General features: G+C 70.7%; 38 protein-coding genes and 1 pseudogene (1 of these 39 cut by a window edge). 30 read left to right on the forward strand and 9 right to left on the reverse strand.

Annotated elements, in window-relative coordinates:
* The 4 genes in view from ACZ4YL_RS12015 to ACZ4YL_RS12030 are tightly spaced (at most 24 nt apart) and all read left to right on the forward strand, a layout consistent with a single transcriptional unit that may run on beyond the window.
* Positions 1-1,274, forward strand: the end of a protein-coding gene (locus ACZ4YL_RS12015; RefSeq protein WP_468115848.1) for a DUF4118 domain-containing protein. The gene continues 1,411 nt to the left of window position 1, outside the view; only the last 1,274 of its 2,685 coding nucleotides appear in the window; the start codon falls outside the window, past its left edge; the stop codon is at positions 1,272-1,274.
* Positions 1,271-1,957, forward strand: a complete 687-nt coding sequence (locus tag ACZ4YL_RS12020) for a response regulator (RefSeq protein ID WP_266605846.1) — start codon at positions 1,271-1,273, stop codon at positions 1,955-1,957. The genes ACZ4YL_RS12015 and ACZ4YL_RS12020 overlap by 4 nt, the downstream gene beginning before the upstream one ends.
* Before the next feature lie 24 nt (positions 1,958-1,981).
* The gene (locus ACZ4YL_RS12025) at positions 1,982-2,401 is read left to right on the forward strand and encodes an OB-fold nucleic acid binding domain-containing protein (protein ID WP_468115850.1); all 420 of its coding nucleotides are present in this window, start codon (positions 1,982-1,984) and stop codon (positions 2,399-2,401) included.
* A gap of 3 nt (positions 2,402-2,404) precedes the next feature.
* Positions 2,405-3,145: a DUF3159 domain-containing protein gene (locus tag ACZ4YL_RS12030; protein WP_468115852.1), complete on the forward strand. Its 741-nt coding sequence runs from the start codon at positions 2,405-2,407 to the stop codon at positions 3,143-3,145.
* A 449-nt stretch (positions 3,146-3,594) separates the two neighbouring features.
* Here the strand turns inward: ACZ4YL_RS12030 and ACZ4YL_RS12035 are convergent, their stop codons facing one another.
* Together ACZ4YL_RS12035 and ACZ4YL_RS12040 are read right to left on the reverse strand one after the other, a co-directional pair.
* Positions 3,595-4,257: a potassium channel family protein gene (locus tag ACZ4YL_RS12035; RefSeq protein WP_189739014.1), complete on the reverse strand. Its 663-nt coding sequence runs from the start codon at positions 4,255-4,257 to the stop codon at positions 3,595-3,597.
* On the reverse strand, positions 4,254-4,922 hold the full coding sequence (locus ACZ4YL_RS12040; RefSeq protein ID WP_030016272.1) for a potassium channel family protein: 669 nt from the start codon (positions 4,920-4,922) through the stop codon (positions 4,254-4,256). Before ACZ4YL_RS12040 ends, ACZ4YL_RS12035 begins: the two co-directional genes overlap by 4 nt.
* 219 nt (positions 4,923-5,141) lie before the next feature.
* On the opposite strand from ACZ4YL_RS12040, the gene ACZ4YL_RS12045 reads away from it, so the two are divergent.
* The 11 genes from ACZ4YL_RS12045 to ACZ4YL_RS12095 all read left to right on the forward strand — a co-directional run bounded on the left by ACZ4YL_RS12045 (position 5,142) and on the right by ACZ4YL_RS12095 (position 31,337).
* On the forward strand, positions 5,142-7,205 hold the full coding sequence (locus ACZ4YL_RS12045) for an APC family permease (protein WP_468115855.1): 2,064 nt from the start codon (positions 5,142-5,144) through the stop codon (positions 7,203-7,205).
* 94 nt (positions 7,206-7,299) lie between these two features.
* Positions 7,300-8,637, forward strand: a complete 1,338-nt coding sequence (locus tag ACZ4YL_RS12050) for a class I SAM-dependent RNA methyltransferase (protein ID WP_468115857.1) — start codon at positions 7,300-7,302, stop codon at positions 8,635-8,637.
* Positions 8,638-9,097: 460 nt separating this feature from the next.
* The gene (locus ACZ4YL_RS12055; RefSeq protein WP_468115860.1) at positions 9,098-9,481 is read left to right on the forward strand and encodes a hypothetical protein; all 384 of its coding nucleotides are present in this window, start codon (positions 9,098-9,100) and stop codon (positions 9,479-9,481) included.
* A gap of 59 nt (positions 9,482-9,540) precedes the next feature.
* Complete coding sequence (locus tag ACZ4YL_RS12060; RefSeq protein ID WP_468115862.1) at positions 9,541-10,644, forward strand: protein kinase domain-containing protein; 1,104 nt, start codon at positions 9,541-9,543, stop codon at positions 10,642-10,644.
* Between the two features lie 84 nt (positions 10,645-10,728).
* Complete coding sequence (locus ACZ4YL_RS12065) at positions 10,729-13,710, forward strand: SNF2-related protein (RefSeq protein ID WP_468115864.1); 2,982 nt, start codon at positions 10,729-10,731, stop codon at positions 13,708-13,710.
* Positions 13,711-13,714: 4 nt separating this feature from the next.
* Positions 13,715-18,643 (forward strand): Eco57I restriction-modification methylase domain-containing protein, encoded by a 4,929-nt coding sequence (locus ACZ4YL_RS12070; RefSeq protein WP_468115866.1) that lies wholly within the window; start codon positions 13,715-13,717, stop codon positions 18,641-18,643.
* Between the two features lie 9 nt (positions 18,644-18,652).
* Complete coding sequence (locus ACZ4YL_RS12075) at positions 18,653-25,384, forward strand: DEAD/DEAH box helicase (protein ID WP_468115868.1); 6,732 nt, start codon at positions 18,653-18,655, stop codon at positions 25,382-25,384.
* Positions 25,384-27,525: a UvrD-helicase domain-containing protein gene (locus tag ACZ4YL_RS12080; protein ID WP_468115870.1), complete on the forward strand. Its 2,142-nt coding sequence runs from the start codon at positions 25,384-25,386 to the stop codon at positions 27,523-27,525. The genes ACZ4YL_RS12075 and ACZ4YL_RS12080 overlap by 1 nt, the downstream gene beginning before the upstream one ends.
* 94 nt (positions 27,526-27,619) lie before the next feature.
* Positions 27,620-28,996: an AAA family ATPase gene (locus ACZ4YL_RS12085; RefSeq protein WP_468115872.1), complete on the forward strand. Its 1,377-nt coding sequence runs from the start codon at positions 27,620-27,622 to the stop codon at positions 28,994-28,996.
* A 44-nt stretch (positions 28,997-29,040) separates the two neighbouring features.
* On the forward strand, positions 29,041-29,739 hold the full coding sequence (locus ACZ4YL_RS12090) for an HNH endonuclease family protein (protein WP_468115874.1): 699 nt from the start codon (positions 29,041-29,043) through the stop codon (positions 29,737-29,739).
* A 404-nt stretch (positions 29,740-30,143) separates the two neighbouring features.
* Positions 30,144-31,337, forward strand: coding sequence for a hypothetical protein (locus ACZ4YL_RS12095; RefSeq protein ID WP_468115876.1), 1,194 nt, complete (start codon positions 30,144-30,146; stop codon positions 31,335-31,337).
* Positions 31,338-31,636: 299 nt separating this feature from the next.
* Here the strand turns inward: ACZ4YL_RS12095 and ACZ4YL_RS12100 are convergent, their stop codons facing one another.
* From ACZ4YL_RS12100 to ACZ4YL_RS12125, 6 genes are all read right to left on the reverse strand, one after another.
* A complete protein-coding gene (locus tag ACZ4YL_RS12100) occupies positions 31,637-32,521 on the reverse strand; it encodes a hypothetical protein (protein ID WP_468115878.1) in 885 nt (294 codons plus the stop codon).
* Positions 32,522-32,670: 149 nt separating this feature from the next.
* Positions 32,671-32,901, reverse strand: coding sequence for an acyl carrier protein (locus ACZ4YL_RS12105; RefSeq protein ID WP_468115880.1), 231 nt, complete (start codon positions 32,899-32,901; stop codon positions 32,671-32,673).
* The gene (locus ACZ4YL_RS12110; RefSeq protein ID WP_468115882.1) at positions 32,898-33,842 is read right to left on the reverse strand and encodes a hypothetical protein; all 945 of its coding nucleotides are present in this window, start codon (positions 33,840-33,842) and stop codon (positions 32,898-32,900) included. Before ACZ4YL_RS12110 ends, ACZ4YL_RS12105 begins: the two co-directional genes overlap by 4 nt.
* A gap of 310 nt (positions 33,843-34,152) precedes the next feature.
* Positions 34,153-35,199, reverse strand: a complete 1,047-nt coding sequence (locus ACZ4YL_RS12115) for a fatty acid desaturase family protein (protein WP_468115884.1) — start codon at positions 35,197-35,199, stop codon at positions 34,153-34,155.
* Positions 35,200-35,397: 198 nt separating this feature from the next.
* Positions 35,398-36,135 carry a 4'-phosphopantetheinyl transferase family protein gene (locus ACZ4YL_RS12120; protein ID WP_468115886.1) on the reverse strand — a complete coding sequence of 246 codons (738 nt, stop codon included), beginning with the start codon at positions 36,133-36,135 and terminating at the stop codon, positions 35,398-35,400.
* A complete protein-coding gene (locus ACZ4YL_RS12125; RefSeq protein ID WP_468115888.1) occupies positions 36,132-37,022 on the reverse strand; it encodes a metallophosphoesterase family protein in 891 nt (296 codons plus the stop codon). Before ACZ4YL_RS12125 ends, ACZ4YL_RS12120 begins: the two co-directional genes overlap by 4 nt.
* Before the next feature lie 268 nt (positions 37,023-37,290).
* On the opposite strand from ACZ4YL_RS12125, the gene ACZ4YL_RS12130 reads away from it, so the two are divergent.
* Complete coding sequence (locus ACZ4YL_RS12130) at positions 37,291-40,221, forward strand: helix-turn-helix transcriptional regulator (RefSeq protein ID WP_468115890.1); 2,931 nt, start codon at positions 37,291-37,293, stop codon at positions 40,219-40,221.
* A gap of 76 nt (positions 40,222-40,297) precedes the next feature.
* Here the strand turns inward: ACZ4YL_RS12130 and ACZ4YL_RS12135 are convergent, their stop codons facing one another.
* Positions 40,298-41,065 carry a thioesterase II family protein gene (locus tag ACZ4YL_RS12135; RefSeq protein WP_468115892.1) on the reverse strand — a complete coding sequence of 256 codons (768 nt, stop codon included), beginning with the start codon at positions 41,063-41,065 and terminating at the stop codon, positions 40,298-40,300.
* A gap of 333 nt (positions 41,066-41,398) precedes the next feature.
* Here ACZ4YL_RS12135 and ACZ4YL_RS12140 point away from each other — a divergent pair, with 333 nt between their 5' ends.
* The 14 genes and pseudogenes from ACZ4YL_RS12140 to ACZ4YL_RS12205 form a co-directional block, all read left to right on the forward strand.
* Complete coding sequence (locus ACZ4YL_RS12140) at positions 41,399-47,002, forward strand: type I polyketide synthase (protein WP_468116257.1); 5,604 nt, start codon at positions 41,399-41,401, stop codon at positions 47,000-47,002.
* A gap of 54 nt (positions 47,003-47,056) precedes the next feature.
* Positions 47,057-52,030, forward strand: a complete 4,974-nt coding sequence (locus tag ACZ4YL_RS12145) for a type I polyketide synthase (protein WP_468116259.1) — start codon at positions 47,057-47,059, stop codon at positions 52,028-52,030.
* Positions 52,031-52,112: 82 nt separating this feature from the next.
* On the forward strand, positions 52,113-62,924 hold the full coding sequence (locus ACZ4YL_RS12150; RefSeq protein WP_468116261.1) for a type I polyketide synthase: 10,812 nt from the start codon (positions 52,113-52,115) through the stop codon (positions 62,922-62,924).
* A gap of 4 nt (positions 62,925-62,928) precedes the next feature.
* Positions 62,929-69,282, forward strand: a complete 6,354-nt coding sequence (locus ACZ4YL_RS12155; RefSeq protein ID WP_468116263.1) for a type I polyketide synthase — start codon at positions 62,929-62,931, stop codon at positions 69,280-69,282.
* A gap of 270 nt (positions 69,283-69,552) precedes the next feature.
* Positions 69,553-70,467 carry a proline iminopeptidase-family hydrolase gene (locus tag ACZ4YL_RS12160; protein ID WP_468115894.1) on the forward strand — a complete coding sequence of 305 codons (915 nt, stop codon included), beginning with the start codon at positions 69,553-69,555 and terminating at the stop codon, positions 70,465-70,467.
* Positions 70,464-71,414, forward strand: a complete 951-nt coding sequence (locus ACZ4YL_RS12165; protein ID WP_468115896.1) for an ACP S-malonyltransferase — start codon at positions 70,464-70,466, stop codon at positions 71,412-71,414. The genes ACZ4YL_RS12160 and ACZ4YL_RS12165 overlap by 4 nt, the downstream gene beginning before the upstream one ends.
* 67 nt (positions 71,415-71,481) lie before the next feature.
* Positions 71,482-71,730: an acyl carrier protein gene (locus tag ACZ4YL_RS12170; RefSeq protein ID WP_468115898.1), complete on the forward strand. Its 249-nt coding sequence runs from the start codon at positions 71,482-71,484 to the stop codon at positions 71,728-71,730.
* Positions 71,731-71,732: 2 nt separating this feature from the next.
* On the forward strand, positions 71,733-73,319 hold the full coding sequence (locus ACZ4YL_RS12175) for an AMP-binding protein (RefSeq protein ID WP_468115900.1): 1,587 nt from the start codon (positions 71,733-71,735) through the stop codon (positions 73,317-73,319).
* 162 nt (positions 73,320-73,481) lie between these two features.
* A complete protein-coding gene (locus ACZ4YL_RS12180) occupies positions 73,482-74,966 on the forward strand; it encodes an AMP-binding protein (protein WP_468115902.1) in 1,485 nt (494 codons plus the stop codon).
* Positions 74,963-76,204 carry a type III PLP-dependent enzyme domain-containing protein gene (locus ACZ4YL_RS12185; protein WP_468115904.1) on the forward strand — a complete coding sequence of 414 codons (1,242 nt, stop codon included), beginning with the start codon at positions 74,963-74,965 and terminating at the stop codon, positions 76,202-76,204. The genes ACZ4YL_RS12180 and ACZ4YL_RS12185 overlap by 4 nt, the downstream gene beginning before the upstream one ends.
* Before the next feature lie 5 nt (positions 76,205-76,209).
* On the forward strand, positions 76,210-76,692 hold the full coding sequence (locus ACZ4YL_RS12190; protein ID WP_468116265.1) for a cobalamin B12-binding domain-containing protein: 483 nt from the start codon (positions 76,210-76,212) through the stop codon (positions 76,690-76,692).
* Between the two features lie 92 nt (positions 76,693-76,784).
* Positions 76,785-78,113, forward strand: a complete 1,329-nt coding sequence (locus ACZ4YL_RS12195) for a methylaspartate mutase (RefSeq protein WP_468116267.1) — start codon at positions 76,785-76,787, stop codon at positions 78,111-78,113.
* 118 nt (positions 78,114-78,231) lie between these two features.
* Positions 78,232-89,355 carry a type I polyketide synthase gene (locus tag ACZ4YL_RS12200; RefSeq protein WP_468115906.1) on the forward strand — a complete coding sequence of 3,708 codons (11,124 nt, stop codon included), beginning with the start codon at positions 78,232-78,234 and terminating at the stop codon, positions 89,353-89,355.
* Between the two features lie 112 nt (positions 89,356-89,467).
* A pseudogene (locus ACZ4YL_RS12205) lies at positions 89,468-100,165 on the forward strand (type I polyketide synthase); the annotation flags it as partial.
* Between the last annotated feature and the right edge of the window lie 438 nt (positions 100,166-100,603).

Here is a 100,603-nt window from a genome sequence, read left to right on the forward strand (position 1 = left end):
TCTCCGTGGCCTCGGTCGTTGACCTGGCCGCCCGCCGCACCCACCAGGCGGCCCGGCTGCGCGCCGAGTCCGAGATCCTCTCCTTCCTGGCCGGCAGCGTGCTGCGCGGCGAGACCACGCTGGACGCGCTGCTGGAGCGGGTACGCGAAACCTTCGCCATGGAATCCGTGGCCCTGCTGGAGCGGGCGAGCGACGTGGAGCCCTGGAAACCGGCCGGCAGCGTCGGCCCCGGCCCCGCCGCCCGGCCCGAGGACGCCGACGTGGACATGCCCATCGGGGACCACATGGCCCTGGCCCTGTCCGGCCGGGTGCTGCCCGCCGAGGACCGCCGGGTGCTCGGCGCCTTCGCGGCGCAGGCGGCCGTGGTCCTGGACCGCCAGCGACTGGTCGGCGAGGCCGAGGAGGCCCGCCGGATGGCCGAGGGCAACCGGATCCGCACCGCGCTGCTCGCCGCCGTCAGCCATGACCTCCGTACGCCCCTGGCCTCCATCAAGGCGTCCGTGAGCTCCCTGCGCTCCGCCGACGTGGAGTGGAGCGAGGAGGACCGGGCCGAGCTCCTCGAAGGCATCGAGGACGGCGCCGACCGCCTCGACCACCTGGTGGGCAACCTGCTCGACATGTCCCGGCTGCAGACCGGCACCGTCACCCCGCTGATCCGGGAGATCGACCTCGACGAGGTGGTCCCGATGGCGCTGGGCGGCGTACCGGAGGACAGCGTGCTGCTGGACGTGCCCGAGGCGCTGCCGATGGTGGCGGTGGACCCGGGGCTGCTGGAGCGGACCGTGGCCAACGTCGTGGAGAACGCCGTCAAGTACAGCCCGGCGGGGGAGCCCGTCCTGGTGGCGGCCAGCTGCCTCGGCGACCGGGTCGAGGTCCGGGTCGTCGACCGCGGGCGGGGCGTGCCCGACGAGGCCAAGGACCGGATCTTCGCCCCCTTCCAGCGGTACGGGGACGCCCCGCGCGGGGCCGGCGTGGGCCTCGGGCTCGCCGTCGCCCGGGGGTTCGCCGAGGCCATGGACGGCACCCTGACGGCCGAGGACACCCCCGGGGGCGGGCTGACCATGGTGCTCACCCTGCGCGCGGTGCGCGGCGCCGGGGCACCGGAGCGTGCCACGGTGGGTGCGGGTGCGGGTGCGGGTGCGGGTGCGGGTGCGGGCGCGGGCGCGGGCGGGGGCGACGGCGGGGGCGACGGCGCGACGGCGGAACCGATGGAACCGATGGAACTTGATCACGACCGTGATCGGATGACGCGACAGAAGGCAGGACCTCAATGACCCGGGTGCTCGTGGTGGAAGACGAGCCGCAGATCGTCCGAGCGCTTGTGATCAACCTGAAGGCGCGCAGATACGAGGTCGACGCCGCGGCCGACGGGGCGAGCGCACTGGAACTCGCGGCCGCCCGCCACCCCGACGTGGTCGTGCTCGACCTCGGACTGCCCGACATGGACGGGGTCGAGGTGATCAAGGGCCTGCGCGGCTGGACCCGGGTGCCGATCCTGGTCCTCTCCGCCCGGCACAGCTCCGACGAGAAGGTCGAGGCCCTGGACGCGGGCGCCGACGACTACGTCACCAAGCCCTTCGGCATGGACGAGCTGCTGGCACGGCTGCGCGCCGCCGTCCGCCGGGCCGAGCCGGCCGCGGGCTCCGGCGAGGACGAGGTGATCGTGGAGACGGACGGCTTCACGGTGGACCTGGCCGCCAAGAAGGCCGTGCGCGAGGGACGCGACGTACGGCTGACGCCCACCGAGTGGCACCTGCTGGAGGTCCTGGTCCGCAACAGCGGCAAGCTGGTCAGCCAGAAGCAGCTGCTCCAGGAGGTCTGGGGGCCCTCGTACGGCACCGAGACGAACTACCTGCGGGTCTACATGGCCCAACTGCGGCGCAAACTGGAGGCGGACCCCTCGCATCCGCGGCACTTCATCACCGAGCCGGGCATGGGATACCGCTTCGAGCGGTAGTGGGCACGCCGGTACGCTTCCTGTATGAGTGCTGAACCGCGTCCCGAGAAGTCCGCGAAGCCGACCAGGCCTGCGGGCCGGTTCCGCCGGATGATTGAGCGGCTGTCCACCTCCCAGGAGGAGCTGCATTCGGCGGAGCTGCAGGAGGACGCAGAAGCCGCGGGGTGTACGCGGATCTGCGACTGCCACGACCGCCAGATAGTCAAGGTGACCGGAACCCTGCGTACGGTCACCCTGCGGCCGCGCGCGGGCGTCCCCGCCTTGGAGGCCGAGCTCTTCGACGGCTCGGCCGCGCTGGACGTGGTCTGGCTCGGGCGTCGCTCGATCGTGGGAATCGAGCCCGGCCGACGCATGATTGCCTCGGGGCGCATCTCCATGACCCACGGCCGTCGGGTGCTCTTCAACCCGAAGTACGAACTCCGCCCGCTCGGACAGGAGCACTGACCGGTGACGTCACTCGACAAACGGACCCCCCCGGAACCGACGGGGCCGCGACATGCCGCCGCGCCGTCCGAGGATCAGAAGGCCGTGACCCAGGCGGCGCTCTTCGATGCCTTCGGCGGCATCCGGGGCACCGTGGAGACGATGCTGCCCGGGCTGCTCTTCGTCATGATCTACACGATCAACAAGGACGTGAAGTGGTCCGCCATCGCGGCCGGCGCGGTCGCGGTCCTGCTGGTGGTCGTGCGGCTGCTGCGCAAGGACACGGTCAAGCACGCCTTCAGCGGGGTCTTCGGCGTGGGTGTGGGCGTGGCCTTCGCCCTCTTCACGGGCAGCGCGAAGGGCTTCTACCTGCCCGGCATGATCTACGGCGTCGGCCTCGGCGTGGCCTTCACGGTCTCGGCGCTGGTGGGCTTCCCGCTGCTCGGCGTGATCCTGGGCCCGGTGTTCAAGGAGAACCTCTCCTGGCGCACCCGCAACCCCGGGCGCAAGAAGGCGTACGTCAAGGCCAGCCTGGCCTGGGGCCTGATCTTCCTCGCCAAGTACGCGATCCTCTTCCCGCTGTACTGGTGGGGTGACGCGACGCAGCTGGGCTGGGTCCTGATCGGGCTGAAGCTCCCGCCGATGGTGCTCGCCGTGTACTTCACCTGGGTCTTCCTGGCGAAGGCGCCGCCGCCGATCGACGTGATCGCGGAGTGGGAGGCCAAGGAGGCCGCCGAGGCCGCCGCCAAGGGGCCGAAGGCCTGACGGCGCAGAGCTGACGCAAGGGGCGGGACCGGCCGGGAGGCCGGTCCCGCCCCTTTGCGCTGCCGCACCGGAATGCGCCCGCGGGCGCAGGGCCGGGGCCGCCGCGCGCCCCGGCGCCGGACGGCCCCAGGAGCGCGTCCTGCCGCCCGCGGGGGCGGGGCCCGCGTCGGGTGTTCCATGGCGGGCCGCTCCCGGCCTCCGGCCTCCCGGGCCGGAACGGCCGCGTGGCTCCGGCGCGGGGCTGGGCCCCGGGGTGCGGAGGGCCGCAGGAGCGCGTCCCGGCGCCCGCAGGGCAGACCACTGCGCGGGGGTGGCTCCGTAGGACCGGCGGCCCGGGGCGGGCCACTGCTGCCGGGCCTGCCGGGGTGCCGAGACGGTCCGGGCGGGAAGCCCGAAGGGGGCGCGCCCGGCAGGGCGCGCCCCCTTCGTCGTCGAGCAGGCCCGCAGGGCTAGCGGCGGGCCTGGAGGAGGTCCTCCAGCTGTTCCTCGCGGGCCTGGGCGGCCACGAAGAGCAGTTCGTCTCCCGGCTCCAGGGTCTCCTCCCCGTGCGGGGTGAGGACCCGGTTGCCCCGGATGATCGTGACCAGCGAGGTGTCCTCGGGCCAGGTGATGTCGCCGATCTGGGTGCCCGCGACCGAGGAGTCGGCCGGCAGGGTCAGCTCGACGAGGTTGGCGTCGCCGTGGCTGAAGCGCAGCAGCCGGACCAGGTCGCCGACGCTCACGGCCTCCTCGACCAGGGCCGACATCAGGCGCGGCGTGGAGACGGCGACGTCGACGCCCCAGGACTCGTTGAAGAGCCACTCGTTCTTCGGGTTGTTGACGCGGGCCACCACGCGCGGGACCCCGTACTCGGTCTTGGCGAGCAGCGAGACGACGAGGTTGACCTTGTCGTCACCGGTGGCCGCGATGACCACGTTGCACCGCTGCAGCGCCGCCTCGTCCAGCGAGGTGATCTCGCAGGCGTCGGCCAGCAGCCACTCGGCCTGCGGCACCCGCTCGACAGAGATGGCGGTCGGGGCCTTGTCGACCAGGAGCACCTCGTGGCCGTTCTCCAGCAGTTCGCCCGCGATGGAGCGGCCCACCGCGCCTGCACCGGCGATCGCGACCCTCATGCGTGTGCCTCCTCAGGCCCCTCGGCGAACGCCGCCTCGACCTTGTCGATCTCGTCCGTGCGCATCATCACGTGGACGAGGTCGCCCTCCTGCAGGACCGTCGCCGACGTGGGCAGCATCGCTTCGCCCAGGCGGGTGAGGAACGCCACGCGCACGCCCGTCTCGTCCTGGAGCTTGCTGACCTTGTGGCCGATCCAGGCGGCGGAGGTGTGCACCTCGGCGAGCTGCACCCCGCCGCTCGGGTCGCGCCACAGCGGCTCCGCGCCCGAGGGCAGCAGCCGGCGCAGCATCTGGTCGGCGGTCCACCGCACGGTGGCGACGGTGGGGATGCCGAGGCGCTGGTAGACCTCGGCGCGCTTGGGGTCGTAGATACGGGCCGCGACGTTCTCCACGCCGAACATCTCGCGGGCCACGCGGGCAGCGATGATGTTGGAATTGTCACCACTGCTGACGGCGGCGAAGGCGCCCGCGTCCTCGATTCCCGCCTCCCTCAGGGTGTCCTGGTCGAAGCCGACCCCGGTGACGCGGCGGCCGCCGAATCCGGCGCCGAGCCGGCGGAATGCGGTGGGGTCCTGGTCGACGACGGCGACCGTATGCCCCTGCTGTTCCAGGGTTTGCGCGAGGGCGGAGCCCACCCTTCCGCAACCCATGATGACGATGTGCACGGCCGTCCTTCCGGCTGTCAGCGACTCGCTGGTTCCCAGCCTCATTGCATGCTCTGGTTTAACAGGGTCTCAGACCATGGCCCAAGCTACACACGGGCGGTCACCGATGGGGCCTCTTGCGCCGCAGTCGTGCTGCGGGTGGGGAGGAATTGCGGCGGGATTGCGGTATGAGGGGGTGGGGGTTCGTCAGTCTGATTTCGAACGCTTACGATCCTCTGCGTGTCCAAACTGACCGACGTGCCCAAACGGATCCTGATCGGCCGGGCGCTACGCAGCGACCGCCTCGGAGAAACACTCCTTCCCAAGCGGATCGCCCTTCCCGTCTTCGCTTCCGACCCGCTGTCCTCCGTGGCATATGCCCCTGGCGAGGTCCTGCTGGTCCTGTCGATCGCGGGCGTGTCGGCGTACCAGTACAGCCCCTGGATCGCGCTCGCGGTCGTCGTGCTGATGTTCACCGTCGTGGCGTCCTACCGCCAGAACGTCCACGCCTACCCGAGCGGTGGCGGCGACTACGAGGTCGCCAACACGAACCTCGGACCCAGGGCCGGCCTCACCGTGGCGAGCGCCCTGCTCGTCGATTACGTCCTGACCGTTGCCGTGTCGATCTCCTCCGGAGTCGAGAATCTCGGCTCCGCCGTGCATTTCGTCATCGAGCACAAGGTGCTCTCGGCGACCGTCATGATCCTTCTCCTCACACTGATGAACCTGCGCGGTGTGAAGGAATCCGGGAAGCTCTTCGCGATCCCGACCTATGTCTTCGTCGCCGCCGTATTCGTCATGATCGGCTGGGGTGCCTGGAAGGGCATCGTCCTCGGCGAGACCCTGACGGCGCCGACCGCCGACCTCGAAATCAAACCCGAGCAACAGGGGCTGGCCGGCTTCGCGATGGTCTTCCTGCTGCTGAGGGCCTTCTCCTCCGGCTGTGCCGCCCTGACCGGCGTCGAGGCCATCAGCAACGGCGTACCCGCCTTCCGCAAGCCGAAGAGCAAGAACGCCGCGTCCACCCTCGCCTACATGGGCGGCCTGGCCGTCACCATGTTCTGCGGGATCATCGGCCTGGCCATGGCCAGCGACGTGAGGATGGCCGAGAACCCCGCCGAGGACCTCCTCGCGAACGGCGTCCCGGTCGGCCCCGAGTACATCCAGAACCCGGTGATCTCGCAGGTGGCCGAAGCCGTCTTCGGTGACGGCAGCTTCCTCTTCATCCTGCTGGCCGCAGCCACCGCGCTGGTGCTCTTCCTGGCCGCGAACACCGCGTACAACGGCTTCCCGCTGCTCGGCTCGATCCTCGCGCAGGACCGCTACCTGCCGCGCCAGCTGCACACCCGGGGAGACCGGCTCGCCTTCTCCAACGGCATCGTGCTCCTCGCCGGCGCGGCCATCCTGCTCGTCTGGATCTACGACGCGGACTCGACCAAGCTGATCCAGCTCTACATCGTCGGCGTGTTCGTCTCCTTCACGCTGAGCCAGATCGGCATGGTCCGGCACTGGAACCGCCACCTGAAATCGGAGCGCGACGCCGCCGCCCGCCGCCGGATGCACCGCTCCCGGGCGATCAACGCCTTCGGCGCCTTCTTCACCGGCATGGTGCTGGTCATCGTCCTCGCCACGAAGTTCACCCACGGTGCGTGGGTGGCCCTGCTCGGCATGCTGATCTTCTACGGCACGATGAGCGCGATCCGGAAGCACTACGACCGCGTCTCCGCCGAGATCGCCGCCGCCGAGGGCCCCAGCGACGACAGCGTGCGGCCCTCCCGGGTCCACTCGATCGTCCTGGTCTCCAAGGTCCACAAGCCCACGCTGCGCGCCCTGGCGTTCGCCAAGCTGACCCGCTCGGACACCCTGGAAGCGCTCAGCATCAGCGTCGACCCGGCCGAGACCAAGGCCCTGCGCGAGGAATGGGACCGGCGCGGGATCAACGTTCCGCTCAAGATCCTCGACTCGCCGTACCGGGAGATCACCCGCCCGGTGGTCGAGTACGTCAAGGGCCTGCGCAGCGAGAACCCGCGCGACGCGGTCAGCGTCTACATCCCCGAGTACGTCGTCGGCCGCTGGTACGAACACCTGCTGCACAACCAGAGCGCGCTGCGCCTCAAGGGCCGGCTGCTCTTCACCCCCGGTGTGATGGTCACCTCGGTGCCCTACCAGCTGGAGTCCTCGGAGCTCGCCAAGCGGCGGGCGAAGAAGCGCCAGGACTGGAACGCCCCGGGTTCGGTGCGCCGCGGCCCCGTGGACAGCCCCGTCAGGTCCTCGCCGCCGAAGGAGCCCACCGCGAAGGGCTGAACGGGTTGGTGAACGGCCGGACGAGATCCACGTAAACTGGTGGGTCGGTCGTCCGGCCGTTTTCCGTTGTTTCAGTTTTTGGAGTCTCCCCACCATGACGAGCGCCGAGCAGAACGAGAAGCAGTCACTGGTCGGGGAGGAGTACGAGGTCGAGGTAGGCCCCGTGGCGCACGGCGGGCACTGCATCGCCCGGACCGAGGACGGCCGCGTGCTGTTCGTCCGTCACACCCTGCCCGGTGAGAAGGTCGTCGCCAAGGTCACCGAGGGCGACGTGGACTCCCGCTACCTGCGCGCCGACGCGATCACCGTGCTCGACGCCTCCAAGGACCGCGTGGAGGCCCCCTGCCCGTACGCCGGCCCCGGCAAGTGCGGCGGCTGCGACTGGCAGCACGCCAAGCCCGGTGCCCAGCGCCGCCTCAAGGGCGAGGTCGTCGCCGAGCAGCTGAAGCGGCTCGCGGGGCTCACCCCGGAGGAAGCCGGCTGGGACGGCACCGTGATGCCGGCCGAGGGCGACAAGCTGCCGGCCGGGCAGGTGCCGCAGTGGCGCACCCGCGTGCAGTTCGCCATCGACGAGGACGGCACCGTCGGCCTGCGCCGCCACCGCTCGCACGAGATCGAGGCGGTCGAGCACTGCATGATCGCGGCGCCGGGCGTCAGTGAACTGGGCATCGAGAAGCAGGACTGGCCGCAGATGGCCACGGTCGAGGCGATCGCGGCGACCGGCTCCCAGGACCGTCAGGTCGTCCTGACCCCCCGCCCCGGCGGCCGTCTCCCCCTCGTCGAGCTGGACAAGCCGGTCTCCGTCCTCCGCGTGGAGGAGAAGGACGGCGGCGTCCACCGCGTCCACGGCCGCCCCTTCGTACGGGAGCGCGCGGACGGCCGTACGTACCGCGTGGGCATGGGCGGCTTCTGGCAGGTCCACCCGCAGGCCGCGGACACCCTGATCAAGGCCGTCATGCAGGGCCTGATGCCGCGCAAGGGCGAGATGGCCCTCGACCTCTACTGCGGCGTCGGCATCTTCGCGGGAGCCCTCGCGGAACGCCTCGGCGAGACCGGGGCCGTCCTCGGCATCGAGTCGACGAAGCGCGCGGTGGAGGATGCCCGCCACAACCTGGCGGACTTCCCGCGGGTCCGCATCGAGCAGGGCAAGGTCGAGCAGATCCTCCCGAAGACCGGGATCACGGAATGCGACCTGGTCGTCCTGGACCCCCCGCGCGCGGGCGCCGGCAAGCAGACGGTCCGCCACATCGCGGGCCTCTCCGCCCGCCGCATCGCGTACGTGGCGTGCGACCCGGCGGCCCTGGCGCGCGACCTGGGTTACTTCAAGGAGAACGGCTACAAGCTCCGCACCCTCCGCGTCTTCGACCTGTTCCCGATGACCCATCATGTCGAGTGTGTCGCGATCCTTGAGCCCGTTGGAAAGGGGCTCTGACCTGCGGGTTAGGGCAGTGTGCGCTGTGTGCGTTGTGGGCGATATCTTGACGCTGATTCGACGCTCGTGACGCACGCCTGACGCACACGGTCGGCGATTCGTGATGGCTCGTCAGTCGCGGGTGGGCGCCTCTCGCGGCAGATTGTGGTCTTGCTGCAAGAGGCGCCCATCTTGCTAGGCGGCCGAGTCAGTCCGTGTCAGACCCGCGCTCCATTGCAGCCTTCCCACTGGAGCCGCTTCTCCCGTGCGGCCTCCGCGTCGGCCAACAGATCGCCGACATCCCGTCCATCGACCTGCTGGACGACGATGCCTGAGCCCCAGCCGCTACGTCACCCCGCAACACAGCGACTTCCCAGTCGAGTACGCCGCCCTGCGCGAACGTATCCAGAGCCTTGCCCGGGATCTGCTCGACCTGCTCCCCGTACTCCCCGCCGGTCCCGGGCACATCGAGGCCGCGCCGATGGGACTCGGTGATCTTGTGCGGGGTGGTCTGGTCGGCCTTGACGGCACCGTGCCGACCTCTCGTACTGACCAGCTCGACACCGACTGCCTGCGCGGTTTCCTGCGTAGCGCCGCCAACACCCGGCGCAGCACCACCGCCTGCGCCACCTTCCGACTGAGCACCTCGGGTGCACAGTTTCCGCAGATGGACATCGGGCTTCAGCGGGAGTACGGCGAGGCCTTCCGGCGCCTGGCCGCCTTTAAGGAGCTGCTGCGCGAAGCCGCCGCCATCGGCCGGGCGAGCGCGCTCGCGTACGACGGGCTGACCAAAGGCGCCCTGCCGCCGTCGCCCACCAGTGCCCTTTCGGAGAAGAGCGAGTCTCAGAAGGCGCAGGAACAGTGAGCCGACCCGCTGATAACCTCACTCTCGTCCAGCCAGGTCAGGACACCACGGGGGAAAAGGTGCTGCAGCCGCTCAGAGCGGGCGACCCGACGACGGTCGGGAACTTCCGGCTGGTCGGCCGGCTGGGCCAGGGCGCGATGGGTGTCGTGTACCTGGGCTACCGTTCGACCCGCCCGGTCGCGGTGAAGGTCGTCAGGCCGCAGCTCGCGGAGGACGAGTACTTCCGCAAGCGCTTTACCTTGGAACTCGAGGCGATCCGCCGCGTCGGCGGCTTCCACACCGCCGCCCTGGTGGACGCCGACCCTCAGGCTGCAACCCCGTGGATCGCGACACAGTTCATCAACGCACCCTCACTGCTGGAGCTGCTGGAGCAACACGGCCCGGTCAGCGAGCTGGGTGCGTGGTGGCTGGCAGCGGGTCTCGCGGACGCTCTGATGCACGTCCACTCGGTCCGTTTACTGCACCGAGACCTCAAGCCGGGCAACGTCCTGGTCGCGGCGGACGGCATCCGGGTCATTGACTTCGGGATTTCCCACGTCAGCGGCGGTACCGGCCTGACCACAGGGAGCGCGGCGCTGGGCACCCTGTCCTACATGGCACCGGAGCAGGCCGCAGACTCCCGCAAAGCCAGTGAGGCGGCGGACGTCTACAGTCTTGGCGCCACGCTGGTGCACGCTGCGACCGGCCATGTCCCCTTCTATGCGCAGATGCCCGCACAGCGGACGCTGGACATCCAGCCCGACCTGACCGGCCTCCCACCCGCCCTGCTCGACCTGGTCACCCACACCCTGGCCTTCGACGCCGAGGACCGGCCGACGGCACAGACCGTGCTGGAGGAGACGATGGGACGCCTGCTCGACTTCGGCGTACCGACGGAGGCGCAGGCGTACCCGCCGCTGCCGGAGGCGTTCCTCGCAGACGTCCTGGAGCGGCAGGCCACACCGGTCGAGGCACTAGACGCCATACGGGATCCGGATCCCGTGGTGGACGCCGAACCGGACGACGCTGCGGACATGGCCCCCGAGCCGGTGCCTGAGGCTCGGCCGTTCCCGCGGCCCGCGGGCCCATTCGATCCCGGCCCCCGGCCAGCCGCCACGCCGGACCGCTGGGCCGCGCGTTGGCGTAGCCGTATCGAGGACCGTCGCAGCGACTACGGCGGCTGAGCCTCCCCGTGCTCTCCACAAAACCGCAAACCCACAGCGCTCGAACAGCACAGCAGCAGAGCAGCAACCGAAGGAGACCCGCCGATGGCCACCGTCGCGGACAGCGCGTCAGGCAACGTCCCGGGCGATGCGCCCGTCGGCGCGAAGTTCGCCGCCGGGATGCAGGTCCGCGCCCGCGACGAGGACTGGCTGGTGGTGGAGGTCGACGAGACCACCAAGGACGGCACCCGCCTCGACGTACGGGGCATCTCGCCTCTGGTCCGTGATCAGCGCGCGGTCTTCTTCGCTCACGAGAACCTCGACCGGGTGACCCCGCTGCGCCCCGAGGACACCGAACTCGTGCTTGACGACTCCCCCGAGTGCCGCCGCTCGCGCCTGTTCATCGACGCGCTGATCCGCAAGACTCCGCTGCCCCTCTCCGAGCAGCGTCTCGCCACAGTCGGTACCCACCTCGTCGACGACCTCGCCTACCAGCGCGAGCCCGCCAAGGCCGCCCTGCGCGCCCTTCGCCCCCGACTGCTGATCGCGGACGCGGTCGGCCTCGGCAAGACCCTTGAGGTCGGACTGCTGCTGTCCGAACTGATCAGGCGCGGACGCGGCGAGCGCATCCTCGTAGTGACGCCGAAGCACATCCTGGAGCAGTTCCAGCACGAGCTGTGGACGCGCTTCGCCATCCCGGTGGTGCGGCTGGACTCGGCCGGTATCGAACGGATCAAGAACGACATCCCCGCCGGCCGCAACCCCTTCTCCTACTACAAGCGGGCGATCATCTCCATCGACACCCTGCGGTCCGACCGCTGGCGCAGCCACCTCATGCAGGTCACCTGGGACGCCGTCGTCATCGACGAGTCGCACAAGCTCATCAACACCGGGACGAAGAACAACCGCCTCGCCCAGCTCCTCGCTCCGAAGACCGACGCCCTGATCCTGGCGAGCGCCACCCCGCACAACGGCCAGCGGGAGTCCTTCGGTGAACTGCTGAGCCTGCTCGACCCCACGGCCATCCCGGACACCAGTGACTACGACGAGACGCAGCTCCAGAACCTCTACATCCGGCGCCACAAGATGTCCCCCGACGTCTCGGCCGAGATCGGCCACATGTGGGCCACCCGCAAGCCCCCGGTAGCCCTCGACTGCACGGCGACGCCGACCGAGCAGCGCGTCTTCGATGAGCTGTACGACGTCTGGATCGATCCGAAGGACGGCCGCACGGCCCCTGTTTCCGGGAAGGGCGCCCGGCTGTTCCCGTACACCCTGCTGAAGTCTTTCCTCTCCTCCCACTCCGCACTGGTCGAAACGGTCGACAACCGGATCAACACCATCGACCAGAGCTCAGACCCGCAGGAGCGTCAGGCCGAACGCGACGCACTGATCAACCTCGGCACCATCGCCGAGGCCATCGACATCGAGGAAGCCGCCAAGTTCCGACAGCTGGTGAAGGTCCTCAAGGAGGAGGTCAAGGTCGGCCCCGTGTCCGACGCTCGCGTCGTCATCTTCTCCGAGCGCCGTGCCACGCTGCAGATACTGCAGGACACCTTGCCCTCGGCCCTCGGTTTCGCCCCGAGTCGGGACAAGACCAGCGGAGCCGTCCGCCAGCTTCACGGCGGTCTGTCCGACGATGAGCAGCAGCGGACCGTCAAGGACTTCGGCCTGGCCGGCAGCGACCTGCGCATCCTGCTCACCGGTGACATCGCGGCCGAGGGCGTCAACCTGCACCGCCAGTGCCACCAGATGATTCACTACGACCTGCCCTGGTCCCTGATCACCATCGAGCAGCGCAACGGCCGTATCGACCGCTACGGCCAGCAGCACTCTCCCGAGATCCGTGCGCTGCTGCTGCTCACCGACGACGAGGACCCCGAGCGCCCGTCGGCCGACCGGGCCGTGTCCGAGCGACTGCTGAAGCGTGAGGACGAGGTCCACCGTACCCTCGGCGAGGCGGCCTCCATCCTCGGGCTGCGTGACGAGGACGCCGAGACGACCGCGATCATGGAGCGCCTCCTGGCGAAGGAGGAACCGTTCGACACGGTCGTGCCGGCGGTCCCGCTGGACCCCTTCGAGGCGTTCATGGCCGACCACACCCCGGAGGGCGACTCGCCGGGCTATCAGGTGCCGCAGCTGTTCGCGTCCACCCGTGCGTTCGTCGAGGAGGCGCTGGAGGAGGTCTACGACAACCCGGAGCAGCGCATCGGCAAGCACTGGGACGAGGACCATCCCAAGATGATGGTCTTCACCCCGGACCGGGAACTCCAGCGACGTCTCCTGGTCCTACCCAAGTCTTACCTGGACGAGCGGCGGGTTCTGGATCAGCTCCGAGTCACCTTCGATAAGGAGTTCGGCCAGGACAGGCTGGACCGGGCCCGTGAGCGTAGCGGCAATCGTGCGAAGGGCGCGATCACCAAGCAGGAGCGCACCGAGACCTCCGGCTGGCCCGATGTCAGTTACCTGACGGACCAGCACCCGGTGGTGGAGTGGCTCACCGACAAGGTCCTCGTCAAGCTCACCCGCAACACCGCCCCGATCATCACGGCGGACGTGAGTGAGCCGGTGTTCCTCACCCAGGGCATGTACTCCAACACCAAGGGCCACCCGACCGTGCTGGCCTGGACCTGCGTGACGGGCCTGGCGAGCGGCACACCCGTCTTCGACGACGACCTGGTGGGCGTACTCGATCGGGCCGGGGTCAAGCCGAAAATGCTCAACCGGCCTTTCACCGGTGACTCGTCGACCTTGCAGGCACTGGTCCCGGCGGCGGTACGGGCGAGCCGCGAGCACATCGCCGTGCTGCGCAACGAGCAGGAATCCCCTCTGGTGGAGCAACTCGCCGAGTACGAGCAGCGGTTGGGAGCCTGGCGGAAGGCCAGCCTGTCGTCGTTCGAGCAGCTCAGCTTCAGCGGCATCCGGCGGAAGCACGAAGAGACGCGCGTGCAGAAGACCGCGGTGGAGGTGGAGCACCTCATCGAGCAGTTGGCTACACAAGGCGAGGCGATGGTGCGGGTCATCGGGGTCCTCGCTCCGCCCGCGGCCGTCGGCGGCAACGAAATTCAGCAGCAGAGGGGTGTGTGACACCGTGGCATTCGAAGCGATCACCAACCGCGGTGAGTACATCTCCGCCCACTACCTCGCCGAGCTCTTCGCCCGCGATCTCACCGAGCTGCGCAAGCGCTGGACCTCCGCCGACCGGGCGGGCGCGCCGTCTTCCCGCTCGGGCATGAAAGGTCTTCGCCGTGAGTACTTCAAGGCCAAGGTCCGCATCACCGAGAACAAGGCGTTCGACGGCCCTGAGGTCCGGCAGCTCAACGACCATCTGCTGGCAGCGCTGGCGTACGTCAAGCCGGAGGGCGAAGGCAATCCCGCCGAGGCCGCCCCGGAGCCCGAGGATTCCACGCACACCCGACTGCGCCGGGGCGACTTCGGCGTGATGCAGGGCGACAAGGAACAGTCGGTGCCTGTTGCGCTTGCCGTCACAGGCCCCGGCGGTCTGGAACTCGTCGCCCTCGACGCCACCTGGGAGGTGGACGGCGAACTCGTCGTCGCGGACGTCGAAGACGGCGGCGCGCAACTCCTCGACCCGATCCAGCTCGACGGCAAGCAGCTCATCACCGGCGCGGCCGACGCCGTCACCTTCCTCTTCGGCTGCGAGGACGGCTACGCCCCGCGCTACGTCCTGCTGCTCGCGGGCGGCGTGGTACTTCTTGCCGACCGCACGGCCTGGTACGAGGGCCGGTTCCTCGCGGTGAGCGTCGACGAGGCCCTGGACCGCAACCTCAGCGCGGACGGCGAGGAACTGGAAGCAGTGGCCGCGCTGTTCGGTGCGGAGTCGCTGCTGACGGCGGGTGGTGTCGCCGGCTACCTGGACGGCCTGGTCGACAAGGGCCGCAAGCACGCGGTGGGCGTCTCGAAGGAGCTGCGGGAAGGGCTCCGGCAGTCCGTCGAGCTCATCGCCCAGGAAATCCTGGACCGGCTCAATGCGGGCGGCGCCGACCCGGCGGAGCTGGGCGCCCCGGCTGACCTGGCAAGCCGGCTCACTCGCGAGTCGTTGCGCTACCTGTATCGGGTCCTGTTCCTGCTGTATGCGGAGGCCCGGCCCGAGCTTGGCATCCTGCCGAGCAAGGACGACGCCTATCAGGACGGCTACGGTCTCGCCCGACTCGGTGAGCTGGTCTCCTATGACCTCCCGGAGGAGACCCGGAACGGCTTCCACTTCGCCGAATCGCTGGATCTGCTGTTCCGGCTCGTCGACCAGGGGCACCGGCCTCTGGGCAGGGACGAGGGGCCGTCCGAAGACGGCGTGACTGTCCTCGACGCGGACGGCCTGCGCTTCGAGGCGCTGCGCAGTGACCTGTTCGCGGCTGGCGCGACTCCGCTGATCGGCTCGGTTTCGGTCGAGGGCGAGCGGATTGACACGCGTCTGCGGAACAAGGTGCTGTGGCGGGTACTCAATCTGCTGATGCTCACCCAGGGGCGCCGCAGCGGGCGTGGGAAGGCCGGCGGCGGTACGGGCAAGGGCTTCATCTCGTATGCGCAACTCGGCATCAACCAGCTCGGTGCGGTGTACGAGGGCCTGATGTCCTACACCGGATTCTTCGCTTGGGATGACCTGTACGAGGTTGCCAAACCGGATTCGGACGGGCTGAGCGGCACCTGGGTCGTGCCGCTGAAGGACGCCGACAACTACGACGAGGACGTCTTCGTCAAGCGGACGGACGAGCTGACGGGCGTCAAGAAGCGGGTCCTGCACAAGAAGGGCACCTTCGTTTACCGCTTGTCGGGGCGCGAGCGGCAGCGGTCGGCTTCGTACTACACGCCGGAGGTGCTGACCCGGAGCACGGTCAAGCACGCGCTGGCCGAATTGCTGGACCAGGACGGCGTGACGACGCCGGCACGGGCGATCCTTGACCTGACGGTATGCGAGCCCGCTCTGGGCTCGGGGGCGTTCCTCAACGAGGCCATCAACCAGCTGGCGGCGGAGTACCTGAAGCGCAGGATGGCGGAGCTGGGCGGCGAGCAACTGCCGCCGGACCGGTACGAGGCGGAACTGCAGAAGGTCAAGGCGTACCTTGCCCTGCACAACTCCTACGGCGTCGACCTCAACCAGACTGCAGTGGAGCTGGCGGAGGTATCGCTCTGGCTCAACTCGATGCACGAGGGCCTGAAGGCCCCCTGGTTCGGCCTGCATCTTCGTCGCGGCAACTCACTGATCGGGGCTCGGCGAACGATGTATGCGGCGGAGGCGCTGAAGCGGAAGGCATGGCTCACGACGGTCCCAACGGACCGGCCGCTGCGAGCTGGTGCCGAAGAAGGCCAGTTCCAGGCGGGCAAAGAGAACCACCACTTCTTGCTGCCAGCCAAGGGCTGGGGTGCAGTCGCGGATGCCAAGCAGGCCAAGGAGCTAGCGAAGGAGGAGCGCGACGCTCTGGCGAAGTGGCGGACGGCTGTCACTACGACGCTGTCGGTGGCCCAGGGCAAGCGACTGCCGGCACTGGCGACGCGAGTCGAGCGGCTGTGGGAGCTGACTCGGCGCCGCTTGATCGTGAGTGAGCGGGAGGTCCGGCGCCAGATCGACGTGTGGGGGGTCGACCCCGACGAGCCACTGGAGATGGCGTCAGGAGACGTCACGCGTGAGCAGATCGAGAGCGCGCTGAACGAGCCTGGCTCGCCGCGCGGTCGGCTGAAGCTGGTCATGGACGCCTGGTGCGCCCTGTGGTTCTGGCCCGTGGGGCAGCCCGATACACCTGCGCCGCCCAGCATGGAGGAGTGGCTGTCATTCTGCGAGGCAGTGCTGGGTGTTCCGGCGGCCAAGGCTAAAGCGAGGCAGTCCAGCCGTGTCGGTGGCGGTGCGGCGGGGCTGGATGACGAGTTCGGGCTGTTCGCCGACACGGGCGAGTTCGAGAAGCTCGCGCTGGACGACGAGTTCGACCGGGTGATGAGCCAATGTGTTGACCTTCCGTCTGTAATGGTGCGGTTCCCGTGGTTGGGCGAGGTGGATGCGATCTCACGACGAGAGGGGTTCTTTCACTGGGAGCTGGAGTTCGCACACATCTTCGAGAAAGGTGGGTTTGACCTGCAAGTAGGAAACCCGCCGTGGCACCGACCAACGTGGGACGACGACCTGGCGCTCGCCGAGTATGCTCCCTGGTTTGGATTGACCAGCAGGGCTCCAGAGAAGACTAGGAATGCGCGCCGTGATGCAGTGCTTTCGGATTCGCTAGCCTTGCGCCAATATCTAGCCGACCTAAATTCATGGGCCGGCATAAACGCTCACCTCGGGTCAGGAGTCAATAACCCAGTCCTATCCGGGACGCAAACCAATATGTACCGGAATTTCATGAATCAGACGTGGCGCAATATTGGAATTGCAGGCACGATTGGACTCTTGCATCCGGAATCCCATTTCAATGATTCAAATGGGGGTCCACTTCGTGCAGCCACCTATCGACACCTGCGCCGCCACTTTCAGTTCATCAACGAGTCTCAAGTATTCGAAGACATTGGCGATACCGTTGAGTACGGACTACACATTTACGGCACATCGCAGAAGGTGTCATTCGAAAATCTGAGCTTCCTGTACCATCCGGATACTGCAGATCTTTCACTCATTCATTCAGGGCAAGGAGATACTCCCGGCATCCAGCATGAGTCGGGAGGGTGGGATTTCAGACCGCATCGGGATCGCGTAGTCACGGTAGATGAATCCGTGCTATCCGACTGGGCCGCCCTCGTCGACGAGGCAGGCACACCTCCTGCGCAGGCGAGGATGCTGCGCCCGCTGACGGTTGGCGATAATGAGGCTCTGCGCGCACTTTCACGTTTCCCGCAGCGCCTCGGTGATCGAAAATTCTGGTGGTCATCTGGTTTTCACGAGAAAGGCGCGAAAGAAGAAGGGCTAATTTCTTGGCAGACCGAGATTCCGACTTCATGGGCGGAGGTAATTATCCAGGGGCCGCATTTCACGGTTGCAACTCCTTTCGCCAAGCAGCCGAATGAAAACTGCAAGAGCAAGGGTGACTACTCGGCCTGGGACCTTACCGGCTTGCCAGAAGCCATACTCCCTCGGACTAATTACACTCGTGCTTGTTCTGTCGAAGAGTTTTCGGCGGCGCAAGGCTCCTGGGGGGAACGCGCAGCAACCGGCAGGTTCCGCGTAATGTGGCGGCGGCGGGTGGCTTCCAATATGGAACGCGTCCTTCACGCAGCCCTAATTCCACCAGGTGCGACACATGTCGACACGGTGCACACGATGGCTTTGGCTACGAATAGTGACACCGTCAAAGTGGCAGGCCTATGGGCATCGCTACCCATTGACTACTTGGTCAAAGTATCAGGAAAGTCGGATTTGAGAGCCGAACTTGCAGCGCAATTTCCGGCTCCTCTCGATCACCCCCTGGTTGTCCCTTTGGTTCTTCGGGCTCTTCGGCTGAACTGTGTCACGCGCGATTACGCCCCGTTGTGGGAAGAGCTCTTTGATCCCGCCTGGCTGGCTGACCGTTGGGGCGGTCCAGTCTCCACTCAATTGCGACTCCAGGACATTGAAGCCGCTTGGTCGATGGCTACACCGCTTCGCACGGAATACGACCGCCGGATGGCGCTCTGCGAGATTGATGCAATTACTGCTGTCATGATTGGCCTTACAGCCGAGCAGCTCTGTGTGATGTATCGCTCCCAGTTCGCCGTGCTCCGCAAGTACGAGTGGGGCATGTTCTTCGCCCCCGATGGCCACAAAATCGGCGCCGAAACTTATAGCACGGGGGTTCGCCAGACCCCCGAAGAGACCGCCTTCGTCAAGGCGTGGGCCAAGGCCGCTCGCGCGGGCGACCCCACCCCCGCCGTCCCCGAGGGCTGGGTGAAGCCCAACCGCGAGGCCGAGATGACCCGTGCCCACGCGGACTTCACCGCGCGCCTCCATGCTGGCGAATACGGCGACTACGCCGCCTATCTCGCCGAGCACCCCCTCACCACACCCGAAACCACTCCCACCCCCGCCCCGGAAAGCAGGTAGCACCCAGCCATGCTTCCCTCCTTGGCCGCCGAGGATCTGCGTCGTGCCCTCGCCGCGTACCTGACGACGAGCTTCGCGCTCGCCGACGACGACGTTCGCGAGGAGCTCGAGGCATTCCTTGAGCGGCCGGAGAGCAGGCTCTTCCGGGGCCCGTACCTCCGTGTCCGTACGCCCTTCCGGGAGTCACCGCCCGGGTGGGAGAGGGCCCTTGACTGGTGCCCCACGGGATTCCGCCCGTACACCCACCAGGCGACCGCCTGGCAGCGGCTGTCCAGCAAGTCGGGCCACGCTCCCGAGCCGACGATCGTCACGACCGGCACCGGCTCCGGCAAGACCGAGTCGTTCCTCATCCCGATCCTGGATCACTGTGCCCGCGCTCGCGCCGCCGGAGTGAAGGGCGTCAAGGCGCTGCTCCTCTACCCGATGAACGCCCTGGCCGACGACCAGGCCCGCCGCATCGACGACCTACTCGCCAAGAACGGCGCTCTCTCCGCCGTCACCGCCGGCATCTACATCGGCGGCGCCTCCGGCAACCGCCCCCCGGACGACGAGGACGAGAACGCCCCCGGTTCCTACGCCCGCGAGTCCGGCGCAAGCACGATCACCCCGACCCAACTGTCTCCGGACAGCCGCCTGATCACCGATCGTGAGGCCATCCGGGCCAACCCGCCGGACCTGCTGCTCACCAACTACAAGATGCTGGACCTGCTCCTCCAGCGCATCCCGGACGTCCCCCTCTGGCAGGACGGCGGCCTGACGTACGTCGTCTTGGACGAGTTCCACACCTACGACGGTGCTCAGGGCACCGACGTGGCGATGCTGTTGCGTCGCCTGGGCGCGGCCACCGGCATGGCCGAGCCCGGTCGCCCCCTCGGCACGATCACCCCTGTCGCCACCTCCGCCACCCTCGGGGGTGGGACCGGTGCGGCCGGCGGAATCGCCACGACCGGCGGCGCCCCCTCCGCCGACGCCGCCTCCATCCCCGACGGCCCGCAGAGGTCCGACCGCGAACTCCTCCTCGAATTCGCCGAGAAGGTCTTCGGCACGCCTTTCCCGGACGCCGCCCTGATTGGTGAGGACCGTCAGACACCCGGCGAGTTCGTCGCCGAGCCCGACTTCCTGCTCCCTGTTCCCTCACCGGCCGCCCTCGCTGCCGTCCCCGACCCCCTCAACGACTCGTCCGCCCTCCACCAGCTCGCCGAGCTCGTCGTGGGCATGGACTTCGCCGACCCCGTCCAACTCGGCCGGAAGCTCCGCCAGCACAACCTCGTCCGCGCCCTCCTCGACGTCGCGGGCGACATCCCCGTCACCGTCCCGGAGATCGCCCGCGAGTTCGCGAAGCGCGGCGGCGGCGCAGCCTGGGACGAGGCGGCCCGGAGCGACATCAGCCTGGTCGCCACCGGCCTGGCCCGGCTCCTCGCTCTGGTCTCGACCGCCCGTGTCCAGGACCCGAACACCGGCCGCATCAGTCCCTTCCTCCGTGTCGAGGCCCAGCTCTGGGTCCGTGAGGTCCGCCGCGTCATCCGCGCCGCGACGCCGACGCCCCACTTCCGCTGGTTCGATGACGACGGCCCCACCGGTGACACCCGCCCCAACCCGGCGAACCTCGCCATCTATCCCTCCGCAGAGGTGGACAGCACCGCCGACGCCGAGTCCGACGACGGCACCGGCATCCCCGGCCTCACTCCGAACAGCCCCGTGCCGTTCGTCCGCCCCGTCGGTCCGGCCTACCGTGCCCATCTCCCGGCCGTGTACTGCCGCCACTGCGGACGCTCCGGCTGGGCGGCACTGTCCACGGACCTGGAGTGGCAGCAGCTCAAGACCAAGCCGCTGGATATCTACCGTGCCTCCGCCCAGGGCAACCGTGCCGTCCGCTGGATGATCCGCGCCAGGCCCGGCGAGGACACCCCTGTCTTCCTGCACGCCGAGGAAGCCGAACTGCGTACGGTTCCGAGCGCCCAGACCGTACCCGTCATCACCGTCGCCGGGCCCGTCCCCGCGAACGCGGGCGACAAGTGCCCGTCCTGCGACCTGACCGACGGCATGCGCTTCCTCGGTGCGGGCACCGCCACCCTCGCCTCCGTCACCACCACGCAGCTCTTCTCGGACCGCGGCCTTGCCAAGGACGAACGGAAGCTGCTGGTCTTCACCGACTCCGTCCAGGACGCCACCCACCGGGCTGCGTTCATCGCCAACCGCAGCTTCGGCTTCACGTTCCGCGGGCTGCTGGCTGAGCAACTTGAGCCAGGCGCGCCGGTCGCCGTACACGACCTGGCCACCGACGCCGCCCAAGCCGTCGTGACGGCCGCCGAGAAGGGCTCCGAGGAGGGCGTGATGAGCAAGCTCGCCTCGATCGTGCCTCCCGATCTGCGCGACAACCCGGAGATCCGTACGCTCCTCAGCGGTGACGGGTTCAGCGACGCGGGCGCGTACATGCTGCAGGACCGTATGGTCTTCCAGACGCTGATGGAGTTCGGTCTGCGTTCCCGCCTGGGCCGCACCCTCGAACTGACCCGGACCTCGGCCGCCGAGGTGCACCTCCCCGACGCGGCCGCCGTAGCAGCCCTGCTGCGGGAAGCCCATCAGCGTCTTCCGGGACAGATCACCCTCCCCACCGACGACGCCGACTACGTCATCTTCCTGCGCGGGTTGCTGGAACGGATGCGGCTGCGCGGGGCACTGTTCCACCCCTGGCTGAAGGAATACATCGCCCAGGCCGGCGCCCGGCGCTGGCCGATCTGGGGCGGCCGCCCCACCGGCATGCCCGCCTTCCCACGCGGACTGGCCGCACCGAGCTTCCCGGTCCTCGGACCAGTCGGCCCCACCGACTTCGACTCCCTCAATCGTGACAACACCTGGTTCGCCGACTGGGGCCACCGGACCCTCGGCTGTGACCGACGCGAAGCCCGCGCCCTCGCCGAACAAGCCATGAAGCTGCTCGCGCAGCGCGACGTACTGGCGACCTATCCGGCCGACGGCGGCTCGACCGTCTTCGCCCTCAAGCCGCGCACCATCCTGGTGCACAGCCTCGCCACCGACACGTCGGCTCCTGAAGACGGCAGCGGGGCTGACACGGCCGACGCAGCCAGCGTCAACGACCACGGCGTCCGCTGCGACGGCTGCACCTGGCGGCAGACCGTCCCGCCCGGCCGACGCGAGGGCTGGCTCGATACGCCCTGCCTGCGCTTCCAGTGCAAAGGCCGCTTCACCACCGACGACCGCGACTACGGCGACGACTACTACCGCCGCCTCTACACGGTCGACCGGCCCGGTGACGTGCTCACCGCCGAGCACACGGGCGCGCTCAGCCGGGCCCGCCGCGAGGAGGTCGAGCAGGCCTTCAAGAACCGTCCCTCGCCGTTCGACCCCAATGTCCTGACCTGCACGCCCACCCTCGAACTCGGCATCGACATCGGCGACCTGTCCGCCGTGCTGCTCGCCTCCTTGCCGCCCGCGCCCGCCAACTACGCGCAGCGCATCGGGCGCGCCGGCCGCAGCACCGGCAACTCACTCACCGTCACCTTCGTACCGCGCGGCGCTCGCAACCAGTACTACCTTCACGCGCCCGAGGAGATGCTCGCGGGCCGGATCATCCCGCCGGACTGCTACCTGGACGCCTCCGAGATCCTGCGCCGCCAGTACCTCGCGTTCCTGCTCGACCGGGCCGCCGACCGCAGCCTGTGGCAGGCAACGATGATGCCCGAGGAGCCCATGCCGCACCGCATCGGCGCTCTCTTCACCAAGGGGCTGGCCGAGGACGGCTGGTTCCGCCGCCTTCTCGACGTCGCCCAGACCCGTCACGCCGACCTCGCGGACTCCTTCATCCGACTCTTCCCCGGGATGTCACCCGAGGCGGATCAAGGCCTTCGCCAGTTCGCGCAGCTGGAGTTGGAGCAGACCGTCGGCCAAGCGGCCACCGCTTGGCGCAAGCGTCTGGAGGCACTGCGCTCTCGGTCCCGGCAGATCGGCCGGGCCTTCGACGCCCTGTCCACCGCCTCCGGCGACCGCGAACGTGACGAACAGCGCCGCCAGCTCTACGCAGAGCGCAGGTCCGTCAGCAGGCGAAGGGACGCCCTGGTCGGTGAGAACTCAATCAACGCCATGGTCCGCCTGGGCCTGCTGCCCAACTACACCCTCCACGATGACGCCACGCTGCTCGACGCGACGCTGTGGTGGAAGGACGCCGACGGAGAGTTCCAGGACCAGTTGACCGAGTACGGGCGCGGATCACGCATGGCCCTGCTGGAACTCGCGCCCGGCAACACCTTTCACACCGACGGCTACAAGTACATCGTCAACGGTCTGGATCTCGGGGCCGGCGAGGGCGACACGGCCTATGCCAAGTGGCGGCTATGCCCGGAGTGCGGCTACGTCGCCACCGCCGAGTCCGGGCTGGACCTGACCGCCTGCCCGCGCTGCGAGGCCGTCCAGATCGCGGACCCCGGCGCACTCCACACCGTGCTCGTGCCCGAGCGTGTCACCGCCCGTGAGCGGCGGGAGGATGCGCGGCTCACCGACGAGCGCGACGAGCGCGAGCGACGTCGGTTCAACGACATCACGCTGGTGGACATCGACCCGGCCCAGCCACAGGGGCTGCGCGCCTGGAAACGGATCGGGGAGCTGCCGTTCGGTGTGGAGTTCGCGCGGGTGGCGACCATCCGCACGCTCAACCTGGGCCCGGCTTCCGCCGCGGGCCCCGAGCACCAGATCGCCGGTGACGACCACCAGGTCCCCGGCTTTGAGACCTGCCTTGAGTGCGGGTCCGTACGCGGCGTGCATCCGCAGGCATGGGACCGGGCCGCCGAGCGGATCGGTACCCGGCACGCGTACTGGTGCAGCCACAAGGATGACGGGATCACCGCCGAGACGGCTTCGATGCAGAGGCTCGTACTGGCGCACGAGCTGACCACTCAGGCGCTGCGGATCCTGTTGCCTGTCTCCACGATGGAGCTGCAGACCCGGCTCGTGTCGTTCAAGGCCGCGCTGCTCTTGGGCATAACCAAGTACTTCGGCGGCGCTCCCGACCATCTGCGCGTCGTGCCAGCGACCATGCCGGGCGGAATCCGGGACCTGCGACGCCGCTTCCTGGTGCTGCACGACTCCATGCCGGGCGGCACCGGCTATCTGGAGCACCTCGCCGACGCCACCGTGCTGCATCGGGTGCTGACCCTCGCCCAGGCCGCGCTGCGGGACTGCCCCTGCGGCAAGGAGAACCTGCGTACCCCATGCCATCGCTGCCTGCTGCCGCACGTCAGCAGCAGCGAGCATCCCTTCGCTTCGCTGCGGGTGGCCAGGGAGCTTCTGGACGAGATCCTCACGGGCTGGGACACCGAGCGCGTCGACACCCTGTCCGGGGTGCGCATCGACCAGCTCGCCGAGAGCGAGCTGGAGAAGCAGTTCGTCCGCACCCTCGTCGAGTGGGGCAGTCGTCGCCCGGAGTCCGGCTCGGTGACGCCCCGCGCCGGGGAACGTGGCATGGAGTACGAGCTGCGCTTCACCCGCCCGGACGGCGGCAGCACTCGCTGGCTCTTCCAGGACCATGTGCGGCAGCTGACGTCCGCGCCCAGTGAGCCGGACTATCTGCTGACCCGGATCGACGGACCGTCGACACGTATCGCGATCTTCCTCGACGGCTACGCCTTCCACGCCAGTACCGGCATCAACCGGATCGCCGACGACGCCACCAAGCGGGAAGCACTGCGGGCCGAGGGCATGCAGGTGTGGCAGTTCACGCACCCGGACGTCATGGCCTGGAAGGCGGCGGTGGAGGGCACCGCGGCCGACCGCCAGGTGCGTACCCCTGCCGAACCACTGCTCGGCGAGGGCGCGTTGCGCGCGGCCCGGCAGATCCATCAGATGCTGACGGACGGCCCGCAGCCCGACGACACGCTGGATCCGGTGCTGCGCAACCCGATCGAGACGCTGCTCGCGGTGCTCGCCGATCCCGACGCGGAGCAGTGGTCCCGTAGGGCGGCAGCGTTGGTCGGCGGTTTCGCCGGGGGCGGCGCGGCGCGGGTGCCGGTCGACCGGCGTTCGGTGGGTGAGCGGCTGCTGGACGTACTGGCGGGCGGCACCCTGCCGGTGCCCGCCGGCCCGGCCGCTGCCGACGCCATCGCGATGGACGTCCGTACCCTGGGCGGGCTGCGCGTCATCGGGCTGCTCGACCGGCGGCCCGAGCCCGCGACCGGTCAGCCCGGGATGTCGGCCTGGTCGGCCTTCACCGTGCTGGACGACCGTGACGAGGCGGTTGCCGAGCCGGGCCATCGGGCACGGTGGGCCGACTGGTTGCGGTGGTCGAACCTGCTGCAGCTGCTGACGGGTGACCGGGGTTCGGCACTGCCGTGTTCGTTCCACCAGGTCGCGATGTCCACGGCCGGACAGCTCGACCCGCACACGGTCGCCCTCCTCGCGGGTGCGCTGCCCACCACCACGGGCCTGCCCGAGCAGCTGCCGGAGCCCTGGGCCGAGGCGGTCGAATGGGCTTCCTCACAGGCCGAGGACCTACTGTTCGCCCTGGGCCGGGAAGCCCGCACGCGTCACTTCGGTGCCCCGGAGGTCGGCTTCGAGCTCGACGACCGGGTTGCACAGCAGGCGGAACTCGCCTGGCCGGATGCCAAGGTGGCGGTGTTCCTCGATACGGACGAGGACCGTGACGCCGCCTTCGAGGCGGCCGGCTGGCATGTCGTACATGCCGAGACAGTTGATGTGGCCGAGTTGGCCGAGCGTTTGGAGAATGCGTGATGTCCAAGGCCCAGGTCGTGATGGCGGACGTCTTCGGTAAGTACTACGACAAGCTCGACGGGTCGGTCCAGGCGCAAGTGCTGCAATTCATCATGAAGATGCAGCGCGACCCGGACGCCAACGGGCTGAACCTCAAGCCGCCGAAGGGCGCCGAGGACAAGCGGGTGCGCACGGCCAGGATCAACGACAACTTCCGTGCCGTACTGATGCATTACGCTGACCGGATCTACTATCTCGTCGCGGTGCTGCCGCACGACGACGCCTACACGCTCGCATCCCACATCATCTTCGACATCAACAAGGTCACCGGCGGCGTCGAGCTGATCAACCTCGCGAGCCTGCACGGCACCCTCAGCGGGCAGCCGGCCCAGGCTCCTGTCGCCGCGGAACCCTCCGTCTTCGCCCATGTCTCCGACTCCGATTTCGACCGGCTCGGCGTACACCCCTCGGTCGTACCGGCGTTGCGTGAGATCCGCAGCATCGACGCGATTCTCGGCTTCGTGGAGCATCTGCCCAAGCTCGCCAGGGACGTGATCCTCTGCCTTGCCGATGGTATGACCGTCGAGGACGTGTGGGAGCACGTCAGCTCCGTCGCGGCGACTAGTGACACGATCGACCCGGACGACTACGAGGCCGCGAACGAGCGCCCCGCGACCAAGGAGTCCTTCGTCGTCACTGGTGATGTAGCCGAGTTCGGCCGGATCATGTCCGAGCCGTTGTCGGCCTGGCGGATCTTCCTGCACCCGGCACAGCGCGCCCTGGCCGAGCGCAAGGCCCCCAACAAGGGCCCGGTACGGGTCACCGGCGGCCCCGGTACCGGCAAGACCGTCGTCGCGCTTCACCGGGTCAAGGCGTTGGCCGACCGGCTGCCGCCCGGCCAGGCGATCCTGCTCACCACCTATACCACCACCCTCGCCGAGCTGCTGCGCTCGCTGCTGGACGACCTCGGCGGCGCACAGCTCACCGCGAAGGTGGACGTTCGCAACATCGACAAGGTTGCCTACGGCATCGCCAAAGAGATCTTCGGCGTGAAGACTCCCAGGTCTCTCGGCGACGATGAGATCCGCCAGCGTTGGGACGACCTGGCCGAAGAACAGCAGCCACACCGCTGGGACGCACGTTTCCTGGAGGCGGAATGGAAGCTGGTCGTTCTCGCCCAGGACATACGCAGCCGTGACGACTACCTGGCCGCAAGCCGGGCTGGCCGCGGCCGACGTCTCAACCGCCCGGAACGGGCACAGGTGTGGAGCTTGATCGAATCCTTCGAACACCGCTTGGACGCGGCGGGTGAGGTCGGTGTCACTCAACTCGCCGCGCAGGCGGCCCGGATCGCCTCCGGCTGGAACGACGAGACCCGGCCGTATCGGCACATCGTCGTGGACGAAGCCCAGGACCTGCATGCCGCCCACTGGAAGCTGTTGCGGGCGCTGGTCCCGGTCGGCGAGGACGACCTGTTCATCGTCGGCGACGCCCACCAGCGGATCTATGACAACCGGACGACGCTGAGCGCTCACGGCATCAATGTGCGAGGGGGACGCTCCAAGCGGCTGACCCTGAACTACCGCACGACCCGCCAGATCCTCGGAACGTCGCTGAGCCTGCTGGGCGACGCGAGCTTCGACGACCTCGATGATGCGGCCGAAGACCTGGGCGGCTACCGTTCGGTCCTCGGCGGGGCGAAGCCCGAGCTGATCGAGTACCCCTCCACTGCCGCCGAACTTGCCGGCTTGACTGGACGGATCGAGGAGTGGCTGGGCGAGGGCCTGAAGGAGGACGAGATCGTCGTCACCGCCCGGACCAACAAGCTCGCGGACACGGCGGTGGCGGCGTTGCAGGATGCGGGAATCAAAGCCGTCAAGGTGAGGCCGCGACAGACTCCGGCGGTCGGCTCCGGGGTGCACGTGATGACGATGCACCGGATCAAGGGCCTGGAGTACCGAGCAGTAGCGATCATCGGTGCGGGCGCGGATCAGGTGCCTCAACCCAGCGCTGTCATCCCGGTCTCCGAAGACCGTACCCAACACGATCGCGACCTGCAGCGTGAGCGCTCGCTGCTGTTCGTCGCGGCCACCAGGGCCCGCGAACAGCTCGCCATCACCTGGGCCGGACCGCGCAGCCCCTTCCTGGAGGAAGGCCACTGACCTGCGGTGATTTGGCACTACGCCACGTTAAAGTCACCACAGAGTCTGCAGTTATCCGACTCTCACCTCAGAACGGGATCCCGGCGGACCAGACATGTACCTGAAGAACCTTCGCCTACGGAACATCAGGTCGTTCCACGGTGCGCGCAACGTCGACCTGGACCTGACCAGGCCAGACGGGTCATACGCCGGTTGGACGGTACTGGCGGGGCGCAACGGCTCGGGCAAGACGACCCTGCTGCGCGCGATCGCGCTGGCGGTCAGTGGTCCGGCCGTGGCCCGCAGCCTCGTCCCCGGGTTCGACACCTGGGTATCCCGAGACGAGGCGGTGGCGAAGGCCGAAGTGTGCCTGGTCCATGACCCGGACCAGGACCAGTTCACCACGGGCCGCCGTCCGGTCCGACCGATCTGGGCAGGGCTGCGCTGGACCGCAGCGGACCAAACGTCGCTTTCCGGCAAGCCAGGTTCCAGCCGGTCCGGACAGCCGGCACTGAACACCATCGGTTACCAGAAGGAACGCCCAGTCGCCCAGCGCGGCCCATGGGCTGACAATCCGGTGGGATGGTTCTGCGCAGGGTACGGACCTTTCCGCAGGCTCGCGGGAGGCTCGAGCGACATCCAGCGGCTGATGTCCAGCTCAGGCGCAGTCGCCCGGCTGACGAGTCTCTTCCACGAGGACGCATCGCTGGCGGAGGGCGTGAGCTGGCTCATTGAGCAGCACTTGCGCGCCTTCGAGGACCGGGACGGTGCCCGGGACATGAAAGCGGCTGCCTTGGCCATCCTGGGCGACGACCTGCTGCCCGATGCCTATCAGATCGACAGCGTTGACTCCGAGGGCCTGTGGGTTGTCAACCACAACCACCGCTTTCCGCTGCGGGAGATGAGCGACGGCTACCGCACGGTGGCGGCCTTGGTCGTGGACATCCTCAAGCAGATTCACGATGCCTACGGTGAACTCGTTCTGGACACGACGGACGGCAGGCCGAACGTTCCGAATTCCGGGGTTGTCATCATCGACGAGATCGATGCCCATCTGCACGTGTCCTGGCAGAAGCGAATCGGCAGCTGGCTGAAGGCGCACTTCCCGAACATTCAGTTCATCGTCACCACGCACAGCCCGTACATCTGCCAGGCAGCAGACCCTGGGGGCCTCATCCGTCTGCCGGGCCCGGACGAGGAGAGCCCCGTGGAGGTCGTACCCCAGCATCTCTACGACCGCGTCATCTTCGGCAGCGGTGACGACGCCGTGCTCTCGGACCTGTTCGGGCTCGACACTCCCTACTCGGACCAGGCCGAACAGAAGCGGGAAGAGCTCCTCGCTCTGGAGCTGGACGTGGTGCGAGGCCTGGCCAGCGAAGAGGAGAAGGTCCAGTACCGTGATCTGAAGCGCCAGCTGGCCAGTTCCCCGGCTACTCGCGTCGACGAAATCGCAGCCCGGATCCACTCCCGTCACCCCCGGCGCGATTCATGATCCGGCTAAAGAGAGTGCCACTCCTACAGGCAACGCTGACCTCAATGGCTGGCTACACCGGTGACATCGGGCAGGCGGCCGTCCCCAAGCAGCGAGCCAAGCAGTTATGGAAGCACACCACTGTCCGGAGGCACATACACCCTGCGCTGAAAAGTGCCCTGGCGGAGATGGCACCAGGGTTGGAGCGGTGCATGTACTGCGGGGACAACCAGGGAACCGACATCGACCACTTCGAGCCCGTCCGCGTGAATCCGTTGCGCACCTTCGACTGGCACAACCACCTTCTGGCGTGTTCCCTGTGCAACAGCCACCTCAAGCGCGACCAGTTCCCCTTCGCCGACGACGACACACCCCTGCTCATCGACCCGACCAGCGAGGATCCCGCTCCGCATCTGCACCTCTCACTCGCTGCCGGCGCATACATCGACCTCACAGACAGGGGCGACGCGACAATCAAGGTCTTCGACCTCAACCGGAAAATCCTTGTCCGGGGGCGGCTCAACGCTTATCGGATCACCCCGCTACTGCTGGACAAGTGGCGTATTGCCTTTGAAAAGGATGACCTAGCGGAGGCGGAGGCCTATGCAGAAACGATCTGGGAACAGCCCACCGCTGACGTCGTCCACGCCATGTTTCACCAGGCTCTAACCCCAGGAGCCGAGGACATTTTCGCGGACGCGCCCGAAACGCTCGCTCTGCTACGCGACCAGGCGATCCGCACCGGGCTGCTGGGCATCTGCTGAGTCAACCCAGCACAAGCACCTGACCTGGTGGCCGAAGATCTCACGGCTGCCGGCATTCGGACCTCCCATCTTCGGGGGGCACTGAGGGACCGGGACACCGTCAGTATCGGTACGATGCCCTCCTTCAGGGGCCTTGGATAACGGTGCGTCGTGGTGATGGGACTACATGACGGAGCCCTGCCGTTCCCCAAGGCGGTGACCCCTCCGCGTCGACCGCCTCCCATACGAAACTGAGGTTGAGTCCGTTCCTGGTGGAGGCGGCTGCATAGCTGCGGGCTGAGGCATGAGGCCCATCGGCCCCGCCTGTGATGCCACCCCACAGGGCGTCAACCAATGCTTGAGGCAAGGCCACCTGAACGTGGGTATCGACATCAATGCCAGCGCTGTCTGCCACTCTGCCCGTCATGACGCTGACAGAATTCGTGAACCTCTCGTTCTGCTGGGGCTGGTGGACATTCTTCGAGGCGGTCTGGATCGCCATGCTGTGGTGGACCCGCACCCGAGTGTTGGGTGCGGTGGTGTGCCGGATCCCCGGCGTGGGGCGCCTTCGGCGAGGCGTCTGCGAGGCGCGCGTTGTGGTGCTGCTCGCGGAGTTGGAGAAGAAGGATGTACCAGCGGAAGCTTGGCCGGACAGCAAGGAACTCGTTGACCGGTGGCACCGTATCGTCGCCGGTCGCTGCGTCTCCGTGCTTTTCCAGGCGGTGCCCATGCTGGTTGTGGTGCCGGCCTTCTGGTGGACGACATCACCACTTGGCCAGACCACAGTCACGCCGTTCTGGATGTTCGCTGCCATCGCCGGCTTTGGTGCTGTCTCCATCACGCTCATGGCGGGTGATGACCGCGCTGCCGCAATTTCCGACGCGGCCGGGGTTGTCACGGTGGCGTCGGTTCGCTTCTTGGAGATGCTGCTCGTTCCGGACGGCCGCAGGACACAGGACTCGGCGCTTGAGGTACATGGCAGGAATTTCGGGCGGCTTTGCAACTCCCTGCGTGCCCAGGCGCGGCACACATCCCGCACGATGCCACTCGCCGCGCGTCAACGGGTACTCGCGTCCACGGAACGACTGATTTCAGCACTCGCCGACCGCAACGAGCGCTACCTCTTCTGCGAGGGAGCCGACCGTGACATCGCCGTCCGTGGTTTGTCCTGGCTCGTCGCCGACGCACTACGCCACAGCTGCAGGCCACGTGCACAGCGCGACAGTCTGGTGATTGTCGATGACGCACTCCTGGCGGACGTGCCAGAACCGGACGCAGCAGGCCTGGCGGCCGAGCCGCTCAGGAGCCGCCTGCTCGCGAGGGCGGGGAAGATCGCTGTGGCCGTGGGTCTCCTCACCGGGGCGGTCCTCTTCCCTGGCGGCGGAGCCGTCCCGGATCTACTGGCGGCCGCGGGCCTGACAAGCGTAGCCCTGGTCTGTCCCCCGCTGCGAGAGGCGTTGCACCGAGCCAGGGAACTTCTCGCCGGCGGCCCGTCCGCCGGCAACGGGGCGCCGGCGGTGGCGGACGAAGGGCCAAGTCCGGCATCCTCGTCGCACCCTTCCCGCCCGCAGGGCGCTGGCCGGTCAGCCGTAACCGCCGGACCAGGGCCGGCCACGTAGAGACGCCAGGGCTGATGGTGACGCTCGTTTGACGCACGGCCGCACCATCGAGGTCGCCGTGTGGCCTCTGACCTGTGGGTTTCTTGGTAGTCAGGCCTGTGTATTCCTTCCCGATGACGCACCACGTGGAGTGCGTGGCGATCCTCGAACCCGCCGCAAAGTCCTCCTGAACTGGGGTTTTGTGAGTGCGCATGATGTACACTGCGGGCCGTTACGGGCGATGTCCTGACGCTGAAATGACGTTCGTGACGCTCATTCGACGCCCGTTCTGATGGGGTGTCAGGCGATTGTCGTGCAGGTCAGGCCGTACGTCCAGGCTGGCTCGAACGCCCCGCCGTCGACGAGGGTGCCGGAACATCGACGTCGGACGCGTCGGGGATGCGGTGGCCCAGGTGGGCCGCCCAGGCACTGCCGAGGGCAGACTCGCCGACAGCGGCGGTGATCGGCCAACTGGAGGACCCGCTGTCGGTGAAGTGCCCGTGGTGAGCCGTGATCACCGGGCTCTGAGGCCGGGCCGGCCGCACTACGCCGCGGCGGGCTTGCGCAGTGGGCCGGGGGCTCTGAGCCGTTCGGCGCGGGTGGGGGCCGGCCGGGGCGCGGCGTCGGCCGCCTCGTTCGCGGATCGTCGCGCTCAGGGCCCGTACCGCATCGGGGTCCGAGTGGCCGCTCTCCAGCATTTCGAGTACGACGCACTCCAGGAGCAGGACGGAGGCCGCCGTGCGGTACTGGGGCAGCGGGTCCCCGGTCGGTTCGGGGCCGGGGAGTTCGGCGGGGGCGGCGAGCGCCGTCGCGAGGAGGGTGCGGGCCCGGCGCAGGACGCTCCGGCGCGCCGCGCTCTCCCAGTGCAGCACCTGGCCGACCGCGTCCGGCAGGGCCGCCTCGAAGCGGCGCAGCACCGCCTCGGAGAACCCCGGTGGCGGTCCCGGAGGGCGCGTGGCGGCGGGGGTGGGTGGGGTGCCGCCGGTCGGGACGAGGGCGGCCGGAGGGACTGCGGGTGGGGTGACGGCGGCAGGGGCGACTGCCGGTCGGGCGACCGCGGGTGGGGCTGTGGTGCGCGCGGTGGGCGATGTCGTGGATGCCTTCAGGGTCGCCCGGGAGAGGCCCTCTTGGAGGGCCTGGGCGAAGCCGTCGCCGATCATGGCGTCCCAGGCACTTGCTCCGGTCGGTATGACAGGGAAATCCATCACCGCTCCTCAACGCTGTGCGGGGTACCCGAGTGGGTGACCATTGAAGGCGGCGGGGAATCCGTGCCACCACGACTTGTCACCCCTAAAGTGCGGGCGGTGATCCCCTATGCGGGGGCCGGCGGCCCCGCATCGCGTACGGGCCGCCGTCAGGCCGCGGCCTGACTTCTCGTCTGTTCCGTGGTCTGGCCGCCCGTCTGTTCCACGGTCCGGACGACCTCCGCGGCCATCTGGGCGACGGTGAGGTGGTTGAACAGGATGTCCTTGTTCAGTGGAGCGCCGCACCACTGTCCCAGCTTGCCGGTGAGCAGGGTGATGGACACCGAGTCGATTCCGTAGGCGCTCACCGGGACCTCCGGATCCACTGCTTGCGGCGTCATCTCAAGCAGTTCCGCGAGGAGTTGACGGAGGTGGGATCCGAGTGGCGGCCACCGCGCTCCCGCAGCCGACCAGCTCGACACTGTCCGCGGAGGCCGGGACCGGTACCGCCCTGCCCCTGGCGAGCGCGGCGCGGTCGTAGTGGCCCGTCGGTGTCGCGTACAGCGGGCGTCCCATGGTCACGTTGAGGGTGCACTCGGCGAGGGCATAGCCCGGCGAGAAGACCTCCTCGCGGAAGAAGCTCACCCCGAACGCCTCGGCGAACCGGCGCTGGGTCGCCGCCCGGACGGGCTCCGAGCCGTTCGCCGCAACCCGCCAGGTGGAGCGCCGCCGCTTCGAGCAGGAAGTCGACGACGTCCTGGTGCGTGGCGCTCACGGCCTCCGCCACCAGTTCCGCGTCCTGCCCGATGCCGGCCGACCCGTACACGCCGATCACGCCCTCGTTGTTCTTGGTGATCACGCGCAGGGCGTCGGAGGCGACCCCCGTGGGACGGCCGGACAGCGGCAGGACGAGCTCGGCCAGCCGCCGCGTCACGGGATGCAGCACGCGAACGGAGACGCTGTGCTGTTCGGGGTGGAGCAGCACCGGACGGATCCAGTCGGCGGCCGGCGGCACGGATGCGAGGTGGGTCCCGGGGCGCAGGGTGAACGAACGGGAGATGACGTTGTGGCCGCGCCGCGGGCTGAAACGCAGATAGTCCAGGCGTACGGAGTCGTCGTCGAGCCGCCACACAGCCCGCACCCGGCTGGGCGCGGGAGCGCCGTCGGGCCCGGTCCGCATCGGATACGCGTCCACCGCCACGCGTACCACGCCGTCCCGCGCGGCGCGGCGGTCGAGCCGCAGCGGCGTAGCGTGCAGCAGATAGGGGTCCAGCAGGCTGATGCCGTCGTCGTCGCGGTAGGTGGCGGCCACGTGGCGGCGGTCGACCGGGTAGTCCGCCACCCGGCCCGTCCGTTCGGCGATCAGCCGGCCTGCCTCAAAGGACTGCCAGGCAGAGGAAGTGCCGAACGGCCGGGGCACCGGGCGCGTGCCGAAGTACTGGCGCAACTGGGACGCACTGTTGTAGGGACGGATCCGAGGAGATCGTCGAGCACCTCGCTCTGCGCTTCGTACAGCGGAACGTCGTACGGCAAAACCGTGCCGGCTGTCATGTCCGGCCTCCGGCATCGGCCGGCCCGGTGCTGCCGCCCCGCATCGCTGCGCAGGGGTCGGGCGGTGCCACCGGGCCGGGGTCTTGGGGGGTTTGCTCCGCTCAGCGGGCATCACGGAGGGGTTCGCCGACGCTGCGCATGTGGCGCAGGGCCTCGCGGTGCGAGGCGATCAAACCGGTCTGGTGGTAGGGGATTCCCAGTTCTGCGCAGTACGCCTCGGTGATGACCTGGGCCCGCCGCAGCGCCGGGGTGGGCATGCTGGGGAACAGGTGGTGCTCGATCTGGTAGTTGAGCCCGCCCATGGCGACGTCGACGAACGGCCCGCCCCGCACATTGCGCGAGGTGAGGACCTGGCGGCGCAGGAAGTCCAGCGAGTGCTCCTCGGTGAGCATCGGCATGCCCTTGTGGTTGGGGGCGAAGACCGACCCGAGGAACACCCCGAACAGTCCGAGGTGGACGGCCATGAAGGCGACGGCCAGGCCGGGGGAAAGGACCAGGAACAGCCCGCTGAAGTAGAGCGCGAAGTGCGCGACGAGCAGGGAGCCTTCGAGGACCGGGCGCTTCGTCGTCGGGCTGCGCAGCGCCTTGAAACTGTTGAAACTGAGGTTCAGGCCCTCCAGGGTCAGCAGCGGGAAGAACAGACGGGACTGGTGCTTGCCCATGAACCGCGGCAGCCCGGTGGCCGCCTCCGCCTGGCGCTTGGACCACACCAGGATGTCCGGGGAGACGTCCGGATCCTTCAACTCGTGGTTGGGGTTGGCGTGGTGGCGGGTGTGCTTGTTCATCCACCAGCCGTAACTCATGCCCACGAAGAAGTTGGCCGCGATCAGACCGCCTACCTCGCTGGGCCTGCGCTTGTTGAACACCTGCCGGTGGGCCAGATCGTGGGTGACCAGCGCGGCCTGGACGAACACCACGGACATCACCAACGCGACGAGCAGCTGCGACCAGGAGTCCCCCAGGACGACGAACGCCGCGCAGCCACCCAGGTAGGCGAGGCCGACGAGGGTGAATCGGACGGTGTAGTAGAGCGGGCGCCGGTCGAGGAGACCGGCCTGGACGATCCTGCGGGACAACTGGGCGAAATCGCTGCCAGTCGTCTGCGGGACCGGCCGGACATCAGGCGTGATCGCAGCGTCGAGCGTCATGGCCGCAAGTCTGCGGTCCTGGTCAGGGGCTCCGGAATCCCGTGATGGCCCCTATTCCGGGGGAGGGCCGACCCCACCCCGGGCGCTCCGCGCCCCGGTTCCGGCGCTAGGGGGTGTCCGCAAAGTCCCGCCTGCCCCGCGGCGGGCGGCCAGCGCTACTTTGCGAACACCCCCTGGGGGTTGCCGGAACGGCCTCGGTCATTCTGCGCGTGCGCCGGGCTCTCGGTCGTTCGGTACGGGTGTCGGTTCCCCGGCGCTTCTGTACGTGTGCCGCGCCCCCGGCGCCTCCAGCGTGATGGCGGTGAGCCCGAGGCCTGCCCCGACCAGCCAGCGTCCGGAGAGCAGGCCGACGCGGTCGCCGTTCACCCGTAGCCCCTCCGGCACCAGGAGGCGGGCGGTGAACGTGCCGTCCAGGTCCAGGACGATGTCCGCCTGCTCGAAGTCGAGCCAGCTGCGGTTCAGGGGGAACCACACCTTGTACACGGACTCCTTGGCGCTGAACAGCAGCCGGTCCCAGTGGATTTCGGGCCGCTGAGCCGCTCGCTCGGCCAGCATCCCGCGCTCCTGGGGCAGGGACACGGTGCCCAGTACGCCGTCCGGCAGCGGCTGGTGCGGTTCGGCGTCGATGCCGACAGCGAGCACGTCACCGGCGTTGGCGAGCACCGCCGCGCGGTAACCGGTGCAGTGGGTCATGCTGCCGACCGTGCCGATGGGCCACAGCGGTTCGCCCCGCTCGCCGGGAAGCACCGGCGCGGCAGGCACACCCAGTTGGGCCATGGCGATCCTGGCGCAGTGCCGCGCGGTGTGGAACGACCGCCGGCGCTCGTCCACGGAGCGGGCGACCACCGCCTTCTCCTGCGGGAACGGCGAGACGGGGTCAGCGTCGTCGAAACGGTCTGCGCAGGCAACCATCGCGGGCACGATCTCCTCTATCACCGGTGCTCCCAGTCCGGAAATATTTCACGCAGCATGCCGCGGACCAGTCCTCGGGCGCGCCACTCGCGGGGATATCCAATGGAGACTTCTTCAAATCTCACGCCGTCGTACCAGGTGGTACGCGGGATATGGAGATGGCCATAGACCACCGCCGCCGTGGAATACCTGCGGTGCCAGTCGCCGGTCAGCTCCGTGCCGCACCACTGGGCGAACTCCGAGTGATGCAGTACATGGGTGGGGTCAGGTACCAGGGGATAGTGATTCACCAGGACAAGAGGTGCCCCGGGATCCACTTCGGCCAGACGCCTTTCGCTGTACGCGACCCGGTCACGGCACCAGTCCTCCATGCTGGCATAAGGCTCGGGATGCAGCATGTATTCGTCCGTGCAGACAATTCCCGCGTCACTCGCGCGGGCCAGTGATTCTTCTTTGGTCAGCGTCGGATCGGTGCGAAAACTGTAATCGTAGTGCACAAAGAGCGGTGCGACGGTCAAGGGTCCGTCGGGACCTTCCCAGACGGGATACGGATCCTCCGGCGTCACCACGCCCAGGCTCCGCAGGAGCTCCACGAGGTGGCGGTACCGCTGCTCGCCGCGCAGTTGGAGGGGGTCCTGCGGGACCGTCCACAATTCGTGATTGCCGGGCGCCCAGACGACCTTGGCGAAACGCCCTGCCAGGAGCCCGAGCGTCCGCTCGATATCTGTGCTGATCTCGCCGACGTCACCTGCGACAAGCAGCCAGTCGTCATCGGACGTCGGATGCAGGCCCGCTACGAGGTTCTGGTTCTCCGATATACCGGCGTGGAGATCGCTGACGGCGAGGAGCTTCCCCGGGCTTCTGCCGTTCGACCCTCCTCCGGTATTCCGTAAGGAATTGTGTTCCGGCAAGATGCTTTCACCCTTCGAGTTGTTTTCGCGGGCGGTCGGCCCTGATGGGAGCAACGGAAGCGGAGAGATGGACAAATTAGGCAATGCGCTCCCCCTAGTGGTACCCCTGTGACCCCCTAAGCGAGGGGGTGGGGAAAGGCGATAGCCTTGGCTGTGCCGGGGTTCCAGGATGGGGTTGTGATCTGGGTCACTTGCGAGGGGGGTTGGTGACGGTGTAGAAGAAGGACATTGAGAATACACTGAGGTGCGAAGGTGGACGGGGGTCCTGGTGAACATCTCGTTAAATCGAGTTTTTGAAGCAGAACGGGTCAGTGCTCTGGATACCCTTGAGGGTCTCCTGGATGAATGCAATGGCGGGGTTGGGAATGTCGCACTAGTCAGTGGGGTGCTGGCGAGCGGAAAAACCGAGTTGCTGAACACATTCTTAGGCCGGGCCGCTGAGAGCGGCGCTTTGGTTCTCGGGGCGACGGGTGCCAAGGCCGAGCAGTCCCTGCGGATGGGAGTCATCAGCCAGCTGTTCCAGCACACCGGCCTGCCGGCCGAGGTCACCGTCCAGATGTCGGAGCTGGTCCCGGTGGTGGCTTCGGGACCGGGGGAGGCCGGTGCGGAGCCGGACGAGCTCCGGCACAGCGACGTCCAGGGAGTCCACGAACTGTGCGCCCTGATCCTGGATCTGGCCGCCGAGCGGCCCGTGGTGATCGGCATCGACGACGTCCACTTCGCGGACTCGGCCTCGCTGCAGGTCCTGCTGTACCTCCAGCGGCGGATCCGCTCCGCGGGCGTCCTGATGGTGCTCAACGAATGGTCCAGGCCCCGGCTGGCCAGACCCTTCTTCCATGCCGAGACCACCCGGCAGCCGCACCACCGCATCAGGCTGGACGCCCTGTCGCGCATCGGCGTCCGGGAGCTGCTCGTGCATGCGCTCGGGTCCGGGGTACCGGACACCTTCGTCAACTCTTGCTTCGAGTTGACCGGTGGCAACCCCATGCTCCTCCGCGCGCTCATCGAGGACATCCAGGAACGTTCCGAGGGATCCGAGGGATCCGAGGGATCGGAGGTGTGTGGTTTCACCGAGGTGCTGCCCGGCGTCGCGTTCGGCCAGGCCGTCCGCGGCTGCCTGCACCGTTGGGAGCCGGCGCTCCTCGAAGTCGCCCAGGGGCAGGCGGTGCTGGGGGAGTACGCCTCCCCGGCGCTGATCGGCAGGCTGCTGGGGATGATGCCGGAGCGAGTCGGTGAGATGCTCGACATCCTCGGTACGTCCGGGCTGCGCGGCGCGTCCGGATTCCCCGCCCCCGTCGCCGCCGCCGTACTCGAAGGCCTGGAGGTGGAGAGCCGCTCGCAGCTCCACGGACACTGCGCCGAACTGCTGCACAAGCTCGGCTCCAGCACCGCGGAGATCGCCAAGCACCTGATCGCGGCGGACAGCGCGGTCGGCCGCTGGGCCATGGAGGTCCTGCGGGACGCCGCGGCCCAGGCGCTCGCCGGCAATGACGCCGAACACGCGCTCAAGTGCCTCGAACTCGCCCTGGAGGCCTGCACGACCGACGCCGAGCGGGTCGCCATCACGGCGATGCTGGCTCGCGCCGCCTGGCGGATCAACCCGGCCACGATCCTGCCGCACATAGACGCCCTCCAGGCCGCCGTGCGCAGCGGCGACCTCATGGGCCGCGACGTGGTCAACGTCATCCGCTACCTGCTCTGGCAGGGCGACTTCGAAGGGGCGACGGAGGCCCGGGAGCTCCTGTACCAGGCGGGAGACCTGGACGACGCGCAGCTCACCGCGGAGCTGAGCCTGATCTTCCAGTCGATGTGCGGCCCGGGCAACCGGATTCCGCCGCAGGAGGGAGGCCGCATGGTCCTTGGCCACCCCGAGTTGGGCGGCTCCGTCGGCAACCCCTGGGCACGCGCCACCGCGACGCTCACCAACGTCCTGGAGAGCGAAACCGAGGACGCCGCTGTCACCAGCGCCGAATACATCCTCCAGGGCTGCCGGCTCAACGACACCACACTGGAGATCATCGCGTTCGCGCTGCTCGCCCTGCAGTTCTCGGGCCGCCCCGATCTCGCCGCGATGTGGTGCGACGGGCTGATCGAGGAGGCCGTGCGGCGCCGGGCCAACACCTGGCAGGCGGTGCTCGGCAGCGTACGAGCGGAAATCGCCCTGCGTCAGGGGGACCTGGCCATCGCCGAAGCGCAGGCCGAGGCCGCGTTCGGACGCCTCCAGGCCAAGAGCTGGGGGGTGCTGATCGGCCTGCCGATCAGCACGCTGGTGATGGTCAACACGGCACTGAGCAGGCATGAGCGCGCGGCGGAACTTCTCAACCACCTGGTCCCCGAGGCCATGTTCGACACGGCGTTCGGCACCCTCTACCTGCGAGCCAGAGGACATCATCACCTTGCCGTCGACCGTGCGCTGGTAGCCCTCAGCGACTTCCAGGCCTGCGGGCAGAAGGTCCGGGCGTGGGAGGCCGACGTACCGATACTGATGCCGTGGCGCAGCGACCTCGCCGAGGCGTATCTGCGCCTCGCCCGGCCCGAGGTGGCCCGGGAGCTGGTGGCGCGCCAGATGGAACGCCCCGGTGCACAGGGCGCGTTCATCCGGGGCATCTCCATCCGGGTGCAGGCGGCGGCCAGCGAGACCAGCCAGCGTCCGAAGCTGCTGAAGAAGGCCGTGGACCTTCTGCAGAGTTCCGGCAACCGCCTCGAACTCGTACGGGCCCTGGCCGACCTCAGCAGGGCTCACCACACGCTCGGGGACTTCGGGCAGGCCCGCACCGCCGGCCGCCGCGCCGTGCAGGAGGCGAAGCTGTGCCACAGGGACGCCGTATCGATGCAACTCCTGCGGGGCCTGTCCGGGGACGCCTTCGTGTCGGCGAAGGAGGAGACGGAGGTCAAGGAGGACGACGCCTCCACGGCGCTCAGTGATGCCGAGCGCCGCGTCGCCACCCTGGCCGCCGTGGGCCACACCAACCGGGAGATCGCCCGCAAGCTGTACATCACGGTGAGCACGGTCGAGCAGCACCTCACCCGGATCTACCGCAAGCTCCAGGTCAGCAATCGTGACGAGTTGCTGGAAGGGTTGTCCCTGCGACGCGAACCAGGCAAGGCGCCCCTTGAGCAGGAGGACGACCTCGGCATCCCGGCGATCGGTTCCGCGGGACAGGGCGAAGCCTCCCGCGCACACGCGCCGGGCGGCTGACCGGCCCGACCCGCCCGACGGGCAAGGCAGTCGGAGTGCAGCGGGGATCATTCGCAGAGTGATCCCCGCGCGCCCGCTAGGCGGCGCCGGCCTGATGTGCCGCCGCGCAGTCGGCGAGCAGACGATTGACCGTGGCCGCGTGCGGGGCGAGATAGAAGTGCCCACCGTCGAACACCCTCAGCTCGAATGGCCCACTCGTGTGATCCGACCAGGAACGGGCCTCGTCCACGGTCACCTTCGGGTCGTTGTCGCCCACCAACGCGTGGACGGGGCAGCTCAGATCGGGTCCCGGCCGGTAGCGGTACGTCTCGGCAGCCCGGTAGTCGCTGCGAATGGCCGGCAGGATCATCCGGAGAAGCTCCTCGTCCCCGAGCGCACCCGGCTCCGTACCGCTCAACTCCTTGAGCTCGTCCACGAGTCCCTCGTCGTCACGCAGGTGCACGGTCTCGTCCCTGGCCCGCCCCGGCGCCCGGCGGCCCGAGGCGAAGAGAGCCAGCGGAACGATCCTTTCCTGCTCCAGCCGACGGCCCACCTCGAAGGCCAGCGTGGCACCCATGCTGTGTCCGAACAGCATCAGCGGCCTGTCCGCCAGGGGCCGCAGCTCCGCGACGAGGGTGTCGGCCAGGTCGTGCAGGTCGCCGATGCCTTCCTCGTGCCTGCGGTCCTGCCGGCCCGGGTACTGGATCGCGACGACGTCGACCGCCGGTGCGAGCGTGCGGGACACCGGGAAATAGAACGAAGCCGAACCGCCCGCGTGCGGGAAGAGGATCAGCCGGACCGGCGCGGCCGGAGCCGGATGAAACTGCCGAATCCATGGACTGGTGCCTCCGGTGGCTTCTCCCATGGTTCTTGACCGTCCTCTCCCTGACTTGCCTGCGACGAATTAAATTCCGCAATGTACATATTGCTGATGCCTTCCTGATGCAGGCTATTGGGTGATGTCCGGGCTGTGCAAGAGAGCCTGTAATGGATAGTGGTCGCACGGCTGATCCCGCCCGGTGGGCGCCGTCGCCTTAGGGGCGAATAGGGGCGGGCTAGGGGTGGGCTGCGGGACTTGGCCTGCGTAGCCTACGAGCGTATGCGCCACGGGGGTGTTTATCCGACGTGTCTTGATTTCGGGCCGTTGGGGATTCAGCTCTCAAGCATTTTGAATTCCTGGCCGGATCTTTGAGGAGACATTGGCGTGGAGAACGAGGAGAAGCTTCTCGACTACCTGAAGCGGGCGACCACCGATCTTCGGGAGGTTCGCCGACAGCTTCGGGAGACCGAGCGCCGAGAAAATGAGCCGATCGCGATTGTCGGGATGAGCTGCCGTTTCCCGGGCGACGTACGGTCGCCCGAGGACCTGTGGCAGTTGGTGGCCGAAGGCGCGGACGGAGTCTCCGAGTTCCCGGACAACCGTGGCTGGGACGCACAGGGCATCTACGACCCGGAGCCGGGGAAGCCCGGCAGGACGTACTCGAGGTCGGGCGGATTCCTGCACGACGCCGCCGACTTCGACGCCGAGTTCTTCAGCATGAGCCCGCGCGAGGCCCTGGCCACCGACCCGCAGCAGCGACTGCTCCTGGAAGCGTCCTGGGAAGCCGTCGAGCGGGCGGGCATCGCCCCGTCGTCCCTCAAGGGCAGCAGGACCGGGGTGTTCGCCGGCGTGATGTACCACGACTACGCCTCGCGCCTCAGCGTCGTCCCCGACGAGCTCCAGGGGTACATCGGCAACGGCAACACCGGCAGCGTCGTGTCCGGGCGCATCGCCTACACACTCGGCCTGGAGGGCCCCGCCGTCTCGGTGGACACCGCCTGCTCCTCCTCCCTGGTGGCCCTGCACTGGGCGGCGAACGCACTGCGCCGCGGCGAGTGCGACCTGGCCCTCGCGGGCGGGGTGACCGTCATGCCGACGCCGGAGACCTTCGTCGAGTTCAGCCAGCAGCGCGGTCTCGCCGCCGACGGCCGGATCAAGGCGTTCGCGGAGGCCGCGGACGGCACGGCCTGGGGCGAGGGCGTCGGCGTACTCCTCGTGGAGCGCCTCTCGGACGCGCGCAGGAACGGTCACCGGGTGCTCGCGGTGGTACGCGGCTCCGCCGTCAACCAGGACGGTGCGAGCAACGGCCTGACCGCCCCCAACGGGCCTTCCCAACAGCGCGTCATCCGTGCCGCACTGGCGAACGCCGGACTGTCGGCTGCCGACGTGGACGTGGTCGAGGCGCACGGCACCGGCACCACCCTGGGCGACCCCATCGAGGCGCAGGCACTCCTGGCGACGTACGGCCAGGAGCGGCCGGAGGGCCGTCCGCTGTGGCTGGGCTCGGTCAAGTCCAACCTCGGACACACCCAGGCCGCCGCCGGGGCCGCGAGCATCATCAAAATGGTCATGGCGATGCGGCACGGCGTACTGCCCAGGACGCTGCACGTCGACGCCCCGTCCTCCCACGTCGACTGGACCGCGGGCGACGTCACGCTCCTCACCGAGGAACAGCCCTGGAAGACCGGGGCGGACACGCCCCGCCGGGCCGGCATCTCGTCCTTCGGCATCAGTGGCACCAACGCCCACGTCATCATCGAGGAAGCCCCCCGGGAAGCGCCGGCCGAGGCCCCGGCGGAGACCGGGCAGTGGCCCTCGAACGTCCCCGTGCCCTGGGTGCTCTCCGGCAGCACCGCCGAGGCGCTGCGCGCACAGGCGGCGCGGCTGCACGCGTTCGCGACCGGCACCGACCGCACCCCGGTCGACGTGGGCTTCTCACTGGCCTCCACGCGAGCCGTACTCGACCACCGCGCCGCGGTGCTCGGCACGAACCGCACCGAACTGCTGGTGGGCCTGGAGAAGATCGCTGTCGGCGAGGAGCCCCCCGGCGCCCTCCGGTCGGAGGGTGGCACGGCATTCCTGTTCACCGGCCAGGGCAGCCAGCGGGTCGGCATGGGCCTCGAACTCGCCGACCGGTTTCCCGTCTTCGCCCAGAGCTTCGACGCGGTGTGCGCCCTGCTCGACAAGGAGCTCGGCCGTCCGCTGCGCGAGGTCGTCTCCGGCGATCAGGAGCTGCTGAAGCAGACGACGTACAGCCAGACCGCGCTGTTCGCGATCGAAGTGGCGCTTTTCCGGCTGCTGGAATCCTTCGGCGTACGCCCCGACTTCCTGGCCGGCCATTCCGTCGGCGAGATCGCCGCGGCCCACGTCGCGGGGGTCCTGTCCCTGGAGGACGCCTGCCGACTGGTCGCCGCGCGCGGCAGGCTGATGCAGGCGCTGCCCGCCGGTGGCGTGATGGCCGCCGTCCGGGCCGCCGAGTCCGACGTACTGCCGCTGATCGAGGGACTGGAGGACCTGGTCGGCATCGCCGCCGTCAACGGTCCCGCGTCCGTGGTGCTTTCCGGCGCGGAGGCCACCGTCGACAAGATCGTCGCCGCACTGGAGGCGCAGGGCGTCTCCGCCGCACGGCTCGCGGTCTCGCACGCCTTCCACTCCCCGCTGATGGAACCGATGCTGGATGAATTCCGGCAGGTCGTACATGGGTTGGAGTTCGCCGAGCCGCGCATCGCCGTCGTCTCCTGCGTGACCGGACGGCTCGCCGAAGCCGGTGAGCTGGGCGATCCCGAGTACTGGGTGCGCCACGTCCGCCGAGCGGTCCGCTTCGCCGACGGCGTCGGCGCTCTCGAAGCCGCGGGCGTCACCCGCCTGATCGAGCTGGGGCCCGACGGCGTGCTCTCCGCGATGGCCAGGCCCCTGCTGGAGGAGACCGGGGACGTACTCCTCGTCCCGGTCCTGCGCAAGGACCGCCCCGAGGCGCAGACCCTGCTGTCCGCGCTCGCCCAGGCCTTCCGGTCCGGCGCCGACGTGGACTGGACCGCGGTGTTCGACGGTTCCGGGGCACGCCGGGTCGACCTGCCCACCTACGCGTTCCAGCGCGAGCGCTACTGGCTCGACGAGACGAACGGGCGCGTCCTCGGTGACGCGGCGGCCTTCGGGCAGCTGCCCTCCGCCCACCCCCTGCTCAGTGCCTCCGTCGAACAGCCCGACTCCGACGGCGTGGTTCTCACCGGACGCCTCGGCCTCGACACCCAGCCCTGGCTCGGCGACCACGCCGTGTTCGGCACGGTCCTGCTGCCCGGCACCGCCTTCGTCGAGATGGCGGTCCGGGCCGCCGACCAGGCCGGCTGCGAGGTCGTCGAGGAACTGACCATCGGGGCGCCCCTGGTGATCCCCGAGCAGGGCGGGGTACGCCTCCAGGTCGTCGTCGGGCCCTCCGACGGCTCCGGGCGGCACTCCCTGTCGGTGTACTCCCAGCCCGAGGACGCGGACTCCGACGCCGGCTGGACCCGGCACGCCGAGGGCGTACTGGGCGACAACGGCCGCCCCGACCCCTACGACCTGACCGTCTGGCCGCCCGAGAACGCCGAGGAAGTGTCCCTTGAGGGCGCCTACGAGGGACTCGTCGGCCGGGGCTACGGCTACGGCCCGGTGTTCCAGGGGCTGCGCCGTGCCTGGACCCGTAACGGCCGGGAGGTGTTTGCCGAGGTCACGCTACCCAAGGACGCCCGCGCCGACGGCGAGGCCTTCGGACTCCACCCGGCGCTCCTCGACTGTTCCTTCCACGCCTCGCTGTTCGTGGAGCCCGACGGGTCGGGCGTGCCCAGGCTGCCGTTCTCCTGGCAGGGCGTCTCGCTGTTCGCCGCGGGCGCCACCACGGTCCGGGTACGGGTCGACTCGACGGGCCCCGACTCCGCACGCGTCGACGTGGCCGACGTGACCGGCGCGCCCATCGCCTCCGTGGAGCAGCTGGTGGCGCCACCGGTCTCCGACGACCAGCTCCGGTTGACCCGGGCCGAGAACGTCGAGTCGCTGTTCCGGCTCGATTGGCAGGAACTCGACCGGCGGAAGCCGGTCGGCGACCCCCGGCCGTCGGCCGACGGCGCCGGGGCCGTGACCCGCTGGGCCGTGGTCGGCCCGGTGGCCGCGCCGTGGAGCGCGGTCGCGGGTCGGCTGGCCACCGCCTTCCCGGACGTGGCGGCGCTCGGCGCCGCACTGGACGCGGGCACCCCACTGCCCGAGATGGTGCTGCTCACCGTGCCGGCCGGCGACGACTCCGACGTACCCGGCGGCCTGCGCGCCACCGCGGGGCGGGTCTTGGCGGAGGTCCAGGCGTGGCTGGCGGACGACCGCTTCGCGCCGGCCCGGCTGGTCGTGCTGACCTCGGGCGCCGTGGCCGCCGCCGGCACCGTCGCCGATCTGACGGCGGGGCCGGTGTGGGGCCTGGTGCGCTCGGCACAGTCGGAGAACCCGGGACGACTGACGCTGCTCGACTGGGACACGGCCCGCGGCACGCTCGGCGCGCTGCGGCACGCCGCACTGACCGGCGAACCCGAGGTCGCGGTCCGCGACGGCGGCCTGTTCGTGCCCCGCCTGGCCCGGGTCGCCGCGTCCGGCCGGGACGGCGCCGCCGCCTTCGGCGCCGACGGAACGGTCCTGATCACCGGCGGCACCGGCGGCCTCGGCAGCCTGGTGGCCCGCCACCTCGTCACCGCCCACGGCGTACGCCACCTCCTGCTGCTCAGCCGCCGCGGCGCGGACGCCCCCGGCGTGCCCGAACTCCGCGCCGAGCTCACCGCGTCGGGCGCCGCGAGCGTCACCGTCGAGGCCTGCGACGCCTCCGACCGGGAAGCGCTCGCCGCCGTCCTGGAGCGGATCCCCGCCGACCGGCCGCTGACCGGCGTGTTGCACACCGCGGGCGTCACCGACAACGGGGTCGTCGCCGCCCAGACCCCGGAGCGGTTCGACACCGTACTGCGGCCCAAGGCCGACGCCGCCTGGCACCTGCACGAGCTGACGCGCGACCTGGACCTGACCGCCTTCGTACTGTTCTCGTCGGCGGCCGGACTGCTGGTCGGCGGCGGACAGGCCAACTACGCCACGGCCAACGTCTTCCTGGACGACCTGGCCGGGCACCGCCGCGCCGCCGACCTGCCGGCGCTCTCCCTCGCCTGGGGGCTGTGGGGCTCCACCAGTGGCATGGCGGGGCAGTTGGGCGCCGCCGACCTCCAACGGCTGCACCGCCTCGGCATGCCGCCACTGGAGAGCGAGGAGGCACTCGCCCTGCTCGACGCCTCGCTCGCCGACGGTGCCGCCGCACTCGTGCCGATCAGGCTCGACCTGCCGGCACTCGCCGACCACACCGACGAACTGCCCGCCGTACTGCGCGCGCTCAGTCGCCCTCGCACCAGGTCCCGGCGCTCCGCCGCCCGGGCCGCCGCTACGGCGGCCCCCGCCGGCCAGGGGCTCGCCCAGCGCCTGTCCGTGCTGTCCGAGACCGACCGCAGGCGTCAGCTGCTCGCCCTCGTCCGTGCGAACGTCGCAGGGGTGCTCGGCCACGAGTCCGCCGACTCGGTCGACCCGGACCGGGCGTTCAAGGACATGGGCTTCGACTCACTGGCCGCCGTGGAGCTGCGGAACCTGCTGAACAAGGCCACCGCGCTGCGCCTGCCGACCACTCTCGTCTTCGACTTTCCCTCGCCCACCGCGCTGGTCCAGCACCTGGCCGCGGAGATCGCCCCGGCCGGCGTCTCCGCACCGCAATCGCTGGAGGCCCAGCTCGACCAGCTGGAGACGACGCTGGCCCAGGCCGACCAGGCCCACGACCACGACGCCGTCACCGCACGGCTGAAGGGCCTGCTGCGGCGCTGGAGCGAGACCCGCAGCGGCCAGGTCGGGGAGTCCGCCCAGGACGCCCAGGACTTCGGTGCGGCCAGTGACGACGAACTCTTCGACTTCCTCGACAACGAACTCGGCATCGGGTGACGGAGCAGGACCGCCCGCTGAACCCCGGCCACTCCAAGAATGGTTGAGACCCTGATGGCGCATGACGACAAGCTCCGCGACTACCTCCGGCGCGCGACGACCGACCTCCAGGACACCCGCCGCCGGCTGCGCGAGGTCGAGGAGGCGCGCAACGAACCCGTGGCGATCATCGGGATGAGCGGCCGCTACCCCGGCGGCGTACGGTCCCCGGAGGACCTCTGGCGGGTCGTGGCCGACGGCGTCGACGTCGTCTCCGACTTCCCGACCGACCGGGGCTGGAACACCGAAGCGGTGTACGACCCGGAGCCCGGCAAGCCCGGCAGGACGTACGTCCGCAGGGGCGGATTCCTGCACGACGCCGCGGAGTTCGACGCGGAGTTCTTCGGGATCAGCCCTCGCGAGGCACCGGAGACCGACCCGCAGCAGCGGCTGCTCCTGGAGGTCTCCTGGGAGGCCTTGGAGCGGGCCGGGATCGACCCCACGTCGCTCAGGGGCAGCAGGACGGGAGTCTTCGCCGGGCTGATGCACCACGACTACCCGCGCTCCAGCACCGCGGGCAGCATCGTCTCCGGCATCGTGTCCTACACCTTCGGTCTTGAGGGCCCCGCGGTGACCACGGACACCGCCTGCTCGTCCTCGCTGGTCGCGCTCCACCTGGCCTGCCAGTCGCTGCGCGCCGGTGACTCCACACTCGCCCTGGCGGGCGGCGTGTGCGTGATGGCGACGCCACAGCTGTTCGTCGAGTTCAGCAGGCAGCGTGCCCTGTCCCCGGACGGCCGCTGCCGCTCCTTCGCCGACACGGCGGACGGAGCGGGCTGGGCGGAGGGCGCGGGCATCCTCGTCCTGGAACGGCTGTCCGACGCCCGCCGCAACGGGCACCCCGTCCTGGCCGTCGTACGCGGCTCCGCCGTCAACCAGGACGGCGCGAGCAACGGCCTGATGGCGCCCAACGGACCGTCCCAGCAGCGCGTCATCCGAGCCGCGCTGAAGAACGCCGGGCTGGTGGCCGCCGACGTCGACGCCGTCGAGGCGCACGGCACCGGCACCACCCTGGGCGACCCCATCGAGGCCCAGGCGATCCTCGCCACCTACGGCCAGGACCGCCCCGAAGGACGGCCGCTGAGGCTCGGCTCGATCAAGTCCAACATGGGCCACCCGCAGTCCGCGGCCGGAGTCGCGGGCGTCATGAAGATGGTGCTCGCCCTCCAGCACGAGACACTGCCGCGCACCCTGCACATCGACCGGCCGACGCCCCACGTCGACTGGTCGGCGGGCCGGGTCGAGCTGCTCACCGACGAGGTGCCCTGGCCCAGGGGCGAACGCCCCAGGCGCTTCGGTGTCTCCTCGTTCGGCATCAGCGGCACCAATGCGCACGCCATCCTCGAAGAGGCCCCGGTCCCCGAGGGCACCACCCCGGCCCCCGGGGACGCCTCCGCCCCCGACAGTGCCGGGGAGCCCGCAGTGCGCACCGCGCCCCTGGTCACCGAAGAGCCCGGTGTGACCCCCTGGCTGCTCTCGGCCCGCAGCGAGCCCGCGCTCCGTGCCCAGGCCGGGCGGCTCGCCACCCACCTCCTGGAGCGGCCCGAACTCACTCCCGGCGAAGTGGCGTTGTCGCTCGCGGTCGGCCGCGCGACCTTCGAGCACCGGGCCGTCGCGATCGGCGCCGGCCGCGAGGAGCTGCTGCGCGGGCTCACCGCCCTCTCCGAAGGCGAGGACACCCCGGGGCTCGTGCGCGGCGAGGTGCGGGGCAACGGCGGGACGGCGTTCCTCTTCACCGGACAGGGTGCGCAGCGCCCCGGTATGGGGCAGGAGCTGTACGAGGCGTTCCCCGCCTATGCCGCCGCCTTCGACGCGGTGTGCGCGCAGCTCGACGGACTGCTGCCCGGGCCGCTGCGCGAGGTCGTGTTCGCCGCACCCGGATCCGACGGAGCGGCGCTCCTGGACCGCACGCTCTACACGCAGACCGGGCTCTTCGCGACCGAGGTGGCGTTGTACCGGCTGCTCGAAACCCTGGGGGTGCGCCCCGACTGCGTCGTCGGACACTCGGTCGGTGAGATCGCCGCCGCCCACATCGCGGGTGTCCTCTCGCTGCCCGACGCGGCGCGGTTGGTGGCCGCACGGGGCCGGCTGATGGACGCGCTGCCCGAGGGCGGCGCGATGATCGCGGTGCAGGCCGCCGAGGCCGACGTCACTCCGCTGCTGGCCGGCCGCGAGGAGCAACTGGCTCTCGCCGCCGTCAACGGGCCGACGGAGGTGGTGCTCTCCGGCGACGAGGATGCCGCCACCGAGGTCGCCGCGCTCCTCGCCGAGCGCGGCGCCCGCACCAAGCGGCTGCGCGTCAGCCACGCCTTCCACTCGCCCCGCATGAACGGCATGCTCGAAGAGTTCCGCCGGGTGCTCGAAGGCCTGACCTTCCACGAGCCGTCGGTCCCCGTCGTCTCCAACGTCACCGGCGAGTTCGCCACCGCCGGCGAACTGGGCACCCCGGACTACTGGGTGCGCCACGTCCGCGGCACCGTGCGATTCCTCGACGGGCTGTGCACCCTGCGCGGCCACGGCGCGGACACCTACCTGGAGATCGGCCCCGGCGCGACGCTCACCGCGATGGCCGGCGAAGGCCTCGACGCCACTGAGGACGGCGCGCCGCGGGCTGTCTGCGTGCCCGCCCTGCGCGGCGGCGCCCCAGAACCGCAGAGCTTGCTCACCGCGCTCGCCCAGCTCCACGTCCGGGGCGTCGACGTCGACTGGACCGGCTGCCTCACGGGCCGCCGGGCCCGCCGCGTCGATCTGCCGACGTACGCCTTCCAACGCCGCCGGTACTGGGCCGAGACCGAGCCCGAGACCACTGCCCCCCGCGTTGGCAGCGCGGCCGACGGCGCTTTCTGGGCCGCCGTCGAACGAGCCGACCTGGACTCCCTCGCCGGCACCCTGGAAGTACGCGGCGGCGACCAGCGGGCGTCACTCGGCGCGGTGCTGCCGCTGCTCACCGACTGGCGCAGGCAGAGCGTCGAGCACGCCACGGTGGACGCCTGGCGCTACCGCATCGGCTGGCAGCCGTACTCCGCGCCCCGGGGCTCCGCGCTCGCCGGCACCTGGCTGGCCGTGCTGCCCGCCGACGGCACCGGGGAGGAGTGGGCCGAGGCCGTCGTACGGACCCTCACCGAGCGCGGCGCCGACGTCGTACGGATCCGCGCCACGGCGGCGGACACCGACCGCAAGGCGATGGCCGACCACCTGCGCACGGAGGTGGGCCCCAACACCCCCCTCACGGGCGTCGTCTCCCTGCTCGCCCTCGACGAGACCCCCGACCCGCGCGGCCCCGTCGCCCCCCGGGGCCTCACCTCCACCGTGGCGCTCGTCCAGGCCCTCGCCGACCTCGACACCCCCGCGCCGGTGTGGAGCCTGACCCGCGGCGCGGTCGCGGCGGGCGCCACCGAGGAGCTGGTCAACCCCGGGCAGGCACAGGTCTGGGGACTGGGCCGGGTCGTCGCACTGGAGACTCCGGAGCTGTGGGGCGGACTCGTCGACCTGCCCGCAGACGCCGCGCCCGACGGGCAACTGACGGCCCGGCTGGCCGACGCACTCGCCGACACCACGGGCGAGGACCAGATCGCGGTACGGGCCGCGGGTGTCTTCGTACGCCGCCTGGAGCGCGCCACCAGCGCCACCAGCCCGGCGGCCGGCGAATGGCGGCCCACCGGGACCGTGCTGCTGACCGGCGGCACCGGCGCGGTCGGCGCACACGTCGCGCGGTGGCTGGCCCGCTCCGGTGCCGACCACCTCGTACTGGCTGGCCGCCGGGGCGACCGGGCGCCCGGCGCCCGGGAGCTGGCGGCCGAACTCACCGAGCTCGGCGCCACGGTGACCCTCGCCGCCTGCGACGTGTCCGACCGCGACGCCCTCGCCGAACTGCTGGCGAAGCTGCCCGCCGACGCCCCGCTGACCGCCGTCATGCACGCCGCCGGCGTACTCGACGACGGCACCCTCGGCTCCCTCACCCCCGAACGGCTCGCCGGAGTGCTGCGGCCCAAGGTGGCCGCCGCCCGCAACCTGCACGAGCTGACCCAGCACCTCGACCTGTCCGCCTTCGTGTCGTTCTCCTCCGTCGCGGGCCTGCTCGGCGGCGCGGGACAGGCCGCGTACGCGGCGGCCAACGCCTACCTGGACGCCCTGGCCGACCATCGCAGGGCACGCGGTCTCGCGGCCTCCTCCATCGCCTGGGGGCCCTGGGGCGGCGGCGGCATGGCCACCAAGGAGGAGACCCAGGACCGCGCCTGGTGGCGCGGCCTCACCGAACTGGACCCGGGCCTCGCCGTGGCCGCGCTCCAAGGCGTCCTGGAACGCGGCGAGAGCGGCATCGGCGTCGTCGACGCCGACTGGGCCGAGCTCGCGCCCTCGTTCACCGCGGGCCGCACCAGCCCGCTCATCGGGGGGGTCCCCGAAGCCCAGCGGGCACTGACCGCCGACCGGCCCCGGGGCGGCGCCCCGTCGGCGGCCGACGCGGCCCGGTTCGCCGAGCACCTCGCCGGACTGACCGCGAGCGAGCAACGGCGCGCCGTGCTCGACCTGGTGCGCGGGCAGGTCGCCACGGTGCTCGGACACGACAGCCCCGAGGCCGTACCGCCCACGAGGGCCTTCAAGGACATGGGCTTCGACTCGCTGACCGCGGTCGAACTGCGCAACCGCATGAACACCGCCACCGGCCTGAAACTGCCGGCCACCCTGCTCTTCGACTTCGCCAACTCCGCAGCCCTGGCGGAGCAGCTGCACGAGGCACTGGTGGTACCCGCCGACGGTGCGGCGAGTGGCTCCGTGGCCGCCGAACTGGACCGACTGGAGGCACTCGTGGCGTCCCTCGCACCGGAAGAGATCGAACGCACCAAGGTCACCACCCGACTCCAAGCCCTGCTGACCCGGCTGAACGAGGCGAACGGCACCCAGGAGGCGGCCGCGGTCGCCCACCAGCTGAAGGCCGCTTCGGCAGACGAATTGTTCGACTTCATCGACAAGGAACTCGGGATCTCCTGACGGGAACTCACGTGCTCCCGAAGCGTCGTCTGCACGAACAGTTCCACAAACAGTTCCTGGAATTAAGAGAATTGGTGAGGCCCTGATGGGGAACGAAGAGAAGCTGCTCGACTATCTCAAGCGCACCACGGCCGACCTCGCACAAACGCGGCAGCGGCTGCGTGACGTCGAGTCGGAACCGATCGCGATCGTGGGGATGGCCTGCCGCTTCCCGGGTGAGGTGCGCTCACCGGAAGACCTCTGGGAACTGGTCGTCCAGGAGAAGGACGCCATCAGCGGATTCCCGGACGACCGCGGCTGGGACACCGGTGGCCTCTACGACAGCGAGGACGAACGGGCCGTCAGCGGATACACCCGCAGCGGCGGGTTCCTGCACGGCGCGAGCGAGTTCGACGCCGAGTTCTTCGGGATCAGCCCGCGCGAGGCGATCGCCATGGACCCGCAGCAGCGGCTGCTCCTCGAAGCCTCCTGGGAGGCCTTCGAGCGGGCCGGCATATCCCCCGACTCGTTCAAGGGCGGCCCCGTCGGCGTCTTCACCGGCACCAACGGCCAGTCGTACTTCGGCCTGAAGCTGCCCGAGGAGTCCTCGGCGTACATGACGACCGGCACCAACGGCGCGGTGCTCTCCGGCCGGATCTCCTACGCCCTCGGCTTCGAGGGGCCCTCGGTCTCCGTGGACACCGCGTGCTCCTCGTCGCTGGTGGCGCTGCACCTCGCCGTCCAGGCGCTGCGCAGCGGCGAGTGCTCCCTCGCGCTGGCGAGCGGCGTCACCGTGATGGCGACCCCGGATCCGTTCATCGCGTTCGGCAAGGCCCGCGGTCTGTCCGCCGACGGGCGCTGCAAGGCCTTCGCGGAGGCCGCGGACGGCACCGGCTGGGGCGAGGGCGCCGGTGTACTGCTCGTCGAGCGCCTCGCGGACGCCCGCAGGAACGGCCACCCCGTCATGGCCGTCGTACGCGGCTCCGCACTCAACCAGGACGGTGCGAGCAACGGCATCACCGCCCCCAACGGCCCCTCCCAGCAGCGGGTCATCCGCGCCGCGCTGGCCAGCGCCGGGCTGTCCACTGCCGATGTGGACGTCGTGGAGGCGCATGGCACCGGCACCACGCTGGGCGACCCGATCGAGGCGCAGGCGCTCCTCGCGACGTACGGCCAGGGGCGCACCGCCGAAAACCCGCTGCGACTGGGTTCCGTCAAGTCCAACATCGGCCACACCCAGGCGGCGGCCGGAGTCGCGGGCGTCATCAAAATGGTCATGGCGATGCGCCACGGCATCCTGCCCAGGACCTTGCACGTCGACGAGCCGTCCCGGCACATCGACTGGACCGCGGGCAACGTCGAGCTGCTCACCGAGCGGACGGTGTGGGAGCGCACCGACCAGCCCTATCGCGCGGCGGTCTCCTCCTTCGGTCTCAGCGGCACCAACGCGCACGTGATCCTCGAAGAGGCGCCCGCCATCCTCGAAGAGGCGCCCGCCGCGCCCGCCGGGGAGGAGGCGTCGCGGCCCGCCGCCGGGTCCGGCTGGCCGTCGGGCGTTCCGGTGCCGTGGGTGGTGTCCGGACGTACCGCTGCGGCGCTGCGTGCGCAGATCGACCGGCTGCGGGAGTTCACCGCAGGACCGGAGCCGTCCCCGGTCGACGTGGGCTTCTCCCTCGCCGCCACGCGCGCCGTGCACGAGCACCGCGCGGTGGTGCTGGGCTCCGACCGGGCGGAGCTGCTTGCCGGCCTCAAGGCGCTGGCCGCCGGGGACGGGATCCGCGGCACTGTGCGCGCCGAGAGCAAGACGGCGTTCCTGTTCACCGGTCAGGGCAGTCAGCGGGTGGGTATGGGCCGGGAACTCGCGGCCCGGTTCCCGGTGTTCGGGCGTGCGTTGGATGAGGTCTGTGTCCTTCTGGATGAGGGTCTTGAGCGTCCGTTGCGGGAGGTGATCGACGGGGACCAGGGGCTGTTGGACCGGACGGTCTATACGCAGGCTGCGTTGTTTGCGGTCGAGGTGGCGTTGTTCCGTTTGGTGGAGTCTTTCGGGGTGCGCCCTGACTTTGTCGGTGGTCATTCGGTGGGGGAGATTGCGGCTGCGCATGTGGCGGGGGTGTTGTCTCTGGAGGATGCCTGTCGTCTGGTTGCCGCGCGGGGTCGTTTGATGCAGGCGCTGCCTGCCGGTGGTGTGATGGTGGCGGTGCGGGCTGCCGAGGCGGATGTACTGCCGCTGCTGACTGCCGGTGTGGGTCTTGCGGCGGTGAACGGGCCGCAGTCCGTGGTGGTCTCGGGCGCGGAAGGTGCGGTGTCGGAGGTGGTGGCGCGGCTGGAGGCGCGGGGTGTTGTGGCCAGGCGGCTGGCGGTCTCGCACGCGTTCCACTCGCCGTTGATGGACCCGATGCTGGAGGAGTTCCGGCAGGTGGTGCGGCAGATCGAGTTCGGTGAGCCGCGTATTGCGGTGGTCTCCAACGTCACCGGCACCATCGCCGGTGCGCGGGACCTCGCCGACCCCGAGTACTGGGTGCGTCATGTCCGTGAGCCGGTGCGGTTCGCCGACGGGATCCGGGCGCTCGAAGCCGCGGGCGTCTCGACCTTCATCGAGCTGGGTCCCGACGGCATCCTGTCCGCGATGGCCCAGCCGTCCCTGGAGAAGCCCGAAGCCGCCCTGCTCGTCCCCGTCCTGCGCAAGGGGCGGGACGAGGCGCACACCCTGCTGGCCGCGCTCGCCCAGGCCTTCCGGGCCGGCACCTCCGTCGACTGGTCGACGCTGTTCGCCGGCACCGGGGCGCGCCCGGTGGACCTTCCCACGTATGCCTTCCAGCGCGAGCGCTACTGGCTCGACCAGGCCCCCGCCCCGGCCGACGCCTCCTCGCTCGGGCTGGGCGCCACCGGGCACCCGATGCTGAGCGCGGTCGTCCAACTGCCCGACTCCGAAGGGCTGATGCTCAGCGGGCGCCTGTCGCACGACAGCCATCCCTGGCTCGGCGACCACATGGTGTCCGGCACGGTCGTCGTCCCCGGCACCGCACTCGTCGAGATGGCGGTCCGCGCCGGCCAGCAGGTCGGATGCGACCGGGTCGAGGAACTCGTTCTGGAAGCACCGCTGGTGCTGCCCGCGACCGGCGGGGTGCAGGTACTCGTGCTGCTCGGTGCGCCGGGCAGCGGTGGTGCCCGCGACGTTCGGCTGTACTCGCGCGACGCCGACGCACCCACCGAGACGGCGTGGACCTGCCACGCGACTGGCGCACTGACGACAGGCCGGCGCCGCGCACCCTTCGATTTCGCTGCCTGGCCGCCCGAGGGCGCCGCACCGGTCGCCGTGGACGCGGTCTACCCGGACTTCGCAGCGGGCGGCCTCCAGTACGGCCCGGTGTTCCAAGGGCTTACGGCCGCGTGGCGGCACGGCGACGAGGTGTTCGCGGAGGTCACGCTCCCCGACGCCGTCCACACCGACGCCGTGGACTTCGGGCTGCACCCGGCGGCGTTTGATGCGGCGCTGCACGCGGTGAGCCTTTCGGAGGCCGTCAGCCAGGGCGGTCTGCCGTTCGCCTGGACGGACGTGGAGCTGTTCGCGACCGGCGCCACCCACCTCCGGGTGCGGGTGCGCGCGGTTGACGGCAGGGACGCGGCGTCGCTGGACATCGCGGACGCAGAGGGCCGGCCGGTGGCGTCGGTGGGCGCCCTGGTAGTACGCCCCGTCTCGGACGCCCAGATCAAGGCCGCGGCCGGGGCCCGCAACGACTCGCTCCACCGGCTCTCGTGGACACCGCTCCCGGCCGGGGAAGTGGCCGACGGCAGCTGGGCGGTGCTCGGTGGGGGAGGCGACGGAGGACAGTGGGCGGACCGGCTCGGGGTCGCGTCCGTGCTTGACGCCGAAGCCGATACGGATGCCGGGGCGGCAGCCGACTTCGTGCTGTTGCCCATTGGCGCCGCGACGTCCGATGCCGGCGCCGGCGCCGGCGCCGCGGCCTCCGACCTGGTGGGGTCCGTGCACGCCGAGACCGAACGGGTGCTGGCCACCCTCAAGGGCCGGCTGGCCGACGACCGGTACGCCGCGTCCACCCTGGTCGTGCTGACCCGCGGCGCGGTGGCCTTCGACGGCGGTGACGTGCAGGACCTGGCCGGCGCTGCCGCCGCAGGGCTGGTGCGCTCCGCGCAGGCCGAGAACCCCGGCCGGATCGTCCTGGTCGACATCGACGACGACGTACGGTCCCCGCGCGCCCTGCCGGCTGCCGTGGCCACCCTCGGCGAGGGCCGACTGGCGGTGCGCGCGGGCGAGATCCACGCCGCGCGCCTGACCCGCGCCCTGCCCGCCGGGGAACCGGGCCGGCCTCCCGCCGCCTCCGAGGCCGACGGCACCGTACTCATCACCGGCGCGACCGGTGGCCTGGGCGCCCTCTTCGCCCGCCACCTGGTGACCGAGCGCGGAGTCCGCCATCTGCTGCTGGTCGGCCGACGCGGCAAGGACGCACCCGGTACGGCCGAACTTCAGGCCGAACTCCTCAAGTCGGGCGCCCTCAGCGTCACCTTCGCGGCCTGCGACGTCGCCGACCGCGAGGCACTCGCCGCGCTGCTGGCCACCGTCCCCGCCGAGCATCCGCTGACGGGCGTCGTGCACGCCGCGGGCATCCTCGACGACGGCACCGTCGCGTCGCTGCTCCCGGCACAGCTGCACACCGTGCTGCGCCCCAAGGTCGACGCGTCCTGGAACCTGCACGAACTGACCCGCGACCACCCCCTCTCGTCCTTCGTGCTGTTCTCGTCGGCCGCCGGGGCCCTCGGCGTCCCAGGGCAGGGCAACTACGCGGCGGCCAACGCCTTCCTCGACGCCCTCGCGGCACGCAGGAGAGCCATGGGGCTCACCGCCACCTCGCTCGCCTGGGGGCCCTGGGCCGAGGGCGGCGGCATGGCCGGCGCACTGGCCGAGGTCGACCGTGAGCGGATGTCCCGCGGCGGCATCGTCCCGCTGAATGCCGACGAGGGCCTCGCGCTGTTCGAAGCCGCCCGGGACTCGGGTGAGCCCGCGCTCGTACCCGTCAAACTCGACCCCGCGGCGCTCCGAGCCCAGGGCGAGACGCTCGACCCGCTCTTCCGCGGATTGGTGCCGGTCACCAGGCGAGCGGCCTCACGAGGCGGAGCCCAGGCGGACACGCTGGTCGCACGGCTGGCCGGGCTGGACCGGGCGGAGCGCGAGCGGGAGCTGCTGCACCTCGTGCGCACGCAGGTCACGCAGGTGCTCGGGCACAGCTCACCGGAGGCGGTCGAGCCCGAACGGCCTTTCAGCGAGCTGGGCTTCGACTCGCTGTCGGCGGTCGAGCTGCGCAACGGCGTGGGCGCGGCCACCGGCCTGCGCCTTCCCGCGACCCTCGTCTTCGACTACCCCTCGGCCGCCGCCCTGGCCGGCTACCTGTACGAGCAGCTGCTGGGCTCGCTGGAGGGCGCCGGGGAGCAGGCGGACGTACCGGGCCCGACGCGTCCCACCGCGACGGACAGCGATCCGATCGTGATCGTCGGCATGAGCGCACGCTACCCCGGCGGCATCAAGTCCGCTGACGACCTATGGGAGTTGGTCGCCGCAGGCCGCGACGCGGTCTCCGAGTTCCCCGACGACCGGGGCTGGGACCTGGACCGGCTCTACGACCCCACCCGGGTGCGCCCCGACACCAGCTACGTCAACGAGGGCGGCTTCCTGCACGACGCCGCCGACTTCGACGCCGCGTTCTTCCGCGTCAGCCCGAACGAGGCACTGGTCATCGACCCGCAGCAGCGGCTGCTTCTCGAAGCGTCCTGGGAGGCCATGGAGCACGCGGGGATCGACCCGGCGTCGCTGCGCGGCAGCAGGACCGGTGTGTTCGCCGGGCTGATGTACCACGACTACCCGACCAGCCACGCGATGGGCAGCGCCGTCTCCGGCCGGGTCTCCTACACCTTCGGCTTCGAGGGCCCGGCGGTGTCGGTCGACACGGCCTGCTCGTCGTCGTTGGTCGCACTGCACTGGGCCATCCAGGCCCTCCAGCGCGACGAGTGCTCGCTGGCGCTGGTCGGTGGCGTCGCGGTCATGGCGACCCCCGAGGTGTTCGTGGAGTTCAGCCGACAGAAGGGCCTGGCGGCCAACGGCCGGATCAAGGCGTTCGCGGAGGCCGCGGACGGCACGGCCTGGGGCGAGGGCGCCGGCGTACTCCTCGTGGAGCGGCTCTCGGACGCGCGCAGGAACGGTCATCAGGTGCTGGCGGTGGTACGTGGTTCCGCCGTCAACCAGGACGGTGCGAGCAACGGCCTGACCGCCCCCAACGGGCCTTCCCAGCAGCGCGTCATCCGAGCCGCACTGGCGAACGCCGGACTGTCGGCTGCCGACGTGGACGTGGTCGAGGCGCACGGCACCGGCACCACCCTGGGCGACCCCATCGAGGCACAGGCACTCATTGCCACGTACGGCCAGGAGCGGCCGGAGGGCCGTCCGCTGTGGCTCGGCTCGATCAAGTCCAACATGGGCCACACGCAGGCCGCAGCCGGTGTCGCGGGCATCATCAAGATGGTGCAGGCGATGCGGCACGGCGTCATGCCCAGGACCTTGTACGTCGACGAGCCGTCCACGCACGTCGACTGGGAGGCCGGAGCGGTCGAACTGTTGACCGAGGCCAGGACGTGGGAGACGACGGACGGTGCGCCGCGTCGTGCGGGTGTCTCGTCCTTCGGTATCAGCGGTACCAATGTGCATGTGATTGTGGAGGAGCCTCCGGGGCAGGTTTCGGGGGAGGTGGCCGGGGTCGCCGGGGTTGCCGGCGGGGATGTTTCTGTGTCGGGTTGGCCTGTGGGTGTTCCGGTGCCGTGGGTGGTGTCGGGCCGTACGGCGGATGCGTTGCGTGCGCAGGCGGCGCGGTTGTGCGAGTTTGTTGCTGGCCGTGCGGACTTCTCTCCGGTGGATACCGGTTTTTCGCTGGCGACTTCGCGTGCGCTCTTCGATCACCGTGCGGTGGTTTTGGGTACGGACCGTGGGGAGTTGTTGGCCGGGCTGGCGGAGGTGGCAGCGGGTGCGGGTGCTCGGGGTGCCTCGCGGGCGGAGGGGGGCAGGACGGCGTTCCTGTTCACCGGTCAGGGCAGTCAGCGGGTGGGTATGGGTCGGGAACTCGCGGCCCGGTTCCCGGTGTTCGGGCGTGCGTTGGATGAGGTCTGTGTCCTTCTGGATGAGGGTCTTGAGCGTCCGTTGCGGGAGGTGATCGACGGGGACCAGGGGCTGTTGGACCGGACGGTCTATACGCAGGCTGCGTTGTTTGCGGTCGAGGTGGCGTTGTTCCGTTTGGTGGAGTCTTTCGGGGTGCGCCCTGACTTCGTCGGTGGTCATTCGGTGGGGGAGATCGCGGCCGCGCACGTGTCGGGGATCCTTTCTCTGGAGGATGCCTGTCGTCTGGTTGCCGCGCGGGGTCGTTTGATGCAGGCGCTGCCTGCCGGTGGTGTGATGGTGGCGGTGCGGGCTGCCGAGGCGGATGTACTGCCCCTGCTGACTGCCGGCGTGGGTCTTGCGGCGGTGAACGGGCCGCAGTCCGTGGTGGTCTCGGGCGCGGAAGGTGCGGTGTCGGAGGTGGTGGCGCGGCTGGAGGCGCGGGGTGTTGTGGCCAGGCGGCTGGCGGTCTCGCACGCGTTTCACTCGCCGTTGATGGACCCGATGCTGGAGGAGTTCCGGCAGGTGGTGCGGCAGATCGAGTTCGGTGAGCCGCGTATTGCGGTGGTCTCGAATGTGACCGGGCGGGTTGCCGGTGCGCGGGACCTCGCCGACCCCGAGTACTGGGTGCGTCATGTCCGTGAGCCGGTGCGGTTCGCCGACGGGATCCGGGCGCTCGAAGCCGCGGGCGTCTCGACCTTCATCGAGCTGGGTCCCGACGGCGTCCTGTCCGCGATCGCCCAGCCGTCCCTGGAGGACACTGCGCTGCTGGTGCCGGTCCTGCGCAAGGGCCGGGACGAGGCGCAGACCCTGCTGACCGCGCTCGCCCAGGCCTTCCGGGCCGGCACCTCCGTCGACTGGTCGACGCTGTTCGCCGGCACCGGGGCGCGGTCGGTGGACCTTCCCACGTACGCCTTCCAGCGCGACCACTACTGGCTCGACGCGGACACCAGCGGTGGCAGCGGCTACAGCTCCTCCGAGCACTCCTTCCTCACCTCCTCGGTCGAGCTTGCCGAGGCCGACGGGGTGCTCTTCTCCGGCAAGGTCTCCGTGCAGTCCCATCCTTGGCTGTCCGACCACACCTTCGGGGGCGCGACGCTGTTCCCGGGCACGGGCTTCGTGGAGCTGGTCCTGCACGTCGGTGGCCGGATCGGTTGCGGGCGTGTCGCGGACCTGGTGCTCGAAGCCCCGCTGGTGCTCCCCGGGCGGGGCGGCGTGGATCTTCAGATCTCCGTCGGCACCCCGGACGCGACGGGTTCCCGGCGCTTCACCGTGCATTCGCGCCAGTCCGGGGCCGCGGCGGGCGACCCGTGGGCCCGGCATGCCACGGGCGCACTCGACGACGTCGTCTCGCAGCCCTCCTTCGACCTGGGGGTGTGGCCGCCGGTCGGTGCCGATGCGCTCGAACTGTCGGGCATGTACGAGCGGTTCGCCGACGGCGGGCTCGGTTACGGCCCGGCGTTCCAGGGGCTCACCGCCGCATGGCGCGACGGTGCCGACGTACTGGCCGACATCGTCCTCCCGGAAGAGGCCGTGGCGAGCGCTACGGGGTTCGGGCTGCACCCGGCGGCACTGGATGCCGCTCTGCACGCTGTCGGGCTCGCCAGGGACAGTGACCGGGCGGAGCTGCCGTTCGCGTGGTCGGACATCGAACTGTTCGCCACCGGCACCACCATGCTGCGGGTGCGGCTGCGCCCGGTGCCGGGCCGGGACGCCGTGGCCCTGGACATCGCCGACGACCGGGGCCGGCCCGTCGCCGTGGTGGGTTCGCTTTCCGTGCGGCCGGTCTCGGCGGACCAGCTGAGCTCCGGGGGAGCCGCGTTCCATGACTCCCTCTACCGGGTGGACTGGTCCCCGATCCACCCGGAGAGCACGGCCAGGACCGGATCCTGGGTCGTGGTCGGGCCGCAGGCCGCCAAGTGGGCAGCGAAGCTCGAGGCCGAGGAGGCCGACGGACTCGACCAGGCGACCGGTGCCGACGTGGTCGTGCTGGCGAGCGGCGCCGCCGCCGGTACGGGCAGCGAACCCGATGCCGTACGTACCGAGACGCACCGGGTGCTGGCCGCCCTCCGGGCCTGGCAGGCCGACGACCGGTTCGCCGCGTCCACCCTGGTCGTGCTGACCCGCGGGGCGGTGGCCGGTGACGCCGGTGAGGCGGTCGACCTGGCCGGCGCCGCCGTGGGCGGGCTGGTGCGCTCCGCGCAGGCCGAGAACCCCGGGCGGATCGTGCTGGCCGACCTCGACGACTCCGTCGCCTCGCGCGGTGCGCTGACCGCCGCCCTGGCGTCGGGCGAGGAGCAGGTGGCGCTACGCGAAGGCACGGTGCTCGTGCCCAGGCTGACCCGGGTCGCCCGGGTGGCCCCGGCCGGTGCGGACGCCGGTGAACTCCCGGCCGGTGCGGGCTCCGGCGCCGGGACCGTTCCCGCATGGGACGCGGCCGGCACGGTGCTGCTCACCGGAGCCACCGGCGGCCTGGGCGCGGTCTTCGCCCGCCACCTGGTGGCCGAACACGGCGTACGGCATCTGCTGCTCGTCAGCCGGCGCGGCGTGCAGGCTCCGGGCATCGGGGAACTGCGCGAGCAGCTCGTCGGGCTGGGCGCCACGACCGTCACCGTAGAGGCCTGCGACGTCGCCGACCGCGCCGCGCTGGCCGACGTCCTCGGGCGCGTCCCCGCCGACCGCCCACTGACCGGCGTAGTGCACGCCGCGGGTGTGCTGGACGACGCCACGATCGCGTCCCTCACTCCCGCCCGGATGGACGCCGTACTGCGCCCGAAGGTCGACGCGGCCTGGAACCTGCACCAGCTGACCCGGGACGCGGGACTCACGGCGTTTGTGCTGTTCTCGTCCGTCGGCGGTGTGCTGGGCGGTCCGGGACAGGGCAACTACGCAGCCGCCAACGCCTACTTGGACGCCCTCGCGCAACAGCGCCGGGCGTCCGGGCTGCCCGCCACGTCCCTCGCCTGGGGCATGTGGGGCACGGACGGCATGGCGGGCACGCTCAATGAGGCCGACGTGCGGCGCGCGGCCCGGGCCGGTGTGGAGGTGCTCACCGCCGAGCTCGGCACGGCTCTGTTCGACACGGCCGTCGCGCTCGGCGAGCCGGCACTGGTCCCGGTCAAGCTGAACCTCAAGGTACTCGGCGAGGCCGGTGCCGAACTCCCGGCGCTCTTGCGCGGGTTGGTGCGGGCCCCTGTGGCGCGACGGGTCGCCGACACCGCCGGCACCGGGGCCGACACGCTGCGGCGCAGGCTCGCCGAGGCACCCGAGGCCGAGCGCGAAACGCTGCTGCGCGACCTGGTCCGTGCTCAGGCCGCGGTCGTCCTGGGTCACCGGGGAACGGAGACCATCGAGGAGGAGCGGGCCTTCAACGAACTCGGCTTTGACTCGCTGACCTCCGTGGAGTTCCGCAACCGTATGAACGAGGCGACCGGGCTCCGACTGCCCGCTGCCCTGATCTTCGACTACCCGAGCATCCGCGCCCTCGCCGCCCACCTGAGGGAGCAACTGGCGCCAGAGGCAAGCCCGGAGGCGGAGGCCGAGGCGCGGCTGCACCGGGCCTTCCAGGCCCTTTCGCTGCCGCAGCTCCGGGCGGCAGGGCTGCTCGACAGCCTCCTCGAACTCACCGGACTGGGCAGCGGCCCGACGGGCGCAACCGAACAAGGGGTGTCCGAGGCCGAGTACGCCGAGGACATCGACGAGATGGACACCGAGAGCCTCATCGAGATGGCGCTCAACGACATGACGCGGGAGGCGTGAGCCCATCATGGCCCAGAACGAGGGAAAGCTGATCGAGGCCCTGCGGGCCTCGCTCAAGGAGACCGAACGCCTGCGGGACCAGAATCGCAAGGTGGTGTCCGCCTCCCGCGAACCGATCGCGATCGTGGGCATGGCCTGCCGGTTCCCCGGCGGCGTACGCACCCCCGACGAGCTGTGGGAGTTCGTCAGGGCCGGCCGGGACGGCATCACCCGCTTCCCGGGGGACCGGGGCTGGGACCTTGAGCGGCTGCACGACCCCAAGGGTGAGCGCGCCGGTACGACGTACAGCCTGGACGGCGGCTTCCTGCTCGACGCGGCGGACTTCGACGCCAAGTTCTTCGGCATCGGCCCGCGCGAGGCACCGGTCCTCGACCCGCAGCAGCGGCTGATGCTGGAAGCCTCCTGGGAGGCCATGGAGCACGCGGGAATCGTCCCGGCCAGCCTGCGGGGGACCACGACCGGTGTCTTCTCCGGCGTCATGTACCACGACTACCCGAACAGCTTCGGAAGTGGCAATATCGTCTCGGGGCGGGTCGCCTACACCTTCGGCCTGGAGGGCCCCGCCGTCTCGGTGGACACCGCGTGCTCGTCCTCCCTGGTGGCCCTGCACCTGGCGGTCCAGTCACTGCGGCGCGGCGAGTGCGAGCTGGCCCTCGCGGGCGGTGTGACCGTCATGGCCACCCCGGGCACCTTCGTGGAATTCAGCCGCCAGCGTGGCCTGGCCCCCGACGGCCGCTGCAAGTCCTTCGCGGACGGCGCGGACGGCACGGGCTTCGCCGAGGGCGCCGGTGTGCTGCTCGTGGAGCGGCTCTCGGACGCGCGCAGGAACGGTCATCAGGTGCTGGCGGTGGTACGTGGTTCCGCCGTCAATCAGGACGGTGCGAGCAACGGCCTGACGGCCCCCAACGGACCTTCCCAGCAGCGTGTCATCCGAGCTGCGTTGGCGAACGCCGGACTGAAGGCCGCCGACGTGGACGTGGTCGAGGCGCACGGCACCGGCACCACCCTGGGCGACCCCATCGAGGCGGACGCGCTGCTCGCGACCTACGGGCAGGAGCGCCCGCAGGGACGCCCGTTGCGGCTGGGCTCGGTGAAGTCCAACCTCGGACACACCCAGGCCGCCGCCGGAGTCGCCGGTGTCATCAAGATGGTGCAGGCGCTGCGCCACGGCGTCATGCCCAGGACCCTGCACGTCGACGCCCCGTCCTCGCACGTCGACTGGACGGCGGGCGACATCGAGCTGCTCACCGAAGAGGTGGAGTGGCAGAAGCGCGAGGGCGAGACGCGTCGTGCGGGTGTCTCGTCCTTCGGTATCAGCGGTACCAATGCGCATGTGATTGTGGAGGAGCCTCCGGGGCAGGTTTCGGGGGAGGTGGCCGGGGTCGTCGGCGGGGATGTTTCTGTGTCGGGTTGGCCTGTGGGTGTTCCGGTGCCGTGGGTGGTGTCGGGCCGTTCGGCGGATGCGTTGCGTGCGCAGGCGGCGCGGTTGCGCGAGTTTGTTGCTGGCCGTGCGGACTTCTTCCCGGTGGATACCGGTTTTTCGCTGGCGACTTCGCGTGCGCTCTTCGATCACCGTGCGGTGGTTTTGGGTACGGACCGTGGGGAGTTGTTGGCCGGGCTGGCGGAGGTGGCAGCGGGTGCGGGTGCTCGGGGTGCCTCGCGGGCGGAGGGGGGCAGGACGGCGTTCCTGTTTACCGGTCAGGGTAGTCAGCGGGTGGGTATGGGCCGGGAACTCGCGGCTCGGTTCCCGGTGTACGCGAGGGTGCTGGAGGAGGTCTGCGCGCTGTTCGACGCCGGGCTGGCGCGTTCGTTGCGGGAGGTGATCCTCGGTGAGGAAGAGCTGCTGACCCAGACCGCTTATACGCAGGCTGCGTTGTTTGCGGTCGAGGTGGCGTTGTTCCGTTTGGTGGAGTCTTTCGGGGTGCGCCCTGACTTTGTCGGTGGTCATTCGGTGGGGGAGATTGCGGCTGCGCATGTGGCGGGGGTGTTGTCTCTGGAGGATGCCTGTCGTCTGGTTGCCGCGCGGGGTCGTTTGATGCAGGCGCTGCCTGCCGGTGGTGTGATGGTGGCGGTGCGGGCTGCCGAGGCGGATGTACTGCCGCTGCTGACTGCCGGTGTGGGTCTTGCGGCGGTGAACGGGCCGCGGTCCGTGGTGGTCTCGGGCGCGGAAGGTGCGGTGTCGGAGGTGGTGGCGCGGCTGGAGGCGCGGGGTGTTGTGGCCAGGCGGCTGGCGGTCTCGCACGCGTTTCACTCGCCGTTGATGGACCCGATGCTGGAGGAGTTCCGGCAGGTGGTGCGGCAGATCGAGTTCGGTGAGCCGCGTATTGCGGTGGTCTCCAACGTCACCGGCACCATCGCCGGTGCGCGGGACCTCGCCGACCCCGAGTACTGGGTGCGTCATGTCCGTGAGCCGGTGCGGTTCGCCGACGGGATCCGGGCGCTCGAAGCCGCGGGCGTCTCGACCTTCATCGAGCTGGGTCCCGACGGCGTCCTGTCCGCGATGGCCCAGCCGTCCCTGGAGAAGCCCGAAGCCGCCCTGCTCGTCCCCGTCCTGCGCAAGGGGCGGGACGAGGCGCAGACCCTGCTGACCGCGCTCGCCCAGGCCTTCCGGGCGGGGACGGCGGTCGACTGGCAGGCACTGTACGCCGGTCTGGGCGCCCGCCGGGTTGATCTGCCCACGTACGCCTTCCAGCGCGACCGCCACTGGCTCGACGCGACTTCCGTTTCCGGTGACGCCTCTTCGCTCGGACAGGTGGCGACCGCGCATCCCTTCCTCGGCGCGGCGGTCGAACTCCCCGACTCCGGCGGCCACGTGCTGACCGGCCGCATCGGGTTGGACACGCATCCGTGGCTGGCCGACCACGTCTTCGCGGGCACGGCTCTGCTCCCCGGTGCCGCCTTCGTCGAGCTGGCGCTGCGCGCCGGCCGGCACGTCGGTTGCGAGCGCCTCGACACCCTGCTCCCGGCCGCCCCGTTGGTCCTGCCCGAGCGCGGTGGCGTACTGCTCCAAGTGGTCGTCAGCGAGCCCGGTGACGACGGTGCCCGCGAGGTGCGGGTGTACGCCCGACCCGCTGACGCCGAGGCCGGTACAGCGTGGACGTGCCATGCGACCGGCGCGCTGAACGCGGGGCGCGGCAGTGGCTCGTTCGACTTCGCGTCCTGGCCTCCGCAGGGTGCCGAGCCGGTGGATGTGGACGAGGTGTACGAGAACCTGGCCGAGGGCGGCCAGGAGTACGGGCCGGTGTTCCGGGGCCTTCAAGCCGCTTGGAGGCTCGGAGACGAGGTGTTCGCCGAAGTCTCCCTCCCCGACGGAGCGGACTCGGGCGGCGAGGAGTTCGGCGTACACCCCGCGGCACTCGACGCGGTACTGCACGCGGTGAGCCTGTCCGGGGGCGCCGGACAGGGCGGGCTGCCCTTCGCCTGGACCGACGTCGACGTCTACGCGACCGGCGCGACCCGGCTGCGCGTACGGGTGAGCCCGGTGGCGGGCCGGGAGGCCGTGGCGCTGGACATCGCCGACGCCGAGGGCCGGCCCGTCGCCGCGGTGGGCTCCCTCGTCGTACGTCCCCTGTCGGCGGCGCAGCTCAGGGCAGCGCGGGGTGCGGCGGCGGACTCGCTGTTCCAGGTCAACTGGGTGGCTCCGCCCCCGGCCGACGTCACCACGGCCCCCCGATGGGCCGTGCTGGGGGCCGGAGGTCCCGGGCTCGCCCCGCTGCTCGGCCCGGAAACCGCCGTGCACTTGGATGTCGCGGCGCTGGTCACGTGCTTGGACGCGGGCGGCACGCTGCCCGATGTGGTGGTGTTCCCCGTGGCCTTCGAGCCCGTGGCCACGAAGCCCGTTGTCAGCGGGGTCGGCACCAACGCGCCCGTCGACGGCGGGTCCTCGGACGTCGCCGCCGCGGCCGCAGCCGCCACCGCGCGCACCATGGACGTACTCCAGCGCTGGGTCGCCGAGGAGAGGCTGGCCGGAACCCGGCTGGTCGTGCTGACCGAGGGGGCGGTCGCCGTGTCCGGCGCGGACACCGTGCCCGGCCTGGCACTCAGCCCCGTGTGGGGTCTGATGAGGTCCGCGGCCGACGAGTACCCCGGCCGTCTGTCGGCAGTCGACGTGGACGGCACCGAGGCCTCGTATCGCGCGCTGACCACCGTCGTGGCCCTGGCCGAGCCCGAGGTGGCACTGCGCGAAGGCGCCCCGCTCGTACCGCGGCTCGGCCGCGTCCCGACGCCGGCCGCTCGGGTGGTCGGCGCCCAGGGCCCCGGTGCCGGGCCCTTCGGCGACGCGGTCTCCGACCCGGACGGCACGGCCTTCGACCCGGACGGCACGGTCCTGATCACCGGAGGCACCGGCGGCCTCGGCGCCGTGGTGGCCCGCCACCTGGTGTCCGAGCACGGAGTCCGGCATCTCCTGCTGTTCGGCAGCCCTGGCGGGACAGCCCCCGGCATCGGCGAACTGCGCGACGAACTCGCCGAGTCGGGTGCCAAGAGCGTCACCGTCGAGGCCTGCGACCTCGCCGACCGCGCCGCCCTGGCCGCCGTCCTCGCCGGTGTTCCCGCCGAGCGTCCGCTGACGGCCGTGGTGCACACCGCGGGGGTCCTGGACGACGCCACCCTCCCGGCCCTGACGGCGGAGGGCCTCGACCGGGTGCTGCGGCCGAAGGTCGACGCTGCCCTCCATCTGCACGAACTGACGCAGGACCTCGACCTCAAGTCCTTTGTCCTGTTCTCCTCGTTCGCCGGCACCACGGGCGTTGCGGGACAGGCCCACTACACTGCGGCGAACGCCTTCACCGACATGCTGGCGCACTGGCGCAGGGCCAAGGGGCTGCCCGCGCTGTCCCTCGGCTGGGGCGGATGGGCGGCGGGCGGCGGCGGGACCGGGGGCGCCGCGGAGTCGATGGAGGAGGCCGAACTCCAGCGGCCGGTACGGTCCGGCATCGTCGGGCTGTCGGCGGCGGAGGGCCTGGACCTGTTCGACGCCGCCCTGCGGTCCGAGCACGCGTCCCTGCTGCCCGTACGCCTCGACACCGCGCCCGTCCGGGCGCGCCCGTCGACGGTCGAAGTTCCGCCGCTGCTGCGCGCGTTGGTCCGTACGCCCGCCCGCAGTGCCCAGCGCCCGGGCGGCAGTACGGCAACCGGGCTGCCCGCGTCCTTCGCCGGGCTGCCGGTCGCGGAACAGGTGCGGGAACTGCTCGCCCTGATACTCGGCCGGGTCGCGGTGGTACTCGGCCACGCCTCCGCCGACGACGTCGAACCGGAACGCGACTTCCTCGAATCCGGGGTGGACTCGCTGTCGGCGATGGAGATCCGCAACCTGGTGAACCAGGCGACCGGCGGAAGCCTGACCACCAGCGCCATCTTCGACCACCGCACCCCCGCGGCGCTCGCCGGGCACCTTCAGCAACAACTCGCGGAAGCCGCCGGGGCCACCGTGCCCGGAAGAACCGCCCATCCTTCCGAGGACAGGCCGGGCGAGACCCCGGAGTCCATCCGCGGCCTGTTCCGGCAGGCGATTCTCAACGGCAATCTGCCCGGCGGAATCCGGCTGATCAAGGCGGCCGGACAGATCCGCCCCTGGTTCCACTCGGTGGCCGAGCTCAAGGAGACCGAGGAGCAGGTGGCGGCGGACGGGCAGAGCGGTGCGGTGTTCCCCGAACCGGTCACGCTGGCCCGTGGACCACAGGGGCCGGCCCTCATCTGCATGCCGTCCCCGATGGCGATGGGCGGCGCTCAGCAGTACGCGCGTTTCGCGGTCAACTTCCGTGACGTACGCGAGGTGATCGCGCTGCCCGTGCTCGGGTTCCGGCCTTCGGACCGGCTGCCGGCCACGGTGCCCGCCGCCGTCGAGGCGTTCGCCGAACACGTCCTTCGAGCCGCCGGGGGCAAGCCGTTCGTGATTGTCGGCTATTCGTCGGGCGGTCAGTTCGCGCACGCCGTCGCCGAATACCTGGAAGGCGAGGGGACTCCGGCGTCCGGTGTCGTACTGCTCGACTCCTATCTGCCCGACACGGGTGACGACGACAATGACTCGGCGAGCTTCTGGGGCCAGATGATGGCCGGGATGTTCGACCGCGAGGACGACTTCGGCGGGTTCGACGCCACCCGGCTCGGAGCCATGGGCCGGTACGTCGAACTGATCGGCGACGTGCGGCCCCACGAGATGCGTACGCCCGTCCTGTTCGTCGGACCCACCGAGAACTTCGTCGCCGACGACCTGTCCGGCGGAGACGGATGGCGGGCCGTTTGGCCGACCGCGCACACCCGCGCCGAGGTCCCGGGCACCCACTTCACGATCGTCGAGAACCACGCGGTCGAGACGGCCCGTGCCGTCGAGGAATGGCTCCGGAACACGACCGGCTGACCACCTGCCCCGCGACCTGCCGGGCGACCGGACCGCGAGGGTCGCACCGCCGGGCCGTCAGGGGTCCGTAGGGGGCGGATAGGGGTCTGCCCGCGTAGTCGGGTCCTATACCTTGCAGACAAACACACGCCGGGCCGTAACTGTTTCGTGGCCGATTCACGGCCACGGGACGTCCGCTCGATCATCGCGGAGAATCGTTTTCCGGCATGGACTCGGCAGTGCTGTCCGGAAGTGATTGATGGACCCCGGACAATTCTGATAGGGAGATTCATGTCCAGAGCGCCGAGCGCCAAGGGAACCGTTTCTTTCAAGGAATACAAAACCTGGTACCGAGTGACGGGCGATCTCCACGGGGGACGCCCGCCCATAGTGGTGCTGCACGGCGGTCCCGGCAGTACGCACGACTACATGCTCGCGTTGTGTGAACTGGCAGCCCAGGGCTGGCCGGTGATCCACTACGACCAGATCGGCAACGGCGGCTCCACCCATCTGCCCGACCGTGGACCGGACTTCTGGACGGTTCAGCTCTTCCAGGACGAGCTGAACAACCTCCTGCGCAAGCTGGGGGTCGACGAGGACTACGTACTGTTCGGGCACTCCTGGGGCGGCCTGCTCGGGGCGGCGCACGCTGCGGAGAGGCCCGCCGGTCTGCGCGGCCTGGTGATCGCCAACTCCCCTGCCTCGTACGGACTCTGGCTCAAGGCGATGGACGTACTGCGCGCCGAACTGCCGGCGGACGTCCAGGGGACGCTGCTGCGGCACGAAGCGGCCGGCAGCACGGACAGCGAGGAATACCTCACCGCCATGCGGGTCTTCTACGACAAGCACGTGTGCCGGGTCGTGCCCTGGCCCCGTGACTTCATCGCGTCCTTCATGGAGATCTACGACGACCCGACCGTCTATTACACGATGAACGGCCCGAACGAGTTCCATGTGATCGGGACGCTCAAGGACTGGTCGGTCATCGACGAACTCGACCGGATCGACGTTCCCACGCTGCTGCTCACCGGCCGCCACGACGAGGCGACTCCGGAGACCGTGCAGCCCTACTTCGACCGGATTCCCGAAGTGCGGTGGGAAATCCTGGAGAACTCCAGCCACCTGCCGCACCTGGAAGAACCCGAGCGCTTCAACGAAGTGCTGCTCGGATACCTCGACACACTCCTGGAAGGAGAGCGCGGATGACCTCCGGGCTCCGGGCCGAAACCGCGATCATCTTCCCCGGAATGGGCGCCTCCCCCTTTTCCGAGGTGGGGAAGTTCATGCTGATCAACCCGGCCGCGCGGCGGCTCACGGCGCGGGCGGACGAGGTGCTCGGTTACTCGCTGATCGACCGTTTCCGCGACGAGGCGGACGACTACTCGGAGGCCGCGCAGGTCGCGTTCCTGGTGAACTGCCTGGCCTCCGCCGACTGGGCCGAGCGGACCCTGGGCCTGGTGCCCGAGGTCTGCACCGGGCCGAGCTTCGGCGAGAAGGTGCTGGCCGCGTACTCCGGTGCGCTGTCCTTCGAGGACGCGGTCCGCATGACGGCCGGCGTCGCCCGCTGCATGGCGGACTACTTCACCACCGACCACCAGGACGTGGTGACGCACTCCTTCCTGCGCACCCCGCAGGACAGACTGCAGCAGATCTTCGACGAGTTCGAGGAGCGCGGTGAGTTCCACGAGGTCTCGTGCTACATCGATCACGACTTCCACATGGTGTCGATGCGCGAGCACAGCCTCGAATGGCTCCGCCCTCGGCTGCGCGAACTCGGCGGGATGTCGCTCTACACGATGCGCCCGCCCGTGCACTGCTCGGCCTTCGGCTCGCTGCGGGCCAGGGCGGAGGCGGAGGTCTTCTCCTCGCTGACCTTCCACGACCCGCGGCTCCCGGTCGTGGCCGACCAGGACGGCACCGTCCTGACCACCGCCGACGAGATCCGCACCATGCTGTTGGACAGCTTCGTCACGCCGATGCGGTGGCCCGAGGTCGTGGCCTCGCTGCGCGCCCTGGGTGTGACGAAGGCATGCGTATCGGGCCCGGACGCCCTGTTCGGCCGGGTACCCCTGACCCGCAACAGCTTCGAGGTCGTACCCGCCGGCCCGGCCGTCGCGATGCGGCCACGCAGCCGCTCGAAGGCCGCGGCCTGAGGGCCTGCCGACAGCGCGGCACCACCACCAACCTGCACCACCCATCCCAGAGTGAGGAAACACCACCGTGTGGGACGACAAGTTCGAAGACATAGTCCGCGGCTACCTGCCCTTCTTCGGCGACGACGAGCTGTTCACCAGCGACACCGAACTGCGTGACCTCGGCCTGGACTCGCTGGGCACCGTCGAGCTGCTCGCCCAGCTGGAGAACGCCTACGACGTCCGCTTCCAGGACGACGCCCTGAGCCTGGAGACCTTCCGGACGCCCGGCGTCCTGTGGAAGGCGCTCTCCGGCCTGCTCCAGCCGGCCGCCTGACCGTGGGGGCACCAGCTGAGCACGCGCTGTACGCGCGCTTCCTGCGCGGACTGGCCAAGTCGCCGGACCGCGACGCGGTGCGCGTCGGCGCGGAGTCCCTCACGTACGCGCACGCCCACGAACTGGCGCTACGCTGGGCGGGCGCCCTCACTGCCGACGCGGCCCGCCCGCCCAAGGCCGTCGGTGTACTGGCGTCCAAGGGAGTCACGGCGTACGTGGGCATCCTCGCGGCGCTGTACGCCGGCGCCGCCGTGGTGCCGCTGCGCCCCGACTTCCCGCAGGCCCGCACCCGGGGCATGCTCGACGCGGCGCCGCTCTCCGCGGTGATCGCCGACGCCGGTGGCGGCGCGCAACTGCCCGCGCTGCTCGGCCCGGACAGCACCGTCCCGGTGCTGCTCGCCGACTCCGACGCCGCACTCGGCGGCGGGCTGCGCCGGATCGTGCCCGACGAACGGCACGCACTTGCGGAGCCCCGGCCGGTCGGACCGGGCGACATCGCGTACATGCTGTTCACCTCGGGCTCGACCGGCCGGCCCAAGGGCGTCCCGCTCACGCACGGAAACACCAGCCACTACTTCGGTCTCCTCGACGAACGGTACGACTTCACGGCCGACGACGTCTTCTCGCAGGCCTTCGACCTGAACTTCGACTGCTCACTGTTCGATCTGTTCTGCGCCTGGGGCGCCGGCGCGACCGCACTCGTCATCCCGGCTCAGGGGTACCGCGACCTGCCGGGCTTCCTGACCGAGCACCGGGTGAGCGTGTGGTTCTCGACACCCGGCGCCATCTCGCTGGCCCGCCGCACGGGCGGGCTCGCAGCCGGCTCGCTGCCGTCCCTGCGCTGGAGCTTCTTCGCGGGCGAAGCACTCAAGTGCCAGGACGCGGACGCGTGGCAGCGGGCGGCGTCCGGATCCGTGCTGGAGAACCTTTACGGGCCCACCGAGTTCACCGTCACCATCGCCGCACACCGCTGGGACCCGGTTCGCTCGCCGGAGCTGGGCGCCAACGGGATCGTGCCGATCGGCGCCGTACACGCGGGACACGAGCACCTGCTCCTCGACGCGGACGACAACGAGGCCGCGACCGAGGGCGAACTGTGCCTCTCAGGACCGCAGATGGCACCCGGCTACCTCGACCCGGACGACGACCGGGGCCGGTTCATGGAGCGCGACTCGCGACTCTGGTACCGCACCGGCGACCGGGTCCGGCGCGTCGGGGCCGGTGAACTCGCCTACCTGGGAAGGCTCGACGCCCAGGTCCAGCTCCAGGGCTGGCGCGTCGAACTCGCCGAGATCGACCACGCCCTGGGTGCGGTCGAAGGGGTCGGTGAGGCGGTGACCGTGGACGCGGCCACCGACGACGGAACCCAACTCGTTGTCTTCTACACCGGTCAGCAACCCGTACGTCCCGTCGAGTTCGCCAGGAAGCTGAGCGAGGTACTCCCGCGCGGGCTGCTGCCCAGGCGCTATGAACTCATCGATGAATTCCCTGTGAACGCCAACCGGAAAATCGACCGCAAAGAACTGCGGAATCGTGCCGGTGACCTGCTGCGCGCCGGGAATGGGCGGAACGGCAATAGGGGGGATTAGGGGTGGGGCAGGGTCTCCTGTCGCGGGTAACTTCGTAGCGGATTGATGGCAGCAATACATCGATCTCACCCATGCGGAGCCGGCGACAGGAGAACGGCCTTGGACACCACTTCTTTTGCGGATCGAATACCCGGCGAGTCACTTTCCCGCCGGAAAAAGCTCGTGCACGAACTGCTGACGGAAGCAGTTGCCGATTCCGCACAGTCCCGGGCGGTCAGTGACGCCGCAGGAACATGGACGTACGCGGAACTCGACGCCCACGCACACGCCTTCGCCGACTGGCTGGCGGAGCAGGGGCTGGTCCCCGGCGACCGGCTCGTGGTCCAGCTGCCCACCACCCGTGAGCTCGTCGCGATGTTCTACGGCGCCAGCCGCAGCGGGGTCGTCTTCGTTCCGCTCAACTCGGGCATGAAGACCTTCCACCTGGCCCCGGTCCTGGAGAACTCCGAGCCTGCCCTGGTCATCGTCACCGCCGACGCCGAGGAGACCGTGCGCGGCCTCACCCCGGCCCTCGTGCGGGAGTACGGCGCCGCCTGGACCGAGGTCGAGAAGCACGCCGAGATCGACGCCCGCCCGCCGGCCGCCGAGATCCCCGCCGACCACCCCGCGGTCCTCGTCTACACCTCCGGCAGCACCGCCGCCCCGAAGGCCGTGATCTGCCCGCACGCCCAGATCACCTTCATCTCCGAGGCGCTCGAGGGCGTCATCGGATACCGCTCCGACGACGTGGTCTTCTGCCGCTTCCCGATCTCCTGGGACTACGGTCTGTACAAGGTGCTGCTGTCCACCATCGGCCGCTCCGAGATCGTGCTGGCCGACGGCGCGTCCGACCTGGTGCTGCTGCGCCGCATCCGCGAGAGCGGCGCCACCATCGTGCCGATCGTGCCCTCGCTGGCCGCCATGATCATCCGGCTCGCGGAGCGCGAGGAGAACCCGGCACCCACCGTGCGGCTGTTCAGCAACACCGGTGCGGCCCTGCCACAGGCCACCATCGACGCGCTGCGCACCAAGTTCCCCGGCTCCCAAGTGGTCCGCCAGTACGGGCAGACCGAATCCAAGCGCATCACGGTCATGCCGCCCGAGCTGGAGAAGGAACGCCCCGACTCCGTGGGCCGCGCCGTCCCCGGCACCCAGGTGCTGATCCTGGACGCAGACGGAGCCCCGCTGCCGGCGGGCGAGACCGGCGAGATCGTCGCCGTGGGCCCGCACGTGATGCCCGGCTACTGGCGCAACCCCGAACTGAGCGCCAAGACCTTCCGCCCGGGCCCGGACAACGGCGCCCTGCGCCTGCACACCGGCGACTACGGCTGGCTCGACGAGGACGGCTACCTCTACTTCGACGGCCGCCGCGACGACATGTTCAAGCGCAAGGGCGTCCGGATGAGCACCACCGAGATCGAGTCCGCCGCCGCCGACATCCACGGCGTCCGCGCGGCCGTGGTGCTGCCGCCCACCGACACCCGCGACCTCGTGCTGTTCGTCGAGGCCGACCGGGCCAAGCACGAGATCCTGCGCGAGCTCAGCGCCCGGCTGGAGGCCCAGAAGGTGCCCTCCGTCTGCCACGTCCTCGACGCGATCCCGCTCACGCCGAACGGCAAGAACGACAAGAAGAAGCTGGCCCGGCTTCTCGAGGAGACCTCCAAATGACCCGTTACGCCGACCTCGTGGAGCGCCATGGCACTCCGGCCTACGTCTATGACCTGAACCGGGTCGAGGCCGCGAGGGACGACCTGTTCGCCGCGCTGCCCGAGGAGTTCGAGCTCTTCAGCGCAGTCAAGGCCAACCCGCACCCGGAGGTCATCCGGGCGCTGCGGCAGGGCGGCGACCGTGCCTGCCGCGCCGAGATCAGCTCGACGGGTGAGCTGGACGCCGCCCTGAGCGCCGGCTTCGACCCCGGCGAGTGCCTCTACACCGGACCGGGCAAGACCGACGGCGAACTCGACGAAGCCATCGCCAAGGGCGTGCGGATGTTCTCCGTGGAGTCCCTCACCGACCTCCGGCACATCGGTGCCGTGGCCCTCCGTCTCGGCGTCGTGGCCCAGGCCCTGCTGCGCATCAACAGCGCGTCGGCCAGCGCCACCACCAGCATCCGGATGACCGGCGCCCCCTCCCAGTTCGGCATCGACAGCGAGACCCTCGTCGAGCAGATCCCGCTGCTCAGGGCCGTCGAGGGCACGGAGATCGTGGGTGCCCACTTCTTCCCGCTGAGCAACGCCCGCGACGAGGACGCCCTCATCGGCGAGTTCCAGCACACCATCGCCGAGGCGGCCAGGACCTTCCGCGACATCGGGCTCGACGAGCCCCGCTTCCTGGACATCGGCGGCGGCTTCTCCGTGCCGTACGCGGTTCCCGGCGAGCGTCCCGTCTACGGCAGACTCCGCGAGGCGCTGTCGCAGACTCTCGACGAGCACTTCCCGCGCTGGCGCGAGGGCTTTCCCAAGGTGGCCTGCGAGTCCGGCCGCTACCTCGTCGGCGACAGCGGCACGCTGCTGGCCGGTGTGGTCAACATCAAGGAGAGCCGGGGCCGCAAGTTCGTCATCCTCGACGCGGGCATCAACACCTTCGGCGGGATGTCCGGCCTCGGCCGGCTGCTGCCGGTGGCGGTCAGCCCCGACACCGCGGGCGCGTCCCCGGAGTCGGTGGAGAGTTGGGAGAAGTCGAGCCTCGTCGGCCCGCTCTGCACCCCCGGCGACGTACTCGGCCGGTCGGTGGCGCTGCCGCCGCTGGAGGCCGGCGACGTCATCGAGATCCCCAACGCCGGCGCCTACGGCCCCACTTCCAGCCTGCTGATGTTCCTCGGCAGGCCCGCCCCCGTCGAAATCGTCGTGCGGGGCGACGAGGTCGTGTCCGTATCCCGCATCGAGCACCACAGGAGGTACGCATGAGCCAGATGGCGACCCTTTCCGGCGGCACGACCGACACCTCCGCCGACCCTGGCATGCCCGGCCGTCCGCGGCAGACCGTCGTGGTCAGCGGGCTCTCCTCCGACGCGCACACCTGGAACCTGGTCTTCCTCCAGCTGCTCATCGAGGAACTCGGTTACGACGTCGTCAACCTGGGACCGACCGTCCCCGACGAGCTGCTGGAGTCCGAGATCCGCGAGCACGACCCGGCGCTGGTGGTGATCAGCAGCGTCAACGGACACGGATACCAGGACGGTCTGCGCGCCATCAAGAAGCTGCGCGAGGCCGATGCGCTGATCCGCACCCCGATGGTGATCGGCGGCAAGCTCGGCATCTCCGGCGGCGAGGACGCCGCGCACATCGAGGAACTCCTCGCGGCCGGTTTCGACGCGGTCTTCGAGGACGGCAGGACCGAGCTCGGCTCCTTCGAGAGGTTCATCGGCGCACTCCCGCAGAGAGTCCTTTCGTGACCGAGGAGCACCCCAGGGACCGGTCCGATGCCGAACACCCCCGGGACCGTTCGGAGCACGAACACCCCCCGTACGGGCACGCCCCGGCCCGCATCGGGGCCAGGGACGCGCCGGCCACCACCGGGCAGGGCGCCCACCCGGACTTCGGCCGCTTCGTGCGCGCCGCGCACCGGGCGGGGCGCCTGGTGGTCCAGCCGCGGATGGGGTTCAGCGACCCGGCACAGATGCGCCGGGGTCTCGCGGCCACCAAGGGGGCCGACGCCACCACGGTCGGCACCCTCACCATCGACGCCTACACCCGGGTCGGCGACACCGTGGCCGTCGACGAGGCGCTGCGGCAGGGCACCGGCATCAACGGCTTCCCGATCGTCAACTACAGCGCGCACACGACCCGGGACATGCTCGACGGCATCCACGGCCCCGACTTCCCGGTACAGGTGCGGCACGGCTCGGCGAAGCCCTTCGACATCTTCGCCGCCACGGTCCGGGCCGGCCTCAGTGCCTCCGAGGGCGGCCCGGTCTCCTACTGCCTGCCGTACGGGCGCACCCCGCTCGACCAGTCGGTGCGCGAATGGGACCGCTCCACCCTCTTCCTCGCGCAACTGCGCGGCATGGGCGTGGACCCGCATCTGGAGACCTTCGGCGGATGCATGCTCGGCCAGCTCTGCCCGCCGAGCCTGCTGGTGGCGATCAGCGCCCTGGAGGCACTGTTCTTCTACCGGCACGGCATCCGCAGCATCTCCGTCAGCTACGCCCAGCAGACCCACTTCGGCCAGGACGTCGAGGCCGTCGCCGCGCTGCGGGCACTCTGCGCCGAGCTGCTGCCCGCCGCGACCTGGCACGTCGTGATCTACACCTACATGGGCGTGTACCCCACCACCGACGGCGGCTCCTACCGGCTGCTGGGGCAGGCCGCCCAACTGGCCGCCGCCACCGGGTCGGAGCGGATCATCGTGAAGACCGTCGCGGAATCCCGTCGCATCCCCACGATCGAGGAGAACATCGCGGCCCTCGAACACGCCACCAGGGCCGCCACGGCGTTCCCCGGTGGCGCACGGCCGGGGAATTCCACGGATTCCCAGGTGTACGCAGAGGCGCACGCACTCGTCGCCGCCGTGCTCGATCTCCACGACGACGTGGGGCAGGCGCTCATCCTCGCCTTCAAGCGCGGTTATCTCGACGTTCCTTACTGCGTGCATCCCGACAACATGGGGCGCACCCGCAGCTATATCGACGACACCGGCAGGCTGCGCTGGGCGACGACCGGAGAACTGCCGATCGGGCACCTCGTGGAAAGCTCCGGCAACCGGCGGGTCACCTCGGGAGAACTCCTGGGTGCGCTTTCCTACGTATCGCACAAATTCGACACCGAAGCCATGGAGCATCCGCTCCCGGCCAAGGGTTCGGCTTCCCTCCGGTAGCACCCCCTTAGGGGGGCTTAGGGGTGTGGCCGCGGAGATCACCGTAGTTAGCTTCGATACATATTCATGCCCGAGATTCTGTCTGCCGGCGAGCTGGACGAGTAGTGGAGTACGCGGAATGAGCGAGTCCGAGAACTTGGTTTCCGAAACCGGCAGTGCGTCGGGCGAAGAGCGGAGCACCCCGGGGCAAAGCGCGCCGGCGCAGAGTGCCCTGACGCGCCGGCTGACGGCGCTAGAGCCGGCCGATCAGCTGCGTGCCGCACTCGCCCTGGTCGTCGAGCACGCCCGTGCGGCCCTGCGGCATGCCGGGAAGGAGGTGCCTGCGGTCGACGCCGAACGCCCCTTCATGGAGCTGGGCTTCGACTCGCTGGCCGCCGTCGACCTGCACGCCCGTCTCGCCGCGGCGACCGGCCTCGACCTGCCGGTCACCCTCGCCTTCGACCATCCCACCCCGAGCGCCCTCGCGTCCTTCCTGCGCGGCCGGGCGCTCGGCCTGACGGACGAGGTCGTCGCCCCCGAGCGGTCGGCGGCGGACGACGAGGACCCGATCGCGCTGATCGGCATCGGCTGCCGTTACCCGGCGGGCATCTCGTCCCCCGAGGACCTGTGGCGCCTGGTGCGGGACAACGGCGAGGTACTCGCGGGCTTCCCCACCGACCGCGGCTGGGACATCGAGGGCATGTACGACCCCGACCCCGGCGTCCTCGGCAAGAGCTACGTGCGCGAAGGTGGATTCCTCGACGAGGCGACCCTCTTCGACGCGGACTTCTTCGGCATCAGCCCGCGCGAGGCGCTCGCCATGGACCCGCAGCAGCGCGTGGTCCTGGAAACGGCCTGGGAAGCACTGGAGCGCACCGGCATCGACCCGGCCACCCTGCGCGGCGGCCGTACCGGCGTCTTCATCGGCGCCGAGGTGCACGAGTACGGTACGAGCGTCCTGGACGCCCCCGAGGGCCTCGACGGTTACCTGATGACCGGCAACGCGCCCAGCGCCATCTCGGGTCGGCTGTCCTACTTGATGGGCTTCGAAGGCCCCGCCATCACCCTGGACACCGCCTGCTCGGGCTCCCTGGTCTCCATGCATCTCGCGGCGAACTCCCTTCGCCAGGGCGAGAGTTCGCTCGCGCTGGCCGGCGGCGTCACCGTCATGGGCAGCCCCGGCATGTTCAGCGCCTTCAGCCGGCAGCGCGGCCTGGCCGCCGACGCCCGCTGCAAGCCGTTCGCGGCGGCGGCCGACGGTACGGGCTTCGCCGAAGGCGTCGGAATCTTCATCCTGGAACGCCTCTCCGACGCCCGGCGCAACGGGCACCCCGTACTGGCCCTGATCCGCTCCACCGCGATCAACCAGGACGGCGCGAGCAATGGCCTCACCGCACCCAACGGCCCCTCGCAGCAGCGGCTCATCCGCCAGGCACTGGCCAACGGCGGACTCGTCCCCGCCGACATCGACGCCATGGAGGCGCACGGCACCGGTACCCGTCTCGGCGACCCCATCGAGGCGCAGGCCATCCTCGCGACGCTCGGCCAGGACCGGCCCGCCGACCGCCCGCTGCGGCTCGGCTCCGTCAAGTCCAACCTCGGGCACACCCAGGCCGCGGGCGGCGCCGCCAGCGTGATCAAGCTGGTCATGGCGATGAAGCACGAGACCCTCCCCAAGACGCTGCACGTGGACGCGCCGACCCCGCACGTGGACTGGTCCGCGGGCCGCGTCGAGCTGCTCACCGAGGCCATGCCGTGGGAACCCGCCGAAGGCAGCCCGCGCCGCGCGAGCGTCTCGGCGTTCGGCATCAGCGGCACCAACGCCCACCTCATCCTGGAGCAGGCGGCGCCGGAGGACCGGGAGCGGCCCGAACCGGCCGCCGGACCCGAACCGGCCGCCGGACCCGAACCGGCCGGTACCGTTCGGCCCTGGGTGATCTCCGCGCGCAGCCCCGAGGCGCTGCGCGGCCAGGCACGGCGGCTGCACACCTTCGTCGCGGGACCGGCGGGCTCCGACGCCTCCGTCGCCGACATCGGCCACTCGCTGGTGACCACCCGTACCGCCCACGACCACCGCGCCGTCGTCCTCGGCGAGGACCGCGAGACGCTGCTGAGCGCACTGGCCTCCGTCGCCGAGGACGTCACCGTGCCCGGCGCCTTCGACGGCCGGACCACCACAGGCCGCCTCGCCTTCCTCTTCACCGGCCAGGGCGCGCAGCGGGTGGCGATGGGCCGCGAACTGTACGACACCTTCCCGGTGTTCGCCGACGCTCTGGACAACGCCTGCGACTACCTGGACATGCAGCTCGAACTGCCCCTGCAGGACGTGCTGTTCGCCGATCCCGGCAGTGCGGAGGCGGCGCTGCTCGACCAGACCGTCTACACCCAGACCGCGTTGTTCGCCGTCGAGGTGGCGCTGTTCCGCCTCGTCGAGTCGTTCGGTGTACGGCCCGACTTCCTGGCCGGCCACTCGGTGGGCGAGATCGCCGCCGCGCACGTCGCCGGGGTCCTCTCCCTGGAGGACGCCGCCGTTCTGGTGGCGGCCCGCGGACGCCTGATGCAGGAACTGCCGTCCGGCGGAGTGATGTTCGCCGTCCGGGCCACTGAGGCGGACGTGACTCCGCTGCTGGCCGGGCGCGAGGACCGGGTCGGTCTGGCCGCCGTCAACGGCCCCGCCTCCCTGGTGATCTCCGGCGCCGGTGACGCGGTCGCCGAGGTTGTCGCCGAGCTCACCGCGCAAGGGCACAAGACCAAGCAGCTCACCGTCTCGCACGCCTTCCACTCACCGCTGATGGAGCCGATGCTCGACGAGTTCCGCAGGGTCGCCCAGGCGGTCGCCTACCGCGAACCGAAGATCGCCGTCGTCTCCAACGTCACCGGAGAGATCGCCGCCCCGGGTGAGCTGGGGGACCCGGAGTACTGGGTGCGCCACGTCCGTCAGGCGGTGCGCTTCGCCGACGGGATCCGCGCACTCGAAGCCGCCGGTGTCACGGCCTTCATCGAGCTGGGCCCCGACGGCGTACTGACCGCGATGGCCCAAGGCTGCCTCCAGGACACCGAAGGCACCCTCCTCGCACCCGTGCTGCGCAAGGACCGCAAGGAGGAGCGCGAACTCCTCGGCGCCCTGGCGCAGGCGTACGTACGCGGCCACCACGTCGACTGGGAAACCCCGTTCGCCGGCACCGGCGCCCGCTGGGTCGAGCTGCCCACGTACGCCTTCCAGCGCCGCCGCTACTGGCTGGAGTCGTCCAGCGGTACCAGGGACGTCACCGGCGTCGGCCAGCTCGGCGTCGACCACCCCTTCCTCGGCGCGGGCGTCCTGCTTCCCGACTCCGACGGCGTGGTCCTCACCGGCCGGCTGTCGCTGCTCAGCCACCCCTGGCTCGCCGATCACACGATCACGGGCCGGGTCCTGCTGCCCGGCACCGCCTTCGTCGAGATGGCGGTGCGCGCGGGGGACCAGGTCGGCTACGAGACCCTGGAGGAACTGACCCTCCAGGCACCACTGGTGCTCCCGGAGTCACGCGGCGTCGCGGTGCACGTGCTGGTCGGCGCGGTGGGCGACGACCTGCGCCGCCCGCTCGCCGTGTACTCCCGCACCGAGGGCTCCCCGGTCGACGCGCCGTGGACCCTGCACGCGAGCGGCAGCCTCGCCCCGGCAGCGGCCGCCGCGCCGACCGCCGACCTCGGCGTCTGGCCGCCGCAGGGCGCCACCGCGCTCGACGTCTCGGGCGCGTACGAGCGGATGGCGGGCCAGGGCTACGGCTACGGCCCCGTCTTCCAGGGGCTGAAGGCCGCCTGGCAGCGCGGCGACCAGGTGTTCGCCGAGATCGCGCTGCCCGCCGAAGAGCGCACCACGGCAGGCACGTTCGGGCTGCACCCCGCCCTCCTGGACGCCGCGCTACAGGCCTCGGACCTGGCCTTCACCGGTCAGGACCAGACGGACGAAGGCACCCTGCTGCCCTTCGCCTGGAACGACGTCACCCTGCACGCCGTCGGTGCGGACTCGCTGCGCGTGCAGATCACCGTCAGCAGCCGCGAGCAGTCCTCGCTGATCATCGCCGACGGTACGGGCCGTCCCGTGATGACCGTCGGTTCGATGATCGCGCGCCCCGTATCGGCCGAGCAGATCGAATCGGCGCGCGGCGGCGCACAGCCGCTGTACCGCATGCAATGGACCGAGCTGCCCGGCGCGGACCTTGCCGCCCGGGGACAGTGGGCCGTGACCGGCCCGCAGGCAGAGGCATGGGCGGCGACGCTCGGCGCCGAAGCCGTCACCCTCTCCACGGTGACCGGCGCCGACGTGGTGCTGCTGTCACCGGGCCCGGCGGGCGAGGATTTCGAGTCGGCACGGGCCGAGAGCGCCCAGGTCCTCGAAGCCCTGCAGACCTGGCTGGCCGAGGAGCGGTCCGACTCGGCGAAGCTGGTCGTGGTGACCCGCGACTCGGACCTGGCCGGCGCCGCCGTCTCCGGCCTGGTGCGCGCCGCACAGGACGAGAACCCCGGCCGCATCGTCCTGGTCGCGGTCGACGAATCCGAGCTGTCGCTGCGGGCGCTGCCCGCCGCGCTGGCGGCGGGGGAGCCGGAACTGGCGGTACGCGAAGGGGTCGTCCTGGTGCCGAGGCTGGCCACGGCGCCGGCCGCTTCCGCCCAGGCGCCGGCCTTTGACGCGAGCGGCACGGTTCTGATCACCGGCGGTACGGGCGGACTGGGCAGCCTGGTCGCCCGGCACCTCGTCGCCGTACACGGCGTACGGCACCTGCTGCTCGTCAGCCGCCGCGGTGAAGCCGCCCCCGGAGTCGACGAACTCCGCACGGAACTCGCCGAGTCGGGCGCATCGAGCGTCACCGTCGAGGCCTGCGACCTCGCCGACCGGGACCGTCTCGCCGCCCTGCTGGCCCGGGTGCCCGCCGACCGCCCGCTCACCGGGGTCGTCCACACGGCGGGCGTCGTCGACGACGGCATCCTCTCCTCTCTCACCGCCGCACGCCTGGACACCGTCCTGCGCCCGAAGGCGGAGGCGGCCTGGCATCTGCACGAGCTGACCCGTGACCTCGGGCTCACCGCGTTCGTGCTCTTCTCGTCGATGTCCGGCACCCTGGACGGCGCCGGGCAGGGCAACTACGCGGCGGCCAACGCCTTCCTCGACGGCCTCGCGATCCGCCGCCGAACCGCGGGACTGGCCGCGCACTCCCTGGTCTGGGGCCTGTGGGACAGCGGTACGGGCATGGTCAGCCGGCTCACCCGTACCGAGGTCGAGCGGCTGAACTCCTCCGGCATGGTCGGGCTCACGGCCCAGGAGAGCCTGGCCCTGTTCGACGAGGCACTCGGCGTGGACGAGCCCGTACTCGCACCGGTCAGGCTGGACCCCGCAGGTCTGCGGGCCCGCACCGACGGGGTCCCCGCACTGCTGCGCGGCCTGGTCCGCGGCACCGGCCGCCGCACCGCCCAGGCGGGCGGCCGCTCCGGGGCGTCCCCCTCGCCGATCGCCCAGCGGCTCGCCGGCCTCTCCGCCGACGACCGCACCCGCGCCCTCGTCGACCTGGTGCGCACCCATGTCGCCGAGGTCCTGCACCACGAGTCGGGCGTCGCCATCGACCCGAAGCGCGCCTTCACCGAGATCGGATTCGACTCGTTGTCGGCCGTGGAACTGCGCAACCGCCTCAACAAGGAGACCGGACTGCGGCTGCCCGCGACCCTCGTCTTCGACTACCCGACACCGCTGGCACTCGCCGACCACATCCGCGACACGGTCGTGGGGGCCGAGGCGGACGCGGCGGTACCGGAGCCCGTCACCGTGCTGTCCGACGACGAACCGATCGCGATCGTGGGCATGAGCTGCCGCTTCCCGGGCGACGTGAACTCGCCGGAGGAGCTGTGGCGGCTCCTCGCCGAGGGCGGCGACGGCATCAGCGGGTTCCCGGAGAACCGAGGCTGGGACCTCCAGGGCATCTACGACCCGGAGCCCGGCAAGCCCGGCAAGACCTACTCCAACGAGGGCGGCTTCCTGCACGACGCCGCCGACTTCGACGCCGAGTTCTTCGGCATCAGCCCGCGCGAGGCCCTGGCCACCGACCCGCAGCAGCGACTCCTCCTGGAAGCCTCGTGGGAGACCATCGAGCGGGCGGGCATCGACCCGGCCTCGCTCAAGGGCAGCAGGACCGGTGTCTTCGCCGGTGTGATGTACCACGACTACGCCTCGCGCCTCGGCGCGGTCCCGGAAGACCTGGAGACCTACCTCGGCAACGGCAGCCTCGGCAGCGTGGTCTCCGGCCGCGTGTCCTACGCGCTGGGACTCGAAGGCCCCGCGGTCTCGGTGGACACGGCGTGCTCGTCCTCCCTGGTGGCCCTGCACTGGGCGGCGAACGCGCTGCGCCGCGGCGAGTGCGACCTGGCCCTCGCAGGCGGCGTCACGGTCATGGCGACCCCGGAGACCTTCACCGACTTCGCCCGTCAGCGCGGCCTCGCCGCCGACGGCCGGATCAAGGCGTTCGCGGAGGCTGCGGACGGCACGGGCTGGGGCGAGGGTGTCGGTGTACTCCTCGTGGAGCGGCTCTCGGACGCGCGCCGGAATGGTCATCAGGTATTGGCGGTGGTACGTGGTTCCGCCGTCAACCAGGATGGTGCGAGCAACGGTTTGACGGCTCCGAACGGTCCTTCTCAGCAGCGTGTCATTCGGGCCGCGTTGGCGAGTGCCGGTCTGAAGTTTTCCGATGTGGATGTGGTGGAGGCGCACGGTACGGGTACGACGCTGGGTGACCCCATCGAGGCGCAGGCGCTGCTTGCGACGTACGGGCAGGAGCGGGCGGAGGGTCGTCCGTTGTGGCTGGGTTCGGTGAAGTCGAACCTCGGGCACACGCAGGCTGCGGCGGGTGTGGCCGGTGTCATCAAGATGGTGCAGGCGTTGCGTCACGGTGTGATGCCCAGGACGCTGCACGTCGATGCTCCGTCCTCGCATGTGGACTGGTCGGCCGGTGATGTCGAGTTGCTGACGGAGGCCAGGCCGTGGGAGCGGGTGGATGGTGTGCCCCGCCGGGCCGGTGTCTCGTCCTTCGGCATCAGTGGTACCAATGCGCACGTCATCATCGAGGAAGCTCCCCGGGAGGAGCCGGTCGAGGCCCCGGCGGAGACCGGGCAGTGGCCCTCGGGTGTCCCCGTGCCCTGGGTGCTCTCCGGCAGCACCGCAGCGGCCCTGCGCGCACAGGCGGCGCGGCTGCACGAATATGTCGTCGACGGGGACCTGTCGCCGGCCGACGTGGGCTTCTCACTGGCCTCCACGCGAGCCGTACTCGACCACCGTGCGGTGGCGCTCGGCACGGACCGTGACGCACTGCTGGCGGCCCTCGCGGCCCTGGCCGGTGGCGAGGCCGACGGCGAGCACGGCCCGGGCGCCGCGAGCTCCGATGGCCAGACCGCCTTTCTGTTCACAGGCCAGGGCGCGCAGCGCCTCGGCATGGGCCACGAACTCGCCCGAGTCTTCCCGGTGTTCGCAGCGGCGCTGGACAAGACCTACGCGCTCCTGGACACCGGACTCGACCGCCCGCTCCGGGAGGTCGTCGCCGGTGCGCAGGACGGAGACCACGACGGAGACCACGACGGTGCCCAGGAGCTGCTGAACCAGACCGCGTACACCCAGGCCGCGCTGTTCGCGGTCGAGGTGGCGCTGTTCCGCCTCGTCGAGTCGTTCGGTCTGCGGCCGGACTTCCTGGCCGGCCACTCGGTCGGCGAGATCGCCGCCGCGCACGTCTCGGGGATCCTGTCCCTGGAGGACGCGTGCCGGCTGGTCTCCGCGCGGGGCCGGCTGATGCAGGCCCTGCCCGCCGGCGGAGTGATGGTGGCTGTGCGGGCCACCGAGGCGGACGTACTTCCCCTGCTGGACGGCCGCGAGGACCGGGTCGGCATCGCTGCCGTCAACGGGCCGCGGTCCGTGGTGATCTCGGGGGAGCAGGCCGCGGTCGCCGCCGTGGTCGCCGAGCTGGAGGACGCGGGGTTCGCCGCGAAGCAGCTGAACGTTTCGCACGCGTTCCACTCGCCGCTGATGGACCCGATGCTGGACGAGTTCCGCCACGTGGTCCAGGGGCTCGAATTCGGTGAGCCGCGCATCGCCGTGGTGTCCAACGTGACCGGACAGGTCGCGGACGCGGGGGAGTTGGCCGACCCGGAGTACTGGGTGCGCCACGTCCGTCAGGCGGTGCGCTTCGCCGACGGCATCCGCGCACTGGAAGCCGCGGGCGTCACGACCTTCGTCGAGCTGGGCCCCGACGGGGTACTCTCCGCGATGGCCCAGGCCTCACTGGCGGACACCGCGCTCCTGGTCCCGGTCCTGCGCAAGGACCGCGACGAGGCGAGCACCCTGCTGACCGCACTGGCCAGGGCCTTCGAAGCCGGCACCGACGTGAACTGGCAGGCGCTGTACGCCGAATCGGGTGCACATCGCATCGACCTGCCCACGTACGCCTTCCAGCGCGAGCGCTACTGGCTCGACGCGGTCGCCGCGGCGGGCGACGCGTCGACCCTCGGGCAGGTCGCCACCACGCACCCGTTCTTGGGTGCTGCGGTCGAACTGCCCGACTCCGAGGCCTACTTGCTCACCGGCCGCGTCGGTCTCGACACCCAGCCCTGGCTGGCCGACCACGCCGTCGCGGGCGCGGTCCTGCTGCCCGGTACGGCCTTCGTCGACATGGCGATCCGGGCCGGCACGTACACCGGCCACGGCTTCCTGGAGGAACTCACCCTCCAGGCGCCGCTGGTCCTCACCGAGCGCGGCGGGGCCCAGATACGGGTCAGCGTCGGCGACCCGGACGAGACCGGCCGGCTGCCCCTCTCCGTGTACTCGCGAAACGAGGACCCGGCCGGCGAGCGGCCGTGGCTGCTGCACGCCACCGGCACCCTCACCGACGCGCCGCCCACGGAGTCCGCCGGGTTCGGTGTGTGGCCGCCCAAGGGCGCCACGGCCGTCGGACTGGAGGACCTCTACGCCCGACTCGCCACCGACGGGCTCCAGTACGGCACCGTGTTCCAGGGCCTCAAGGCCGCCTGGCGACGCGGCTCCGAGGTGTTCGCCGAGGTGGCGCTCCCCGAGGAGGCGCACGGCGACGCCGCCGCGTTCGGCCTGCACCCGGCGCTCCTCGACGCCGCCCTGCACGCCACCGAACTGCTCGACAACTCCCCGCGCGACAAGAAGGGCGCCTCGCTGCCCTTCGCCTGGTCCGGCGTATCGCTGCTCACCCCCGGCGTCACCTCGCTGCGGGTCCGCGTCACCTCGCCGGCCCCCGACGAGTCGTCCCTGACGATCGCCGACAGTGCGGGCCTGCCCGTGATGACGGTCGCTTCCATGGCGGCCAGGCCGGTGTCGGTCGAGCAGATCGAGGCCGCACGCGGTGGCGGGACACAGCCGCCGTACCGTCTGGAGTGGACCGAGCACCCCCTCGACACCGCTCCCGCCGCGGGGCGCTGGGTCGTGGTCGGCACGCAGGCGCAGGACTGGGCCTCGGCGCCGGCCGTCACGACGGCCACCGACCTGGGCGCGGTGACGGCCGCCGATGTGGTGCTGCTGCCCGCCGGTTCGGCCGCGAGCGGTTTCCAGGCCGTACGGGCCGAGACCGGCCGGGTCCTGGAAGTGCTCCAGACCTGGCTGGCCGAGGAGCGGTTCGAGTCCGCGAAGCTGGCCGTCGTGACCACCCGCGCGGTGTCCGCCGACGGCTCGGGCACCGCCGACCTGGCCGGCGCCTCCGTCCGGGGCCTGGTGCGTTCGGCGCAGCTGGAGAACCCCGACCGGATCGTCCTGGTCGACCTCGACGAATCCGAGCTGTCGCTGCGGGCGCTGCCCGCCGCACTGGCGACGGGCGAGCCCGAGCTGGCACTGCGCGAAGGCGCGTTCCTCGTCCCCCGGCTGGCCGCGACAACCGCCGCCGACGCGGTGGAGTTCGACGCGGACGGAACGGTCCTGATCACCGGCGGTACGGGCGGCCTGGGCAGCCTGGTCGCCCGGCACCTCGTCGCCGCGCACGGCGTACAGCACCTGCTGCTCGTCAGCCGTCGCGGTGAAGCAGCCCCCGGCGTCGACGAACTCCGTGAGGAACTCGCCGACTCGGGTGCCAAGAGCATCACCGTCGCGGCGTGCGACACCGGAGACCGCGACGCCCTCGCCGCGCTCCTGAAGGGAGTCCCGGCCGAGCATCCGCTCACCGGCATCGTGCACACCGCCGGAGTGGTTGACGACGGAACGATCCCGGCTCTCACCGCCGGACGGCTGGACACCGTACTGCGGCCCAAGGCGGACGCGGCCTGGCATCTGCACGAGCTGACCGCCGACCTGGACCTGAGCGCCTTTGTCCTGTTCTCCTCGGTCGCGGGCACCCTGGACGGCGCCGGGCAGGGCAACTACGCCGCCGCCAACGCCTTCCTCGACGCCCTCGCACGACAGCGCAGAGAAGCGGGCCTGGCCGGGCTCTCGCTGGCCTGGGGCCTGTGGGACAGCGGTACGGGCATGGGCAGCCGCCTCACCCGCACCGACGTCCAGCGCCTCAACTCCGGCGGCCTCGTGGGGCTTTCCGCCGAGGACAGCCTGGCTCTGCTCGACGCTGCGTTGGGCTCGGACGAACCGTTCCTGGTGCCGGTCCGGCTGGACCCGGCAGCGCTGCGGGCCCGCCCCGACGGCGTCCCCGCCCTGTTGCGCGGCCTGGTCGCCGCGCCCGCCGCCCGGGCACCCCGGGCCGTGCAGGCCACGGCCGGACCGGTGGCCGGGGAGACGCTGGAGGAGCAGTTGGCCGGACTCTCCCAGGACGAACAGCTGCGTCTGCTGCAGAGCTTGATCTGCGCCCATGTCGCCGCCGTACTCGGCCACTCCTCCGCCGCCCTGGTGGATCCGGCCCGCTCGTTCCAGGAAGTGGGCTTCGACTCGCTCACCGCCATCGAGCTCCGCAACCGGCTCAACAAGGCGACGGGGCAGCGGCTGCCGGCGACGCTCATCTTCGACTACCCGAGCCCCGTGGCCCTGTCGAAGCACCTCTTGGAGGAACTGCTCCCGGACAACGCCGCGGCCCTGACGGAGGTCACCGACGAGGAGGCCTTCCGCAGGAGGCTCGCCGCGATCCCGCTCGTCCGGATCAGCGAGGCCGGGCTGCTGGACGCGCTGATCGCGCTGGTCGGCACGGACGAGGCGGTCGCCACCGGGCCGCAGGAGGACCAGAGCGACACGATCATGGCGATGGACATCGAGGCCCTCATGGCCGAGGCCGCCAAGCGCAGCGACTCCGAGTGACTACTGAGGAATTCGGTGACCGAGGAATTCGAATGGCCGGGGAATGCGATGACTGGGGAATCCGAGTGACTGAGGAAGGCGAAAAGTAGCCGTGGGTACTTCTGTCGAGCAGATAGCAGAGGCGTTGCGCACGTCTCTCCTGGAGAACGAACGGTTGCGCCAGCGCCATGACCAGGCCGTTGCTGCCGCCAACGAGCCGATCGCCATCGTCGGCATGAGCTGCCGATTTCCCGGCGGTGTGGAGAACCCCGAGGACCTGTGGAACCTGGTCGCGGAGGGCCGGGACGCCATCACCGGCTTCCCGGACGACCGCGGCTGGGACCTCGCCGGAATCTTCGACGAGGACGCGTCGCGCTCCGGCAAGACCTACGCGAAGGAGGGCGGGTTCCTGCACGAAGCACCGCTGTTCGACGCGTCCTTCTTCAGCATGAGCCCGCACGAGGCGTCCGCCACCGACCCCCAGCAGCGGGCCGTCCTGGAGGCGTCGTGGGAGGCGTTCGAGAACGCCGGAATCGATCTGCGCACCCTGCGCGGCAGCCTCACCTCCGCGTTCGTCGGAGTGATGGCCGCGGACTACCACGCCAAGCCGGGCACGGTCGCCGAGGGTGCGGAGGGCTTCCTCGTCGTCGGCACCGACAGCAGCGTGGTCTCGGGCCGTGTCTCGTACTCCCTCGGTCTCGAGGGTCAGGCGGTGTCGATCGACACCGCCTGCTCGTCCTCCCTGGTGGCGCTGCACCTGGCGAGCCAGTCGCTGCGCCAGGGCACTTCCACGCTCGCCCTGGCCGGCGGCGTGACCGTGATGTCGACACCGCGCACCTTCGTGGAGTTCAGCAGACAGCGCGGCCTCGCTCCGGACGGCCGCTGCAAGTCCTTCGCGGAGTCCGCGGACGGCACCGGCTGGGCCGAGGGCGTCGGCATGCTCGTACTGGAGCGGCTCTCCGACGCGCGCAGGAACGGCCACCGAGTACTTGCCGTCGTACGCGGCTCCGCCCTCAACCAGGACGGCGCGAGCAATGGCCTGACCGCGCCCAACGGTCCCGCGCAGCAGCGCGTCATCCGGGCGGCCCTGGCCAACGCCCGGCTTTCCGCCGCCGAGGTCGACGCGGTGGAGGCGCACGGCACCGGCACCCGGCTCGGCGACCCCATCGAGGCGCAGGCACTCCTGGCGACGTACGGCCAGGAGCGCCCCGCAGGCCGCCCGCTGCGGCTGGGCTCCATCAAGTCCAACATGGGCCACACCCAGGCCGCCGCCGGAGCCGCGGGCATCATCAAAATGGTGCAGGCCATGCGGCACGGCGTACTGCCCAGGACACTGCACGTGGACGCGCCGAGCTCCCAGGTGGACTGGGCGGCGGGCGAGGTCGAGCTGCTCACCGAGGCGCTGCCCTGGGACAGGGTCGACGGTGCGCCGCGCCGCGCGGGCATCTCGTCCTTCGGCATCAGCGGTACCAACGCCCACGTCATCATCGAGGAGGCGCCGCCCACCGACCCGGTGGTGGACGCCCCCGCGGAGCCGACCGGCACCGTTGTGCCCCACCTCCTGTCGGCCGCGAGCGAACCCGCGCTGCGCGCCCAGGCACAGCGCCTCCTGCGCCGCATCGAGGGCGACGCGCCGCCCCGCCCGCTGGACGTGGCGTACTCGCTGGCGACCTCACGCACCCCCCTGGAGCACCGCGCGGCACTGACCGCGTCCGACCGGGAGGGCACACTGGCTGCGCTGCGCGCGCTCGCCGCCGGTGAACCCGCCGCCGGTCTGGTCCGCGGCGCGGCAACAGGTGAGCCCCGTACGGCGCTTGTGCTCCCGGGAGACACGACACGCTGGCACGACACCGCAGTCGCATTGTTCGACACCTCACCGGCCTTCACGGAGACCTTCCGTGAGAGCGCCGGCGCGCTGCGCGCCCACACGGACTGGGACCTGCTCGCCGTGGTCCGCGACGAGCCGGGCGCCCCGGCGCCGGAGCGCCCGGACGTGGCGCGGGCCGGCCTGTTCGCCGTGCTGGTCTCGCTCGCGGCCCTGTGGCGCGCGTACGGAGTCCGGCCCGCCGCCGTACTCGGGCAGGGCAGCGGCGAGATCGCCGCGGCCCAGGTCGCCGGGGCGCTGTCCCTGACCGACGCGGCCCGCGTCGCAGCCGGCACCCCCACGGGCGTCGATCCCCGACCGACACGCATCCCCCTGTACTCGGCGGCGACCGGCGCGGCCCTGGACGGCTCGGCACTCGACGCCGCGTACTGGACAGCGGACCGGGACGACGCCAGGGACGACAAAGACACGGACGCGGTGGCCCGCGCCCTCCTGGAGACCGGCCACACGGTCTTCCTCGCGGCCGGCGCCCACCCGGCGCTCACGGACAGCATCCGCAACGCCGCACCCGAGGCGGGCGCACCCGCCGTGGTCATCGACGGCCCCGGAGCGCGCGACAACGGTCCCGGGGCGCTCGCCGAAGCGCTCGGCGAGGCCCATGTGCACGGCGTCCCGGTGGACTGGGCGGCCTTCTTCGAGGGCCGGGGCGCCCGTCGCGTCGATCTGCCCACGTACGCCTTCCAGCGCAAGCGGCACTGGCCCGAAGCCCTTCTGGAGACGGGCAACGCCGCCTCGCTGGGCCTGAGTGCCGCGGACCACCCCCTGCTCGGCGCGGCGATCGCCCTGGCCCACGCCGACGAAGCGGTGCTCACCGGCCGCGTCGGTCTCGACACCCAGCCCTGGCTGGCCGACCACGCAGCCGGCGGCACGGTCCTGCTGCCCGGCACCGCGTTTGTCGAGATGGCGATACGAGCGGGCGACCAGGTCGGCTGCGGCCGGCTCGACGATCTGACGCTGACCGCGCCGCTGGTGCTCCCCGAGCGCGGCGGCGTCCAGGTCCAGGTGTCGGTCGGCGCACCCGGTGACGACGGCAGGCGCCCGGTCCACGTGTACGCGCGCCCGGACGACCGGAGCGCGGACGGCGCCCCGGACGCGCCCTGGACCGTGCACGCCGCGGGCAGCCTCGTGCCCGAGCAGCACGCGGCCGCGTTCGACCTGACGGCGTGGCCGCCGAAGGGCGCCACCGCCGTCGACGTGTCCGGCGAGTACGCACGGATGGCTCAGGAGGGCTACGGCTACGGGCCCGTCTTCCAGGGCCTGCGCGCCGCGTGGAAGCGCGGCGACGACGTCTTCGCCGAGATCGCGCTGCCCGAGGACGCACAGGACCAGGCGGGCCGCTTCGGCCTGCACCCCGCGCTCCTCGACGCGGCCCTGCACGCCGCCGGACTCGGTGACCGCGCCGCGACGGACCCGGGGGAGGGGAGCATCCGGCTGCCCTTCGCCTGGAGCGGGGTGTCCCTGTACGCGACGGGTGCCACCGCGCTGCGGGTGCGCCTCACTCCCGACGGCCAGGAAGCCGTGTCGCTGGAGATCGCCGACGCCACCGGCGCTCCCGTCGCGTCCGTGGAGTCCCTGGCACTGCGCACCATCACCGCCGAACAACTCGCTGCCGCCTCGACCGCGACCCACGACGCCCTGTTCCGGCTGGACTGGATTCCGGCCGTGAGCAGCGGACCGGTCCGGGACACCGGCCGCTGGGCCGTACTCGGCGACGACACCGACGGCCTCGTCGAGGCGCTGCGCGCGGCGGGCGGACGGGCCGAGCACCACGCGGACCTGGCCGCACTGGCCGCCGCGGCGGGCACGCCTGCGGACGTGGTCGTGCTCGCCGCGGGCACCACCGGCACCCGTCCCGCGGCCACCACGGACACCCACCCCGACGCCGTGCGCGGTGAGGTGCTGCGGGTCCTCCAGTTCCTCCAAGCCTGGTTGTCGGACGAGCGGTTCGCCTCGGCGACGCTGGCCGTCGTCACCCGGCAGGGAGACCTGGCGGGCGCCGCCGTGACCGGCCTGGTGCGCTCGGCGCAGGAGGAGAATCCGGGCAGGATCGTCCTGGTCCATGTGGACGCCCTTCCCGGGCAACTGCCCGCGGTTCGCGCCGCCGTTGCCTCCGGCGAGCCCGAAACGGCCGTCCGCGCGGGCGCCGTCCTCGTGCCGTGCTTGGCCCGCGTCCCCCAACTCCCCGTCCCCACGCCGGACTCGGCGCCGGTCTGGGACGCGGAAGGCACCGTCCTGATCACCGGTGCGACCGGCGGCCTGGGCGCGCTCCTCGCCCGCCACCTGGTCGCTGTACACGGCGTACGGCACCTGCTGCTCGTCAGCCGGCGGGGGGAGAACGCCCCGGGGGCCGCCGAACTCCGCGCGGAACTGGCCGAGGCGGGTGCCGACAGCGTCACCTTCGCCACCTGCGACGTCACCGACCGGGCCGCGCTGGCGGAACTGCTGGAGGCCGTCCCCGCCGGACACGCGCTGACCGGCGTCGTGCACGCGGCCGGTGTCCTCGACGACGGTACGATCCCCGCCCTCACCCCGGAACGCCTCGACACCGTCCTGCGGCCCAAGATCGACGCGGCCTGGCACCTGCACGAGCTGACCCGCGAACTGAACCTGAGCGCCTTTGTCCTGTTCTCCTCCGTGGCGGGCACTCTGGACGGTGCAGGTCAGGGCAACTATGCGGCGGCCAACGCCTACTTGGACGCCCTCGCGGCAGACCGCCGTTCCCAGGGCCTTGCCGCGGTCTCGCTGGCCTGGGGCCTGTGGGACGGCGGTACGGGCATGGGCAGCCGCCTCACCCGGACCGACCTCGATCGGATGGCCGAGGCGGGCGTCCTCGCCCTCTCACCTGACGAAGGCACCGGGCTCTTCGACGCCGCGCTGGCCGCCGACGAGGCCGTACTGCTGCCCGCGCGCTGGGACTTCGCCGCCCTGCAGCGCGCCTCCGGACAGTCCCCGGCCATGCTGCGCGGCCTGGTCCACACCCCGGCACGCCGTGCGGCGTCCGGCGGCCCGGCCGCGGGCACCGGCACGCTCCAGGAGCGGTTGGCGCGGATGCCGGACGAGGAGCGCGACGTATACCTGCTCGACCTGGTACGCACCCAGGTCGCGGGCGTTCTCGGCCACGACGCCAAGGACTCCGTGGAGCCACAACGCGCTTTCAAGGAACTGGGCTTCGACTCGCTCTCCGCGGTCGGGCTGCGCAATCGGCTCCAGAAGGAGACCGGACTGCGGCTGCCCGCGACCCTCGTCTTCGACTACCCCGCGTCCGACGTCCTCGCCCGGTTCCTGAAGACCGAACTCGTCGGGGGCGAGGAGAGCGCCGTCGAGGCCTCCGCCGCCGGGGCCGGCCCGGCCGCGGCCCTCTCGTACGACGAACCGATCGCGATCGTGGGCATGAGCTGCCGCTTCCCGGGCGACGTGCAGTCGCCGGAGAACCTGTGGGACCTGCTCGCCGCCGGGCGCGACGGCATCACCGACTTCCCCACCGACCGCGGCTGGGACACCGAAGGGCTCTACGATCCGGAGCCCGGCAAGATCGGCAAGACCCTCACCAGATCCGGCGGCTTCCTGCACGACGCCGCCGACTTCGACGCCGAGTTCTTCGGCATCAGCCCGCGCGAGGCCCTGGCCACCGACCCGCAGCAGCGACTGCTCCTGGAAGCCTCGTGGGAAGCCATCGAGCGGGCGGGCATCGACCCGGCCTCGCTCAAGGGCAGCAGGACCGGTGTCTTCGCCGGTGTGATGTACCACGACTACGCCTCGCGCCTCGGCGCGGTCCCCGACGACGTCAGCGGATACCTGGGCAACGGCACGCTCGGCAGCGTGGTTTCCGGCCGCGTGTCCTACGCGCTGGGACTCGAAGGCCCCGCGGTCTCGGTGGACACGGCGTGCTCGTCCTCCCTGGTGGCCCTGCACTGGGCCATCCAGGCGCTGCGCCAGGGCGAGTGCAGCCTCGCGCTCGCCGGTGGCGTGACCGTGATGGCCACCCCCGAGACGTTCGTGGACTTCACCCGTCAGCGCGGCCTCGCCGCCGACGGCCGCTGCAAGCCGTTCGCGGAGGCTGCGGACGGCACGGGCTGGGGCGAGGGTGTCGGTGTACTCCTCGTGGAGCGGCTCTCGGACGCGCGCAGGAATGGTCATCAGGTATTGGCGGTGGTACGTGGTTCCGCCGTCAACCAGGACGGTGCGAGCAACGGTTTGACGGCTCCGAACGGTCCTTCTCAGCAGCGTGTCATTCGGGCCGCGTTGGCGAGTGCCGGTCTGAGGTTCTCCGATGTGGATGTGGTGGAGGCGCACGGTACGGGTACGACGCTGGGTGACCCCATCGAGGCGCAGGCGCTGCTTGCGACGTACGGGCAGGAGCGGGCGGAGGGTCGTCCGTTGTGGCTGGGTTCGGTGAAGTCGAACCTCGGGCACACGCAGGCTGCGGCGGGTGTGGCCGGTGTCATCAAGATGGTGCAGGCGTTGCGTCACGGTGTGATGCCCAGGACGCTGCACGTCGATGCTCCGTCCTCGCATGTGGACTGGTCGGCCGGTGATGTCGAGTTGCTGACGGAGGCCAGGCCGTGGGAGCGGGTGGACGGTGTGCCCCGCCGGGCCGGTGTCTCGTCCTTCGGCATCAGTGGTACCAATGCGCACGTCATCATCGAGGAAGCTCCCCGGGAGGAGTCGGTCGAGGCTCCGGCGGAGACCGGGCAGTGGCCCTCGGGTGTCCCCGTGCCCTGGGTGCTCTCCGGCAGCACCGCAGCGGCCCTGCGCGCACAGGCGGCGCGGCTGCACGCGTTCGCGACCGCCCACCCGGACCTGGGCCTCGCCGATGTCGCCCACGCGGCCCTGACGACTCGTACCTCGCACACGCGCCGCGCCGTTGTCCTCGCGGACAGTCGGGAGGTGTTCCTGAACGGCCTCGCTTCCCTCGCCGACGGCGCGACGGCGCCCGATGTGGTCACGGGCCGCGCCGGAACCGGCCGGTTCGCGTTCCTGTTCACCGGCCAGGGCAGCCAACGTGCCGGTATGGGCCGTGAACTCGCCGCCCAGTACCCGGTGTTCGCGCAGGCGCTGGACGCGGTGTGCGATCAGTTCACGGGTCGGCTCGAACGCCCGCTGCGGGACGTGATCCTCGGTGACCAGGGCGGTGACCAGGGCGGTGACCAGGGTCTGCTGAACCAGACCGCGTACACCCAGGCCGCGCTGTTCGCGGTCGAGGTGGCGCTGTTCCGCCTCGTCGAGTCGTTCGGTCTGCGGCCGGACTTCCTGGCCGGCCACTCGGTCGGCGAGATCGCCGCCGCGCACGTCTCCGGGGTTCTCTCCTTGGAGGATGCCGGCACCCTGGTGGCGGCCCGCGGCCGTCTGATGCAGGCCCTGCCCGCCGGCGGAGTGATGCTCGCCGTACGAGCCGCCGAAGCCGACGTGCTTCCGCTGCTCACCGGCCGGGAGAGCCGGGTCGGCATCGCAGCTGTCAACGGACCGCGTTCCGTGGTGATTTCGGGTTCCGAAGCGGCCGTGTACGACATCGCGACAAAACTTGCCGACCGGGGGATCGCGGCCAAGCGGCTGGCGGTCTCGCACGCCTTCCACTCGCCGTTGATGGACCCGATGCTGGAGGAGTTCCGGCAGGTGGTGCGGCAGATCGAATTCGCCGAGCCGCGCATCGCCGTGGTCTCGAACCTGACCGGGCGGATCGCCGGGGCGGGAGAGCTGTCGGACCCGGAGTACTGGGTGCGGCACGTCCGCAGCCCCGTGCGTTTCGCCGACGGCATCCGCGCGCTCGAAGCCGCGGGCGTCTCGACCTTCGTCGAGCTGGGCCCCGACGGCATCCTGTCCGCGATGGCCGAGTCGACCCTGGAGAACCCGGAAGCGGCCCTTCTCGTACCGGCCCTGCGCAAGGACCGCCCGGAGATCCGCACACTGCTCGCGGCCGTCGCCGCGGCGTACGTCCGGGGCCAGGAGCTGGACGCCCCGGCTCTGTTGGCGGGCGCGGGCACCCGCCGGGTGGATCTGCCGACGTACGCCTTCCAGCGCGAGCGCTACTGGCTGGACTCGGCACCCGTGCTCGGTGACGTTTCCGCACTGGGTCTTGACCCGACCACGCACCCTTTGCTGAGCGCGGCCGTCGAACTGCCCGAATCCGGCGGGGTGGTGCTCACCGGACGGCTGTCCCTGGACACCCATCCGTGGCTCGCCGACCACATGGTGGCCGGTACGGTCCTGCTGCCCGGTACCGCGTTCGTCGAGATGGCGATACGGGCGGGCGACCAGGCCGGCAGTGGCAGACTGGACGAGCTGACGCTGACCGCGCCGCTGGCGCTGCCCGAACGGGGCGGCGTCCAGGTCCAGGTTTCGGTCGGTGCTCCAGGTGACACGGGAGCGCGGCCGGTACAGGTGTACTCGCGGCCGGACGGCGAGTCCACGGACGGCGGCGCGGATGCCGAGTGGACGGTCCACGCGACCGGCACACTCCTGCCGGAGCAGCCCACCGGGCAGCCCACCAGGCAATCCACGAGCGCGACCGCCGACGGGTCCGCCGAGTCCTTCGACCTGGCGGACTGGCCGCCGAAGGGGGCGGAGCGGCTCCCCGTCGAGGGTGCCTACGCGGATCTGGCCGCGCGGGGGTACGGATACGGCCCGGTGTTCCAGGGGTTGCGGGCCGCCTGGAAGCGCGGCGACGAGGTCTTCGCCGAGGTCTCCCTGCCCGAGGAGGCACACGCGGACGGCGCGGCGTTCGGCCTGCATCCCGCTCTCCTCGACGCGGCGTTGCACGCGACGCTCCTCGGCGAAGCAGACAGCACCGACGACTCCTCCGGGCCGCGGCTTCCCTTCTCCTGGAACGGCGTCACCCTGCACTCCACCGGGGCGGCGGCACTGCGGGTCCGCGTGCACACCTCCGGACCCGAGAGCATCACCGTCGATGTGGCGGACGAGACCGGCAGTCCGGTCGCCTCGGTACGTTCGCTGGTGGCCCGTGCGGTGCCGGCCGAGCAGCTCAGGGCCGGGCAGGACGCCGTGACCGGCTCGCTCTACCGGCTGAACTGGACCGAAGCCGCGACCCCCGCCCTAACTCCCGACGTCCGATGGGCCGTTCTGGGTCGAGAAGGCTCCGCCACGGCGACGGCACTCGGCGCGGGCACCCCGGTCCACGCCGACCTCGCGGCACTCCTCGCGGAACGCGCGCTGCCCGACGTGGTGGTGCTGGACGAAACGACGGCCGTCTCCACCGAGGGCCCGGTCGGCCTGGCGGACGCGGCCAGGTCCGCCGTCCGTCGGACCCTGACGGTGTTCCAGGACTGGATCGCCGAGGACAGGCTCGCCGGATCCCGGCTGGTGGTTCTCACCGAGGGCGCGGTCGCCGCATCCGACGGCGATACGGTCCCGGGCCTGGACCGGGCCCCGCTGTGGGGGCTGGTCCGCTCGGCGCAGGCCGAGTACCCGGAACGGTTCACCCTGGTTGACACCGACGGCACGGACGACTCGTACCGGGCACTGCCCGCGGCGGTGGCCCTGGCCGAGCCCGAGGTGGCGGTCCGCGGGGGCGCCCTGCTGACACCACGACTGGTCCGGGCTCCGCAACCGACCGCCGAGGGCGGGGCGCCGGGAGCCGGCTGGGACCCGGAGGGCACGGTCCTGATCACCGGCGGAACCGGCGCGTTGGGCAGCGTGGTGGCTCGACACCTGGTGTCCGAGCACGGCGTGCAGCACCTGCTGCTCGTCAGCCGCAGGGGCGAAAGCGCCCCGGGAGTCGACGAACTCTGCGCCGCGCTGGGCGATTCGGGCGCCAAGAGCGTCACCGTGGCCGCCTGCGACGTCACCGACAGGGCGGCACTGGCCACCCTGCTGAAGGGCATCCCCGAGGAGCACCCACTGACGGGCGTGCTGCACACCGCGGGCGTACTCGACGACGCCACCCTCGCGTCCCTCACCCCCGAGCGGCTGGACAGTGTCCTGCGCCCGAAGGTCGACGCGGCCGTCAACCTGCACGAACTGACCGCCGGTCGGCCCCTGTCGGCCTTCGTCCTCTTCTCCTCGCTCGCCGGCACCATGGGCAGCGCGGGGCAGGGGAACTATGCCGCGGCCAACTCCTTCCTGGACTCCCTGGCCCAGCGGCGCCGGGCGGCCGGTCTGCCCGGTGTGTCCCTGGCCTGGGGCCTGTGGGAATCCGGTGACGGCATGGGCGACACCCTGGCCGCCGTCGACCAGCAGCGGATGGCCCGCTCCGGCATCTCGGCGCTGACGGTGGCGGACGGCCTGGAGCTGTTCGACGCGGCGCTGCGTTCGGAACGGGCCACCCTGCTGCCGGTACGTCTCGACACGGCCCCGATCCGGGCCCACGCCGCGGTGGACGGGGTGCCGTCGCTGCTGCGTGACCTGGTCAGGACGCCGGCCCGACGGGGCCGCCGGGCCGGGGCGGCTGCGGAGACCGGTCGTGGGTCCAAGGCGCTGTCCCAGCAGCTCGCGGGACTGTCGGCCGAGGAGCAGCTGCGGCTGCTGGTCGCTCTGGTGCGCACTCATGTGGCGGGCGTACTCGGCCACGCGGGCCCGGACGCCATCGACGCGGACCGCGGCTTCTCGGAGCTCGGCTTCGACTCGCTGGCCGCCGTGGAGCTGCGCAACCGCCTCGGGTCGGCCTGCGGCCTGCGGCTGCCGTCGACGCTGATCTACGACCACCCGACGTCGACGGCAATGGCCGCACATCTCCACGGTGTGCTGGTGGTGGAGGAGAAGGCGCCCTCCCTGGAGGACGAACTGGCCCGCCTGGAGAGCATCCTGGGCTCGGCGGTCCCCGTCGGCGGTGAGCATGCCAGGATCGCGGCCCGACTGCGGGCCCTGACCTCCCGATGGGTCGAGAGCTCGGGCCCCGCCCCGGACGCCGAGGCCGGCGCCGCGAGTCTGGACTTCGCCTCGGCGGACGAGATCTTCGGCATCCTCGACGAGGAGCTGGGCCTCTCCGACTGATCCCACCCCACCGAAATCCCCCCACCGGTGCGCCGGGCCGAGCAAGACGGCCCGGCGCACAGCCGTGTGCGAGGCCGTGTGCGCGGCCTCGTGCGCGGCCTTGTACGAGGCGGAACGGCCCCGCGCGCAGCTGTACGCGGGGAGGCACGGACGGGTCGTGGGCCGAGGAGCGCGGCCCCCTGAGCACGGGGAGCGAGCGTACGCGCACCTACGGGCCTACAGGCCTACGGGCCTACAGGCCTACGGACCCACGCACCTGACCGACGTGCGCAACCACGGACCTGGGGACGCAGGGACCCGCGAGCCAACGGACCTACGTACCTCCACACATACGAGTGCCGGACCATGGAGGTTCGGGGGGGGGCCCGTGTGTGGGGGGGACGGGAGAAGGGGGAAGTTCTTGACGGGATACGGGGGAGGAAAACAAGAACGGAACAC

The organism is Streptomyces sp. NPDC030021, from assembly GCF_055574035.1.

What these genes read in the sequence shown, in the direction of transcription:
- ACZ4YL_RS12025 (WP_468115850.1), top strand. Translation starts at nt 1,982, where the DNA reads ATGAGTGCTGAACCGCGTCCCGAGAAGTCCGCGAAGCCGACCAGGCCT.
- ACZ4YL_RS12135 (WP_468115892.1), bottom strand. Translation starts at nt 41,065, where the DNA reads ATGGGAGAAGCCACCGGAGGCACCAGTCCATGGATTCGGCAGTTTCAT.
- ACZ4YL_RS12160 (WP_468115894.1), top strand. Translation starts at nt 69,553, where the DNA reads ATGTCCAGAGCGCCGAGCGCCAAGGGAACCGTTTCTTTCAAGGAATAC.
- ACZ4YL_RS12050 (WP_468115857.1), top strand. Translation starts at nt 7,300, where the DNA reads ATGACGAGCGCCGAGCAGAACGAGAAGCAGTCACTGGTCGGGGAGGAG.
- ACZ4YL_RS12085 (WP_468115872.1), top strand. Translation starts at nt 27,620, where the DNA reads ATGTACCTGAAGAACCTTCGCCTACGGAACATCAGGTCGTTCCACGGT.
- ACZ4YL_RS12200 (WP_468115906.1), top strand. Translation starts at nt 78,232, where the DNA reads ATGAGCGAGTCCGAGAACTTGGTTTCCGAAACCGGCAGTGCGTCGGGC.
- ACZ4YL_RS12100 (WP_468115878.1), bottom strand. Translation starts at nt 32,521, where the DNA reads ATGGATTTCCCTGTCATACCGACCGGAGCAAGTGCCTGGGACGCCATG.
- ACZ4YL_RS12065 (WP_468115864.1), top strand. Translation starts at nt 10,729, where the DNA reads ATGGCCACCGTCGCGGACAGCGCGTCAGGCAACGTCCCGGGCGATGCG.
- ACZ4YL_RS12035 (WP_189739014.1), bottom strand. Translation starts at nt 4,257, where the DNA reads ATGAGGGTCGCGATCGCCGGTGCAGGCGCGGTGGGCCGCTCCATCGCG.
- ACZ4YL_RS12075 (WP_468115868.1), top strand. Translation starts at nt 18,653, where the DNA reads ATGCTTCCCTCCTTGGCCGCCGAGGATCTGCGTCGTGCCCTCGCCGCG.
- ACZ4YL_RS12090 (WP_468115874.1), top strand. Translation starts at nt 29,041, where the DNA reads ATGGCTGGCTACACCGGTGACATCGGGCAGGCGGCCGTCCCCAAGCAG.
- ACZ4YL_RS12080 (WP_468115870.1), top strand. Translation starts at nt 25,384, where the DNA reads ATGTCCAAGGCCCAGGTCGTGATGGCGGACGTCTTCGGTAAGTACTAC.
- ACZ4YL_RS12105 (WP_468115880.1), bottom strand. Translation starts at nt 32,901, where the DNA reads ATGACGCCGCAAGCAGTGGATCCGGAGGTCCCGGTGAGCGCCTACGGA.
- ACZ4YL_RS12145 (WP_468116259.1), top strand. Translation starts at nt 47,057, where the DNA reads ATGGCGCATGACGACAAGCTCCGCGACTACCTCCGGCGCGCGACGACC.
- ACZ4YL_RS12190 (WP_468116265.1), top strand. Translation starts at nt 76,210, where the DNA reads ATGGCGACCCTTTCCGGCGGCACGACCGACACCTCCGCCGACCCTGGC.
- ACZ4YL_RS12095 (WP_468115876.1), top strand. Translation starts at nt 30,144, where the DNA reads ATGACGCTGACAGAATTCGTGAACCTCTCGTTCTGCTGGGGCTGGTGG.
- ACZ4YL_RS12020 (WP_266605846.1), top strand. Translation starts at nt 1,271, where the DNA reads ATGACCCGGGTGCTCGTGGTGGAAGACGAGCCGCAGATCGTCCGAGCG.
- ACZ4YL_RS12055 (WP_468115860.1), top strand. Translation starts at nt 9,098, where the DNA reads ATGGGACTCGGTGATCTTGTGCGGGGTGGTCTGGTCGGCCTTGACGGC.
- ACZ4YL_RS12185 (WP_468115904.1), top strand. Translation starts at nt 74,963, where the DNA reads ATGACCCGTTACGCCGACCTCGTGGAGCGCCATGGCACTCCGGCCTAC.
- ACZ4YL_RS12115 (WP_468115884.1), bottom strand. Translation starts at nt 35,199, where the DNA reads ATGACGCTCGACGCTGCGATCACGCCTGATGTCCGGCCGGTCCCGCAG.
- ACZ4YL_RS12165 (WP_468115896.1), top strand. Translation starts at nt 70,464, where the DNA reads ATGACCTCCGGGCTCCGGGCCGAAACCGCGATCATCTTCCCCGGAATG.